The sequence below is a fragment of the Pseudonocardia phyllosphaerae genome (assembly GCF_046546475.1).
Classification (GTDB): Bacteria; Actinomycetota; Actinomycetes; order Mycobacteriales; family Pseudonocardiaceae; genus Pseudonocardia; species Pseudonocardia phyllosphaerae.
Window position 1 is genome coordinate 228,782 of the sequence record NZ_JBKGXS010000004.1, and the last position, 115,343, is coordinate 344,124.

At 74.0% G+C, this 115,343-nt stretch carries 102 protein-coding genes and 2 pseudogenes (1 of these 104 cut by a window edge); 41 read left to right on the forward strand and 63 right to left on the reverse strand.

What is annotated here, in order from left to right; translation table 11 throughout:
• The 4 genes in view from carA to pyrR are tightly spaced (each overlapping or abutting the next) and all read right to left on the reverse strand, a layout consistent with a single transcriptional unit that may run on beyond the window.
• Positions 1-726 carry the 5' portion of a glutamine-hydrolyzing carbamoyl-phosphate synthase small subunit gene (gene carA, locus ACLE50_RS11520; protein ID WP_410943458.1) on the reverse strand. It extends 525 nt beyond the left edge of the window, so the window shows 726 of its 1,251 coding nt (coding positions 1-726); it begins with the start codon at positions 724-726; its stop codon lies off the left edge, out of view.
• Positions 723-2,087, reverse strand: a complete 1,365-nt coding sequence (locus tag ACLE50_RS11525) for a dihydroorotase (protein ID WP_410943459.1) — start codon at positions 2,085-2,087, stop codon at positions 723-725. Before ACLE50_RS11525 ends, carA begins: the two co-directional genes overlap by 4 nt.
• A complete protein-coding gene (locus ACLE50_RS11530) occupies positions 2,084-3,061 on the reverse strand; it encodes an aspartate carbamoyltransferase catalytic subunit (protein WP_410943460.1) in 978 nt (325 codons plus the stop codon). The genes ACLE50_RS11525 and ACLE50_RS11530 overlap by 4 nt, the downstream gene beginning before the upstream one ends.
• A complete protein-coding gene (gene pyrR / locus ACLE50_RS11535; RefSeq protein WP_410943461.1) occupies positions 3,058-3,678 on the reverse strand; it encodes a bifunctional pyr operon transcriptional regulator/uracil phosphoribosyltransferase PyrR in 621 nt (206 codons plus the stop codon). The genes ACLE50_RS11530 and pyrR overlap by 4 nt, the downstream gene beginning before the upstream one ends.
• 597 nt (positions 3,679-4,275) lie before the next feature.
• Between pyrR and bldD the strand changes: the two genes are divergently transcribed.
• Complete coding sequence (bldD, locus tag ACLE50_RS11540) at positions 4,276-4,764, forward strand: transcriptional regulator BldD (protein ID WP_410943462.1); 489 nt, start codon at positions 4,276-4,278, stop codon at positions 4,762-4,764.
• Positions 4,765-4,897: 133 nt separating this feature from the next.
• Here the strand turns inward: bldD and nusB are convergent, their stop codons facing one another.
• Both nusB and efp read right to left on the reverse strand, forming a co-directional pair.
• Entirely contained in the window at positions 4,898-5,317 is a 420-nt protein-coding gene (gene nusB, locus ACLE50_RS11545; protein ID WP_410943463.1) for a transcription antitermination factor NusB, read from the reverse strand.
• Between the two features lies 1 nt (position 5,318).
• A complete protein-coding gene (efp, locus tag ACLE50_RS11550; RefSeq protein ID WP_410943464.1) occupies positions 5,319-5,879 on the reverse strand; it encodes an elongation factor P in 561 nt (186 codons plus the stop codon).
• Between the two features lie 232 nt (positions 5,880-6,111).
• On the opposite strand from efp, the gene ACLE50_RS11555 reads away from it, so the two are divergent.
• The 5 genes from ACLE50_RS11555 to ACLE50_RS11575 are packed head-to-tail and all read left to right on the forward strand — an operon-like array spanning position 6,112 to position 12,072.
• Positions 6,112-6,831: a response regulator gene (locus ACLE50_RS11555; protein ID WP_410943465.1), complete on the forward strand. Its 720-nt coding sequence runs from the start codon at positions 6,112-6,114 to the stop codon at positions 6,829-6,831.
• Complete coding sequence (locus tag ACLE50_RS11560) at positions 6,824-8,983, forward strand: sensor histidine kinase (RefSeq protein ID WP_410943466.1); 2,160 nt, start codon at positions 6,824-6,826, stop codon at positions 8,981-8,983. Before ACLE50_RS11555 ends, ACLE50_RS11560 begins: the two co-directional genes overlap by 8 nt.
• A gap of 9 nt (positions 8,984-8,992) precedes the next feature.
• Positions 8,993-9,841, forward strand: a complete 849-nt coding sequence (locus tag ACLE50_RS11565) for a CPBP family intramembrane glutamic endopeptidase (protein ID WP_410943467.1) — start codon at positions 8,993-8,995, stop codon at positions 9,839-9,841.
• 15 nt (positions 9,842-9,856) lie between these two features.
• A complete protein-coding gene (locus tag ACLE50_RS11570; protein ID WP_410943468.1) occupies positions 9,857-10,759 on the forward strand; it encodes an ABC transporter ATP-binding protein in 903 nt (300 codons plus the stop codon).
• Positions 10,756-12,072 (forward strand): ABC transporter permease, encoded by a 1,317-nt coding sequence (locus ACLE50_RS11575; protein WP_410943469.1) that lies wholly within the window; start codon positions 10,756-10,758, stop codon positions 12,070-12,072. The genes ACLE50_RS11570 and ACLE50_RS11575 overlap by 4 nt, the downstream gene beginning before the upstream one ends.
• A 132-nt stretch (positions 12,073-12,204) precedes the next feature.
• Here the strand turns inward: ACLE50_RS11575 and ACLE50_RS11580 are convergent, their stop codons facing one another.
• Positions 12,205-13,296: a M24 family metallopeptidase gene (locus ACLE50_RS11580; protein WP_410943470.1), complete on the reverse strand. Its 1,092-nt coding sequence runs from the start codon at positions 13,294-13,296 to the stop codon at positions 12,205-12,207.
• A 46-nt stretch (positions 13,297-13,342) separates the two neighbouring features.
• Here ACLE50_RS11580 and ACLE50_RS11585 point away from each other — a divergent pair, with 46 nt between their 5' ends.
• Together ACLE50_RS11585 and ACLE50_RS11590 are read left to right on the forward strand one after the other, a co-directional pair.
• Entirely contained in the window at positions 13,343-14,059 is a 717-nt protein-coding gene (locus ACLE50_RS11585; protein ID WP_410943471.1) for an MBL fold metallo-hydrolase, read from the forward strand.
• A gap of 98 nt (positions 14,060-14,157) precedes the next feature.
• Positions 14,158-14,763, forward strand: a complete 606-nt coding sequence (locus ACLE50_RS11590) for a hypothetical protein (RefSeq protein ID WP_410943472.1) — start codon at positions 14,158-14,160, stop codon at positions 14,761-14,763.
• Between the two features lie 22 nt (positions 14,764-14,785).
• Here ACLE50_RS11590 and aroB read toward each other — a convergent pair whose 3' ends face one another.
• The 4 genes from aroB to ACLE50_RS11610 all read right to left on the reverse strand — a co-directional run bounded on the left by aroB (position 14,786) and on the right by ACLE50_RS11610 (position 18,675).
• Positions 14,786-15,907 (reverse strand): 3-dehydroquinate synthase, encoded by a 1,122-nt coding sequence (aroB, locus tag ACLE50_RS11595; RefSeq protein ID WP_410943473.1) that lies wholly within the window; start codon positions 15,905-15,907, stop codon positions 14,786-14,788.
• A complete protein-coding gene (locus ACLE50_RS11600) occupies positions 15,904-16,620 on the reverse strand; it encodes a shikimate kinase (protein WP_410943474.1) in 717 nt (238 codons plus the stop codon). The genes aroB and ACLE50_RS11600 overlap by 4 nt, the downstream gene beginning before the upstream one ends.
• Positions 16,617-17,861 (reverse strand): chorismate synthase, encoded by a 1,245-nt coding sequence (gene aroC, locus ACLE50_RS11605; protein WP_410943578.1) that lies wholly within the window; start codon positions 17,859-17,861, stop codon positions 16,617-16,619. Before aroC ends, ACLE50_RS11600 begins: the two co-directional genes overlap by 4 nt.
• A gap of 70 nt (positions 17,862-17,931) precedes the next feature.
• The gene (locus ACLE50_RS11610) at positions 17,932-18,675 is read right to left on the reverse strand and encodes a prepilin peptidase (RefSeq protein WP_410943475.1); all 744 of its coding nucleotides are present in this window, start codon (positions 18,673-18,675) and stop codon (positions 17,932-17,934) included.
• 122 nt (positions 18,676-18,797) lie between these two features.
• Here ACLE50_RS11610 and ACLE50_RS11615 point away from each other — a divergent pair, with 122 nt between their 5' ends.
• Positions 18,798-19,658 (forward strand): spermidine synthase, encoded by an 861-nt coding sequence (locus ACLE50_RS11615; protein ID WP_410943476.1) that lies wholly within the window; start codon positions 18,798-18,800, stop codon positions 19,656-19,658.
• 27 nt (positions 19,659-19,685) lie between these two features.
• Here ACLE50_RS11615 and ACLE50_RS11620 read toward each other — a convergent pair whose 3' ends face one another.
• The 5 genes from ACLE50_RS11620 to shbA form a co-directional block, all read right to left on the reverse strand.
• Positions 19,686-20,738: a 2,3-butanediol dehydrogenase gene (locus ACLE50_RS11620; protein WP_410943477.1), complete on the reverse strand. Its 1,053-nt coding sequence runs from the start codon at positions 20,736-20,738 to the stop codon at positions 19,686-19,688.
• Between the two features lie 132 nt (positions 20,739-20,870).
• Positions 20,871-22,001 (reverse strand): endolytic transglycosylase MltG, encoded by a 1,131-nt coding sequence (locus tag ACLE50_RS11625; RefSeq protein ID WP_410943478.1) that lies wholly within the window; start codon positions 21,999-22,001, stop codon positions 20,871-20,873.
• 121 nt (positions 22,002-22,122) lie between these two features.
• Positions 22,123-22,554: a Holliday junction resolvase RuvX gene (ruvX, locus tag ACLE50_RS11630; protein WP_410943479.1), complete on the reverse strand. Its 432-nt coding sequence runs from the start codon at positions 22,552-22,554 to the stop codon at positions 22,123-22,125.
• A 7-nt stretch (positions 22,555-22,561) separates the two neighbouring features.
• Positions 22,562-25,222 (reverse strand): alanine--tRNA ligase, encoded by a 2,661-nt coding sequence (alaS, locus tag ACLE50_RS11635; protein ID WP_410943480.1) that lies wholly within the window; start codon positions 25,220-25,222, stop codon positions 22,562-22,564.
• A 516-nt stretch (positions 25,223-25,738) separates the two neighbouring features.
• Positions 25,739-26,683 (reverse strand): RNA polymerase sigma factor ShbA, encoded by a 945-nt coding sequence (shbA, locus tag ACLE50_RS11640; protein ID WP_410943481.1) that lies wholly within the window; start codon positions 26,681-26,683, stop codon positions 25,739-25,741.
• A gap of 395 nt (positions 26,684-27,078) precedes the next feature.
• Here shbA and ACLE50_RS11645 point away from each other — a divergent pair, with 395 nt between their 5' ends.
• Positions 27,079-28,149 (forward strand): S1 family peptidase, encoded by a 1,071-nt coding sequence (locus ACLE50_RS11645; RefSeq protein ID WP_410943482.1) that lies wholly within the window; start codon positions 27,079-27,081, stop codon positions 28,147-28,149.
• Between the two features lie 9 nt (positions 28,150-28,158).
• Here ACLE50_RS11645 and ACLE50_RS11650 read toward each other — a convergent pair whose 3' ends face one another.
• Both ACLE50_RS11650 and ACLE50_RS11655 read right to left on the reverse strand, forming a co-directional pair.
• Positions 28,159-29,556: a replication-associated recombination protein A gene (locus tag ACLE50_RS11650; RefSeq protein ID WP_410943483.1), complete on the reverse strand. Its 1,398-nt coding sequence runs from the start codon at positions 29,554-29,556 to the stop codon at positions 28,159-28,161.
• 64 nt (positions 29,557-29,620) lie between these two features.
• Positions 29,621-30,757, reverse strand: coding sequence for a hypothetical protein (locus tag ACLE50_RS11655; RefSeq protein WP_410943484.1), 1,137 nt, complete (start codon positions 30,755-30,757; stop codon positions 29,621-29,623).
• A 169-nt stretch (positions 30,758-30,926) separates the two neighbouring features.
• Here ACLE50_RS11655 and ACLE50_RS11660 point away from each other — a divergent pair, with 169 nt between their 5' ends.
• The 3 genes from ACLE50_RS11660 to ACLE50_RS11670 all read left to right on the forward strand — a co-directional run bounded on the left by ACLE50_RS11660 (position 30,927) and on the right by ACLE50_RS11670 (position 32,896).
• Complete coding sequence (locus tag ACLE50_RS11660) at positions 30,927-31,151, forward strand: hypothetical protein (RefSeq protein ID WP_410943485.1); 225 nt, start codon at positions 30,927-30,929, stop codon at positions 31,149-31,151.
• A 78-nt stretch (positions 31,152-31,229) separates the two neighbouring features.
• Positions 31,230-31,745, forward strand: coding sequence for an Lrp/AsnC family transcriptional regulator (locus ACLE50_RS11665; RefSeq protein WP_410943486.1), 516 nt, complete (start codon positions 31,230-31,232; stop codon positions 31,743-31,745).
• Positions 31,742-32,896 carry an aminotransferase class I/II-fold pyridoxal phosphate-dependent enzyme gene (locus ACLE50_RS11670; RefSeq protein WP_410943487.1) on the forward strand — a complete coding sequence of 385 codons (1,155 nt, stop codon included), beginning with the start codon at positions 31,742-31,744 and terminating at the stop codon, positions 32,894-32,896. Before ACLE50_RS11665 ends, ACLE50_RS11670 begins: the two co-directional genes overlap by 4 nt.
• A 215-nt stretch (positions 32,897-33,111) precedes the next feature.
• On the opposite strand, the pseudogene ACLE50_RS11675 reads toward ACLE50_RS11670, so the two are convergent.
• From ACLE50_RS11675 to aspS, 4 genes and pseudogenes are all read right to left on the reverse strand, one after another.
• Positions 33,112-33,741 (reverse strand): annotated as a pseudogene (locus ACLE50_RS11675) (SGNH/GDSL hydrolase family protein); the annotation flags it as partial.
• Positions 33,742-33,889: 148 nt separating this feature from the next.
• A complete protein-coding gene (locus tag ACLE50_RS11680) occupies positions 33,890-35,071 on the reverse strand; it encodes a hypothetical protein (protein ID WP_410943488.1) in 1,182 nt (393 codons plus the stop codon).
• A 12-nt stretch (positions 35,072-35,083) separates the two neighbouring features.
• Positions 35,084-36,025, reverse strand: a complete 942-nt coding sequence (locus tag ACLE50_RS11685; RefSeq protein ID WP_410943489.1) for a DUF389 domain-containing protein — start codon at positions 36,023-36,025, stop codon at positions 35,084-35,086.
• A 3-nt stretch (positions 36,026-36,028) separates the two neighbouring features.
• On the reverse strand, positions 36,029-37,876 hold the full coding sequence (aspS, locus tag ACLE50_RS11690; RefSeq protein ID WP_410943490.1) for an aspartate--tRNA ligase: 1,848 nt from the start codon (positions 37,874-37,876) through the stop codon (positions 36,029-36,031).
• Positions 37,877-37,964: 88 nt separating this feature from the next.
• On the opposite strand from aspS, the gene ACLE50_RS11695 reads away from it, so the two are divergent.
• Both ACLE50_RS11695 and ACLE50_RS11700 read left to right on the forward strand, forming a co-directional pair.
• Positions 37,965-38,252 (forward strand): type II toxin-antitoxin system Phd/YefM family antitoxin, encoded by a 288-nt coding sequence (locus tag ACLE50_RS11695; RefSeq protein ID WP_410943491.1) that lies wholly within the window; start codon positions 37,965-37,967, stop codon positions 38,250-38,252.
• 29 nt (positions 38,253-38,281) lie between these two features.
• A complete protein-coding gene (locus tag ACLE50_RS11700) occupies positions 38,282-38,662 on the forward strand; it encodes a PIN domain-containing protein (protein ID WP_410943492.1) in 381 nt (126 codons plus the stop codon).
• 66 nt (positions 38,663-38,728) lie between these two features.
• Here ACLE50_RS11700 and ACLE50_RS11705 read toward each other — a convergent pair whose 3' ends face one another.
• Positions 38,729-40,753 (reverse strand): intein-containing Rv2578c family radical SAM protein, encoded by a 2,025-nt coding sequence (locus tag ACLE50_RS11705; RefSeq protein ID WP_410943493.1) that lies wholly within the window; start codon positions 40,751-40,753, stop codon positions 38,729-38,731.
• Positions 40,754-40,878: 125 nt separating this feature from the next.
• Between ACLE50_RS11705 and ACLE50_RS11710 the strand changes: the two genes are divergently transcribed.
• A complete protein-coding gene (locus tag ACLE50_RS11710; RefSeq protein ID WP_410943494.1) occupies positions 40,879-42,387 on the forward strand; it encodes a YibE/F family protein in 1,509 nt (502 codons plus the stop codon).
• Here the strand turns inward: ACLE50_RS11710 and ACLE50_RS11715 are convergent.
• Positions 42,384-42,923, reverse strand: coding sequence for a class I SAM-dependent methyltransferase (locus ACLE50_RS11715; protein WP_410943495.1), 540 nt, complete (start codon positions 42,921-42,923; stop codon positions 42,384-42,386). The genes ACLE50_RS11710 and ACLE50_RS11715 overlap by 4 nt on opposite strands.
• The gene (gene hisS, locus ACLE50_RS11720; protein ID WP_410943579.1) at positions 42,923-44,158 is read right to left on the reverse strand and encodes a histidine--tRNA ligase; all 1,236 of its coding nucleotides are present in this window, start codon (positions 44,156-44,158) and stop codon (positions 42,923-42,925) included. The genes ACLE50_RS11715 and hisS overlap by 1 nt, the downstream gene beginning before the upstream one ends.
• Before the next feature lie 220 nt (positions 44,159-44,378).
• Here hisS and ACLE50_RS11725 point away from each other — a divergent pair, with 220 nt between their 5' ends.
• Positions 44,379-45,161: a peptidylprolyl isomerase gene (locus tag ACLE50_RS11725; protein ID WP_410943496.1), complete on the forward strand. Its 783-nt coding sequence runs from the start codon at positions 44,379-44,381 to the stop codon at positions 45,159-45,161.
• 294 nt (positions 45,162-45,455) lie between these two features.
• Here ACLE50_RS11725 and ACLE50_RS11730 read toward each other — a convergent pair whose 3' ends face one another.
• From ACLE50_RS11730 to ACLE50_RS11775, 10 genes and pseudogenes are all read right to left on the reverse strand, one after another.
• Positions 45,456-47,744: a RelA/SpoT family protein gene (locus ACLE50_RS11730; RefSeq protein ID WP_410943580.1), complete on the reverse strand. Its 2,289-nt coding sequence runs from the start codon at positions 47,742-47,744 to the stop codon at positions 45,456-45,458.
• Positions 47,745-47,942: 198 nt separating this feature from the next.
• Positions 47,943-48,455, reverse strand: a complete 513-nt coding sequence (locus tag ACLE50_RS11735) for an adenine phosphoribosyltransferase (protein WP_458788552.1) — start codon at positions 48,453-48,455, stop codon at positions 47,943-47,945.
• Between the two features lie 71 nt (positions 48,456-48,526).
• Entirely contained in the window at positions 48,527-49,747 is a 1,221-nt protein-coding gene (secF, locus tag ACLE50_RS11740) for a protein translocase subunit SecF (RefSeq protein ID WP_410943498.1), read from the reverse strand.
• Complete coding sequence (secD, locus tag ACLE50_RS11745; RefSeq protein ID WP_410943499.1) at positions 49,744-51,489, reverse strand: protein translocase subunit SecD; 1,746 nt, start codon at positions 51,487-51,489, stop codon at positions 49,744-49,746. The genes secF and secD overlap by 4 nt, the downstream gene beginning before the upstream one ends.
• A gap of 160 nt (positions 51,490-51,649) precedes the next feature.
• Positions 51,650-52,015, reverse strand: coding sequence for a preprotein translocase subunit YajC (yajC, locus tag ACLE50_RS11750; RefSeq protein WP_410943500.1), 366 nt, complete (start codon positions 52,013-52,015; stop codon positions 51,650-51,652).
• Positions 52,016-52,255: 240 nt separating this feature from the next.
• Positions 52,256-53,275 carry a Holliday junction branch migration DNA helicase RuvB gene (gene ruvB, locus ACLE50_RS11755; RefSeq protein WP_410943581.1) on the reverse strand — a complete coding sequence of 340 codons (1,020 nt, stop codon included), beginning with the start codon at positions 53,273-53,275 and terminating at the stop codon, positions 52,256-52,258.
• 41 nt (positions 53,276-53,316) lie between these two features.
• The gene (gene ruvA / locus ACLE50_RS11760) at positions 53,317-53,937 is read right to left on the reverse strand and encodes a Holliday junction branch migration protein RuvA (protein WP_410943501.1); all 621 of its coding nucleotides are present in this window, start codon (positions 53,935-53,937) and stop codon (positions 53,317-53,319) included.
• 155 nt (positions 53,938-54,092) lie between these two features.
• A pseudogene (ruvC, locus tag ACLE50_RS11765) lies at positions 54,093-54,665 on the reverse strand (crossover junction endodeoxyribonuclease RuvC); the annotation flags it as partial.
• 268 nt (positions 54,666-54,933) lie between these two features.
• Positions 54,934-57,735 carry a DNA polymerase I gene (gene polA, locus ACLE50_RS11770; protein ID WP_410943502.1) on the reverse strand — a complete coding sequence of 934 codons (2,802 nt, stop codon included), beginning with the start codon at positions 57,733-57,735 and terminating at the stop codon, positions 54,934-54,936.
• Between the two features lie 97 nt (positions 57,736-57,832).
• Entirely contained in the window at positions 57,833-58,579 is a 747-nt protein-coding gene (locus ACLE50_RS11775) for a YebC/PmpR family DNA-binding transcriptional regulator (RefSeq protein WP_410943503.1), read from the reverse strand.
• A 356-nt stretch (positions 58,580-58,935) separates the two neighbouring features.
• Here ACLE50_RS11775 and ACLE50_RS11780 point away from each other — a divergent pair, with 356 nt between their 5' ends.
• Entirely contained in the window at positions 58,936-59,220 is a 285-nt protein-coding gene (locus ACLE50_RS11780) for a DUF1490 family protein (RefSeq protein ID WP_410943504.1), read from the forward strand.
• 90 nt (positions 59,221-59,310) lie between these two features.
• A complete protein-coding gene (locus ACLE50_RS11785; RefSeq protein WP_410943582.1) occupies positions 59,311-61,641 on the forward strand; it encodes a heavy metal translocating P-type ATPase in 2,331 nt (776 codons plus the stop codon).
• A 610-nt stretch (positions 61,642-62,251) separates the two neighbouring features.
• On the opposite strand, the gene ACLE50_RS11790 is transcribed toward ACLE50_RS11785, so the two are convergent.
• The 4 genes from ACLE50_RS11790 to ACLE50_RS11805 form a co-directional block, all read right to left on the reverse strand.
• Positions 62,252-62,779 carry a hypothetical protein gene (locus ACLE50_RS11790; protein ID WP_410943505.1) on the reverse strand — a complete coding sequence of 176 codons (528 nt, stop codon included), beginning with the start codon at positions 62,777-62,779 and terminating at the stop codon, positions 62,252-62,254.
• A 146-nt stretch (positions 62,780-62,925) separates the two neighbouring features.
• Complete coding sequence (gene pdxT, locus ACLE50_RS11795) at positions 62,926-63,555, reverse strand: pyridoxal 5'-phosphate synthase glutaminase subunit PdxT (RefSeq protein ID WP_410943506.1); 630 nt, start codon at positions 63,553-63,555, stop codon at positions 62,926-62,928.
• A gap of 28 nt (positions 63,556-63,583) precedes the next feature.
• Positions 63,584-64,990 carry an NAD-dependent malic enzyme gene (locus ACLE50_RS11800; protein ID WP_410943507.1) on the reverse strand — a complete coding sequence of 469 codons (1,407 nt, stop codon included), beginning with the start codon at positions 64,988-64,990 and terminating at the stop codon, positions 63,584-63,586.
• Between the two features lie 95 nt (positions 64,991-65,085).
• Complete coding sequence (locus ACLE50_RS11805) at positions 65,086-66,351, reverse strand: DUF4032 domain-containing protein (protein ID WP_410943508.1); 1,266 nt, start codon at positions 66,349-66,351, stop codon at positions 65,086-65,088.
• A gap of 167 nt (positions 66,352-66,518) precedes the next feature.
• Here ACLE50_RS11805 and ACLE50_RS11810 point away from each other — a divergent pair, with 167 nt between their 5' ends.
• From ACLE50_RS11810 to ACLE50_RS11825, 4 genes are read left to right on the forward strand one after another with little or no spacing between them, the layout of a single operon-like run.
• Positions 66,519-67,817: an extracellular solute-binding protein gene (locus ACLE50_RS11810; RefSeq protein WP_410943509.1), complete on the forward strand. Its 1,299-nt coding sequence runs from the start codon at positions 66,519-66,521 to the stop codon at positions 67,815-67,817.
• Entirely contained in the window at positions 67,814-68,782 is a 969-nt protein-coding gene (locus ACLE50_RS11815; RefSeq protein WP_410943510.1) for a carbohydrate ABC transporter permease, read from the forward strand. The genes ACLE50_RS11810 and ACLE50_RS11815 overlap by 4 nt, the downstream gene beginning before the upstream one ends.
• Positions 68,783-69,616, forward strand: a complete 834-nt coding sequence (locus ACLE50_RS11820) for a carbohydrate ABC transporter permease (protein ID WP_410943511.1) — start codon at positions 68,783-68,785, stop codon at positions 69,614-69,616. It begins immediately after the preceding gene.
• 38 nt (positions 69,617-69,654) lie between these two features.
• On the forward strand, positions 69,655-70,812 hold the full coding sequence (locus ACLE50_RS11825; protein WP_410943512.1) for an ABC transporter ATP-binding protein: 1,158 nt from the start codon (positions 69,655-69,657) through the stop codon (positions 70,810-70,812).
• A 22-nt stretch (positions 70,813-70,834) separates the two neighbouring features.
• On the opposite strand, the gene ACLE50_RS11830 is transcribed toward ACLE50_RS11825, so the two are convergent.
• The 3 genes from ACLE50_RS11830 to ACLE50_RS11840 all read right to left on the reverse strand — a co-directional run bounded on the left by ACLE50_RS11830 (position 70,835) and on the right by ACLE50_RS11840 (position 73,527).
• Positions 70,835-72,310 (reverse strand): DUF2867 domain-containing protein, encoded by a 1,476-nt coding sequence (locus ACLE50_RS11830; protein WP_410943513.1) that lies wholly within the window; start codon positions 72,308-72,310, stop codon positions 70,835-70,837.
• Positions 72,311-72,418: 108 nt separating this feature from the next.
• Positions 72,419-72,727, reverse strand: coding sequence for an AzlD domain-containing protein (locus ACLE50_RS11835; protein ID WP_410943514.1), 309 nt, complete (start codon positions 72,725-72,727; stop codon positions 72,419-72,421).
• The gene (locus tag ACLE50_RS11840; RefSeq protein WP_410943515.1) at positions 72,724-73,527 is read right to left on the reverse strand and encodes an AzlC family ABC transporter permease; all 804 of its coding nucleotides are present in this window, start codon (positions 73,525-73,527) and stop codon (positions 72,724-72,726) included. Before ACLE50_RS11840 ends, ACLE50_RS11835 begins: the two co-directional genes overlap by 4 nt.
• A 54-nt stretch (positions 73,528-73,581) precedes the next feature.
• On the opposite strand from ACLE50_RS11840, the gene ACLE50_RS11845 reads away from it, so the two are divergent.
• Positions 73,582-74,160 carry a helix-turn-helix domain-containing protein gene (locus ACLE50_RS11845; RefSeq protein WP_410943516.1) on the forward strand — a complete coding sequence of 193 codons (579 nt, stop codon included), beginning with the start codon at positions 73,582-73,584 and terminating at the stop codon, positions 74,158-74,160.
• Here ACLE50_RS11845 and ACLE50_RS11850 read toward each other — a convergent pair whose 3' ends face one another.
• Entirely contained in the window at positions 74,161-75,021 is an 861-nt protein-coding gene (locus tag ACLE50_RS11850) for a glycoside hydrolase family 16 protein (protein ID WP_410943583.1), read from the reverse strand.
• 67 nt (positions 75,022-75,088) lie between these two features.
• On the opposite strand from ACLE50_RS11850, the gene ACLE50_RS11855 reads away from it, so the two are divergent.
• Positions 75,089-76,156: a hypothetical protein gene (locus tag ACLE50_RS11855; protein ID WP_410943517.1), complete on the forward strand. Its 1,068-nt coding sequence runs from the start codon at positions 75,089-75,091 to the stop codon at positions 76,154-76,156.
• Positions 76,157-76,412: 256 nt separating this feature from the next.
• On the opposite strand, the gene pdxS is transcribed toward ACLE50_RS11855, so the two are convergent.
• The 8 genes from pdxS to thrS form a co-directional block, all read right to left on the reverse strand.
• The gene (gene pdxS / locus ACLE50_RS11860; RefSeq protein WP_410943518.1) at positions 76,413-77,330 is read right to left on the reverse strand and encodes a pyridoxal 5'-phosphate synthase lyase subunit PdxS; all 918 of its coding nucleotides are present in this window, start codon (positions 77,328-77,330) and stop codon (positions 76,413-76,415) included.
• On the reverse strand, positions 77,314-78,075 hold the full coding sequence (locus ACLE50_RS11865; RefSeq protein WP_410943519.1) for a hypothetical protein: 762 nt from the start codon (positions 78,073-78,075) through the stop codon (positions 77,314-77,316). Before ACLE50_RS11865 ends, pdxS begins: the two co-directional genes overlap by 17 nt.
• The gene (locus tag ACLE50_RS11870; protein ID WP_410943584.1) at positions 78,072-79,202 is read right to left on the reverse strand and encodes a glycosyltransferase family 4 protein; all 1,131 of its coding nucleotides are present in this window, start codon (positions 79,200-79,202) and stop codon (positions 78,072-78,074) included. The genes ACLE50_RS11865 and ACLE50_RS11870 overlap by 4 nt, the downstream gene beginning before the upstream one ends.
• Positions 79,203-79,210: 8 nt before the next feature.
• A complete protein-coding gene (locus ACLE50_RS11875; RefSeq protein WP_410943520.1) occupies positions 79,211-80,143 on the reverse strand; it encodes a phosphatidylinositol mannoside acyltransferase in 933 nt (310 codons plus the stop codon).
• The gene (gene pgsA, locus ACLE50_RS11880) at positions 80,136-80,753 is read right to left on the reverse strand and encodes a phosphatidylinositol phosphate synthase (RefSeq protein WP_410943521.1); all 618 of its coding nucleotides are present in this window, start codon (positions 80,751-80,753) and stop codon (positions 80,136-80,138) included. The genes ACLE50_RS11875 and pgsA overlap by 8 nt, the downstream gene beginning before the upstream one ends.
• Positions 80,754-80,814: 61 nt before the next feature.
• Entirely contained in the window at positions 80,815-81,078 is a 264-nt protein-coding gene (locus ACLE50_RS11885; protein WP_410943522.1) for a hypothetical protein, read from the reverse strand.
• A gap of 37 nt (positions 81,079-81,115) precedes the next feature.
• Positions 81,116-81,661 carry an HIT family protein gene (locus ACLE50_RS11890; RefSeq protein ID WP_410943523.1) on the reverse strand — a complete coding sequence of 182 codons (546 nt, stop codon included), beginning with the start codon at positions 81,659-81,661 and terminating at the stop codon, positions 81,116-81,118.
• Positions 81,662-81,764: 103 nt separating this feature from the next.
• Positions 81,765-83,831 carry a threonine--tRNA ligase gene (gene thrS / locus ACLE50_RS11895; RefSeq protein WP_410943524.1) on the reverse strand — a complete coding sequence of 689 codons (2,067 nt, stop codon included), beginning with the start codon at positions 83,829-83,831 and terminating at the stop codon, positions 81,765-81,767.
• 203 nt (positions 83,832-84,034) lie between these two features.
• On the opposite strand from thrS, the gene ACLE50_RS11900 reads away from it, so the two are divergent.
• Both ACLE50_RS11900 and ACLE50_RS11905 read left to right on the forward strand, forming a co-directional pair.
• Positions 84,035-84,424 carry a nuclear transport factor 2 family protein gene (locus ACLE50_RS11900; RefSeq protein WP_410943525.1) on the forward strand — a complete coding sequence of 130 codons (390 nt, stop codon included), beginning with the start codon at positions 84,035-84,037 and terminating at the stop codon, positions 84,422-84,424.
• A 1,394-nt stretch (positions 84,425-85,818) separates the two neighbouring features.
• Positions 85,819-88,461 carry a transglycosylase domain-containing protein gene (locus ACLE50_RS11905; protein ID WP_410943526.1) on the forward strand — a complete coding sequence of 881 codons (2,643 nt, stop codon included), beginning with the start codon at positions 85,819-85,821 and terminating at the stop codon, positions 88,459-88,461.
• 102 nt (positions 88,462-88,563) lie between these two features.
• Here the strand turns inward: ACLE50_RS11905 and ACLE50_RS11910 are convergent, their stop codons facing one another.
• The gene (locus tag ACLE50_RS11910) at positions 88,564-89,811 is read right to left on the reverse strand and encodes an MFS transporter (protein WP_410943527.1); all 1,248 of its coding nucleotides are present in this window, start codon (positions 89,809-89,811) and stop codon (positions 88,564-88,566) included.
• 66 nt (positions 89,812-89,877) lie between these two features.
• Between ACLE50_RS11910 and ACLE50_RS11915 the strand changes: the two genes are divergently transcribed.
• Positions 89,878-90,621 (forward strand): TetR/AcrR family transcriptional regulator, encoded by a 744-nt coding sequence (locus ACLE50_RS11915; RefSeq protein ID WP_410943528.1) that lies wholly within the window; start codon positions 89,878-89,880, stop codon positions 90,619-90,621.
• A 26-nt stretch (positions 90,622-90,647) separates the two neighbouring features.
• On the opposite strand, the gene ACLE50_RS11920 is transcribed toward ACLE50_RS11915, so the two are convergent.
• Positions 90,648-92,177 (reverse strand): DHA2 family efflux MFS transporter permease subunit, encoded by a 1,530-nt coding sequence (locus ACLE50_RS11920; protein ID WP_410943529.1) that lies wholly within the window; start codon positions 92,175-92,177, stop codon positions 90,648-90,650.
• Between the two features lie 239 nt (positions 92,178-92,416).
• Here ACLE50_RS11920 and ACLE50_RS11925 point away from each other — a divergent pair, with 239 nt between their 5' ends.
• Positions 92,417-92,629: a hypothetical protein gene (locus ACLE50_RS11925; RefSeq protein WP_410943530.1), complete on the forward strand. Its 213-nt coding sequence runs from the start codon at positions 92,417-92,419 to the stop codon at positions 92,627-92,629.
• A gap of 13 nt (positions 92,630-92,642) precedes the next feature.
• Here the strand turns inward: ACLE50_RS11925 and ACLE50_RS11930 are convergent, their stop codons facing one another.
• Positions 92,643-93,518, reverse strand: a complete 876-nt coding sequence (locus tag ACLE50_RS11930; protein ID WP_410943531.1) for a LysR family transcriptional regulator ArgP — start codon at positions 93,516-93,518, stop codon at positions 92,643-92,645.
• A 70-nt stretch (positions 93,519-93,588) separates the two neighbouring features.
• On the opposite strand from ACLE50_RS11930, the gene ACLE50_RS11935 reads away from it, so the two are divergent.
• Positions 93,589-94,185: a LysE/ArgO family amino acid transporter gene (locus ACLE50_RS11935; RefSeq protein WP_410943532.1), complete on the forward strand. Its 597-nt coding sequence runs from the start codon at positions 93,589-93,591 to the stop codon at positions 94,183-94,185.
• A gap of 326 nt (positions 94,186-94,511) precedes the next feature.
• A complete protein-coding gene (locus ACLE50_RS11940) occupies positions 94,512-95,258 on the forward strand; it encodes an alpha/beta fold hydrolase (protein WP_410943533.1) in 747 nt (248 codons plus the stop codon).
• Positions 95,259-95,274: 16 nt separating this feature from the next.
• Here ACLE50_RS11940 and ACLE50_RS11945 read toward each other — a convergent pair whose 3' ends face one another.
• From ACLE50_RS11945 to ACLE50_RS11960, 4 genes are all read right to left on the reverse strand, one after another.
• Complete coding sequence (locus ACLE50_RS11945) at positions 95,275-96,231, reverse strand: ABC transporter permease (protein ID WP_410943534.1); 957 nt, start codon at positions 96,229-96,231, stop codon at positions 95,275-95,277.
• The gene (locus ACLE50_RS11950; RefSeq protein ID WP_410943535.1) at positions 96,231-97,541 is read right to left on the reverse strand and encodes a quaternary amine ABC transporter ATP-binding protein; all 1,311 of its coding nucleotides are present in this window, start codon (positions 97,539-97,541) and stop codon (positions 96,231-96,233) included. The genes ACLE50_RS11945 and ACLE50_RS11950 overlap by 1 nt, the downstream gene beginning before the upstream one ends.
• Positions 97,538-98,455, reverse strand: a complete 918-nt coding sequence (locus ACLE50_RS11955) for a glycine betaine ABC transporter substrate-binding protein (protein ID WP_410943536.1) — start codon at positions 98,453-98,455, stop codon at positions 97,538-97,540. The genes ACLE50_RS11950 and ACLE50_RS11955 overlap by 4 nt, the downstream gene beginning before the upstream one ends.
• A gap of 156 nt (positions 98,456-98,611) precedes the next feature.
• Positions 98,612-99,067, reverse strand: coding sequence for a TIGR03668 family PPOX class F420-dependent oxidoreductase (locus ACLE50_RS11960; RefSeq protein ID WP_410943537.1), 456 nt, complete (start codon positions 99,065-99,067; stop codon positions 98,612-98,614).
• Between the two features lie 74 nt (positions 99,068-99,141).
• On the opposite strand from ACLE50_RS11960, the gene ACLE50_RS11965 reads away from it, so the two are divergent.
• Entirely contained in the window at positions 99,142-102,306 is a 3,165-nt protein-coding gene (locus ACLE50_RS11965; RefSeq protein WP_410943538.1) for an SNF2-related protein, read from the forward strand.
• Positions 102,303-103,160: an SWIM zinc finger family protein gene (locus ACLE50_RS11970; RefSeq protein WP_410943539.1), complete on the forward strand. Its 858-nt coding sequence runs from the start codon at positions 102,303-102,305 to the stop codon at positions 103,158-103,160. Before ACLE50_RS11965 ends, ACLE50_RS11970 begins: the two co-directional genes overlap by 4 nt.
• Before the next feature lie 202 nt (positions 103,161-103,362).
• On the opposite strand, the gene ACLE50_RS11975 is transcribed toward ACLE50_RS11970, so the two are convergent.
• Entirely contained in the window at positions 103,363-103,695 is a 333-nt protein-coding gene (locus ACLE50_RS11975; protein ID WP_410943540.1) for a DUF3817 domain-containing protein, read from the reverse strand.
• 311 nt (positions 103,696-104,006) lie between these two features.
• Here ACLE50_RS11975 and ACLE50_RS11980 point away from each other — a divergent pair, with 311 nt between their 5' ends.
• The 4 genes from ACLE50_RS11980 (at position 104,007) to ACLE50_RS11995 (ending at position 107,807) form a co-directional block, all read left to right on the forward strand.
• Complete coding sequence (locus ACLE50_RS11980; protein ID WP_410943541.1) at positions 104,007-104,600, forward strand: TIGR03086 family metal-binding protein; 594 nt, start codon at positions 104,007-104,009, stop codon at positions 104,598-104,600.
• A 114-nt stretch (positions 104,601-104,714) separates the two neighbouring features.
• The gene (locus ACLE50_RS11985; RefSeq protein WP_410943542.1) at positions 104,715-105,632 is read left to right on the forward strand and encodes a TIGR03854 family LLM class F420-dependent oxidoreductase; all 918 of its coding nucleotides are present in this window, start codon (positions 104,715-104,717) and stop codon (positions 105,630-105,632) included.
• Between the two features lie 154 nt (positions 105,633-105,786).
• Positions 105,787-106,287 carry a DUF309 domain-containing protein gene (locus ACLE50_RS11990; RefSeq protein WP_410943543.1) on the forward strand — a complete coding sequence of 167 codons (501 nt, stop codon included), beginning with the start codon at positions 105,787-105,789 and terminating at the stop codon, positions 106,285-106,287.
• Positions 106,284-107,807, forward strand: coding sequence for an SGNH/GDSL hydrolase family protein (locus ACLE50_RS11995; protein WP_410943544.1), 1,524 nt, complete (start codon positions 106,284-106,286; stop codon positions 107,805-107,807). The genes ACLE50_RS11990 and ACLE50_RS11995 overlap by 4 nt, the downstream gene beginning before the upstream one ends.
• A gap of 82 nt (positions 107,808-107,889) precedes the next feature.
• Here the strand turns inward: ACLE50_RS11995 and ACLE50_RS12000 are convergent, their stop codons facing one another.
• Complete coding sequence (locus ACLE50_RS12000) at positions 107,890-108,978, reverse strand: dipeptidase (protein ID WP_410943545.1); 1,089 nt, start codon at positions 108,976-108,978, stop codon at positions 107,890-107,892.
• 119 nt (positions 108,979-109,097) lie between these two features.
• Positions 109,098-109,850 (reverse strand): SDR family NAD(P)-dependent oxidoreductase, encoded by a 753-nt coding sequence (locus ACLE50_RS12005; protein WP_410943546.1) that lies wholly within the window; start codon positions 109,848-109,850, stop codon positions 109,098-109,100.
• A gap of 40 nt (positions 109,851-109,890) precedes the next feature.
• Here ACLE50_RS12005 and ACLE50_RS12010 point away from each other — a divergent pair, with 40 nt between their 5' ends.
• The 3 genes from ACLE50_RS12010 to ACLE50_RS12020 all read left to right on the forward strand — a co-directional run bounded on the left by ACLE50_RS12010 (position 109,891) and on the right by ACLE50_RS12020 (position 112,964).
• Complete coding sequence (locus ACLE50_RS12010; RefSeq protein ID WP_410943547.1) at positions 109,891-111,312, forward strand: PLP-dependent cysteine synthase family protein; 1,422 nt, start codon at positions 109,891-109,893, stop codon at positions 111,310-111,312.
• 116 nt (positions 111,313-111,428) lie between these two features.
• Entirely contained in the window at positions 111,429-112,067 is a 639-nt protein-coding gene (locus ACLE50_RS12015) for a nicotinamide mononucleotide transporter family protein (RefSeq protein WP_410943548.1), read from the forward strand.
• A 54-nt stretch (positions 112,068-112,121) separates the two neighbouring features.
• A complete protein-coding gene (locus ACLE50_RS12020) occupies positions 112,122-112,964 on the forward strand; it encodes a shikimate dehydrogenase (protein ID WP_410943549.1) in 843 nt (280 codons plus the stop codon).
• Between the two features lie 12 nt (positions 112,965-112,976).
• On the opposite strand, the gene ACLE50_RS12025 is transcribed toward ACLE50_RS12020, so the two are convergent.
• The gene (locus ACLE50_RS12025) at positions 112,977-113,504 is read right to left on the reverse strand and encodes a DUF2269 family protein (RefSeq protein WP_410943550.1); all 528 of its coding nucleotides are present in this window, start codon (positions 113,502-113,504) and stop codon (positions 112,977-112,979) included.
• 69 nt (positions 113,505-113,573) lie between these two features.
• On the opposite strand from ACLE50_RS12025, the gene ACLE50_RS12030 reads away from it, so the two are divergent.
• The gene (locus ACLE50_RS12030) at positions 113,574-113,972 is read left to right on the forward strand and encodes a DUF3253 domain-containing protein (protein ID WP_410943551.1); all 399 of its coding nucleotides are present in this window, start codon (positions 113,574-113,576) and stop codon (positions 113,970-113,972) included.
• Here the strand turns inward: ACLE50_RS12030 and ACLE50_RS12035 are convergent.
• A complete protein-coding gene (locus ACLE50_RS12035; RefSeq protein WP_410943552.1) occupies positions 113,969-114,577 on the reverse strand; it encodes a class I SAM-dependent methyltransferase in 609 nt (202 codons plus the stop codon). The genes ACLE50_RS12030 and ACLE50_RS12035 overlap by 4 nt on opposite strands.
• Between the last annotated feature and the right edge of the window lie 766 nt (positions 114,578-115,343).

Consider the following 115,343-nt stretch of genomic DNA (forward strand, 5'->3'; position numbering starts at 1 on the left):
CGCCAGTGCCACCGGGCCGTCCGCGGTGGCCGGGTCACCCGGGCCGTTGGCCAGGAAGAACCCGTCCGGGCGCAGCTCGTCGATCTTCTCGATCGGGGTGTCGGCCGGCAGCACGTGCACCTCGATGCCACGCGCGGCCATCATCCGCGGGGTGTTCGACTTGATGCCCACATCGAGGGCGGCGACGACGAAGCGCCGCTCCCCCTCGGCCGGGACGACGTAGGGCTCGGCCGTGGTGACCGCGCCGTAGAGGTCGGCGCCTGCCATCTCCGGGGAGTCCTGCACCCGGGCGACCAGCTCGTCGTCGGCGGCCAGGGCGTCACCGGAGAAGACCCCGGCGCGCATGGCGCCGCGCTCGCGCAGGTGGCGCACCGCGGCACGGGTGTCGATGCCGGCGATGCCGACGACCCCCTGGGCGCGCAGCGCGTCCTCCAGCGACCCGGTCGCCCGCCAGCTCGACGTGCGGCGGGAGGGGTCGCGGACGACGTAGCCCGCGACCTGGATGCCTGCCGACTCGTCGTCCTCGTCGTTCCAGCCGGTGTTGCCGATCTGCGGTGCGGTCTGCAGCACGATCTGCCGGTGGTACGACGGGTCGGTCAGGGTCTCCTGGTACCCGGTCATGCCGGTGGTGAACACCGCCTCGCCGAGGGTCTGCCCCTCGGCCCCGTACGCCTCGCCGCGGAAGATCCGCCCGTCCTCCAGCACCAGCAATGCTGTGCTCGTCATGCCTGAACCCCTCCGTGTCCGAACGGACCTGCCGGTGCCGTACCTGCTCCCGCTGCCACCGAACCGCCCGGGGCCACCGAACCACCCCGGGCGGTGATCCGGCCACGCAGCACCGTCGCGACCACCGTCGCGGGGAGCCGCATTCCCTCGTACGGCGTGTTCGTCGCCTTGCTCGCCATCGCCGCGCCGCGGATCGTCCGGACCCCGTCCGGGTCGACCAGCGCGAACGTGGCCGGCTCCCCCTCCGCGATCGGGCGGCCCTGGTCGGGCAGCCCGCCGATCTCGGCAGGGCGCTCGGAGAGCACCCGGGCCACGCCGTGCCAGTCCAGCAGGCCGGGCTCGACCATCGTCTCGACCAGCACCGACAGCGCGGTCTCCAGGCCCAGCATGCCGGGCTTGGCGGCCTGCCACTCGGTGTCCTTGTACTGCGGAGCGTGCGGGGCGTGGTCGGTGGCGACGGCGTCGATGAGGCCCTCGGCCAGCGCCTCGCGCATCGCGCGGGTGTCGTCGCCGGTGCGCAGCGGCGGGTTGACCTTGTTGACCGGGTCGTAGCTCGACAGCCGGGAGTCGGTCAGCAGCAGGTGGTGCGGGGCGACCTCCGCACTGACCCGCACGCCCGCGGCCTTGGCCGCGCGCAGCACCTCGATGGTGCGCGACGACGACACGTGGCACACGTGCAGCTTCGCGCCGGCGTCGCGGGCCAGCGCGCAGTCCCGCGCGACGACGGTCTCCTCGGCCGACGCGGGCCAGCCGGTCAGGCCCAGCCGGGACGCGACCGCGCCCTCGTGGGCCTGCGCGCCGCAGGTCAGCCGGTGGTCCTCGGCGTGCTGGGCGACCACGGCGTCGAGCGCGGAGGCGTACTCCAGTGCCCGGCGCATGATCAGCGGGTCGTTCACGCAGCGGCCGTCGTCGGAGAACATCCGGACCGCGGCAGGCGAGTGCGCCATCATGCCCAGCTCGGCGAGGCGCTCCCCGCCGAGCCCGACGGTGACCGCACCGACCGGGTGCACGTCGACCAGGCCGACCTCGGCGCCGCGGCGGGCGACGAACTCGACGACGACCGGCGAGTCCGCGACCGGGTCGGTGTTGGGCATCGCGAAGATCGCGGTGAACCCGCCAAGCGCCGCGGCGCGCGAGCCGGTCTCGATCGTCTCCGCGTCCTCGCCGCCGGGCTCGCGCAGGTGCACGTGCAGGTCGACGAAGCCGGGCAGCAGGACCGCGCCCCCGGCGTCGAGGACCTCGGCGCGCTCGGGCGCGGTCAGCCCGGTCCCGATGGTCTCGACGACGCCGTCGGTGACGAGCACGTCGACGGCGTCCTCGCCGTAGGGGCGGGCGTCGGTGATCAGCAGCTGGTTCGTCACTCGGGGGCTCCCGCCAGCAGGTGGTAGAGGACGGCCATCCGCACGTGCACGCCGGTGCGCACCTGCTGCAGGACGGCGGCGTTCGGGGCGTCGGCGACGGCGGGCGCGATCTCCATGCCGCGCACCATCGGGCCGGGGTGCAGGACGACCGCGTCGTCGCGCAGCAGCGCCGCCCGGTCCTCGTTGAGGCCGTAGCCGACGGAGTACTCGCGCGCCGACGGGAAGAACCCGCCGTGCATCCGCTCGGCCTGCACGCGCAGCATCATCACCGCGTCGACGCCGGGCAGCTCGGGGTCGAGCTCGTACGCGACCCGGCAGGGCCACTGCTCGACGCCGACCGGCAGCAGCGTCGGCGGGGCGACGAGCACGACCTCGGCGCCCAGGGTGGCGAGCAGCAGCACGTTGGAGCGGGCCACGCGCGAGTGCAGGACGTCGCCGACGATCGCGATCCGCCGCCCGGCGATGCCGCCGAGCCGGTCGCGCAGGGTGGCCGCGTCGAGCAGGGCCTGGGTGGGGTGCTCGTGGGTGCCGTCACCGGCGTTGACCACCGCGGTGGGCGTCCCGGTGACCTCTCGGTCGGGATTGATGCGCGGTCCGCCTGCGCTACCCGCTTCATCGAGCCAGCCCGCCACGCGCTGCGCAGCACCGGAGGCCGGGTGGCGCAGGACGACGCAGTCGGTGCCCATCGCCGAGAGCGTCAGCGTGGTGTCGCGCAGCGACTCGCCCTTGGACACCGACGACGCCGACGCCGACACGTTCACCGTGTCCGCGCTCATCCACTTGCCGGCGACCTCGAACGACACCCGGGTGCGGGTGGAGTTCTCGTAGAACACGGTCAGGATCGTGCGCCCGCGCAGCGTGGGCAGTTTGCGGACCTCGCGGCCCAGCAGGGTCTCGCGCAGCCGGTCGGAGGTGTCGAGCAGCGCGGTGGCCTCGCTCGCGTCCAGGTCGGCCACGGACAGCAGGTGCTTCACCGCCGCTCCTCCCCCGCGTGCTCCGCCGGGTGGTCGGGCGCCTCGGTGATCCAGACGCCGTCGGCGCCGTCGATCTCGGTCAGGGACAGCAGGATCTGCTCCGTACGGGACGTGGGGACGTTCTTGCCGACGTAGTCCGCCCGGATCGGCAGCTCCCGGTGCCCGCGGTCGACGAGCACGGCGAGCTGCACGGCGCGCGGCCTGCCCTCGTCGCGCAGCGCGTCGAGCGCGGCCCGGGTGGTGCGCCCGGACATCAGGACGTCGTCGACCAGGACGACGAGCTTGTCGTCGACGCCGCCCTCGGGGACCGCGGTGGGCTCCAGCGTGCGGGCGGGGCCGCGGCGCAGGTCGTCGCGGTAGAGGGTGGCGTCCACCGAGCCGACGGCCGGAGCGACACCCGCGAACTCGCCGATCGCGGCGCCGAGGCGGTGGGCGAGGTGGACCCCGCGGGTCGGGACGCCGAGCAGGACGAGGTCGTCGGCGGTGTCCGGACCGAACGCGGTCTTCTCGATGATCTGGTGCGCGATGCGCGCGACGGTGCGGGTGACGTCGGCTGCGGACAGCAGTTCCCTCCCGGGATCCTGCCCACCGGCGTCCCCGCGGCGGTTCTGCGCCACGAGTGGTCTCCTTCCCCGCCTCACCGGACGGGTCTTAAAGGACGGTCGAGCACGACCAACCTAGCAACCGGTCCGCAGGCGACACGGTGTGGCCGCGCCGCGTCACAGGGCGACCCGGGCCACACCCGTCCCACCCGGCACGTGGTGTCACGATGCGGTCACGGTCCGGTGCGGACGCCGCCGGCGAGCGCGGGCGCGAACGCGGCCCCGGACGGCCCCCGCATCGTCGCCCCGGTGCGATGTGACCGGCGGTAACAAGCCTGGTGGGACCGGGTGCACACCCACAGGGGCGAGGGCCGAAGGTCCCGTGCCACACCCTCCGCTACCGCTGACGAGGGACCCCCGCTGCCCCGTTCGTGTGGGAAAGCGCTCGTCAACCCCCCGAGCAGGGGGTCGAACTTGACCGTGCCCGTCCGGACCCGGAGGATTACTCTCCGTATCAATAAGGGAACGTGCAGGCGCAGCGACGCCGGTTCCGCGGAGGGACATCCGGCCCCTCCGGGACGCCGGTGGGCGGCGGCCGGCGGAGGCCGGACGTCACCGCGCGTACAGCGGGACGACCGGAGTCGGCACGGACCGTCAGGAACGAGGGGAACGATGGGCGACTACGCCAAGGCGCTCGGGGGCAAGCTCCGGGCGATCAGGCAGCAGCAGGGGCTGTCGCTGCACGGCGTCGAGCAGAAGTCCGGCGGGCGGTGGAAGGCCGTCGTCGTGGGTTCGTACGAGCGCGGTGACCGTGCCGTGACCGTGCAGAAGCTCGCCGAGCTGGCCGACTTCTACGGGGTGCCGGTGGCCGAGCTGCTGCCCGAGGGGCGGATCCCGTCCGGCAGCGAGCCCGCCACCAAGATCGTGATCAACCTGGAGCGGCTGCAGCAGCTCCCGGCGGACAAGGTGGGGCCGCTGGCCCGCTACGCCGCGGCCATCCAGAGCCAGCGCGGCGACTACAACGGCAAGGTGCTCTCCATCCGCGCGGAGGACCTCCGCTCGCTGGCGATCATCTACGACATGTCCCCCGGCGAGCTGACCGACCAGCTCATCGAGTGGGGCGTGCTGCCGCCCGAGTCGCGGCCGGGGCCGCACGTGTAGGTCGCCGCGCGGGTCCGGATGCGTCACCAGGGGAAGGGCGACGCATCCGGCACCGGAGTGCCCGGACCACGAGAACGGGCCCGCCACCCGGATGTCCGGTCGGCGGGCCCGTTCTCGTGTGCGGGGGTGGCTCTCAGAGCGTGGCGCGCAGCCGCTCCGCGATGTCGGAGAGCTGGCCGAGCACACCGTTGACGTAGCGCGGCGAGTCGTCGGTCGAGAGCTGGCGGGCCAGCTCGACGGCCTCGGTGATCACCACCGGGTCGTCGACGTCGTCGACCCACAGCAGCTCGTAGACGCCGATGCGCAGCAGGCCGCGGTCCACCGCAGGCATCCGGTCGATCGTCCAGCCCTCGGCGTGCTCGGAGATCAGCTGGTCGATCCGGTCGCGGTGCGCGGCGACGCCCTCGACGAGCTGCACCGCGTAGTCCTGCACCGGCGGCGCGTCGGCGGAGTCCTTGCGGGTGTCGAGGACCCGCAGCGGGTCCTCGCCGCGGGCCTCTGCCTCGAAGAGGATGTCCAGGGCCCGTTTGCGGGCCTTGGTACGGGCTCGCACGTCAGGAGGTCCGGCCGAGGTACCGGCCGTCCCGGGTGTCGACCTTGACCTTGGTGCCGGTCTCGAGGAACAGCGGGACCTGGATCTCCGCGCCGGTCTCCAGGGTGGCGGGCTTGGTGCCGCCGGTGGAGCGGTCGCCCTGCAGGCCCGGGTCGGTCTCGGAGATGACGAGCTCGACCGAGGTGGGCAGCTCGACGAACAGCGGCTCCCCCTCGTGCAGCGACACCTGCGCCGACGCGTTCTCCAGCAGGTACTTCGCGGCGTCGCCGACGGCCTTCGACGAGATCGGGATCTGCTCGAAGGTGTCGCCGTCCATGAAGACGAAGTCGTCGCCCTCGCGGTACAGGTAGGTCATGTCGCGCCGGTCGACGGTCGCGGTGTCGACCTTGGTGCCGGCGTTGAAGGTCTTGTCGACGACCTTGCCGGACATGACGTTCTTCAGGGTGGTGCGCACGAACGCACCGCCCTTGCCCGGCTTGACGTGCTGGAACGCCGTCACGGTCCACAGCTGGCCCTCGAGGTTGAGGACCAGGCCGTTCTTCAGGTCGTTCGTGGTCGCCACGTGCGCGCTCTCCTGATCGGATCTCGGTCGTGCGGGTCGGGCACCGGCCCGGCACACCCGGCGCCACGGCCGCTGTCGCGACGGGCTGTCTCGACAGGCGGCGGGCGGCGCGGAGCACGGCCGGTGCATCGGGCGCACCGGACCCGCGCGGGCGGTGCGCACCTGACGGGCCACGATACCGCCACGCTGTTCACCTGCCGGTTCCGGCCCCGTCGGTGCCAGGATGGGCGCCATGCCGGATCCCTCCCCCGCCGCGGCCGTCCCCACTCCGGCCGGCCCCGCCGCGTCCGTCCGTGTGGTGGTCGCCGACGACCAGGCCGTCGTCCGGGCCGGGCTGCGCGCGGTCCTCGCCGCGGCACCGGACATCGACGTGGTGGGCGAGGCCGTCGACGGCGCAGGCGCGGTCGAGCTGGCCGAGTCGCTGCGCCCGGACGTCGTGCTGATGGACGTGCGGATGCCCGGCACCGACGGCATCGAGGGCACCCGGCGGATCCGGGCGCTGCGCGACCCGCGGATCAAGGTGCTGGTGGTGACGACCTTCGACCTCGACCGGCACGTCTACGACGCGCTGCGGGCCGGGGCGTCGGGGTTCGTGCTCAAGGACGTCGAGCCGGAGGACCTGCACGTCGCGGTGCGCACGGTGCACGCCGGGCACGAGCTGTTCGCGCCGTCGGTGACCCGGCGCCTCGTCGGCTCGTTCGTCCCGGCCGACCCGGCGCCCGACCCCGGCCCGGCCGGGACGCTGACCGAGCGGGAGCGCGAGGTGCTGGCGCTGGTCGCCGCGGGTCTGTCGAACGCTGAGATCGCCGACCGGCTGGTGCTGGGCGGGACGACGGTGAAGACCCACGTGTCGAACCTGCTCACCAAGCTGGGGCTGCGGGACCGGGTGCAGCTCGTCGTGTTCGCCTACGAGCAGGGGTTGGTCGGGGCGGCGGGGGACGGCGGTGGCTGAGCCGTGCGCCGGCACCGCGGCCGAACCGGGGCACGCCCGCGAGGCACCCGCTGCCGGCGACGCGTCCGACGAGGCCGGGAATCGGCCGGGAGCGGCGCGGGGCACGCGGGCCGGTGACGTCGCACTGGCGGCGATGGTGCTGCTGCTCGCCGTCCAGGACCTCGTCACCGTCTCCCGGCTCACTCCGGAGCAGCTGGGTCCACTGCTGCTCCTGCGCGGCCCCTCGGCGCTGGTTGTCGGGATCGTCCTGGCGCTCGGACAGATCGCGACCGTGCTGGTGCGGCGCCGGCGGCCGCGGACCGCCTATCTGGCCCACGCGGGGCTGGCGACGGTCCAGATGCTCTCCATCGGTGCCTACGCCGCGTTCGTGTGGCCGATTCTGGCGTTCTCCGTGGCCCGGACGCCACGCTTCGCACGAGGACCGCGCGCGGCGGTGTCGATCACTCTCCCGCTGCTGGTGTCGCTGGGCTTCCTGCTCCTGGTTCCGATGACCTACGGTGGCCCGACCGCCGGGTTCATCCTGTTCTTCCCGACCGCCTGGCAGGAGGTCCCGCTGGTGATCGCCGGGGCGGTCGCCGGCCGGTGGACCCGGATCGCGGCCGAACGGGCCGACCGCGAACGCGCGGTCATCGGCCGTGCGCGCCGGGCGTCGGCGCTGCGGGCCGAACGCGTCCGGATCGCCGACGAGGTCGGCGGCGGTGTCCTCGCCGGGCTGCGCAGCCTGGTCGCCCACATCGAGCAGCTCGCCGTGCGGCCCCCCGCCGCGAGCGACCTGCAGGAGATCCGGGACCGCGCGCGGTCGGTACTGGCGGCGATGCGCCGAGCGCTCGGGGTGCTGCGGGCGCCGGGCTCGGTTGATCCCGTCGCCCCGGAGCCGGATCGGCGGTGCGCCACGCCGCCTCAACGGCGACCTCCACTGCCCGACCACGCCGGGCTGGCCGTGCTCGCCGCGTTCGCCGTACCGGCTCTGGCGGTCGGGCTCCTGATCGCCGACGTGCCGCCGGCGCGCGAACCGTCGGGACTTCTGCATCTGCTCCGCCTGCCGCTCGGGTCCCTGCTCCCGTTGCTGGTCGTCGCCATCCAGCTCGCGGCGGTCGGCTGGTGGCGGACGGCACCGGTCACGGCGCTGCTCGTGTCCGGGGCCGGCTCCTTCACCGCCGGCGCGCTCGACGTGTCCAACCTGTTCGCCGAGGGCACCTGGACCCTGCTCGTCTGGGGCGCCGCGACCCGGGCCCCGATGCTGCTCTCGGGAGCCGCCGTGGTCATCTCCACGTTGGTCGTGCTGGCCGGCTCCATCCTGCACGGCTCCTGGGAACGGCTCGACACGACCCCGCCGCAGGTTCTGCCGTCCTACATCGCTGTCGCACCGCTGTGGCTCACCGGTGCCCTCGTCCGTCGCGAGCGCCGGGCCCGGGACGCCCGCGCCGAGGCCGCCGACCGCGACGCCGTCACCGGGGAACGCCTGCGGGTGGCCCGCGACCTGCACGACGTCGTCGCCCACCACGTCAGCGCCGTCGCGGTGCAGGCCGGTGCCGCGCGGATGGCCGCGGACTCCGGCGACACCGACGCCCGCGCCGGCGCCGTCGCGCACATCGTGGAGTCCGGGCGGCGGATCGCCGAGGCGCTGCCGCAGCTGGAGGGGCTGACCCCGGACCGCTCCCCCGCCGCGCTCGACGCCGACGGGGTCGCGGCCGTCGTGGCGCCGTCGCGGGCGGCCGGGCTGCCGGTGACCGTCGTCGTCGACGGGGACCCGCCCGCCGAGCCCGGCGACGCCGACGTCTTCGCCCGCCACCTGCTCACCGAGTCGCTGACCAACGTGCTCCGCCACGCGGGGCCCACGCCGACCCGGGTGCACGTGACGCACCGGCCGTCGGAGGTCGTCGTCGAGGTCTCCGACGACGGCCCCGTCGCCGGTCACCGGCCCGACGCGACCGGCTCCGGGCTCGGGCTGGTGGGGATGCGCGAGCGCGTCGCGCTGCTCGGCGGGGACCTCGGCGCGGGCCCCGCGCACACCGGCTGGACGGTCCGCGCGGTGCTCCCCCGCGCGGCACCGGCGGCCACGGAGCCGGCCGGTCTCGTCCCCGCGGACGAGCACGCCGCGTTCCCGATCTCGTCCTCGTCGCCGATCCGGAGCGACACGCGCGAGTCCTAGGTTCGGTCCATGGGTTCCGGAGGGGTGATCGGGATGGACGACACGGTGCACCACGGGGGCGACGGCACGGTGCCCGAAGGGGGCTACGGCCCCGTGCCCGAAGGGGGCGACGGCCCCGTGCCCGATCCCGGACGGGCCGGGACCGGCTCCCCTCCGATCCCCGGCGCGGGACCGCCCGGCGGCCGGTCGCTCGGCTGGATCGAGCTGATCGCCGCCGTCGTCCTCTACGTGGCGCTGACCGCCGTCGGCGGCCTCGGCCTCGCCCTCGTGCTGGGGCTGCAGGGGATGCTGCGCGCGGCGGTGCCGCTGCTCGTGGTCACCGGCACGTGCACGCTGCTGACCGCGCTGATCGCGCTCGCGCTGCGGGTGCGGTGGCCCGGGGCCGTCGGCCTGCGGCGGTCGGCGCTGCGCTGGCTGGTGATCGCCGTGGTCGGTGCGCTGGTGCTCCGTGGCCTGGCCTTCGGCGTCGGCGTGCTCTGGACGGAGCTGTTCGGTGAGCCGTCGAACCCGCAGGCCTTCCTCGGCGAGGCGCTGTCCGGCACCGACCCGCTGACGATCGCCGGGGTGATGCTCGCGGGGGCGCTGCTGGTCCCGTTCGCCGAGGAGCTGCTGTTCCGCGGGATCGGATACGGCGCACTGCGGCAGTACGGCGGCCGCTACGCCGTGGTCCTCGCGACCGTGGTGAGCGCGGCGGTGTTCGCGCTCGCACACGGGCTCAACGTCGTCATGCCGATCGCGTTCCTGCTCGGCGTCACCTGTGCGCTGCTCTACGAGCGCTCCCGCTCGATCTGGCCGGGCGTCGTCGCGCACGTGGTGTTCAACGCGTCCGGATTCGTGCTCGCCACCCTGCTGCTCTGAGCGGCGGGTTCACACATGAGGGGCCCCGCAATGACCCTGGAGATCGACTCCCTGACCAAGCGCTACGGCGACACCCTCGCCCTCGACGGCATCTCCTTCGACGTCCGTGACGGCGAGATCGTCGGCTTCGTCGGCTCCAACGGCGCCGGGAAGACGACGACGATGCGGATCGCGCTCGGCGTGCTCGCCGCCGACTCCGGCGAGGTCCGCATCGGCGGCAGGCCGGTGGACCTCGACGTCCGCCGCACCGTCGGCTACATGCCCGAGGAGCGCGGGCTCTACCCGAAGATGAAGGTCGGTGAGCAGCTCAGCTACCTGGCCGAGCTGCACGGCGTGTCCCGCACCGGAGCCCGGCGGGCGACGCTGCGCTGGGCCGAGCGGCTCGGCGTCGATTCCCGGCTCGGCAGCACCGTCGACGCGCTGAGCCTGGGCAACCAGCAGCGCGTCCAGCTGGCGGCGGCGCTGGTGCACGACCCGGCGGTGCTCGTGCTCGACGAGCCGTTCTCCGGGCTCGACCCGGTCGCGGTCGACGTGATGAGCGAGGTGCTGCGGGAGAAGGCGCGCACCGGGGTACCGGTGCTGTTCTCCAGCCACCAGCTCGACCTGGTGCAGCGGCTCTGCGACCGCGTCGCGATCATCGCCTCGGGGCGGATCCGCACCGTCGGCACGGTCGCCGAGGTCCGCCGCGGCGGCGGGACCCGGCTGGAGGTCGACGCACCCGCCGCACCACCCGGCTGGGCGGACGGCCTGGCCGGGGTCACCGTCGAGCGGTACGACGCCGGCCGGACGACCCTGCAGCTCGCCGACGGCGCCGACGACCAGGCCGTCCTCGCCGCCGCACTCGCCACCGGCCCGGTGCACGGGTTCACGGTGCACACCCCGTCGCTGACCGAGCTCTACCGGGAGGTCGTCGCATGAGCACCGTTCCCTCTCCCTCGTCCACCGGCACCACGTCCGGCGAGACCCCCGGCGACACCACGTCCGGCGCCGTCCCGGCCCGGGGCGGGGCCGCGCCGTCCGCAGGCGGGCCTGCCGGACCGCCCGGATCCGCGCTGCCCGCCTCCCGGGCGATCGCGCTGGTCGCCCGTCGGGAGTTCCGCGCCCAGGTGAGCAAGCGCTCCTTCGTCGTCAGCAACGCGATCACGCTGCTGGTGATCGTCGGCGGCATCGTCGCGTTCTCCGTGTTCGGCGGCGGGCCCGACGAGCGCCCGACGGTCGGGGTCGCGGGCGATCCCGCGCTCGCCGCGGCCGTCACCGCCGCCGGGGACCGGCTCGGCACGCCCGTCGACGTCCGGCCGCTGGACTCCGCCGACGCCGGCCGGGGTGCGGTCACGGCGAAGGACCTCGACGTCGCCGTCGTCCCGCAGCCCGGCGGGGCCACCGCGATCGTGCAGGAGAAGGTGCCCGCCGAGGTGCGCGGCGTGCTCGACGCGGCACTGGAGCAGCGGGCCCGCGACACCGCGCTGACCCGGCTCGGGGTCGACCCGGCCGCGCTGGACCGGGCCGTCGTCCCGCCGGTGCTCACCGTCGACGCCGCGGCCCCGCCGGACCCGCAGGAGGGGCAGCGGACCGCGATCAGCTTCGTCGCGCTGTTCCTGCTGTTCGGGCAGATCCTCGGCTTCGGCACCGTCGTCGCGATGGGGGTGGTCGAGGAGAAGTCCAGCCGCGTCGTCGAGCTGCTGCTGTCGACGATCCGGCCGCTGCACCTGCTGTGGGGCAAGATCCTCGGGATCGGCGCGGTCGGGCTGGTGCAGCTGGGGCTCTACGGCGTCGCCGGGATCGGCGCCGGGGTGGCGACCGGGATGCTGACGATCACCGGCACTGCGGTCGGGGTGTTCGCGAGCGTGCTCGGCTGGTTCGTGCTCGGCTACGCGTTCTACGCCGTGCTCTACGCCGCCGCCGGGTCACTGGTGTCGCGCCAGGAGGACGTCGGCTCCACCACCAGCCCGATGATGCTGAGCCTGATGGTGCTCTACGGCACGGCGTTCTACTACGTCAGCTCGCCGGACGCGACGCTGGTGCAGGTGCTGTCCTGGATCCCGCCGTTCTCGGCGATCCTCATGCCGCTGCGCACCGCGGACGGCTCGGCGACCGTGCTGCAGGTCGTGGTCGCGGTGGTGCTGATGCTGGCCGCCGTCGCCGCGCTGGCCTGGGTGGGGTCGCGGATCTACCACCGCTCGGTGCTGCGGATCGGGGCGACCGTGTCGTGGCGGGAGGCGCTGCGTCGGTGAGGCGGCGGGCCTCCTCACTCTGCCCCGAGGGGCACCCTCGTTCCCGCCGGCGGTAGCGGGGGTGCCCCTCGGGGCAGCGCGGCGGTAGCCGGGGCCCCTCGGGGCAGGGCGCGGAGCCGGCGGGGCCGGGGCTCAGAGCTCGATCAGCTCGCGGGGCAGCCTGGTCAGGGCGACGGCGGGGCCGCCGGCGACCACGTGCAGGGTGTCCTCGATCCGTACCCCGCCGTGTCCCTCCAGGTAGACGCCCGGCTCGACGGTGACGACCTGCCCGGCGGCGATCGTCCCGAACCCGTTGCGTGACAGCCACGGTGCCTCGTGCACGGCCAGCCCGACGCCGTGCCCGAGGCCGTGCGGGAACTCCTCGCCGTAGCCGGCGTCGTCGATCACGGAGCGGGACGCGGCGTCGACGGCGGCGACGGGTGTCCCGTCGGCCAGCGCGGCCCGGCCGGCCGCGGCGGCGGTGTCGACGAGCGCGTGCAGGTCGCGCTGCCAGTCCGCGGCGGGGCCGAGGCAGAACGTGCGGGTGGTGTCGGAGTGGTAGCCGTCCAGCGCCGCCCCGAAGTCGATCTTGACGAGGTCACCGCGGCGCAGCACCGTCTCCGACGGGCCGTGGTGCGGGATCGCCGAGTTGGCGCCGGCGGCGAGGATCGTGTCGAACGACGGCCCGGCCGCCCCGAGCCGGCGCATCCGGTCCTCCAGGTCGAGGGCCACGTCGCGTTCGGTGCGTCCGGGGGCGAGCCCGCCTGCGTCGAGCAGGTCGCGCAGGGCGGTGTCGGCGAGCTCGCAGGCCGCGCGGATCGCGGCGACCTCGGTGTCGTCCTTGGTCTCGCGCAGCCTCCCGACCAGTCCGGGCGCGCGGCGCAGTTCCCGGCCGGGGACCGCGTCGCGGACGGCAGCGAGGCCGTCGACGGTGAGCGTCGCCGAGTCGTAGCCGAGCCGGGTCCCGGCCGGGACCCGGGACGCGACCGCGGGCGCGCTCGGCCGGTCGATGACGACGTCGAGGTCCGGGCACTGCTCGGCGGCCTGGATGCGGTAGCGGCCGTCGGTGCAGAGCAGGTCGGTGCCGGCGTCGCCGCCCGGGTCGGCGACGACGACCGCGGCGGCGTTCGAGCCGGTGAACCCGGTGAGGTAGCGGACGTCGAGCAGGTCGGTCACCAGCAGGGCGTCCAGCCCGCTGGTGTGCAGGTGTTCGCGCAGTGACGCGCGGCGCTCGGCGTGGCCCATGCATCCGACCCTATGTCCTGTGCCCATGTGTCCTAGTGTCGCGGGCATGGGCCTGTACTTCCGCCAGCTGCTCTCCGGCCAGGACTACGCCGTGGGCGACCCGATCGCGACGCAGATGGTCAACTTCTCCTACCTGCTGGGCGACACCGAGACGCGGGAGGCGGTCGTCGTCGACCCCGCCTACTCCCCCGAGGAGCTGCTCACCGCGCTCGACGAGGACGGCATGCGGCTCACCGGGGTGCTCGCGACGCACCACCACCCCGACCACGTCGGCGGGCAGATGATGGGCTTCGACCTGGTCGGGGTCGCCGACCTGCTGGCGAAGCACCCGGTGCCGATCCACGTGCAGCGCAGCGAGGCCGAGTACGTCACGAAGGTGACCGGGCTGTCGGCGACCGACCTGACCCCGCACGACCACGACGACGTCCTCGAGGTCGGCGACGTCGCGATCCGGATGCTGCACACCCCCGGGCACACCCCGGGCAGCCAGTGCTTCCTGGTGCCGGACCCGGACGGGGACAAGCTCGTGGCCGGGGACACGCTGTTCCTGCAGGGCTGCGGACGCACCGACTTCCCGGGCGGTGACGCCGGGCAGATGTACCACTCGCTGCAGCAGCTGGCCTCGCTCAAGGGCAACCCGACGGTCTACCCGGGGCACCGCTACACCGACGCCGCGAGCGCCGCCCTCGACGACGTGCAGCGCACCAACATGGTCTACAAGGCGCGCGACGCGGCCCAGTTCGTGGACGTCTTCGGCGGCTGAGCACCGGTGCGGACGGGGTCGTCGGTGCGGGCCGGGTCGTCTGGGTCGCCCGAGCGGGCCGGGTTCTACGGCCGGACCGGGTGCCACGGGCGGGACCGGTGACCGGGCCGCAGGCGGTGGTCCTGGTGGAGGGGGCCAGCGACGCGGCCGCGCTGGAGACCCTCGCCCGGCGGCGCGGGTCGTCGCGCACCACCGTCGCCGACGGCGTCGTGATCGTCGTGCTGCACGGCTACACCAACCTGCCGGCGGCACTGCGCGCGCTGGATCCCGTGGTGCCGCAGCGCATCGCGGTGCTGTGCGACGAGGGTGCCGCGGGGTGGGTGGCCCGTACCCTCGGTCCCCGCATGCTCGATCCCCGGGTGCTCGGTCCCGGCCTACTCGGAGCCGCGTCCGGCCCGCCCCGAGACGGGACGACGCCGGTGACCGTGCGGGTCTGCCGCAGCGACCTCGAGGACGAGATGATCCGGGCGCTGGGTGCCGGGCGGGTGCAGGAGCTCGTCGACGCCGAGGGCGAGCTCGCGTCGTTGCGGTCGATGCGGTGTCAGCCCGCGCAGCGCGAACGGAGCGCCGAGCAGCAGCTGCACCGGTTCCTCGGCACCCGGGCGCGGCGCAAGGAGCGCTACGGCGCGGTGCTCGCCGGTGCCCTCGACCTCACCGCGCTGCCCGAGCCGCTGCACCGGGTGCTCGACGACGCCGGGCTCTGACCCACCGGGCCGGGCCCGCCGCTCAGCGGCTGATCGCCGCGTACGCCGTCTCCAGCAGTGCCGGGTCGGGGCCCTCCAGACGCCCGGGCTCGGCCAGCCCGTCGAGGACGACGAACCGCAGCGTGCCCGCGCGGGACTTCTTGTCCCCGCGCATGGTGTCGACCAGCTCGTCGAGCGCCCCGGCCTCGTACGTCGTCGGAAGCCCCACCAGCTCCAGCACCTCGCGGTGCAGGTCTGCGGTGGCGTCGTCGAGCCGGCCGGCGGCGCGGGCCAGCTCCGCGGCGAACACGGTGCCGACGGCGACGGCGTTGCCGTGCCGCCAGCGGTAGTTCTCCCGGCGCTCGATGGCGTGGCCGAGGGTGTGGCCGTAGTTGAGGATCTCCCGCAGGTGCGACTCGCGCAGGTCCGCGCCGACGACGTCGGCCTTGACCCGGATGGCGCGGCGCACCAGCTCGGCGAGCACCGGCCCGGCCGGGTCGAGCGCGGCGCCGGGGTCGGCGCGGACGCGGTCGAGGATCACCGGGTCGGCGATGAACCCGGCCTTCCAGACCTCGGCCGACCCGGCGACGAGCTCGGCGCGGGGCAGCGTCCGCAGCGTGTCCAGGTCGACGAGCACCGCGGCCGGCTCGTGGAACGCACCGACCAGGTTCTTCCCGGCGGCGGTGTTGATGCCGGTCTTGCCGCCGACGGCCGCGTCGACCATCGCCAGCAGCGTGGTCGGGACGTGCACGACCGCGATGCCGCGCATCCAGGTGGCGGCGACGAACCCGGCGAGGTCGGTGACCGCTCCCCCGCCCAGCCCGACGACGACGTCGGCGCGGGTCAGCGCGGCGTCGGCGCAGGCCTGCCAGCAGGCGGCGAGCGAGTCGAGGGACTTGCCTGCCTCGGCGTCGGCGACCTCGAGGGTCGTCGCGGCGATCCCGGCGGCCTCGAGCTCGGCGCGGGCGGCCGCGGCCCGGTCGGTCAGCGTCGGCGGGTGGATGACGAGCGCGCGCCCGGCGCCGGTCCCGGCAACGACCTCGGGCAGCCGGGCGGCGACGCCGTGCCCGACGAGCACCGGGTAGGGGCGCTCGGCGTTCACCTCGATGCGGACCGAGCCGTCGGACTCGACGGTGCCGGAGGCGTCGGGCGTGGCGGTGGTCATCGGTTCTCCGGTGCGTTCTGGGGGGTGTCCTGCCGGTCGGTGCCGGAGCCGGCGGGGGTGCCGAAACCGGGGCTCGGCAGAGCGGAGGTGTCCCGCGGGGTGGGCCGGTCGTTCGGGTCGTCGGTGCCCGGGCCGGAGCCGCGTGCGGGATCGGCAATCCCCAGCTCGCCCAGCACGGCGGCGACGACCTGGTTGGGGCTGCGCCGCGCCGTCGGGACCTGCACGGTCGCGACCTCGGCGTAGAGCGGGGCCCGCTCGGTCAGCAGCGCCCGGAACCGGGCCCGCGGGTTCACCCCGGCCAGCAGCGGCCGCGCGGTCGACATGCCGGTGCGGCGCACGCCGTCGGCCAGGTCGACGTCGAGGGCGACGACCCGGTGCCCGGCCAGCAGCTCCCGGGTCTGCTCGGCCAGGACCGCACCGCCGCCGAGGGCGAGCACCCCGTGCCCGGCCTGCAACTGCTCGGCGACGACCTCGCGCTCGAGGGCCCGGAACGCGGCCTCGCCCTCCTCGACGAACATCTCCGCGATCGGCTTCCCGATCCGCTCGACGATCACCGCGTCGGTGTCGCCGAACTCCAGGCCGAGCCGCTTCGCGAGCAGCGTGCCGATCGTCGTCTTGCCCGACCCGGGCGGCCCGACCAGCACCAGGAACGGGGCGCCGTCGGTGTCCGCGCCGGTGGTGGCCGCGGCGCCGGTGCCGCCCGGCCCGGTCACCGGTCCCCCGCGAGGCCGTCGGCGACCAGCTCCTCGGCGGTGCGCTCGCCGGCGAGGTAGGCGGTGACGTTGCGGCGGGTCTCGGCGAGGGAGTCCCCGCCGAACTTCTCCAGCACGGCCTCGGCGAGCACCAGCGCCACCATCGTCTCGACAACGACCCCGGCCCGCGGCACCGCGCAGGCGTCGGAGCGCTGGTGGATGGCGGTGGCCTCCTCGCCGGTCGTGGTGTCGACCGTGCGCAGCGCGCGGGGCACCGTGGAGATCGGCTTCATGGCCACGCGCACCCGCACCGGCTCGCCGTTGGTCATGCCGCCCTCGATGCCGCCGGCGCGGTTGGTGAGCCGGGTGACCGGCACGGTGCCCGCGGGGCCCTCCCCGACGCCGCCGGCGGGGACCATCTCGTCGTGCGCGGCGGAGCCGCGGCGGTGCGCGGTGCGAAAGCCGTCACCGATCTCGACGCCCTTCATCGCCTGGATGCCCATCAGCGCCGACGCGAGCCGCGCGTCGAGGCGACGGTCGGCCTGGACGTAGGTGCCGACGCCGACCGGCATGCCGTAGGCGATGACCTCGATGACGCCGCCGAGGGTGTCGCCGTCGTCGTGCGCGGCGTCGATCTCGGCGGCCATCCGGGCACCGGTCTCGTCGGTGAAGGCCCGCACCGGGTTCGCGTCGATGCGCTCCAGGTCGTCCGGGCCGGGCAGCGGCTCGTCGTCCGGGGCGTCGACGGCGCCGATCCCGACGACGTGCGACACGATCCGCACCCCGAGGGCCTGCTCCAGGAACGCCTTCGCGACGGTGCCGAGCACGACCCGGGCCGCGGTCTCCCGGGCGCTGGCACGCTCCAGGACCGGTCGGGCCTCGTCGAAGCCGTACTTGGTCATCCCGGCGAGGTCGGCGTGGCCGGGCCGCGGGCGGGTCAGCGGGGCGTTGCGGGCGCGGTTGGCGATCAGCTCCGGGTCGACCGGGTCGGCGGCCATGACCGTCTCCCACTTGGGCCACTCGGTGTTGCCGATCCGGACGGCGATCGGGCCGCCCTGGGTGACGCCGTGCCGGACACCGCCGATCACCTCGAGCTCGTCGGCCTCGAAGGCCATCCGCGGGCTCCGGCCGTAGCCCAGCTTCCGGCGGGCCAGCTCGGCCTGCAGCTCCTTGGTGGTGATTCCGACACCGGCGACCATGCCCTCGAGCACACCCACCAGTGCCGGGCCGTGGGACTCCCCGGCGGTGATCCATCGCAGCACGTCGTCCATCCTCTCACCTGCGGTTCTGCGGTCGTCCGCCCGGTCGGGCGGGCGCGCTCACACCGGTTGCTCACAGCGGTGGCGCCGGCCCGCCCGTGCCGAGCACCCCGGCCGCGGTCACGCTCGCCAGTGCCGCGGCCAGCAGCACCGGCCCGAACGGAAGCCGCGACCCGAGTGCCGCGCGACCGGCGAGCACCGCACCGGCGGCGACCGCACCGGCCAGCACCGCGGCGGCCACGGCTCCGGCCAGCAGCACCGGCCATCCGGCCCCGCCGAGCGCGGCACCGACCGGCAGCGCCAGCTTCACGTCTCCGGCACCCAGCGACACCGGCGACACCAGGTGGACCACGGCGTAGGCACCGGCGAGCAGCGCGGCGCCTGCCGCGCCGCGGGCCACCGCGTCCCAGCCGGCCGGGGCCAGGGCGAGCAGTACCACCGGCAACGCGGGCAGGGTCAGCGCGTTGGGCAGACGCCGGTGCACCAGGTCGGTCGCCGACCCGGCCACGGCCAGCCAGCACAGCACCGCGACCGGGACCGCGGCGGCGGCGTCGAGCACACCGGTGGCGACGAGCCCGGCCGTGCAAGCCCAGAGCAGGCCCAGCGCGGCCTCGCACCAGGGCGGTGGGACCACGGCCCCGCGCGGCAACCCTGCGAGCCATCGGCGGGTGCGGATCCCGGCGAGCACACCGAGCCCTCCGGCGAGCAGCACGGCACAGAGCCCTCCGGCGAGCAGCACGGCACAGAGCCCTCCGGCGAGCAGCACAGCACCGAGCCACCCGGCGAACAGGACGGGTGTGACCGTCAGGAGTGTCATGGGTCGATCGTGCTGCCATCCGGCGACGCCGGACCGGAATTCCGGGGCCCTGGGGACCGCCGCGCGGGGTGGGGACAGCTCCCGCCGCGAACGGAGCAGCACCTGCGGCGGACAATGGAGCAGTGGGGACCGGACGCACCGACGAACGCCGGGCCGGGGCGGTCGTCCGGGCCGAGGTCGACCACGGCTCCGCCGAGCTGGTGCAGGACGCCGACCGGCCGTCGTCGTGGACGCTGCTGCTCGACGGCACCGCCCAGTCTCACGTCGACCTGGCCGATCCGGAGCACCTCGAGTTCGAGTACGTGCGCCGGATCGCGCACGTCGCCGACCTGGTCGGCGAACCGGGACGGCCGCTGCGGGTGCTGCACCTCGGCGGTGGCGCCTGGACCCTGGCCCGCTACCTGGCGGCGACCCGGCCGCGGTCGCCGCAGACCGTGGTCGAGCTTGACGGGGCGCTGGCCGCGCTGGTCGCGCGCTACCTGCCCGACCCCGGCGAGCCCGGCGTCGTCACCGCCGAGGCCCGCGCGAGCCTGGCCGGGTTCGCGGCGGCGTCGTTCGACCTGGTCGTGCTCGACGTGTTCGCCGGTGCCCGCACCCCCGCCCAGGTCACGACCGCGCAGTTCCTGGCCGCGGTGCGCCGGGTCCTGACGCCGGGCGGGGTGTACGTGGCCAACCTCGGCGACGGCGCCCCGTGGCCGTTCCTGCCCGGCCAGGTCGCCACGCTCGGGGCCGCGTTCGCCGAGCTGGCCCTGGTCGCGTCGCCGGAGGTGCTGCGCGGCAGGCGGTTCGGCAACATCGTCCTGGTCGCGTCCGACGACGAGCTCCCGGTCGCCGATCTCATCCGCCGGGCCGCGGGTGACCCGTTCCCGGCGCGGGTCACCGGCGACGGGGACACCCGCGCGTGGGCCGGGGACGCGGCCGTCGTCACCGACGCGACCGCGGTCCCCTCGCCCCGTCCTCCGGCCGGCTTCTGGGGCCAGTGACCGGCCGGACGGTGGCGACGTCCCCGCTCAGGTGAGCGACGGGTCCACCAGGACCTTCATCTTCCGGCCGTCCTTGAGCGCGTCGAAGCCCTCGGCCACGACGTCGCGCATCGCGATCGTCTCGACCCAGCCGGTCGGGTCGTAGTGCCCGCGCGCCATCAGGTCGATGACCGCGGCGTAGTCCTCGGCGGTGTAGCAGAGCGAGCCCTGGATCCGGGACTCGTTCATCACCAGCTGCGCCAGCTCGGTGGTGAGCGGCTTCTCGTAGATGGCCACGCTGACCAGCGTCCGGCCGGCGCCGACCGTGGCCAGCGCGGTGTTCACCGCGGGCTCGACGCCGGCGGCGTCGTAGGCGGCGTCGGCGCCGCGGCCGCCGGTGATGTCCGCGATCGCCGCGGGCACGTCGGTGGCGGCCGGGTCGAGAGTGGCGGCACCGAGGCGTTCGATCGCCGCCCGCCGGGTCGGCGACGGCTCGACCACCCGCACCTGCTCGACGCCCATGCCGCGCAACGCGAACCACAGCCCGATGCCGATCGGCCCGGCGCCGAACACGACCGCCGTCGACTCCGGTGTGAGGTCGCCGAGCTTCGCGGCGTGGTAGGCCACCGACATCGGCTCGACCAGGGCGCCCATCTCCAGCGACGCGTCGTCGGGCAGCCGGTGCAGCATGTGCTGGGGAACGACGGTGGTCTCGGCCATGCCGCCGTCGGACATCAGGCCGTGGAAGCCGATCTGCCGGCACACGTTGTAGCGGCCTGCGGTGCAGCGGTCGCAGGTGCCGCACCAGTACAGCGGCATGACAGCGACCCGGTCCCCCTCGGCGACGGCGTCGACGCCGGCCCCGACCTCGACGACGGTGCCGGAGAACTCGTGCCCGAGCGTCAGCGGCAGCTCCGCGCCGGTCAGCGGGTGCGGGTCGCCGTCCGGGATGAAGATCGGCCCGGCGAAGTACTCGTGCAGGTCGGTGCCGCAGATCCCGTTGAAGCCGACGCGCAGCCGGACCTGCCCGGCGCCGACCGGGGCCTCGGCCACGTCGTCGATGTCGATCTTCCCGCGTCCCCGGTAGACGACTGCCCGCATCGCTGTCTCCTCGCTCGTGACGACGTTGTCACGTGCGGGTCTACCGAAGCGGGAGGTCGCCCGTCACGGGTTGGGCCACCGTTGCATGCGCATCCGGCGACATCGGATCCGGCGACATCGGATCCGGCCAAGTCAGAAGGCGCCTGCCGCCCGCGCCTTCTCCACGTTGGCCAGGTGCTCCGGGAACGTCTCGGCGAAGCACGAGGAGCCGTCGGTGCCGCAGCGCACGAAGAACAGCCACTTGCCCGCGGCGGGCTTCTCCGCGGCCGTGAGTGCACCGGTGGACACCGAGCCGACCGGGGTCGGCGGCAGGCCGGTGTTGAGGTAGGTGTTGTACGGGCCCGGGGCGGCGCGGGCCTCGGGCGTCGTGCGCAGTGCCTGCATGTCGAGCGGGTAGTTGACCGTGGAGTCGAGCTCCAGGCGCTGGTTCGCCGCGAGCCGGTTGGAGATCACCCGGGCGACCTTCGACATGTCTTTCGCGATCGACTCCTTCTCGACCAGCGAGGCGAGGATCAGCGTCTTGTACGACTCGCCGCCGCGCAGCCCGGCGGCCTCGAGCCGCTCGGCGGAGGCGGACACGACCTGGCGCAGGACGTCCTGCGGTCCGGCGGTCGGGTCGACGTCGTAGGGGCCTGGGGCGACGAGGCCCTCCAGCCGGCGCTGCGGCGCGGCCGCCTTGTACCCCGCACGCGCCCAGGTCGGCACGCCGAGCTCGGCCGGGTCGGCGCCCGCCATGGCCTTGCGCAGCTCGTCGACGCTCGTGCAGCGCGGCTGGTCGTCGCCGGTGCCGAGGCAGGTGGCCCGCGAGATCTGGGTGAGCACCCCGGGGGCGACGGTGCCGTCCGGGGCCTTGGTGTCGTCGAGCTGCACCCCGCCCTTGACGTCGAGGAACCCGACGCGGTGCTCCGGTGCGACGATCGCCGACGCCGCGGACGAGCCGGACATCTGCTCGCGCAGCTCGTAGTAGCCGGGCTGGACCCGCTGGATGCCGCTCTGCTCGGCGGCGGCCTCCAGGAACGCACCCCGGGAGGCGACGACGCCGCGGTCGAGCAGGGTCGTGGCGATCGCGCCGGTGGTGTCGCCCTGCTTCACCCGGACGACGACCGAGCCCGTTCCGTCGCCGGTGAAGTCGTCCGGTCCCGTGCACGCCGCCGCCACGGCGACGAGCATCGCACCGGCGAGCAGGGCGGTGCACAGCAGCCAGACCCTGCGGCGGCGGTGCGGTTCGGGCGCCGGGCGGACGCGGACGGGCCGCGCGGTCACGGGCGCACCCGGTCCCCGGTGGGGCGGGGACGCGTCGTCGTGGACTCACCGGCGCCGCTCACGGCCACGAGGGTAACGGTCATGTGTCCCCGCCGCGGGCGAACCCCGGCGGAGACGATCATCATCCTCGGGTGGTATCCAGCCAGCCCTGCAGGATGGCGACGGCGGCCTGCTGGTCGATCACCGAGCGCTGCTTGCGCCCCTTGACCCCGCGCCCGGCCAGCTGCCGGGTGGCCACGACGGTGGTCATCCGCTCGTCGGTCAGCTCCACCGGCACGTCGAGCCCGGCCTCCAGCGCGGCGCAGAACTCGCGCGCGGTGCGGGCGGCCGGACCGTCCTCGCCGCGCAGGTTGCGGGGCAGGCCGAGCACGACACCGACGACGTCGTGCTCGGCCACCAGCTCCGCGATGCGGCGCACGTCGGCGCCGCCCTCGAGATCACGCGGCACGGTCTCCACCGGCGTCGCGAGGATGCCGTCGGGGTCGCACAGCGCGACGCCGACGCGGACCGCGCCGACGTCGATGCCGAGCCGGCGACCGCGCGTCCAGGTCACCGCCACATCACTTCCGGATCGCCGAGCGCAGCTTCTGGACGGCGGCGTCGACCCCGGCCGGGTCGGTGCCGCCGCCCTGGGCCAGGTCCGGCTTGCCGCCACCGCGCCCGCCGACGGCCGGGGCGAACTCGGGGATGAGCTTCCCGGCGGCGAAGCCGTTGTCCCGCGCGGCCTTCGTGGTGGCGACGACGAACGACACCTTCCCGTCGGCGACGGCGAACAGCGCCACGACGCCGGGCCGGTCGCCGAGCTTGCCGCGCACGTCGGCGGCCAGGGTGCGCAGGTCGTTGCCGGACACCCCGTCCGGGGCGGTGACGGCGACCAGCGCGGTCCCGTCGAGGTCCTCGGCCTTGTCGGCGAGCGCCCCGGCGGAGGCCAGGACGGCCTCGGCGCGGTGCTTCTCCAGGTCCCGCTCGGCGATGCGCAGCCGCTCGACCAGCCCGTTGATCCGCTCCGGGAGGTCCTCGGGGCGGGCCTTCATCTGGTCGGCGAGCTGGTTGACCAGCAGGTGCTCGGTGGTGGCGTGCTGGAAGGCGTCCAGCCCGACCAGTGCCTCGACGCGGCGCACGCCCGAGCCGATCGAGGACTCCGACAGCACCCGGACCATGCCGAGCTCACCCGTGCGGCGCACGTGGGTGCCGCCGCACAGCTCACGGGAGTAGTCGCCCATGTCGACCACGCGGACGCGGTCGCCGTACTTCTCACCGAACAGCATCATCGCGCCGAGGTTGCGGGCCTCGTCGAGGGAGGTCTCGTAGGTCTGCACCTCGCGGTCGGACTGCAGCACCGAGTTGACCTCCTCCTCGATCTCCACCAGTGCGGCCGGGTCGACGGCGCCGGTGGGCGAGGTGAAGTCGAACCGCAGCCGTCCGGGGGCGTTCAGCGAGCCGGCCTGGGCGGCCGAGGAGCCCAGCGCGTTGCGCACACCGGCGTGCACCAGGTGGGTGCCGGTGTGCGCGCGCGAGACCGCGGCCCGGCGGGCCGGGTCGACCTCGGCGACGACCGAGGCGTCGAGGGTGACGGTGCCGGCGGTGACCACGCCGCGGTGCACGCGCAGGCCCGCGACCGGGGACTGGACGTCGTCGACCCGGATCTGGAACGAGTCGCCCTTGAGCACGCCGGTGTCGGCGAGCTGGCCGCCGGCCTCGGCGTAGAACGGGGTGCGGTCGAGCAGCACCTCGACCGACTCGCCCTCCTCCGCGGCGGGCACGGTCTGCCCGTCACGCAGCAGCCCGACGATCCGGGACTCCGAGTCCAGCGTCTGGTAGCCGAGGAAGTCGGTGGCTCCGTGGGTGTCGAGCACGGCGCGGTAGACCGAGGCGTCGACGAAGCCGACCTTGCGCTCGGCGGCGTCGGCCTTGGCGCGGCGGCGCTGCTCGTCCATCAGCGCGGTGAAGCGGTCCTGGTCGACCGTGAGCCCGGCCTCCGCGGCCATCTCCAGGGTCAGGTCGATCGGGAAGCCGTAGGTGTCGTGCAGCTGGAAGGCCTCGTCGCCGGGCAGGGTGTGCCCGCCGGCCTTGCGCACGTCGGTGACGGCGTGCTCGAAGATCTTCTCGCCGGCGCTGAGCGTGGAGCGGAAGGTCTCCTCCTCCCCGCGGACGACGGCGGCGATCCGCTCGAAGTCCGAGGCCAGCTCCGGGTAGGTCGGGGACATGGTGTCCCGCACGACCTTCGCGAACTCCAGCAGGCAGGGCTCGGTGATGCCGAGCAGCCGGGCCGAACGCACGATGCGGCGCAGCAGCCGGCGCAGCACGTAGCCGCGGCCCTCGTTGCCCGGGGTCACGCCGTCGCCGATGATCATCACCGAGGACCGGGCGTGGTCGGCGATGACGCGGAAGCGGACGTCGTCGGCCTCGTTGTCGCCGTAACGCTTGCCGGAGAGCTCCTCGGCCTTGGCGATCACCGGGCGGACGAGGTCGGTCTCGTAGACGTTGTTGACGTCCTGCAGCAGGAACGCGACCCGCTCCACGCCCATGCCGGTGTCGATGTTCTTGTGCGGCAGCGTCCCGATCGGCGGGTGGCCCTTCTTCGGGGACAGCTCGCCGCGCTCGTCCTGCATGAAGACGAGGTTCCAGATCTCGAGGTAGCGGTCCTCGTCGGCCTCCGGGCCGCCGTCGGCGCCGAACTCCGGGCCGCGGTCGAAGTAGATCTCCGAGCAGGGGCCGCCGGGGCCGGGCACGCCCATGTCCCAGTAGTTGTCGTCGCCGCCGCGGCGCTGGATGCGCTCGTCGGGCAGGCCGGCGATCTCCTTCCAGAGCGCGATGGCCTCGTCGTCGTCGTAGTAGACGGTGACCCAGATGCGCTCGGGGTCGAACCCGTAGCCGCCCTCGTCCTGCGGGTTCGTGATCAGCGACCACGCGAACTCGATGGCGCCGCGCTTGAAGTAGTCACCGAAGGAGAAGTTGCCCGCCATCTGGAAGAACGTGGTGTGGCGGGTGGTCTTGCCGACCTCGTCGATGTCCGGGGTCCGGACGCACTTCTGGATCGACGTGGCCCGCGGGTAGGGAGCCGGGACGTCACCGAGGAAGTACGGCTTGAACTGGACCATGCCCGCGTTGACGAACAGCAGCTGCGGGTCCTCGAGGATCAGCGAGGCGCTGGGCACGGGCGTGTGCCCGTTCTTCTCGAAGTGGGCGGTGAAGCGGCGGACGATCTCGTGGGTCTGCACCGGTAGGTCTCTCGTGACGGGTACGGCGAGGGTCGCGGACGGCACGGGGGCGTCCGCCGGGACACCGTACGGGCGGGACGGCGCTGCAACGCCGGGGAGGCTGGGCTCGCGGGGCCTGCTCAGGCACCCGCGCCGGGCGCTCGGCGCCGGAACGGCTCGCGGGGCACGGGGAAGGGCACGCCGGTGGTCCGCACGGGTTCCCTCCCCTCGTCGACGCCCTGCAGGAATCGCCGTCCAGGCTACTCCCCGCGCTCGACCGGGTTTGTGCCGGTCACCGCGCCGGTCACGACGTACGCGGGCCGCGTCCCGGGACGCCGCCTCCGCCGGTCCGGGCGGGGAACGCAGGACGGCCGGTGACCGGTGCGCGCCCGAGCGCAGCGGTCACCGGCCGCGGTGCGGGCGGTCGCGGGCGGGACCGGTCCGGGGGACGGCCGGTGCCCGCCCACGCCGGCCCGCTGTCCTGCCGGGGTCGTGACGGTGACGCCGTGGGAGCCGGCGCCGGCGGACGGACTCGGATCAGACGGCGACCGCCAGCGGCGCCGCGGCCCCGGCACCCTGCGCCGGGACGGTGATCGCGGCATCCACCGGACGCGGGCGTCGGGGCAGCCGCAGCCGCCCCTCCCGCACCGGGGCACCGGCACCCGGGCGTCCCGGCACCGCAGGCCAGGTCTCGCCGGCCGCCCGGGCCTCCTCGGCCGCGACGAGCCGGGCCTCGCGCTCCTCGAGCTCGCGGCGCAGCCGCTGCAGCGCGCGGTGCTGGGCGACGCGCACCGCCCCGGGGGTGGAGCCGAGGGCCTGTGCGGTCTCCTCGGCGCTGAGTCCGGCGGCGATGCGCAGGTGCAGGATCTCGACCTGGCGCGGGCCGAGCACGGCCATCAGGTCGGACAACCGTGTGCTGCGCTCGGCGTCGAGGACGATCTGGATCGGGTCGTCGTCGCGCCCGGCCCGCTCGGGCAGCTCCTCGACGGCGTCGCAACGGTTGCGGGCCATCGCGCGGAACGCATCGGCGATCTTGTGCCGGGCGATGCCGAACACGAAGGCGCGGAACGACATCCCGGACGGCCGGTAGTCGGGCAGGACCGCGAGGACGGCCATGCAGACGTCCTGGGCGACGTCGTCGGCCGAGCCGATCGTGGTCTCACGGCGGCCCAGCCGCGCCCGGCAGAACCGCTCGACCTGGGGCTGCACCCGGGAGAGCAGCAGGCCGACCGCGGCGGGGTCGCCGGCGACGGCCCGGGCGAGTGCCTCCGGGGACAGCAGGTCGCCCTGCGGCGTGACCGCCCCGCCGGTCGCGGGCCCGGCCCCTGCCTCGATGCCGGCATCGGTCCCGGTGTCGGTGACCGGTGGGGTGTCGGTGACGGGTGGGGTGTCGGTCGGGGGGACGGTCGCCGCTCCGGGCGCGACGGGTTCGTCCCCTGCGGTGCAGGCGTCGGCGGTGGTCGCCGCGAGACCCTGATGCATCGTGGCCAGCTTCCCGGTGCAACCCCCCGGCTGCACCCACGTCGTCCGCAGGTCCGCACGCCCGTCGGTGGGCCGGAACCTGCTCGATAACCCGGTGTGTTTGCTCGATGACCCGGTGACCACCAGTGGTCGGCGCGGCCGTCCTGACTCCGTACGGCCGCGCCCCGGCCTGCGAACAACCCTGTCGACGCACCCGAACGGGGTCAATGGACATGCACAATTTGCGGTACGAGGACACACACCGTAGGAACCGCTGCGCCGATCGGGCGATATCGCTGGTCAGCGCCCCACTGCGGGGTGTCACCGGCCACGGCACGGCTCCGACCCGTGACCCGGACGGAGCAGCCTCGTTGTGCCGGACGACCACGGTTCGTACGCGCCCTCGAAGGACTCCCGTGCCACTGCGCCATCCGCACCGCCTGCTCGCCGGGCTCGCCGCCGCCGTCGTCACCCTCGGCATCGCCTCGGCGGCTCCGGCCGTCGCCGGTCCCGCGCTGCCGGACGAGCTGCCCGCGCTCACCGAGGACGCCGCCGCCGCGCGCGTCCCGGCCGTCACCGAGGCGGCGGGTCCCGCGCTCGCCGGGGTCTGGTTCGACCCGTCCGGCGGCGGACGGCTGATGGCAGGCACCTGGGACCCGGCGCTCGCGCCCGTGCTCTCGGCGCTCGGCGCCACCCCGGTCGTGCGGGACGAGCCGCGCAGGGACCCGGCGGCGGCCGCCCGGGCGCTCACCGACCGGCTGGGCGCGCGGATGCCGGCCGGGCTGGCCGCGTACGGCACCGACCCGCGCAGCGAGCAGCTCGTGCTCGACGTCGTCGAGGGTCCGGGCTCGGCGGGACTGGCCCGCGCGCTGACCACCGGGCTGGACCCGGCCGCGGTCCGTGTGGAGCAGGTCCCGGCCGCGGCGCACCGCCAGGCCACCGTCGGTGGCGGCGACGGCATCACCGACGGCTCCCGCCGCTGCACCGCAGGCTTCGCCACGACCGACGGCTCGGCCCGCTGGCTGCTCACCGCCGGGCACTGCACCCGTGGCTCGGGCACCTGGTACACCGGCGCCGACGAGGACACCATCGGCTCCGGCGCCCGGACCGCGCAGGGCGCCGACGCGGGCGCGATCCCGGTCCAGGAGGGCGACGTCAGCGCGACGGCCGGCGGCACCCGGGTCACCGGCACCCGCTCCGCCCCGGTCGGCACGACGGTCTGCCTGTACGGCTCCACCAGCGGGCGGTCGTGCGGGCCGGTCCAGCGCACCGGCGTCACGGTGAACTTCGACGGCCAGAGCCAGCCCGGGCTCACCCAGGTCGGTGCCTGCGCCCGCGAGGGCGACTCCGGCGCCCCGTACGTCACCGCCGACGGCCAGGCGCAGGGCCTGCACACCGGTGCAGGCGGGGCGAACCAGTGCACCGCGTACTTCACCCCGGTCGCGACGGCGACCCGTGACCTGGGCCTGACCGTCCTGACCGGCTGAGCCGCCGGCTCAGGTGCGGTCGCGGATCCCGCGGACCACCCGGCGCAGCTTCGGCAGCCGCTCGGCCAGCGTGCGCTCGTTCCCGCGGCCGGTGGGCGTGTAGTAGTCGACGCCGACGACGTCGTCGGGCGGGTACTGCTGGCGCAGCACGCCGTCCGGGTCGTCGTGCGGGTAGCGGTAGCCGACGGCGTTGCCGAGCTTCTGGGCGCCAGCGTAGTGCCCGTCACGCAGGTGGGCCGGGACGGCGCCGACCTTGCCGGAACGGACGTCGGCCATCGCCGCGTCGATCGCGGTGATCACCGCGTTGGACTTCGGGGCGGTCGCCAGGTGCACGGTGACCTGGGCGAGTGCGATCCGCGCCTCCGGCATCCCGACGAGCTGCACGACCTGCGCCGCCGCCGTCGCGGCGGGGAGCGCGGTCGGGTCGGCCAGCCCGACGTCCTCCGAGGCGTGGATCATCAGCCGGCGTGCGACGAACCGCGGGTCCTCCCCCGCGACGAGCATCCGCGCCAGGTAGTGCAGCGCCGCGTCCGCATCCGAGCCGCGGATCGACTTGATGAACGCGCTGATGACGTCGTAGTGCTGGTCGCCCGCACGGTCGTAGCGCACCGCGACCTCGGTGACGGCCCGTTCGACCGCGTCCAGGTCGACCGTGGTCTCCCCCGCGCCGAGCACGCCGTCGGCGGCGGCCTCGAGCGCGGTGAGCGCGCGGCGCCCGTCGCCCGCGGCCAGCCGCACCAGCGCGTCCTCGCCGTCGGCGACCAGCGTGACGGCGCCGCCGAGACCCCGTTCGGAGGCGACCGCGCGGCGCAGCAGCGCGCGCAGGTCGTCCTCGCCCAGGGACTGCAGCTGCAGCACCAGCGAGCGGGACAGCAGCGGCGAGACCACCGAGAACGACGGGTTCTCCGTGGTCGCGGCCACCAGCAGGACCAGCCGGTCCTCGACGGCGCCGAGCAGGGCGTCCTGCTGGGTGCGGGAGAAACGGTGGACCTCGTCGATGAACAGCACGGTCTGGGTGCCGTCGCGGTCCCGGCGGGTGCGGGCCTCGGAGATGACCGCGCGCAGCTCCTTCACCCCGGCCGAGAGCGCGGACAGGGCGACGAAGTGCCGCTGCCCGCCACCTGCACCCGCCATCAGCCGCGCGATCGTCGTCTTGCCGGTGCCGGGCGGGCCGTAGAGCAGGACCGACGCCGCCGCCCCGCCGTCGAGCAGGCGGCGCAGCGGGGCACCCGGCTTGAGCAGCTCCGGCTGCCCGACGACCTCGTCGAGGCTGCGCGGGCGCATCCGGGCGGCCAGCGGGGCGCCCGGGCGCGCGCCGCCGGCGTCCCCGGTGTCCCCGGTGTCGGGGTCCCCCTCATCGGGGCCGCCCGGGCCGGGGCCGATGTCGAACAGACCGTCGGTGCTCATCGCCGTCCAGCCTGCCACCGGGCACCGACGGTTCCGCGCCCGGTGGCGGCAGGCGGGTGCCGGGTCAGGCGCGGTCGATCTCGTCGGCGAGGACGGGTGTGTGCACCGGGTTGTGCTCGTGGAACCGGCACTCGGCGTAGGTGACGATGCTCGCCGCGGTGCCCACGACGGCCGCGGGGATCATCAGCAGGTTGTAGACGATCTGGCCGAGGGCCGGGGCGGCGTAGCCGACACCACCGGCGATCAGGCTCGTGATGATCCCGTAGATCCCGCCGAGGACGACCAGCACGAGCAGGCGGCCGAACACCGGGAACCAGCGCGGGTTGACCAGGCGGAAGCACCGGCCGATCCCCGCCCGCTCGACGACGACGACACCGGTCAGTGCGCCGCCGACCACGACCGACAGGTAGATGCCGGGGATGACCAGCAGGACGAACCCGATCCCGACGATGATTGCCGAGAGGATCGTCCATCCGATGATCGGCAGGGCGCGGTTCCGGGCGAACGCGATCACCTGGTCGCGCGACCAGGGACGGCCCGCCGCGTCACGCACGATGACGAACACCGAGGCCGCCTGGGCGAGTGCGCCGAGCACGATGGCCACGACGAACAGGACGAACCCGCCGGCGCCGACCGCGTACTGGAACCCGAAGCTGGGGGCGAGCGCGTCGTTGTCGTAGGACGTCGGCCCGCCGGCGACAAGCACGGCGATCGCGCTGATGATCGCGACCGGGAGCAGCGCGCAGAGCTGGATGATCGCCAGCGTCTTCCAGCTGCGCCCGACCGTACCGACGATCTTCGAGGCCCAGTCGCCGAACGAGAACGGGACCAGCGGATCCGGGGAGCTCCCGGTCGGCGGCCCGTGGCCTGCCCCGCCGGGGTACGGCTGACCACCGTAGGCGCCACCCGGGTAGGGCTGCCCGCCGTAGGGCTGCGGTCCCCCGTACTGCTGCGGTTCGCCCTGGCCGCCGTAGGGCTGCTGCTGCCCGTACTGCTGCTCTCCGTGCTGCTGCTCTCCGTAGGGCTGCCGGCCGTACTGCGGGTCCCCCGACTGCCCGTACGGCTGCTGCGGATACGGCTGCTGTGCGTACGGGTCCTGGCTCTGCGGGTCCTGACCGTGCGGGCCCTGTGCCGGCTCGCCCGGGCCGTGCCGGTCGGCACCGGACCCGGAGTCGCCCCCCTGCGGCGGTTCACTGCTCATGAACCCGACCCTAACGGCGCATCGGACACGTCACGGGCGATTTCATCGGGTCGGCGCCGTTTCGTGACCACGCACCGCGTTCCCCCGACCCCGGATCGTCGCCGGAACGCAACGCGGCGGACCCTCGGGGACACGGTGTCGCAACACTGACCGGGCACACTCGTCGGGCATGGACACGATCCTCCGTTGCCCGCTCTGCGCCCGCCTCCGGTCCGACGCCGACATCCGCGGTCTCGGCTGGAGCAGCCACCACGGCCCGTCCGGCGTCGTGTGGGTCTGCGGGACCTGCACCCGTGCCAACCTCGTCGACATCGAGCTGGGTCTGCTCGACCCGGCCCGGATGCCGTCGCAGGCCCCGGTCCCGCAGGAGGTCCCGGCCCAGCGCGCCGCCTGAGCAGCGCGCCGCCCCCGGTCGGCACGCCCGGCGCGCGGAGGGCGCACTTCCCGGCCCCGCCGTCGTAGGGTCACCGGCGTGCGGGAGATCCTGGAGTTGCTGGAACGGGACGCGTCCCTGGACCACGCCACCGTCGCGACCATGCTCGGCCTGCCCCGCGAGGAGGTCGACGCCCGGATCGCGCAGTGGGAGCGGGCCGGGGTGATCCGGCGGCACAAGGCCGTCGTCGACTGGGAACGCTACGAGGACGGCACCGACGGCCTCGAGGGCGCCGGACGGGCGGGCGCCCAGGTCACCGCGTTCATCGACGTCTCGGTCGTCCCGGCACGCGGGGTCGGCTTCGACGACGTCGCCACCCGGATCTCCCGGTTCGCCGAGGTCCGCGACTGCTATCTCGTCTCCGGCGGGCACGACCTGCGCTGCACGGTCGTCGGCCAGGACATCCGCGCGGTCAGCGACTTCGTCGCGCAGAAGCTGTCGACGATCGACCGCATCACCTCGACCGCCACGCACTTCGTGCTCGCCACGCACAAGCGCGACGGCGACTCCTTCGCCGAGCCCGAGCCGGACCACCGGCTCCCGGTGACGCCGTGAAGCCGCTCAACGCGACGATCTCGGCCATTCCGCCGTCGGGCATCCGGCGGTTCTTCGACATCGCCGCCGAGATGGACGACGTCATCTCCCTCGGCGTCGGCGAGCCCGACTTCGTGACGCCGTGGCGGATCCGCGAGGCCGGCATCTACGCCCTGGAACACGGCTACACGACCTACACCGGCAACGCGGGCCTGCCCCGGCTGCGCGAGCTGATCTGCGCGGACCTGGCCGCGCGCTACGACGCGCACTACGACCCGGCGACCGAGTGCCTGATCACCACCGGCGTCTCCGAGGGCCTGGACCTGGCGTTCCGGGTGCTGCTGAACCCCGGCGAGCAGGTGATCATCCCGGAGCCCTGCTACGTCGCCTACGAGCCGTGCGTCGCGTTCGCCGGCGGCACCCCGGTCACCGTGCCGACCCGCGCCGAGGACGGGTTCGCGATCGACGTCGCCGCCGTCGAGGCCGCGATCACCCCGGACACCAAGGCGGTACTGATCGGCTCACCGGCCAACCCGACCGGGGCCGTGCAGTCCCCGGAGGTGCTGCGCGCGCTGGTCGAGCTGGCCGAGCGCCACGACCTCTACCTGCTCTCCGACGAGATCTACGACCGGCTCACCTACAGCGGCGCGCACACCTGCCTGGGCGCGGTCCCGGGCGCCCGGGAGCGGACCGTGGTGCTCGGCGGGTTCTCCAAGGCGCAGGCCATGACCGGCTGGCGGGTCGGCTGGCTCGCCGCTCCGCGCCCGATCGCCGAGCTGTGCCTGCGCGTGCACCAGTACACGATGCTGTGCGCCCCGCACGTCTCCCAGGTCGCCGCGATCGAGGCCCTCGCGCACGCCGAGGGCGACGTCGCGGAGATGGTCGCCGACTACGACCGTCGCCGCCGGGTGTTCGTGAAGGGGCTGCGCGAGGCCGGGCTGGAGTGCCCGGAGCCCGAGGGCGCGTTCTACGCGTTCCCGAGCATCCGGGTGTCCGGCCTGGACAGCGAGACCTTCGCCGAGCGCCTCCTGCGGGAGGAGTCGGTCGCCGTCGTCCCGGGCGGTGTGTTCGGGCCGTCCGGCGAGGGGCACATCCGCTGTTCGTACGCCACGGCACTCCCCCAGCTGGAGCAGGCCGTGGAGCGGATCGGGAACTTCCTGCGGCGCCTCTGAACCGCGCGCGGCCTGCGGTTGGCGACCATGCCGCGGACGACGACCGGTCCCAGGTCCCGGCCGCGGCGCACCAGCCACGGCACCCCCTTCACGACCAGCCAGGCACCGCACTCCCAGGAGCGGACCTCGCGGCCGCCGCAGGGGTCGAGCCCGACCTCGCCGGGCACGTCCCAGCCGGCGGCGGCCAGCAGCCCGGTCATGCCGCGGGCGAGCAGCCGGTGCCCGCGCTCGGACGGGTGCAGCCGGTCGGCGCTCCACGTCTCGCGCTCGTAGCCGCCGTCGACGCGGTGCAGGTCGAGCACCCCGGCGACGACGCCACCCTCGGCGGCGTGCGCCACGGCGGCGTCGAGGGCGTCGTTCAGGGCGGTGATGCGGGCGGACAGGACGCGGGCGAACGGCCCCGGGAGCCGGACGACGCGGGTGTGGTCGTGGTAGCGGACCAGCAGCACGGTGGCGCCGGTGGAGCCGAGCAGGGCGATCGCCTCGGCGGCGTCGCGGCGGATGTCGTCGGGGTCGAAGTCGCCGCGCAGGGTGTCGTTCATCCCGGCGCACAGCACGACGACGTCGCCGGGCTCGGCCATCGCGGCCGGCACCTGCTGGTGGCGCACGGCGGCCATCCGGGCCCCGGTCCGGCCGTGGTTGTCGAGCTCGACGGGCCCGTCCGGGCCGGTCAGGGCGTCGCGGAGCAGCGGGGCGAACCCCCGCCATCCGCCGCCGGGCGCCGGGTCGCCGACGCCGACGGCGGTCGAGTCCCCGACGACGGTGAGGCGGCGGACCGGCCGGCCGGGCGTGCGGGGCGGGCTCGGGAGGGTCGGGACGTGGGCGACGGTCTCGGGCGCGATCATCGGACGCACGCCGGTCACGATGAGCGTCGACGGCGCCGTCGCGGTGTGCGCACGGTGACGGTGTCGCTACTCCCTCGCGAACTCTGTGGTGCCCCACCGGCCCGGCCAGGCCGTCGTCGGTGCCCGGAGTCGTCGCTGCCCGGAGTCGTCAGCGTCCGCCGCGGAACGCCGGGAACGGCGCCAGCTCCGGCGCGGCGTCCGGGGACTCCCGCTCCAGCGCGGCGACGACGGCTCCGGCGAGCGCCGCGGTCCCGGGACGCCCGCTGCCGTCGGCGACGGCGCCCAGGCCGCGCCAGTAGTGCCGCAGCGCGGTGCTGATCCGCGGCGACCGGCTCGCGTCGACCCCGATCGGCCCGTCGCGGTCGAACATGCGCGGCAACAGCATCCACGTCGACCACCACACCCAGAGCAGGTGCGCGTCGGTGAGCCGGGACTCCAGGACGTCGGGGTCGTCGAGCTCGGGCCAGACCGGCGCGATCTCCGAGCGCCACGCGTCGATCATCGACTCGGCGACGTCGCCGGGCAGCGCGAAGCTGGCCGCGCAGCCGGGGAACGGGACCCGCATGTAGGCGGCGTCGAGCACGACGTCGCGGAAGCAGCCCCACTCGAAGTCGACGAACCGCACGCCGCGGCTGGTCACCAGGTTGTTGTCCGGGCACGTGTCGGACGGGCTGAACGCGCGGAACCCGGTGCCGCCCAGCAGCCGGACCGCGCCGAGCGCCTCGGGCACGGCCGGCTCCGGCACGGTGACGCCGAGGCCGTCGGTGAGCAGCTCGGGCAGCCCGGCGAGCGCGGCGCGGGCCTGCTCCGAGACCGGGTCGCGGCGGGCCTTCTCCCCCAGCCGGCGCAGCAGCGCCCCGAAGTCGCCCTCCCGCCCGGCGGTGGCGGCCTGCATCCGGCCCAGGCCACGGGCCCAGCCGAGCAGGCAGCTGCGGGCGGCGTCGCGGTCGCCGGCGAACAGCTTGTCGGCCAGCGTGGAGCTGCGGCCGAGGTCCTCGAGCACGAGCAGCCGCTGCTCGGGGTCGTGCGCGATGATCGCCGGGCTGGGCCGGACGTCGGTGGGCAGCGCGGTGAACAGCTGGCAGGACGCGACCTCGTAGCGGAACGGGTCGGCCGACCCGGCGTCGCCGCGATACTGCTTGACCACGACCGAGCGCCGGTCGGAGAACGGGTTGACCCCCATCCGGGCCCGGGCCACCACCGAGTCCCCGCTGCCGCCGAGGTCCTCGGGGTCGGAGAGCTCGACGTCGGAGCCCGCCCGCCGCGACAGCAGGCGCGCCGCGCCGGCCACCGCCGCGACCGCGTCCGGCGTCGCCTGCGGATCCGTCATCACCGCCGGACCCTACCCCTCCGACAGGCGCCGGTCCGCGCCCCGGCGACGGGACCAGAGCCGCGACAGCAGCAGCACTCCGGCCGCCGCGAGGACCGCTCCGACGACGTTCACGACCAGCTGCAGCAGCGACAGCCCGGCCTCGTCCCAGCGACCCTCGGTGGCCGCGACCGACCCGAACGCCGCCGCGGGCACCGTGGTCACCGAGATGAACACCCCGACCAGCGCCGAGGACCGCGCCGAGGTCAGCGACAGCATCCCGGCCGCGCCCGCGAGCAGCGCGACGACCAGTGAGAACGGCCCGACCTCGTAGATGAAGTCCATCTGCTGGAGCTGGTCGAGGCCGTCGGAGGACAGCCAGCCGAGCGCGTCGAACAGCCACGTCGCGAGTGCGGTGACCAGCATGGCCAGCGGGAACCCGACGGCCAGCGCGAGCCCGCCGCGGCGCATGAGGTCACCGCGGCGCAGCACCATCCCGACCGCGAACGCGGCCATCGGCCCGAACTCGGGCCCCATCACCATCGCCCCGACCACGGTGACCGGGGAGTCGGTGACCGCGCCGACCGCGGCGAGCACGCAGGCGATCGTGAGGAAGGTCAGGAACGTGACGGTCGGCCGGGACTCCTCGCCGGTGCGGCCGATCAGCTCGTCCCAGACGACGGCGTCGGCGCCGTCACCGGGCGCGGCCTCCTCGGCGGCGTCGGCCCGGTCGGACAGCACGGTGTCGAGCTGCTCGACGGTGACCGCGCCGTCGTGGTCGATGCCCAGGTCGGCCATCGCGGCGAGGACGGCGTCGGTGGCCTCACGGGCCACGTCGGCCTCGACGAGGTCACCGCGGGGCTCCACGGCGGCACCGGGGTGGACCACCAGGTGGGCCACCCCGGGCTCGTCGCGGAGCACGTCGACGACCTCGGTCGTCCGCCCCTCGGGGCAGACGACGCGCAGGTGCAGCACGCCCTACGCGGCCGGGCCGGGCTTCTCCGGGGCGCCGCCGCCGGTCTCGGCGGGCTTGCCGGGCGCGGACCCGCCGGGCGCCTTGTCCGCGTCCGGGCGGGCGTCGACGCCTGCCTCCTTGCGCTGCGCGGCGGTGATCGCCGCGGGCGCCTGGGTCAGCGGGTCGTAGCCGCCACCGGTCTTCGGGAACGCGATGACCTCGCGGATCGAGTCGACACCGGCCAGCAGCGCGGTGATCCGGTCCCAGCCGAACGCGATGCCGCCGTGCGGCGGCGGGCCGTAGGCGAACGCCTCGAGCAGGAAGCCGAACTTCTCCTGCGCCTCGGCCTCGGACAGCCCCATGATCTCGAAGACGCGCTTCTGGACCTCGGCGTCGTGGATACGGATCGAGCCGCCGCCGATCTCGTTGCCGTTGCAGACGATGTCGTAGGCGTAGGCCAGCGCGTTGCCCGGGTCCTTCTCGAAGGTGTCGATCCACTCCGGGGTGGGCGAGGTGAACGCGTGATGCAGCGCGGTCCACGCACCCCCGCCGACCGCGACGTCGTCGGTGTCGGCGGCCGACTCGAACAGCGGTGCGTCGACGATCCAGACGAACGACCAGGCGGACTCGTCGATCGCGCCGATCCGGCGGGCGATCTCGCCGCGGGCGGCGCCGAGCAGCGCGCGGGCATCCGACGGCTTGCCTGCGGCGAAGAAGATGCAGTCGCCCGGGTTCGCACCGACGGCCTCGGCCAGGCCGGCCCGCTCGGTCTCGGACAGGTTCTTCACGACGGGGCCGCGCTCGTCGACCTCGCCGTCGTCGCCGATCAGGACGTAGGCCAGGCCGCGGGCGCCCCGCTGCTTGGCCCACTCCTGCCAGCCGTCGAGCACCTTGCGCGGCTGCGAGGCCCCGCCGGGCATGACGACGGCGCCGACGTAGGGGTTCTGGAAGACCCGGAACCCGGTGCCGGAGAAGTACTCGGTGAGCTCGGTCAGCTCGATGCCGAACCGCAGGTCCGGCTTGTCGGAGCCGAACCGGGCCATCGCCTCGGCGTAGGGCATCCGCGGGATCGGCGTGCTGATGTCGTGGCCGACGAGCTTCCACAGCGCGACCAGGACCTTCTCGGCCAGGGCGATGACGTCGTCCTGCTCGACGAAGCTCATCTCGATGTCGAGCTGGGTGAACTCGGGCTGCCGGTCGGCGCGGAAGTCCTCGTCCCGGTAGCAGCGCGCGATCTGGTAGTAGCGCTCGATGCCGCCGACCTGCAGCAGCTGCTTGAACAGCTGCGGGCTCTGCGGCAGGGCGTACCAGGAGCCGGGGCGCAGCCGGGCCGGGACCAGGAAGTCGCGGGCGCCCTCGGGGGTGGACCGGGTCAGGGTCGGGGTCTCGACCTCGACGAAGTCCTCGTCGGCCAGCACCGTGCGGGCGGCCTTGTTGACGTCGCTGCGCAGCTGGATCGCGGCGGCGGGGCCGGGGCGGCGCAGGTCGAGGTAGCGGTGGTGCAGCCGGATCTCCTCGCCGACGCCGGTGTGCTCGTCGATCGGGAACGGCAGCGGCGCGGACTCCGACAGCACGGTCAGGCCGGTCACCGTGACCTCGATGTCGCCGGTGGGCAGGTCCGGGTTCTCGTTGCCCTCCGGGCGGCGGACGACCTCGCCCGTCACCTGGATGCAGAACTCCGAACGCAGCCGGTGGGCGCGCTCGGCCATCTCGCCCTCGCGGAACACCACCTGCGCCGAACCGGAGCGGTCGCGCAGGTCGATGAAGATCACGCCGCCGTGATCGCGGCGGCGGGCCACCCATCCGGCGAGGGTCACGGTCTGGCCGGCGTTCTCGGCACGCAAGGTGCCGACGGGGTGGGTTCGCATCACGGCGGTCAAGGCTATCGGCAGGGGTCGGGGGGCTCGCCACCAGGTTTCACATGTGCCGTCGCCGCAGATAGCGAACAGCGCTATCGTCATGTACGTGGGTGTCATCAAGCAGTCCGAGCTGCGTAACGACAACGCGGCGATCATGCGACGCGTCGCGGCCGGCGAACGGTTCACCGTGACGGTCAACGGTGCCCCGGTCGCCGATCTCGTTCCCCACCAGCGGGTCACGCAACGGCGCGAGGTACCCGCCACGGAGCTCGACGCACTCTTCTCCGGGCTCCCGCCGGTCGACGTCGCCGTGTGGGATCGGGACCGCACCGGGATCGATGCCCTGCTGAGCGACACCGAGCTCGACGACCCCGACGACGAGCGGTGAGCAGCCCGCGGGGACCGCTGCCTCGCATCGTGGCCGACACCTCCGTCCTGATCGACCGTCCGACCGGCGGATTCGCCGCCTGGGCCGACGTGGTGCTGGTGACGATCGTGTCGGTCGCCGAACTCGAGTACGGCGCCCAGACGTCGGATCCCGTGCAGGCCCTGGCGAGACGACGTCGCCTGCGCGCAGTCGTGGACACCTTCGACGTGCTTTCGCTCGATGTCGCGGGCGCGGAACTGTACGGCGCTCTCGCGGAACTCGTCCGTCGCCGGGGACGCAATCCCCGCCCACGACGATTCGATCTGCTGATCGCCGCGATCGCGGCGCGGCACGGTCTACCGCTCCTGACCCGCGATCGCGACGGCCTCGCCGGGCTGGAACGGCTCGTGCACGTCGAGACCGTGACCTGAGGTTCCGTCCGTCCGCACCCCGATCCACCCGTGCCCCGATCCACCCGTGCCTCGATCCCCCGCGCCTCACAGCAGGCTCAGCTGCCCCGCACCCGGCTCGCCTCCCACCTGCTTCCCCTGCTCCTGACGCGTCCACCCCGGATCCCGCGGGTTCGGCTCCGGACGGTCCAGGCCGTGCCGCGCCAGCAGCGGCGCCACCCGCTTGGCGAGGCCGGCGCGGTAGTCGCGGCCGGCGTAGGCACCCCGGCGGTAGAGCTGTTCGTAGCGCGGGACCAGGGCCGGGTACTGCCGGGCCAGCCAGGCCAGGAACCACTCGCGGGCCCCGGGGCGCAGGTGCAGTGCCAGCACCGTCGCCCGGGTCGCACCGGCCGCGGCGATCTCGGCGAGCAGGGCGTCCAGGGCCTCGTCGGAGTCGGTGAGCCACGGCAGCACCGGAGCCACCATCACCCCGCACGGCAGCCCGGCGTCGGTGATCCGGCGGACGAGGTCGAGCCGCGCCCTCGGGCTGGGGGTGCCGGGTTCGAGGTGGGCCTGCAGCTCCCGGTCGAGCAGCGCGACCGACACCCCGGTGCCGACCCGGACGTCCGCGTTCGCCGCGGCGAGCTCGGGCAGATCGCGGGTCAGCACGGTGCCCTTGGTGAGGATCGAGAACGGGGTCCCGGACCGGGCCAGCGCGGAGATCACCCCGGGCATGAGCCGGTAGCGGCCCTCGGCGCGCTGGTACGGGTCGGTGTTGGTACCCATCGCGACGTGCTCGCGCCGCCACGACGGCCGGGCCAGCTCCCGTTCCAGCACGCGGGCCACGTTGACCTTGACCACGATCCGGGAGTCGAAGTCCTCCCCCGCGTCGAGGTCGAGGTAGGTGTGGGTGTTGCGGGCGAAGCAGTTGTGGCTCACCACGCCCGCGGCGACGAAGTCCCCGGTGCCGGTGGTGATGTCGTACATCGGGCGGATCTCGCCGGTGTCGGTCACCGACACCACCTGCGGGCCGCCGTCGGGTGGTTCCTCGACCAGGGACCCGGCGACGTCGCGCACCCGGCCGACGGCGGGATCGGCGATCGCGACGAGCCGGAGCTGCTCGGCCGCTCCGCCGAGCACCCGCAGGGCACGCGCGCCGGGGACACCGGCCCGCGTCGTCGGTTCGGAGGCGACCCGGAACCCCAGCCGCCGCAGCGCGTCCACCGTCGCGCGGGTGAGCACCGGGTCCACCGGCACGAGCCGCAGGACCCCCGCGGTGACCTCGCCGCACGCGTCGGCGACACCGCCGAGGAACCCCGCCGACCAGCCGGGTGTCGGCTGCTCCGGCCAGGCCGTCGGCGTACCGGAGGGCGCACCAGCCCCGACCGTGACCCGCGACGGCGACCCGGCCAGCAGGTGGTGCGCGCGGGCGAGCGCCTCCATCTCCACCCATGCCGACGGGAACGGCTCCGCGGACACCCGGGAGCGCACCGCATCGGCCCGGACCAGGCCGCACAGGTAGCCCTCGGGCCAGCCGGGCGAGTGCGGACCACCCGGCTCCGAGGCGATGGGCATGCCCGCCGCCCCGGGCCCGACGAGTGCGGTGCCGGGCCGCAGGTGCGGGCGCCGGGCCGAGGACCGGCAGCGCCCGGGCCGCACGTGCGCCCAGCCGTCAGGGGTCAGGAACCGGTGCTCGGAGGAGGCGTGCACGACGGTGCCGTCGCTCAGCGCGACCCGCTGCGCACGCCGCCGGGTGGACCAGTGCGCGAGCACCGGGGTGCGCACCCAGCGCCGCCTGCCGGACCGCCCGTCGGGCACGGTGCCGAGCACCTCGTCGCCGGGGCGCAGCTCGGCGATGGGACACGACCGCCCGTCGGCGGTGAGCACCGGGGTCTCCGCTGCAAGACAGTAGGTACAGGCATGGGAACAGCCCCGGTACGGGTTGACCGTCCACCCGAACGGCACCGGCGAGGACGGCCCCACCCGGTTCAGCGCCGACCGGGCCTCGACCTCGTGGAACACCGTCCCGGCGAACTCCGGCGTGCGCACCGAGCGCAGCAGCCCGCGCATGCCGGGCAGCGCCTCGGCACCGCCGATCCCGTCGAGACCCACCTGCTGTCCGCTCCATCGCACTCCGACAGTCGAACACAAGTTCGAACCATCGGCAAGGCGCGAACGGAGCAACCTGTCGTCGCCGGGTGACACCCTCCGGGCGAACGGCCCCCGGGACCCGCCCCGGACCTTGCGAGGATGCGGGGATGCACCCGGACGACCCCCGCCGCGCCCGCACCGCCCCCGGTGGCGACGCGCGCTCCCCCGGTCGGCGTGCGGCACATCGGCACGACGCCCCGGCCGCCGCGCGGCCGTCGCCGGAGCCCGCCGCGGCCCCGGTCCCCACCGGACGTCGCGCAGCCCGCCGCGCCGCGGAACGCGACGGCCACACCGCTCCCGTCGCCGGCCCCCACACCGTCCACCCGTCCCCGGAGCACACGTCCCCGGCACACGCGGTCCCTGAGCACGCGACCCCGGAGCCGGCGCACTCCTCGGCCCCGGCCGGGCCGCCGCCCGACCACACCGGCCACGGCCACGGGCACGGGCACGGACCCGCCACCCCGGCCGGGCACCGGGTCCGCAAGCTCCTGTTCGCGCTGCTCGTCCCCTGCGGCCTCGCGACGCTGGTCGGCGTCGTGCTGCTGTGGCCGGGCGCCGCGCCGATCCCGTCGCTGCCGCCGACGCAGACGGTCCATGCCGACGTCACCGCGGTCCAGGTCGCCGACTGCTCACCGGGGTCGGGCGACCGGGGCTGCACCGGGGTGACGGTCGCGATGTCCGACGGTCCGCGCGCCGGACGCGACCTGGTGCAGCTGGTGCCGGTGGAGCCGTCGACGCCACGGTTCGCCGTCGGCGACCCGGTGGTGCTGTCCTGGTCCGGCGGCAATCCCGACGAGGCCGGGTCCTACCAGCTCAGCGACTTCCAGCGCGGTCCGGCGCTGGCCTGGCTGGCGGGTGCGTTCGCGCTGGCCGTGGTGCTGCTGGGCCGGCTGCGCGGGGTCGCGGCGCTGGTGGGACTGCTGCTCAGCTTCGTGGTGCTGCTGTGGTTCGTGCTGCCGTCGATCCTGTCCGGGCACGCACCGCTCGCCGTCGCCGTCACCGGCTCCTGCCTGATCATGTTCGCGGTGCTGTACCTGACGCACGGGTTCAACGCCCGCACCTCGTGCGCGGTGCTCGGCACGCTGGCGTCGCTGGCACTGATCGGGCTGCTCGGATGGGTCTTCTCCGCCGCGGCCCGGCTGACCGGGCTGGACGACACGACGTCGAACCTGATCGGGACGCTCGGCTCGGTCCCGATCGACACCCGCGGCCTGGTGCTGGCCGGGCTGGTGATCGGCGCGCTCGGCGTGCTCGACGACGTCACCGTCACCCAGGCCGCCGCCGTCTGGGAGCTCGGCTCGGCCAACCACCGGCTCGGCGCCCGCGAGCTCTACGCGGCCGGCATGCGGATCGGGCGCGACCACGTCGCGTCTGCGGTGAACACCCTGGTCCTGGCCTACGCCGGCGCCGCGCTGCCACTGATGCTGCTGTTCACGGTGTCGTCGACGAACTTCACATCCGTGCTGACGAGCCAGGACGTCGCCACCGAGATCGTGCGGACGCTGGTGGGCAGCATCGGGCTGGTCGCCTCGGTGCCGGTGACGACCGGGCTGGCCGCGCTGGTCGTGGCGCGCGGGAAGCCGGAGGCGCCCGCCGGTGCGGGAGCGCGAGCCTAGGCGGGGGCGCGGGCGAGCAGCCGGGCCCCGCCGTCGCCCTCGTGGTGCTCGATGATCTCCAGCCCGGCGAAGGCGCGGGCCAGCTCGCCGGGCTCGGCGCGGAACCGGCCGCCGGAGTCGCCGACCTCGGACAGCACGGTGACCACCAGCAGCCCGCCGGGGGCGAGCGCGTCGCGCAGCGCAGGGTAGAGCGCCGGGTCGCGGAAGCGCTGGCAGACGACGACGTCGTAGCGGCTCTCCTCGGCCGGGAACCCGGCGTCGAGGTCGGCCTCCACCCACCGCACCCGCACCTCCCGGCCGGCGGCGAGCTCCGCGCCGGCCGCGAGGCCGGCCGGAGACACGTCGACGGCGACGACGTCGAGTCCGTGCTCGGCCAGCCACACCGCGACGCTGCCGCGTCCGCAGGCCACGTCGAGTGCGCGCCCGGTGGCGGGCAGCAGGTCGAGGCGCCCGCGCAGCGCGTCCGGCGGCTGCGGGGTCCCGGCGCCGAGCGCGGCGTGCTTGGTGTCCCAGCGCTCGCGGTCCTGCTCGGCCATCAGCCCGCGAGAGCCGCGACGACGGCGTCGACGCATCCGTCGAGCGGCACGTCCTGCTGCTCGCCGGAGGCCAGGTCCTTCAGCCCGGCCGTCCCGTTCTCGATGTCGCGCTCCCCCAGGACGAGCGCGAAGCGCGCCCCGGACCGGTCGGCGGACTTCATGGCTCCCTTGAGGCCGCGCCCGCCGTAGGAGAGGTCGACGCGGATCCCGGCCGCGCGCAGCTGCGCGGCGAGCACGACGAGCCGGCGTTGCGCGGCGTCGCCCAGCGGCACGCCGTAGACCTCGGCGCGGGCGGTCGACCAGGGCTGCACGCCCTCGACCTGGCAGGCCAGCAGCGTCCGGTCGACGCCGATGCCGAACCCGACGCCGGACAGCTCGGCCCCGCCGAGGGTGGCCATCAGGCCGTCGTAGCGGCCGCCCCCGCCGATCCCGGACTGGGCGCCGAGTCCGTCGTGGACGAACTCGAAGGTGGTCTTGGTGTAGTAGTCCAGGCCGCGCACCATGCGCGGGTTCGGCGTGTAGGCGATGCCGAGGTCGTCGAGGTGGGCCAGCACGCGGGCGTGGTGGTCGGCGGCGGCGTCGGACAGGTGGTCCATCAGCAGCGGCGCGTCGGCCATCGCGGCGCGGACCTCGGGGCGCTTGTCGTCGAGCACGCGCAGCGGGTTGATCGCGGCGCGCTCGCGGGTGGCCTCGTCGAGGTCGAGCCCGGCGAGGAACTCCTGCAGCCGCTCGCGGTAGGCGGGGCGGCAGTCGGCGTCGCCGAGGGAGGTGATCTCGAGGCGGTAGCCGGTCAGGCCGAGGGCCTTGAACCCCTCGTCGGCGACGGCGATGACCTCGGCGTCCAGCGCCGGGTCGTCGATCCCGATGGCCTCGACGCCGACCTGCTGCAGCTGCCGGTAGCGCCCGGCCTGCGGGCGTTCGTAACGGAAGAACGGGCCGGTGTAGCGCAGCTTGACCGGCAGGCCCTGCTTGTCCAGGTTGTGCTCGATGACCGAGCGGACGACGCCCGCGGTGCCCTCGGGACGCAGCGTCACCGACCGCTCGCCGCGGTCGGCGAAGGTGTACATCTCCTTGGAGACGACGTCGGTGGACTCCCCGACGCCGCGGGCGTACAGCCCGGTGTCCTCGAAGACCGGCAGCTCGATGTGCCCGTACCCGGCGTGAGCTGCGGCTCCGGCCAGAGTGTCACGGACGTGGGTGAAGCCCGCCGAGTCCGGAGGCAGGTACTCCGGGATGCCCTTCGGCGCGGCGAACGGCTCGGGCCTGCGGGCCCGGCCGTCGGCCCGCGGCTCGCCGGCGGTCTCGGTGGTGCTCACGGTGGGTGCACGTCCTTTCGGTACGGGTCGTCCCCAGCGTAGAACCGGCGTCTCTCAGCTTTCCTCTCAGGTCGCCCCGCTACCCTCCGGCGCAACGCGATGTACGACGCGTGGTGATCGACCAGGGAGCGACGAGGACGTGGCGACGAACCAGCAGCGCCGGGAGGCGGCGAAGCGCAAGCTCGAGGCGCAGCAGAAGCACCGGGCCGAACGCGAGGCGAGGCGGAAGAAGGTGACCGCGATCGCGTCGATCGCGACCGTGGTCGTCGTGGTGATCGCCGTGGTCGCCGTGTTCCTGCTGCGCGACGCGTGGAGCGGGCCCGACGAGTCGCAGGCCGCCGCGCCCCCGGACGCCACCCCCACCGCCGGGACCTGCACCTATTCCCCGGGCGAGGCCGCCGCGAAGCCCGTGCAGCCCCCGGCGGACGGGCCGGCACAGACGACCGGCACCGCGAAGGTCGCGCTCAGCACCAGCGCCGGGCCGATCGACCTGACGCTGGACCGGGCGAAGGCGCCGTGCGCGGTGAACAGCTTCCTGAACCTGACGAAGCAGAAGTACTTCGACGGCACGTCCTGCCACCGGCTCACGACGACGCCGGGCCTGCAGGTCCTGCAGTGCGGTGACCCGACCGGGCAGGGCACCGGCGGGCCGGGCTACAGCTTCGCCGACGAGGTCGCACCGGACCAGAAGTACCAGCGCGGTGTCCTGGCGATGGCGAACGCGGGCCCGAACACCAACGGCAGCCAGTTCTTCATGATCTACGGCGACGCGCAGCTGCCGCCGCAGTACACGGTGTTCGGCACGATCGGCGCCGCGGGCCTGAAGACCGTCGACGGTGTGGCCAAGGCCGGGGTCGCCGGCGGCGGTCAGGACGGCACCCCCGCGAAGCCGGTGAAGATCACCACGGCTGCCGCGAGCTGACCCGGCCCACCACCCGCCGCGCGGCCTCGGCAGCTCGAGCGGCCCTGCTGCACCGGCAGGCAGCACGGCAGGCACGGCAGGCACGGAGTGTCCTCGCCCGCGAAGTGCCTCACCAACTGAGACGTCTCTCCGGAATGCCGTGCCGCCGGGCAGCCGTGCCGCCGGAATGTCTCAGCAGGTGAGGTACTTCGCGCCCACCCCCATCGCCGAGCCACACGGAGTTGCCGTCGCCGGGGGTGCGGCGGGCGGTTCGATCTCGCCCCGGCCGCGCGAAGCCGGTGGCCGATGGCCGGTTCAGGCCGCGCTGGTGACCCGGTAGACGTCGTAGACGCCCTCGATGTTGCGCACCGCCTGCAGCAGGTGCCCGAGGTGCTTCGGGTCGCCCATCTCGAAGGAGAAACGGGACACCGCGACCCGGTCGCGCGAGGTCGTCGTCGACGCGGACAGGATGTTGACCTTCTCGTCGGCGAGGACCTTGGTGACGTCGGAGAGCAGCCGGTGCCGGTCGAGCGCCTCGACCTGGATCGCGACGAGGAACACCGACTCCGGCGACACCGACCAGGTGACGTCGACGAGGCGCTCCTCGCGGGTGTTGAGGTCCCCGGCGTTGGTGCAGTCGGTGCGGTGCACGCTGATCCCGCCACCGCGGGTGACGAACCCGAGGATCTCGTCGCCGGGCACCGGGGTGCAGCAGCGGGCGAGCTTGACGTAGAGGTCACCCATCGCGTTGCCGTCGTGGTCCTGCACGACGACGCCGGCGTTCCCGGACGGCTTGCGGTGCCGGACGGTGGACAGCGTGGCCCGCTCGGCCAGCTCCTCCTCGGCCTCCTCCTCGCCGCCGAACCAGGCGACGAGCCGCTGCACGACGTGCTGGGCGCTGGCCTGGTGCTCGCCGACGGCGGCGTAGAGCGCGGAGACGTCGCCGTAGTGCATCTCGCGGGCCAGCGCGGACATCGCGTCGCCGGAGATCAGGCGCTGCAGCGGCATCCCGGTGCGACGCGCCTCGCGGGTGATGGCCTCCTTGCCCTCGTCGACGGCCTCCTCACGGCGTTCCTTGGCGAACCACTGCTTGATCTTCGCCTTGGCGCGCGGGGACTTCGCGATCTGGAGCCAGTCCCGCGACGGGCCCGCGGTGTCGGCCTTGGAGGTGAAGATCTCGACGACGTCGCCGGAGACCAGCTCCCGCTCCAGCGCGACGAGCTTGCCGTTCACCCGCGAGCCGATACAGCGGTGCCCGACCTCGGTGTGCACCGAGTAGGCCAGGTCGATCGGGGTGGAACCGGTGGGCAGAGTGACGACGTCGCCCTTGGGCGTGAAGACGAAGATCTCCCGCGCCGCCAGGTCGAAACGCAGCGAGTCGAGGAACTCGCCGGGGTCGGCGGCCTCGCGCTGCCAGTCGAGCAGCTGGCGCATCCACGCCATCTCCTCGACCTCGACCTCCTTGTCCGCGAGCGCGCGGACCTCCTTGTAGCGCCAGTGCGCGGCGATGCCGTACTCGGCGGTGCGGTGCATCGCGTGCGTGCGGATCTGCACCTCGAGCGGCTTGCCGTCCGGGCCGATCACGGTGGTGTGCAGCGACTGGTAGACGCCGAACCGCGGCTGGGCGATGTAGTCCTTGAACCGGCCCGGCATCGGCTGCCACAGCGCGTGCACCATGCCGATCGCGGCATAGCAGTCCCGGACCTCGTCGACCAGGACGCGGACGCCGACGAGGTCGTGGATGTCGTCGAAGTCGCGGCCCTTGACGATCATCTTGCGGTAGATCGAGTAGTAGTGCTTGGGCCGTCCCTGCACGGTGGCGTTGATCCGCGCCGAGTCGAGCTGGTGGGTCACCTCGTCGATGACCTGGCGCAGGTAGGTGTCGCGCGACGGTGCCCGGTCGGCGACCAGCCGCACGATCTCCTGGTACTTCTTGGGCTGCAGGATCGCGAACGACAGGTCCTCCAGCTCCAGCTTCACCGTGGCCATGCCGAGCCGGTGCGCGAGCGGGGCGAACACCTCGAGGGTCTCGTTCGCCTTCTTGACCTGCTTCTCCGGGCGCAGGAAGCGCATGGTGCGCATGTTGTGCAGCCGGTCGGCGAGCTTGATGACCAGCACGCGGGGGTCGCGGGCCATCGCGACGACCATCTTGCGGATCGTCTCGGCCTCCGCGGCGGAGCCGAACTCGACCTTGTCGAGCTTGGTGACGCCGTCGACGAGGTGGGCGACCTCGTCGCCGAACTCGGCCCGCAGCCGTTCCAGGGAGTAGTCGGTGTCCTCGACGGTGTCGTGCAGCAGCGCCGCGACCAGCGTCGTGGTGTCCATGCCCAGCTCGGCCAGGATCGTGGAGACGGCGAGCGGGTGGGTGATGTAGGGGTCCCCGGACTTGCGGGTCTGGGTCTCGTGCTTCTCCTCGGCGACGTCGTAGGCGCGCTGGAGCAGCACGAGGTCGGCCTTGGGGTGCAGCGAGCGGTGCACCGCGGCGAGCGGCTCCAGCACCGGCTTGACGATCGCGACCCGCTGCGGGGTCATCCGCCGTGCGATCCGCGCCCGGACCCGCCGGGTCGCCGACGGGCGGGCGGGCTCGTCGTCGGCGGGCGTCATGGGGCGGGTGGCGGGGTGCCCGTCCGCGGGGACGGCGCCGCCCTCGCTCGTGGACCGATCACCGATCGTCCGGTCGACCTCGGTCACCGCACCTCCTGCTCGAGCCGGTACTGCGGAATCCGCCCAGGATAGTCGCCCCGGCGCCACGAGGAGAGCCCGCGTCCGGCCGGCGCCCGCGCGAGCGCCGACCGGGCCCGGTCACGCGCTGAGCAGCGCGTCCACCCGGATACCGTCGAGGGCGTCGCGGCCGCGCAGGGCGGTGATCTCCAGCAGCGTCCCGAAACCGACGATCTCGGCGCCGGCCTCGGTCAGCAGCGCGCACGTCGCGGCGGCGGTGCCGCCGGTGGCCAGGACGTCGTCGACGACGTAGACCGGCGTGCCCGGCTCCACGATCCCGGCGGGCAGCTCCAGGGTGGCGCTGCCGTACTCCAGGTCGTAGCTGCGCGATGCGGCCACCACCGGCAGCTTGCCCTCCTTGCGGACCGGGACGGTGCCGATCCCGGCGACGACCGCCGCGGCAGCACCGAACAGGAACCCGCGGGCCTCGACACCGGCGACGAGCTCCGCCTGCCCGGTGCGGGCGGCGAGCTCGGCGGCCACGGTGGCCAGGGCCTCGCCGTCGGCCAGGACCGGGGTGATGTCCCGGAACAGCACGCCCGGCTGCGGGTGGTCGGGCACCGACCGGATCCGCTCGGCGACGACGCGCAGCAGGTCCTCGGCGGACTCGCCGTCGACGCCGGGGCCGGGGCGGATCCCGTCGACGTTCGGCTCCTCGGCGGTGCTCACCGGCGACGCCGTCCGCTCTTGCCGGTCGGGCGGGCACCCGGCCGGGGTGCGGCCGGGGCCGTGCTCGACGGCTGGGACCCGCCGACGGACGCGAACGTCTCGGTCGGCGCCTCGTCACCGCTGCTGTCCCCGGCGCTGCCGCCGGTGCCCTCCCCGGTGTCCGCGGACTCCGGGGGCGCCTCGCCGTTGTGCACAGCGGCGGTGCGGGCGCGCCGCGCCGCAACCTTGCGGGCCTGCTCACGGATCCGCGGGTCGCGCTCCTTGAGGTCGACCAGCAGCGGCGTCGCCAGCAGCAGCGAGGACACGACACCGGTCAGCATGCCGACGAGCTGCACGAGCGCCAGGTCGGCCAGGGTGCCGACGCCGAGCAGCCCGACACCGATCACGAGCAGGCCGATGACCGGCAGGATCGCGATCAGCGAGGTGTTCAGCGACCGCATCAGGGTCTGGTTCAGCGCCAGGTTCGCGGCCTCGGCGTAGGTCCGGCGGGTCAGCTTGAGCAGCCCGCGGGTGTTCTCCCGGACCTTGTCGAACACCACGACGGAGTCGTAGAGGGAGAACCCGAGGATCGTCAGCAGGCCGATCACCGTCGACGGCGTGACCTCCAGCCCGATCAGCGAGTACACGCCTGCGGTGACGACGATGTCGTTGATCAGCGCGACCAGCGCGGCGATCGCCATGGCGCGTTCGAAGTAGAGCGCGAGGAACAGCGTCACCAGCACGAGGAAGACCGCGAGCGCGATCAGCGCCTGGTTGGTGATCTCCCCGCCCCAGGTGCCGGACACCTGCGAGTCGCTGACGGCGGCCTGGCTCGGCTTCCCGTCGGACCCGAGCGGCTGGAGCTGTTCGAACAGCTGCTGCTTGAGCGGGACGAGCTGCTCGGGGCTCAGCGGCTCCGAGCGCAGCAGGATCGACGCCGCGTCACCGGAGCCGACGGACTGCACCGTCTCCGGCCCGGACCCGACGACCTGTGTGTAGACCTGCTCGACCTGCTGGGTGCTGATCGTGCCGCGGGCGCCCTCGGCCGGCATCTGGATCTGCGACCCGCCGGTGAAGTCGATGCCGAGGTTGAAGCCCCGGATCAGCAGCGACAGCAGGCAGACCAGGATCAGCGCGGCGAAGCCGATGTACCAGATCTTGCGGCGGCCGACGATGTCGGTGGACGCGGTGCCCGTGGTGAGACGCGTCCAGGCGGACGTCCGCTCGGGGGCGGTCATTCTCCTGCTCCCTTCCCGGAGGTGGTCCGCTTCCGGCCGGGTCTCGGGGCCTCCCGGCGCTGCCGGGCCCCGATCCTCTCGACGGCGGCGAGCCCGGACAGCCCCGGCTTCCCGAGGGACTTCGACCGCGAGATCAGCACGACCAGCGGGTAGGTCACCAGGAACACGACCACGAGGTCGAGCACGGTGGACATGCCGAGGGTGAAGGCGAACCCGCGGACCTCGCCGACGGCGAGGACGTAGAGGACGGCGGCCGCGAGGAAGCTGACGGCGTCGGCGGTGAGGATCGTGCGCCGTGCCCGCTCCCAGGACCGCGGGACGGCGGAGCGGAACGTCCGGCCGTCGCGCATCTCGTCCTTCAACCGTTCGAAGAAGATCACGAACGAGTCGGCGGTGATGCCGATGGAGATGATGAAGCCCGCGACACCGGCGAGGTCCAGGGTGAAGCCGAGCCAGCGGCCGAGCAGGATCAGCACGCCGTAGACGACGACACCGGACAGTGCCAGCGACAGGATCGTCAGCACGCCCAGCAGCCGGTAGTAGAACAGGCAGTAGACGAACACCAGCGCCAGCCCGACTGCGCCCGCGATCAGACCGGCCTCCAGCGACGCGAGGCCGAGCGAGGCCGACACCGTCTGGGCGGTGCCGGAGTCGAACGACAGCGGCAGCGAGCCGTAGCGCAGGGTCTGCGCGAGGTCCTGGGCGCGTTCCTGGTTGAACTGGCCCTCGATGGAGGTGGGGCCGAAGATCGGCTGGTTGATCGTCGGTGCCGACACGACCTCGCCGTCGAGGACGAACGCGGTCGCCTTGCCGACGTTCTTGGTCGTGAAGTCGCCCCAGCGCTGTGCGGCCTCGGGCTTGAACTCCAGGCTGACGACGTAGCCGGCGCCCTGCTGCTTCTGTCCCGCCTGGGCGCTGGCGATCTCTGTGCCCTCGATCAGGGCCGGCTTCATGATGAACTTCTGCGTCTTGTCCTGGCTGCACGCGACCAGCGGCTTGGCCGGGTCGTCGTAGCCCTGCAGCGGGTCCGGGGCGCTGCAGTCCAGTGCGGCGAGGGCCTTGGCCTGCGTCGGGCCGTCGGTGGCCTGGCGGGTCTTGCGCAGCTCGGTGACCTCGGCGGCGACCCGCGGGTCGGTCGGCGAGGAGCCGCTCGCCGGCGGCGGAGCAGGCGCGGGCGGCGGATCCTGCAGTGGCGAGGTCTGCGCAACGGGCGCGACGGCGCGGCTCTGCTCACCCCGCTCCCCCATGCCCTGGGGCGTGCCGGAGCCACCCGGGGCCGGGGCCTGGCCGGGCTGCTCCTGGGCCGGCGCCTGCCCGGGCGTGGTCCCGCCGGGCTGGGCCGCACCCTGCGTGGCCGGGATCGGCTGGCCGATCACCTCGCGGATGCGCAGCTGCGCGGTCTGTCCGAGCGAACGCGCCTGGTCACCGGCGTCGCCGGGGACGGTGATCGTGATGTTGCTGCCGTCGAGCTGGACCTCGGCACCGGAGACACCCAGGCCGTTGACCCGCTGCTCGATGATCTCCTGGGCCTGCACCAGCTGGTCCCGGGGCGGCGGGGCGCCGTCCGTGGTGCGCGCGGTCAGGGTGACGCGCGTGCCGCCCTGCAGGTCGATGCCCAGCTTCGGCGTGAGGTTCCCGCCCCCGGTGGCGAACACCAGGGTGTACAGGACGACCACGATCCCGAGGAAGGCCCCCAGGAGGCGCCAGGGGCGGATGCGTTGCTGCCCCGACGACGGTGCCACGTGATTGTTCTCCTGATCCGGCTCGCGCGGCCTGCACCGGCCGCACGGGTCGGGGACCGCGCGATCCCGCCCCGCGGCGGCGGACCGTCAGGGGTCCGCCCGCCGGGGCACGGGACGCGGCCGGGGCCGCAGGATCGGGCGGGTGCCCGGTCCCGACTGCTCAGTGAATGATCGGCTTGTCCGACCGCTCGTCGTCGGACGAGGTGTCGGTGGTGGTGGTGTCCGGCTCCGGCGTGACCTTCTCGCGGATGGCGGCGCGGAGCCAGGTGGTGACGACACCGTCGGCGATCTCGAGGTCGACCGTGTCCTCATACGAGGCGTCGGTGATGGTGCCGCGCAGGCCGGAGGTCGTGATGACGACGTCACCGTCCTCCAGCGCGGTCTGCATCGCCTGGGTCTGCTGCATCTGACGGCGCTGCTTGCGGCCGTTCAGGAAGAGGGGGACGAACAGCAGCAGAATGATCAGGAACGGGGCCAGGGACAGCAGTCCCGAACCGCCGGCGTCCTGCGCAAGGATCTCGGTCATCTCGCGGAGTCTCCGTCTCGTGTCATCGTGTGACGAGTGTGCCAGCCGGGGTGACCGCCCTTCGGCGGGCCCCTCCCGGCTCTCGGGCCGCTCGGCGCACCGGGGCAGGGCGAGCGGCAGGGCCGAGTCGACGGCCCGGTCGACAACGAGCGGGATGCCCGATTCGTTCCCCTCTGCCCGGCAGGGTTTCCCGGCTGCGCCGGTGCCGGGCCGGGCAGGTCGGAACAGCGTGGGAAAGCGTCAGAACAGCGGCTCGACGGGCGCGGCCGCGGAGCCGTCGTCGGGCGGGGTGAGACCGAGGTGGGTCCAGGCCTGCGGCGTCGCGACCCGGCCCCGCGGGGTGCGGGCCAGCATCCCGGCGCGCACCAGGTAGGGCTCGCAGACCTCCTCGACGGTGCCCGGCTCCTCCCCCACGGCGACGGCGAGCGTGGAGACCCCGACCGGGCCGCCGCGGAACGAGCGGACCAGCGCGGACAGCACGGCGCGGTCGAGGCGGTCGAGGCCGAGCTCGTCGACGTCGTAGACGGCCAGGGCGTCGCGGGCGACGTCGCGGCGGATGACGCCGTCGGCGCGGACCTCGGCGAAGTCACGGACGCGGCGCAGCAGCCGGTTCGCCACCCGCGGGGTGCCACGGCAGCGCCCGGCGATCTCGGTGGCGCCGTCGTCGTGCAGCTCGATACCGAGGATCCCGGCGGCGCGGTGCAGCACCTGCTCCAGCTCGCCCGGGTCGTAGAACTCCATCTGGCCGGTGAAGCCGAACCGGTCGCGCAGCGGGCCGGTCAGCGACCCGGCCCGGGTGGTGGCCCCGACCAGGGTGAACGGGGCGACGTCGAGCGGGATCGAGGTGGCGCCGGGCCCCTTGCCGACGACGACGTCGACCCGGAAGTCCTCCATCGCCAGGTACAGCATCTCCTCCGCCGGGCGGGCCATGCGGTGGATCTCGTCGATGAACAGCACGTCGCCGGGAACGAGGTTGGACAGCATCGCCGCGAGGTCGCCGGCCCGTTCCAGGGCGGGGCCGGACGTGAGCCGGATCGACGCGCCCAGCTCGGCCGCGATGATCATCGCGAGGCTGGTCTTGCCCAGCCCGGGCGGGCCGGACAGCAGGATGTGGTCCGGCGGGTCGCCACGCCGCCGGGCACCTTCGAGGACGAGCTCGAGCTGCTCGCGGACCCGCGGCTGCCCGACGAACTCGCGCAGCGTGCGGGGCCGCAGCGACGACTCGACGTCGAGGTCCTCCGGGTGCACGACGGCGTCCACGTCGCGGACGTCCCCCTCACCGGCGGGGAACGACGGCTCGGTCACCGCGAGCGGCCCAGGCCGGACAGCGCGGTGCGCAGCAGCACCGATGCGTCGGCGTCCGGGGACGCGGCCAGCACCCCGTCGACGGCCTGTTCCGCGGGCTTCTGCGGGAACCCGAGACCGAGCAGCGCCTCGACGACCTGCTCGCGGACCCCGAGCACCGGCGAGGGTGCCGCCGCGGAGGAGGTTCCGGCACCGACGGCCGCGGTGGCCGGGGCGGGTGCGGCCACCTTGTCGCGCAGCTCGACGACCAGGCGTTCGGCGCTCTTGCGGCCGACGCCGGGGATGCGGGTGAGGACGGCGAGGTCGGCGTCGGCGATCGCGGCGCGCAGCGTGTCCGGTTCCAGCACCGCGATCGTCGCCAGCGCCAGGCGCGGGCCGATCCCGGAGACCGTCTGCAGCAGCAGGAACAGCTCGCGTTCCTCGGTGTCGGCGAACCCGAACAGGGTCAGCGACTCCTCGCGGACGACGAGCGTGGTCGCCAGCCGGGCCTCGTCACCACGCCGCAGCCGGGACAGCGTGTTCGGGGTGGCGTGGACGGCCAGCCCCACCCCACCGACCTCGACGACGGCATGGTCCAGCCCGATCTCGAGCACCGGCCCCCGTACGGAGTGGATCACTGATCGGTTCCCTTCCCGCGAACGGTCGTTCGACGCGGCACGCTACCGGTCGGCCGCCCGGCGGCCGCGCGCGCCGCCCAGGCGGCGGCCTCGTCCCCGGAGCGGGTGCCGCGGGCGGCCTGCGCGGCGGCGGCCCACTGCTCGGCGGCCGTCGGTGTCGTGGCGCCCTGCTGCGCGCGGGCCTCGGCGAGCCGGGCCCGGTGGACGGCGGCGAGCTCGTCGGCGCGGGCGCGGGCCTGCGCCATCCGGTCGAGCATCGGCGAGCGCCAGCAGTGGCAGATCGCGAGGGCGAGCGCGTCGGCGGCGTCGGCGGGTTTCGGCGGGGTGTCGAGCCCGAGCACGCGGGTGACCATGGCGGTGACCTGGGCCTTCCCGGCCCGGCCCTCGCCGGTGACGGCGGCCTTCACCTCGCTGGGGGTGTGGAACGCGACCGGCAGCCCGGCCCGCGCGGCGATCAGTGCGACGACGCCGCTGGCCTGCGCGGTGCCCATGACGGTGGAGACGTTGTGCTGGCTGAACACCCGCTCGACGGCGAGCACGTCCGGCCGGTGCCGGGCGACCCAGCGCTCGACCTCGTCGGCGACGGCCAGCAGCCGGCGCTCCAGGGGCAGGTCCGTGCCGCTGCGGACGACGCCGACGTCGACGAACCCCACCGAGCGTCCCGCTCCGGACTCGACGACCCCGATCCCGCACCGGGTCAGCCCGGGGTCGACCCCCAGCACGCGCACCCGCGCCACCCCTTCCCGCACGCCTGTTCGAACCCGCACGGTACCGGGCGCGGTTGCCGGGCCGTCCGGGGCGCGCCGAGGGGTCTCCGCGAACCCACCGGGCCGGTCACGGCCGCGGCAGCGCGTACCCCCACCCGCGAGATGCTTCACCTGCTGAGCCGTCTCCGGAGAATGTGTCAGCAGCTGAAGGAGATCTCGGCCACCTTCCCGCCGGGCACTTGCGCAGCCGAACTCCGGCCGCCCCGCGCAACCGCCCGGCCGCCCGACCTCAGTGCGCCGCGGAGTCCCAGGTGCGCCCGTAACCGACCGAGGCCTCCAGCGGCACCGACAGGTCCGCCGCGGCCGCCATCTCCCGGCGCACCAGCTTCTCCAGCTCGGCGTGCTCGCCGTCGGCGACCTCGAGCACGAGCTCGTCGTGCACCTGCAGCAGCATCCGGCTGGCCAGGCCCTCGTCGCCGAGCGCGCGGCGGACGTTGAGCATCGCGACCTTGATGATGTCCGCGGCGCTGCCCTGGATCGGGGCGTTGAGCGCCATCCGCTCGGCCATCTCCCGGCGCTGACGGTTGTCGCTGGTCAGGTCGGGCAGGTAGCGGCGCCGGCCCATGATCGTCGCGGTGTAGCCGTCCTTGCGGGCCTGGTCGACGACGCCGGCGAGGTAGTCCCGCACCCCGCCGAACCCGGCGAAGTAGTCGTCCATCAGGCCCTTGGCCTCGTCGGTCGAGATCCGCAGCTGCCCGGACAGGCCGTACGCCGACAGGCCGTAGGCCAGGCCGTAGTTCATCGCCTTGATCTTGGCGCGCTGCTCGACCGAGACCTCGCCTGCGTCGACGCCGAACACCCGGGCGGCGGTCTCGGCGTGGAAGTCGTGCTGCGAGCGGAACGCCTCGATCAGCGCCGCGTCCTCGGACAGGTGCGCCATGATCCGCATCTCGATCTGGCTGTAGTCCGCGGTCATCAGCTCCGCGAACGGCTCCCCCGCCGGCCCGCTGCCGACGACGAACGCGTCCCGGATCCGGCGCCCCGCGGCGGTGCGGATCGGCACGTTCTGCAGGTTCGGGTCGGTCGAGGACAGCCGCCCGGTCGCGGCGATCGTCTGCGAGTAGGTGGTGTGGATGCGGCCGTCGTCGGCGACGGTCTTGATCAGCCCGTCGACGGTGACCTTGAGCCGGGTCGCGTCCCGGTGCGCCAGCAGGTGCGCCAGGAAGGGGTGCTCGGTCTGCTCGTAGAGGTTCTGCAGCGCGTCGGCGTCGGTGGTGTAGCCGGTCTTGGTGCGCTTGGTCTTCGGCATCTCCAGCTCGTCGAACAGGACGACCTGCAGCTGCTTCGGCGAGCCGAGGTTGATCTCCTTGCCGATCACCTCGTACGCCTGCCGCGCGGCCTCGCGCACCTGCGCGCCGAAGTCGGACTCCAGGTCCGACAGCGTCCCGGAGTCCACCGCGATGCCCGCGGCCTCGCAGTCGGCCAGCACGAACGCCAGCGGCAGCTCCAGGTCGGCGAGCAGCTCGGTGCCGCCGCGCTCGGCCAGCTCGGCGTCGAGCGCGTCGGCCAGCTCCGACACCGCCGACGCGGCCAGCATCTCCTGCTGCGCGGCCTGGGAGTCGGCCTCCTCCTCGCCGCCGAGCAGCGACAGCTGCCCGTCGCCGGGGGCATCGGTGCGCAGCTCGCGGCGCAGGTAGCGCAGCGCCAGGTCGGCCAGGTCGAACGTCCGCTGACCGGGCCGCGCGAGGTACGCCGCGAGCGCGGTGTCGCTGGTCAGCCCGCCCAGGGTCCAGCCGCGGGCGCGCAGCGCGTGCAGCGCCGGCTTCACGTCGTGGGTCGCCTTCGGGACCGTGGCGTCGGACAGCCACTCCCCGAGCGCGGCCTCGTCGTCCGGGGTCAGGTCGGTGACGGCCAGGTACGCCGTCTGCGGGACCCCGGCGTCGGCGCCTGCGGCGCGCGCCTCGACGGTCGGCTCGCCGGTGGCCAGTGCGATCCCGGCGACGTCGCGGGCCGCGACCGGGCCGGTGATCCCGGCGAACGCGACCGCGACGCGGCGGCCGTCGCGGGCGTGGGTGTCGAGCCAGGCCCGCACCCCGCCCGGGGCGAGGACCTCACCGGCGATCTCGAAGCCGCCGTCGGCCTCGGGCTCGGCGGACTGCAGGGTCGCGAACAGCCGCTCGCGCAGCACCCGGAACTCCAGCTCGTCGAACAGCCGGTGCACCGCGTCCCGGTCCCAGGGGCGCACCTCGAGCTGCGCCGGGTCGGTACCGAGGTCGACGTCTCGGACCAGTTCGGTGAGCTGCCGGTTGAGCAGCACGTTGGCCAGGTTGGCGCGCAGGTTGTCGCCCGCCTTGCCCTTCACCTCGTCGACCCGGTCGGTCAGCTCGGCCAGCGAGCCGAACTCGCGCACCCACTTGGCGGCGGTCTTCTCCCCCACCCCCGGGATCGAGGGCAGGTTGTCCGAGGGGTCCCCGCGCAGTGCCGCGAAGTCCGGGTACTGGGTGGGGGTGAGCCCGTAGCGCTTGTCGACCTCGGCGGGGTCGATCCGGCCGAGGTCGGAGACGCCGCGCTTGGGGTAGAGCACCGTGACGTTGTCGGTGACCAGCTGGAACGCGTCCCGGTCGCCGGTGGTGATGAGCACGTCGAAGTCCTCGGCCTCGGCCTGGGTGGCGAGGGTGGCGATGAGGTCGTCGGCCTCGTAGCCGTCGACGGCGAACACCGGGATGTTCAGCGCGCCCAGCACCTCCTTGACCAGGTCGATCTGGCCGCGGAAGTCGTCCGGGGTGGCGGACCGGTTCGCCTTGTAGTCGGCGAAGCGCTCCGCGCGGAACGTCTTGCGGGACACGTCGAACGCCACCGCGAGGTGGGTCGGCTCCTCGTCGCGCAGCAGGTTGATCAGCATCGAGGTGAAGCCGTAGACGGCGTTCGTGGTCTGCCCGGTGCCGGTGCGGAAGTTCTCCGCGGGCAGCGCGAAGAACGCGCGGTAGGCCAGCGAGTGGCCGTCGAGCAGCAGCAGCCGGGGCCGGTCCGGGGCCTTCTTCGCCGGCGTGCCGGAGGCCTTCTTGGCTGTGTTCTGCGTCGCGGTGCTCATCGGCGGCGAGTCTAGAACCGACCCCCGACAGCGAACGCGGCCGCGCCCCGGGTGGGACACGGCCGCGCACGGTGTAGGGCTCGGAGCCCGCCGGGGGTCAGACCTCTGCCATGACCTCGTCGGGGGCGTCGAAGTTCGACCAGACGTTCTGCACGTCGTCGGAGTCCTCGAGCGCCTCGATCAGCCGCACGATCTTGCGGGCGCCGTCGAGGTCGACCTCGACGTTCATCGACGGGATGAACGTGGCGTCCGCCGAGTCGTAGTCGATGCCGTTCTCCTGCAGCGCCTTGCGCACGGCGACGACGTCGGTGGCCTCGGAGACGACCTCCCAGCTCTCGCCGAGGTCGTTCACGTCCTCGGCACCCGCGTCGAGGACGGCCATGAGCACGTCCTCCTCGGACAGGTCGCCCTTGGGCAGTACGACGACGCCCTTCCGGCTGAACATGTAGGCCACCGAGTTCGGGTCGGCCATCGTCCCGCCGTTGCGGGTCATGGCCGTGCGGACCTCGGTCGCCGCCCGGTTCTTGTTGTCGGTCAGGCACTCGATGAGGACGGCGACGCCGTTCGGCCCGTAGCCCTCGTAGGTGATCGTCTGGTACTCCGCGCCACCCGCGTCCGCACCGGAGCCGCGCTTGACCGCGCGCTCGATGTTGTCGTTCGGGACCGAGGTCTTCTTCGCCTTCTGGATGGCGTCGAAGAGCGTCGGGTTGGCGTCGGGGTCACCGCCGCCGGTGCGGGCCGCGACCTCGATGTTCTTGATCAGCTTCGCGAACATCTTGCCGCGGCGGGCGTCGATCACGGCCTTCTTGTGCTTGGTCGTCGCCCACTTGGAGTGGCCGCTCATCGGCTCGTCTGCCCACCTCTCGTGCTCGGGACCGCGCGCGGGGAGCGCGCCGGTCCGGGGCAGGCCGCCCACGCACCGTGCACCTCGTGAACGGCTGGAGACGGACCGGGCGGAGCCCGGACCTCCGTTCACGACGCACCGCGGTCACGCCGACCTGCGGGAACCCCTCGATGCTACCGGCGTATGCCACGCCGGCCCGCCGCGGGCCGACACGATCCGGCGACATCCCCCGTTCATCCGACATATGCGTAGTCGACTATGCTTCATTGCCGTAGGTCCCGCCTCGCAGCGGGTACTAACCTGACAACCGTTGTCATCCCGGCGCCCGTCCGGCGCCGGCCTCGAGAGGAGAGCACGTGTTCGGAGCAGTTGCGGGCAAGGCCGTCGGGTTCGTGGTGAGCGGCCTCGCCGGCGCCGTCGCCTACGACGGAGTCAAGAAGGTCGCCCGCTCCGGTGCGGTGCGCGAGGCCGCGGTCTCGGTGACCACCCTGGGTCTGCGCGGCGCGCGTGCCGCCGAGACCGGTGCCGAGAAGGCCCGCCTGGCCACCGGCGACATCGTCAGTGAGGCGCGCGGCCGGCTCGGCGAGGAGGCCCCCGCCCCGGGCAAGGACTCCGGGCACGGCCACGACCACGAGCACTGATCCCGTACCCCTGAACCTCCGGGTCCACGGCGTCACCGAGCGAGGCGAGCACCCCTGAGTACCGACACCCAGCCCCAGCACAGCACCGAGATCGTCGTCACCGGCGCGTCCGGTGACTCCGGTCCCGCCGGTGTCACCGTCGTCAGCGAGGCCGCGGGCCGGGTCCGGTTCGCCGTGCCCGCGCTGCACGGCCGGGTGGCGCTGGCCGTCGCCGTCGAGGACGCGGTGGACCACGTCGCCGGCGTCCGTCAGGTCCACGCCTACCCGCGCACCGGCAACGTCGTGGTCTGGTACCAGCGGGGCCGCTGCGACCGCACCGAGCTGGTCGAGGCGATCACCAAGGGGCTCGGCTCCGACGCCGAGGCCACCGCGGACCGCACTCCGCGCTCGGCGGACACCCACAACGGGGAGCTGGCCCGGCTCGTCGTCGGCGGGCTGGCGCTGTTCGCGCTCGGGTTCCGGCGCTACGGGCTGCGCCGCCCACCGATGCTGGGCACGACCAGCCGCACCGTCGCCACCGGTGTCACGATCTTCACCGGCTACCCGTTCCTCAAGGGCGCCGTGCGTTCGCTGTTCGGGGGCCGCGGCGCCGGCACCGACGCGCTGGTCTCCGCGGCGACCGTGGCCAGCCTGGTGCTGCGCGAGAACGTCGTCGCGCTCACCGTGCTGTGGCTGCTCAACATCGGCGAGTACCTGCAGGACCTCACACTGCGCCGGTCCCGCCGGGCGATCTCCGAGCTGCTCACCGGCTCCACCACGACGACCTGGACGCGGGTCGTCTCCCCGGACGGGATCACCACCGAGGTCGAGGTCGACATCGCCGACCTGCAGATCGGCGACGAGGTCGTGGTGCACGAGCGGATCGTGCTGCCCGTCGACGGCGAGATCGTCGAGGGCGACGGCGTGGTCGACCAGGCCGCGATCACCGGCGAGCAGCTGCCCGTCTCCGTCGCCCCCGGAGCCACGCTGCACGCCGGGTCGGTGCTGCTGCGCGGGCGGATCGTCGTGCGCGCCACCGCCGTCGGCCAGGACACCGCGATCGGGCGGATCATCGACCGGGTCGAGCAGGCCCAGGGTGACCGGGCCCCGATCCAGACCGTCGGCGAGAACTTCTCCCGCCGCTTCGTGCCGGCGTCGTTCCTGCTGTCGGCGCTGACGCTGGTCGTCACCCGCGACGTCCGCCGGGCCATGACGATGCTGCTCATCGCCTGCCCCTGCGCGGTGGGGCTGTCCACGCCGACGGCGATCTCCGCCGCGATCGGCAACGGCGCGCGCCGCGGCATCCTGATCAAGGGCGGCGCGCACCTGGAGGCCGCAGGCCGGGTCGACGCGATCGTGTTCGACAAGACCGGCACGCTCACCCAGGGCCGCCCGGTCGTCACCAACGTCATCTCCTTCCACGACGGCTGGAAGCCCGAGGACGTGCTGGCCTACGCGGCGTCGTCGGAGATCCACTCCCGGCACCCGCTGGCGCAGGCGGTCATCCGCTCCACCGAGGAGCGGCGGATCGAGATCCCGCCGCACGAGGAGTGCGAGGTCCTGCTCGGGCAGGGCATGCGGGTGCAGGCCGACGGCCGGGTGCTGCTGATCGGCTCCCGCGAGCTGCTGCGCGCGCAGGGTGTGTCCGTGCCGCGCAAGGCCGCCGACTGGGTGCGCAAGCTGCAGAAGGCCTCGGAGACACCGCTGCTGCTGGCCGTGGACGGCGAGCTGGTCGGCCTGGTCTCGCTGCGCGACACCGTCCGGCCCGAGTCGCGGGAGGTGCTGGAGAAGCTGCGCGCCGACGGTGTGCAGCGGATCGTGATGCTCACCGGCGACCACCCGCGCACCGCGCAGGCCGTCGCCGAGGAGCTCGGTATCGACGAGTACCGCGCCGAGGTGATGCCCGAGCAGAAGCAGGACGTCGTGCGGGCGCTGCAGGCCGACGGGTTCACCGTCGCGATGATCGGGGACGGCACCAACGACGCCCCCGCCCTCGCCCTGGCCGACATCGGCATCGCGATGGGGGTGGCCGGTACCGACGTCGCCGTCGAGACCGCGGACGTGGCACTGGCCGCCGACGACCTGGGCGCGCTGCTGGACCTGCGCGACCTGGGGCGTTGCACGATCACCCTGATCCGGCAGAACTACGGCATGTCGATCGCGGTCAACGCGGCCGGCCTGCTGGTCTCCGCCGCAGGCGCCATGTCGCCGGTGGTCGCGGCGATCCTGCACAACGCCTCGAGCGTCGCGGTGGTCGCGAACAGCTCGCGGCTGATCCGCTACCGGATCCCGGCGACGGCCCCCGCGGTCGTCGACGGCGAGGTGGTCGACGGTGCGGTGGCCGACGGCGAGGAGGCCGACGCCTCCCGCGACGCCGACCGGGAGCGCGGGACCGACCTGCGCGGCGACGGGACCGACGCCAGCGGGGCCTCGCCGGCCTGAGTGTCCGGGCCGCTGCGCTCGGCGCGCTCGCGGATGCCACGCAGCATCCGCCGCGTCATGGGTGCACCGGCCGGCACCAGCGCCTCGACCGCGATCCGGGCGAGCAGCCCGGAGGCGCCGAACCGCTCCCGCACCAGCAGCCGGGTCCCGGATGCGGTGCGGCGCAGCACGAACGTCCAGGTGAACCGCAGTCCGGTCGCGTCCGGCGGGCTGCTCAGCACCAGGTGCGACGACGGCGCCAGCGACGCCACCCGCAGCACCACCGACGGGGCGAGGCGCACCTCGTCGCCGACGGCGAGGCCCTGCCAGGCGGGTTCGATCCCGTCCGCGCTGCGCACGCCGAGCCCCATCAGGTTCTCGACTGCGTCGTAGGAGTAGAAGCCGCCGCGGTCCTGGCCGATCTGCACCAGCCACGGCCACACCCGCTCCGGCGGCGCCGCGATCGACACCGCGCGGGTCACGCCGGCCTGCGCGTCCCCGATCAGCCCGTCGCCGGGCAGCCCGGCACCGCGCTCGGCGGGCGTCGCGCCACCGGCGAGGCCGCGGTGCTCGGAGAACCCGAGCCCGGCGGCAGTGGTCGTGAGGGTGAACAGGGCGGAGGCGGTGGCGTTCATGCGGCGCTCCTCGGCGTCGGGACGGGCAGGGCTGCCGGAGCGGCGGGAACCGCGGTACGGCTGCGGAACCAGGCCACGGTGTCCGGGTGGAACAGCAGCGCGAGCGCGCCGAGCACCTCGGCGACGTGCAGCGCGCGCAGCGCCGCGGCGGCCAGCTGCGGGCCGGAGGCGGCGGCGAGGTAGTCCACCGGCGAGGTGCCGGAGACCAGTGCGGTGATCGGCTCGACCACCAGGGACAGGGTGCCGAACACCCCGAGGACCCCGGCGACGGCCCAGCGGTAGGCGTTGCGCCCGGTGCGCAGCTGCAGCACCAGCACCGCCAGCACCAGGTACATACCGCCGCGCAGACCGACGGCCTCGGGCGAGGGCGGCTCCGGCTCGGCCAGATGCACCAGCGTCTCCGCGACCCCGGCCAGGATGGCGCCCAGCCACAGCGCGACGCTCAGCGTCACCGCGGCCGGTTCGGGACCGCGTGCGGGACGCGGCGTGGCGCTTCCCGTCACGGTGGTCGTCGGGGCACTCATGGCGGGGCCTCCGGAGTCGGGTGGATCGGACCCCGTCAGCATGCGCCCGGCAGGGCCGTCCGTCCCAGACAGCGTTCCCCCGGATGCACCGGGGGTATACCCCCCGGTAACCCGTTCCGGTTGCGCCCGGGCCGGTGACGAGCCGGCTACCGTGCGGCGCGGACCATGTCCACGAACAGCCCGTGCACCCGCCGGTCCCCGGTCAGCTCCGGGTGGAACGACGTCGCCAGCACCGGCCCCTGCCGCACCGCGACGGGACGGCCCGCGGCCTCGCCGGCCTCCAGCCCGGTGGAGGTGACCTCCGGGACCGAGGCGAGCACCTCGACGTCGGCGCCGGGCTTCTCCACCCACGGCGCGCGGATGAAGACCGCGTGCATCGGGCCACCGGCGAGCCCGGTGAACTCCAGGTCGGTCTCGAACGAGTCGACCTGGCGGCCGAACGCGTTGCGCCGCACGACCACGTCGAGCCCGCCCAGCTGGTGCTGGTCCGGGCGGCCGTCGAGGATCTCGTCGGCCAGCAGGATCATCCCGGCGCACGAGCCGTAGGCGGGCAGGCCCTCGCGGAGCCGGTCGCGCAGCGGCTCCAGCAGCTCGAACGTGTCGAGCAGCTTGGACATCGTGGTCGACTCCCCGCCCGGCAGGACGATCCCGTCGACCGAGGCCAGCTCGGCCTCGCGGCGCACCGGCACCGCCGTCGCACCGGCCGCGGTCAGCGCGGCCACGTGCTCGCGGACGTTGCCCTGCAGGGCCAGCACACCGATGGTCGGGGTCGACATGGTCACCAGGATACGGGGGCCCCGGTGATCACCCGGTAGCCACTTCGCCCTTCTTCGACTGCTTCGCCGCGGCCGACCGCAGCGCCTCGGCGACGGCGGGCGCGACGGACTGGTCGAACACGCTGGGCACGATGAACGACGGGTTCGGCTCGGCGACGACGTCGGCGATCGCGGTGGCGGCGGCCAGCATCATCTCGTCGGTGATGTCGTGCGCCTGCGCGTCGAGCAGGCCGCGGAACACACCCGGGAACGCGAGCACGTTGTTGATCTGGTTCGGGTAGTCCGAGCGCCCGGTCGCGACGACCGCGGCGTGCTGCATCGCCACCGCCGGGTCCACCTCCGGGTCCGGGTTGGCCAGTGCGAACACGACCGCGTCGTCGTTCATGGTGGCCAGCTCCTCGGCGCCGAACAGGTTGGGCGCGCTGACCCCGATGAACACGTCGGCACCGGCGAGCGCGTCGGCCAGCGTGCCGCTGCGGCCCTCCTTGTTGGTCTGCGCGGCGATCGAGACGAGGTTGTCGTCCATCCCCTCGCGTCCAGCGTGGACGATGCCGTCGACGTCGACGGCGATGACGTCCGCGGTCTCCTCCGAGCCGAGCAGCCGAATGATCGCCGACCCGGCCGCGCCGACGCCGCAGACGACGACCTTGACGTCGGAGAACTTCTTGCCGACCACCCGCAGGGCGTTGCGCAGCGCACCGAGGACGACGACGGCGGTGCCGTGCTGGTCGTCGTGGAAGACCGGGATGTCGAGCATCTCGCGCAGCCGGCGCTCGATCTCGAAACAGCGCGGCGCGGCGATGTCCTCCAGGTTGATGCCGCCGTAGCCGGGGGCGATCAGCTGGACGGTGCGGATGATCTCGTCGGTGTCCTGGGTGTCCAGGCAGACCGGCCAGGCGTCGACGTTCGCGAACTGCTTGAACAGCGCCGCCTTGCCCTCCATCACCGGCATCGCCGCAGCGGCGCCGATGTTGCCCAGCCCCAGCACCGCGGAGCCGTCGGTGACCACGGCGACGGTGTTGCGCTTGATCGTCAGCCGGCGGGCGTCGTCGGGGTTGTCCGCGATGGCCATCGACACCCGGGCCACACCCGGGGTGTAGGCCCGCGACAGGTCGTCACGGGTGCGGAGGTTGACCTTCGACCGCACCTCGATCTTGCCGCCGAGGTGCAGCAGGAAGGTCCGGTCCGAGACCTTGCGGACCGCGAAGCCGTCGAGCGACTCGATCGCGGCCTTGATCTCCTCGACGTGCTCGGTGTTGCGGGCGTTGACCGAGATGTCGACGACGAGGGAGTCGGTGCGCGACTCGACGACGTCGAACGCGGTCACGACACCGCCGACCTGGCCGACCGCGGCGGTCAGGTCACCGGCCGAGGTGGGGTGGGCGGGGACGTCGACGCGGGCGGTGATGGCGTAACCGGGACCGGGAATGGACACGGCCGGAAACGGTACGCCCGTGGTGGCCCTCTCCGGGAGGAGAGGTGACGCGCCCGCAGGTGTGATCCGTCCGGCACACGCCGCCGCGAGACCACTCAGGACGGTGGGGGGTCCACGATCCGCGGCAGTTCCCCGGTGGTCGCGTCGGCGACCGCCATCTTCGCTGCGGAGTCGGTCGGGGCGCGCCCGCCCAGCGCGGCCAGCGCGACGGCGTCCCCGACGTCGGCGCCGGCGCGTTCGGACAGGATCCAGCGCACCTCGAGCAGGTCGCAGTAGGCCTGTACCGGGTCGCCGACCCTGCCGAGCGCACGGTGCGCCTGCTCCGATCCGGGCACCAGGCAGTGATCCGACCAGCTGCGCGCGGCGGCGCGTTCGCCGACGTCCATCCCGGTGCGGCGGTGCATCCACTCGCGGTGCGCCTCGAGGTCGCCGAGCAGGATCCGGGCCTGCCCCTCGCCGACGTCGAGCCCGGTCAGCGCGCGCAGCCGGTCGCTGTGGAACGTGCGGTCCCCGACGGCGATCCGCAGCCGCGAGCGGCCCTCGTCCTCGGGCTGCAGGCTGATCTCGTCGACGGCGAACCCGAGGTCGTTGAGCTCGCGGATCGCGCCCTCGACGCGGTAGCGGTCGTCGAACGGGAACACCGGCTCGGCGTGCAGCGCGCCCCACAGCGTCCGGTAGCGGTCGGTCAGCGCGGTGGCCTCGTCGATGAGGTCGCCGAAGATCTCCGGCGGGCGCTCCAGCCAGGTCGCGACGTCGATCATCCCGGCGGCGACGTTCTCCACCAGGATCGACAGGTCGTGCTCGCGCTGCCCGTCGGACAGCCCGCCCGGGTGGATCTCGCTGGTCTCGGCGTCGACCAGATACGCCTGCAGCAGCTGGCCGTCGCGCACGAACAGCGTGTTGGCCAGCGAGCAGTCGCCCCAGAACACGCCGTGCCGGTGCAGCTCCACCAGCAGCGACACCATCGCGTCGAGCAGCCGGGCGCGGTGGCGGGGCCGGTTCGGCGGCAGCCGCAGGAACAGCCGCCGGTACTGCCAGGACCCGGTCAGGTAGCGGGTGACGAGCACCGCGGTCTCGTGGTCGGGCTGCTCGACGAGCCCGGCCGGGCGCGCGGCCGGCAGCCCCGCGTCCTCCAGCCGGCGCAGCACGTCGTACTCCCGGCGGGCGATCCGGACCGGCTCGTCCTTGAGTGCCCAGAGCGCGCCGTCGGTCTCGACGAAGCGCACGAGGTGCCGGCTGGGCCCGACCTCGACATCGCGCAGCGGGACCGCGGTGGCGTCCCAGTCGGCCAGCGGCTGCTCCCACGGCAGGCCGAGCAGCCCCGGACCGGGGGCGCGCAGGACGAGCTCGGGTGGGGGCACGGCCACATGTATGCACCAGACCGGCAATCGGAGCAACACCGGCGCCCCGCCGCCGTAGCCACGGGTCTCGGTTCCGCGACGCTCCGGGCGGACACGCGCGTCCTGTCGGTGGTGCGTGTCACGATGACCTCGCCGGACGCGGTGGTCCGGTGGACGGGGGGTCGATCGTGCCGAACAGACGTCGCTGGCGGCGGGGGCTGGCCGCAGGAGCGGCGACGGCCGTCCTGCTGGGGCTGGCCGGGTGCGCAGGCGGTCCGGTGGGACCGCCGGTCCTGAACTGGTACATCAACCCCGACGACGGCGGCCAGGCCGAGATCGCGGCCCGGTGCAGCGCGGCCTCCGGCGGGCGCTACTCGATCGTGACGTCCACGCTGCCGCGCGAGTCCTCCGACCAGCGCCAGCAGCTGGTCCGCCGGCTCGCCGCCGAGGACAGCTCGATCGACATCATGAGCATCGACCCGCCCTACGTCCCGGAGTTCGCCGCGGCGCAGTTCCTCGCCCCGGTCCCGGAGGCGACCGCGCAGCGGACCACGCAGGGTGTCGCCCGCTCGGCCGTCGAGGGCGCGACCTGGGAGGGGAAGCTGGTGACGGTCCCGTTCTGGGCCAACACCCAGCTGCTCTGGTACCGCAAGTCCCAGCTCCCCGGCAGCGGGCTCGACCCGTCGAAGCCGATCACCTGGGACCAGCTCGTCGCCGCGGCGAAGGCGAAGAACTCGCAGGTCGCGGCACAGGGCAAGCGTGCGGAGTCGCTGACCGTGTGGCTCAACGCGCTCGTCGAGTCCGGTGGCGGGAAGATCGTCACCGACCCGTCGCCGGAGGACCCGAAGCGGATCGGGCTCGGCCTCGACTCCCCCGCCGCCACGCACGCGGCCGAGATCATGAAGGCCGTCTCCGGGGTCGGCGGGCCCGCGTTCTCCACCACCGCCGAGGACGAGAACGCCCCGGCCTTCCAGAGCGGCCAGGCGATGACCGCGGTGATCTGGCCGTTCATCTGGGGCAAGCTGAACAGTGCGGTCGCCGACGGTTCGGTGCCGCAGTCCACCAAGGACGACTACGGCTGGGCCCCGTTCCCGCGCACCGACCCGGACCGCCCGCCTGCCCCGCCGCTGGGCGGCATCAGCCTCGGCGTCGGTGCGTTCAGCCCGCACCCGGACCTGGCCTACGCCGCGACCGAGTGCATCACCTCCGCGGAGAACCAGAAGGACTACTTCCTCACCAACGGCAACCCGGCCGCGAAGGTCGCCGTGCTCAGCGACCCGGACGTGGTGAAGAAGTTCCCGATGGCCCCGCTGATCGCGCAGATGCTGCAGCTGGCGAAGCCGCGGCCGCCGACGCCGTACTACAGCGAGGTGTCCGAGTCGATCCAGCGCACCTACCACCCGACGGCCGGGATCGACCCGCCCACCGTCGGGCCCGCGACGGCCGGCCTGATCCGGGCGGTCCTGGCGAAGGAGAAGCTGCTGTGAGCGCACGCCCAGCAGCCCCCGCCGAGCCCGCGGCCTCCCCCGCGCCCGCCGCCGGCGGCACGGGCCGCTCCGACCGGGCGCGTGCCGAGCAGCGTCTCGGCTGGCTGCTCGCCGGCCCGGCGTTCGTGATCATGCTGCTGGTCACGGCGTACCCGATCGCGCAGGCGTTCTGGTACTCGCTGTTCGACTACCGGCTGACCGACCCGGCGAGCCGAGAGTTCGTCGGGCTGAACAACTACCTGGTGATCCTCTCCGACGAGATCTGGTGGACCTCGTTCGGCGTGACGACCCTGATCACGGTGGTCACCGTGGCCGTCGAGCTGGTGCTGGGGTTCGCACTGGCCCTGGTGATGCTCAACGCGTTCTCCAAGATCCGGCCGGTGCTGCGGGCGGCGATCCTGATCCCGTACGCGGTGATCACCGTGGTGTCGGCGTTCGCCTGGCAGTTCGCGTTCTCCCAGGACTCCGGGTTCGTGAACTCCTGGTTCGACTGGGTGCCCGGCATCGGGGAGAACACCGACTGGTTCGGCAGCTGGGGACTGTCGCTGGTGGTGATCTGCCTGGCCGAGATCTGGAAGACCACACCGTTCATCTCGCTGCTGCTGCTCGCCGGGCTCGCCCAGGTGCCCGACGTGCTGCAGGAGGCCGCCCGGGTCGACGGTGCGTCGTGGTGGCAGCGGATGTGGCGGGTGACGCTGCCGAACATGAAGGCGGCGGTGATGGTCGCGCTGCTGTTCCGCACGCTCGACGCCTTCCGGGTGTTCGACTCGGTGTTCGTCATGACCGGCGGCTCGAACGGCACCGAGACGGTGTCGTTCCTGGCCTACCGGCAGACGATCTCGCGGGTGGAGATCGGGCTCGGGTCGGCGGTGTCGGTGCTGCTGTTCCTGTCGGTGGTGCTGATCTGCGTGCTGTTCATCAAGGGGTTCAAGGTCGACCTGTCCCAGGCACGAGGGGAGAAGTAGGTGTCCACCCGCGAGAAGGTGCTCTGGGTGATCGCCGGGATCGCCATCGTCGTCTACGGGCTGTTCCCGGTCGGCTGGATCGTGTCGCTGTCGCTGAAGTCGGCCTCGGACATCGCGAACAAGAAGTTCCTGCCCACCGAGATCTCCTGGGACAACTACTCCCAGATCCTGGTCGGCGACGCCGCGGAGCTGTTCCTGCCCGCGCTGCGGAACTCCTTCGGGATCTGCCTGCTGGCGACGGCGATCGCCTGCGTGCTGGCGATGTTCGCCGCCTACGCGATCGCCCGGCTGGAGTTCCGCGGCAAGAAGCTGATCCTGTCCACCGCGCTGGCCGTGGCGATCTTCCCGGTGATCTCGATCGTGACGCCGCTGTTCAACCTGTGGCGCCTGATCGGGCTCTACGACACCTGGCCGGGCCTGATCATCCCGTACCTGTCGCTGACCCTGCCGCTGTCGATCTGGACGCTGTCGGCGTTCTTCCGCGAGATCCCGTGGGAGATGGAGCAGGCCGCACAGGTCGACGGGGCGACGACCTGGCAGGCGTTCCGCAAGGTGATCGTCCCGCTGGCCACCCCGGGCGTGGCGACGACGGCGATCCTGGCGTTCTTCATCGCCTGGAACGACTTCGCCTACGGCATCTCGCTGACCTCCACCGGCGCAGCCCGCCCGGTCCCCGCCGCGCTCGGGCTGTTCTCCGGGGCGTCGCAGTTCGAGTCGCCGAACGGCCCGATCGCCGCCGCCGCGGTGATCGTCACGATCCCGGTCGTCGTGCTCGTCCTGATCTTCCAGCGGCGGATCGTCGCCGGCCTGACCAACGGCGCCGTCAAGGGCTGACCCGCTTCTCCCGCACCAGGAAAGGACCCCGATCCGCCATGGCGTCGATCGAGATGCGCAACATCGTCAAGAAGTACGGCGACGGCTACCCGGCCGTGAACGACGTCAGCGTGGACATCGCCGACGGCGAGTTCATGATCCTCGTCGGCCCGTCGGGCTGCGGGAAGTCCACGCTGCTGCGGATGATCGTCGGGCTGGAGGACATCACCTCCGGTGACATGGTCATCGGCGGGAACCGGGTGAACGACAAGGCGCCGCGCGAGCGGAACCTGTCGATGGTGTTCCAGAACTACGCCCTCTACCCGCACCTGACCGTCTACGAGAACATCGCGTTCCCGCTGCGGCTGGCGAAGGCCTCCGAGGAGGAGGTACGCAAGAAGGTCGACGACGCCGCGACCGTGCTGGAGCTGCACGAGCACCTGCAGCGCAAACCCGCGAACCTCTCCGGCGGGCAGCGGCAGCGCGTCGCGATGGGCCGCGCGATCGTGCGTGACGCCGACGCGTTCCTGTTCGACGAGCCGCTGTCCAACCTGGACGCGAAGCTGCGCGGGCAGATGCGCACCGAGATCTCCCGGCTGCAGAAACGCCTCGGGATCACCACGGTCTACGTCACCCACGACCAGACAGAGGCGATGACCCTCGGGGACCGGGTCTGCGTGCTGCGCAAGGGGATCGTCCAGCAGGTCGCCTCGCCGCGGGACCTCTACGAGCACCCGGCGAACCTGTTCGTCGCCGGTTTCATCGGGTCGCCGCCGATGAACTTCCTGCCCGCGACCGTCAACGGCGCCTCGCTGGAGACCCCGCTGGGCACGATCGGGCTCGACGACGCCCGCGCCGAGGCCGTGCGCGGTCACGACCTGGTGCTGGTCGGGGTCCGCCCGGAGCACTTCGAGGACGCCGAGCTGGTCGACGAGGCGATCGCGCCGCGCGGGACCACGTTCGAGGCCGACGTCGACGTCGTCGAGTGGCTCGGCGACAGCCAGTACGCCTACCTGCCCTACACCGCGCCCGAGGAGGTGACCGCGAAGCTGCGTGACCTGTCCCGGGAGCTGGACTCCGACCAGCTGCGCACCCAGGCCGTGGTGTCGGTGGACGCGGCGTCGCGGGTCGCCGAGGGCAACCGGACGACGTTCTGGCTCGACACCCGCCGGATCCACCTGTTCGACCCGGAGAGCGGCGAGAACCTGGCCCGGTGAGCGCGGTGCGGATGTGCCCCGTTCAGGCGTGCGCGCGGCGCAGGCCCTGCCGGTGCCGGGTGGTGGCGACGCCGGTCAGCGTCTTCGCCATCACCGCGCACACGAACCGCTGGGTCGGGTAGGTCGCGAGCCACGCGGCGCGGCCGGCGACGCCGCGTGGACCGAACCGCAGCACCTGGGTGTAACGGCTGGTCAACCGGCCGGTCGGCTCGACGGTGATCTCCAGCTCGGCGGTGCCGGGCAGCCCGGCGGCGGTGCGCAGCAGCAGCCGCCGCCCGGGGTCGACCTGCTCGACGCGCCAGCGGTCGAGCCGCTCCCCCACCTGCAGCGCGCGGCCGGGGGCGGCGGGCGGGTCGTCGCCGGAGCCGCCGGCGAGGACGTCGAGCACGCTGCCCACCGTCCCGAGCCCGGGGACGGTGTACCAGCCGTGCTCCCCGCCGAGGGTCTCGACGACCTGCCAGACCGCGTGCGCTGGGGCGTCGACGTCGTAGGTGTCGGTGGCCGACCAGCGGACCGGGCCGGAGCCGGGTGGGTCGGACGGGGATCCGGCGGCGTCGCCGTCGTCGTCGAGGGCGCGGCGGACCGCCGTGCGGTACGGGGTGTGGCCACCCGGCGGCTCGCCGATCAGCGCGTCGAGGTCGGCGATGTCGGCGGGGTCGCAGACGAGCTCGTGGCGCATCGACTCGACCAGCGGCTCGGCGAGACCACGGGGTACCGGGGTGAGGGCGGCGACGAGCCGTCCGGTCAGCCGGGGCGCGGCGATCGGGACGGGCAGCGGCAGCGGGCGCAGCAGCCCGGCCTCGGCCGCGTAGCCGGTCATCAGGGTGCGGTAGGTGCAGACGTCGGGGCTGCCGACATCGAAGGCCCGGTTCACCTCGGGCGGCAGCTCCAGGCAGCCGGCGATCGCGTGCAGCACGTCGCCGACGGCGATCGGCTGGATCCGGTTCCACACCCGGTCCGGCATCGGCAGCACCAGCGGGCCACCCATCGAGACCTCGGCGAGGTGGCGGATCATCTCGAAGCTGGCCGAGCCGGTGCCGACGACGATGCCGGCGCGCAGCACCGCGGCCGGGACGGGGCCGTCGAGCAGGATCTCGCCGACCTCACCGCGGGAGCGCAGGTGCCCGGAGACCCGGCGCCGGCCGGCGGCGTCGGCCTCGTCGGGCTGCAGCCCGCCCAGGTAGACGATGCGCGCGACGCCCGCGTCGGCGGCGGCGTCGGCGACGACGTGCGCGGCCTCGCGGTCGCGCCGGGCGTAGCCGGGGCCGTCCATGGCGTGCACGAGGTAGGCGATCGCGTCGATCCCGTCGACGGCCTCGGCGACGGCGGCGGGGTCGCGGACGTCGCCCTCCACGACGTCGACGTCGGCGGCCCAGGGGTGCACGTCCAGCTTGGCGGGGGTGCGGGCGAGGACGCGGACGTCGTGCCCGGCGGCGAGCAGGCGCGGGACGAGACGCGAGCCGATGTAGCCGGTCGCGCCGGTGACGAGGACGTGCATGCCCCGATCCTCGCGGTCCGGCCCGTCCGGCGCGCGGTGGGCGACACGCCCGGGGCACGCCCACGGTCGGAGCCGTGCCCGGGTCCCACGGGCGGAGCCGTGCCCGAGTCAGGGCACTCCGGCCAGGCGCAGCAGTGCGGTGGTGCCCGCGGCCAGGACGACGACCAGCACGAACGGCACTCTCCGCCACACCGCGACACCGGCGACGGCGACCCCGGCGGGGCGGGCCCACCCGGCGAACTCCGGGCCCTCGAACCAGGTGCCGGTGGCGACGAGCGCGACGAGCAATGCCACGGCACCGAGCTCGACGATCCGCACGGTGCGGTCGGAGAACGCCATCCGCTCGTGCAGCAGCAGCGGGCCCAGGCGCATCAGGTAGGTGCCGACGGCGAGGACGGCCAGTGCGGTGATCGTCATGCCGGCTCCCCGGAGGTGCCGTGCGGGTCGTGGGTGCGCTCCGGGGTCGCCGCGCCGGATGTTGCCGGGGCCGGGACGGCGTCCGAGGCCGGGGCGGGGTGCAGCCGCCCGGCCGCGCCGACGCCGAGCATCCCGGCCAGCACGGGCAGCCCGGCGGGCAGCAGCGGCGAGCACACCAGGGACAGGGCCGCGGCTGCACCGCCGACCCGCTGCGCGTCCGGACGGTGCAGCATCGGGGCGAGCATCGCCAGCAGCGCGGCGGGGAACGCCGCGTCCAGCCCGAGCGCCGACGGGTCGGGCACCATCGCCCCCAGCAGCAGCCCGGCGACCGTCCCGACCTGCCAGAGCGTGAACTTCAGCGCGCCGAGCAGCCAGAACGCGCGCCGGGCCCGGCCCGGCGACCCGTCGGTGCGGGCCAGGACGAACGCGGTCGACTCGTCGGTGACGACGTGCGCGGCCGGGAAGCGGAGCCGGCCGCCGCCGACGTGGCGGGCCAGCGCCAGCCCGAACGGCAGATGCCGCAGGTTCAGCACCAGCCCGGCGACGACCGCGGCCCAGATCCCGCCACCCGCGGCCAGCACGCCGGTGACCAGCAGCTGTGCGCCGCCGGCGAAGACCAGCAGGGACATCGCGACCGTCATCGCCGGGGACAGCCCGGCGGCCGGGGCCAGCGCACCGAACGACACTCCGACGAGCCCGACGGCGACCGAGATCGTCGCCGCGTCGCGCAGGTCGGGGACGGTCTCGGGATACCGGCGTAGCCGTCCCGGCCGCGCGCCTGTTCGCTGTACCGAACTCATGACCGGTACGGTGAACGACGAGAGTACCGTTCGTCAAGCCGAACGAGAGGACCGATGAACCGAACGCCAGCCGAGGCGGGCGCACCGGCGTCCCCACTCGCGACCATCGCTGCGTCCATCCGCCGGGAACGTGACCGCCTGGGGATCTCCTCGGCCGAGCTCGCCCGCCGGGCCGGGATCGCCAAGTCGACACTGTCGGCGCTGGAGGCGGGGACCGGGAACCCCAGCGTGGAGACGCTGTGGGCGATCGCGGTGGTCGCCGGGGTGCCGTTCAGCGCGCTGGTGGAGCCGGCGACGTCGTCGACCCGGGTGGTGCGGGCGGCCGAGCAGCCGGCGATCCGGTCGGAGAACTCGCCGTTCACCGGGGCACTGCTCTCGACCTGCCCGCCCGGCGCCCGGCGGGACCTGCACGTGATCACCTCGGAGCCCGGCGAGCGCCGCAGCTCCGAGGCGCACATCCCCGGCACGATCGAGCACCTGGTGGTGTCGAACGGCCGGTGGAGTGCCGGGCCGGACGGCGAGGAGGTCGAGCTCGACCCCGGTGACTACGTCACCTTCCCCGCCGACCGGCCGCACGGCTACCAGGCACTGACCCCCGGCGCCTCCGCGGTCCTGATCATGGAGTACCGCTGATCAGGGGCCGCTCGGACCCCGCGTCGCGGAGTCACCGGACGGGTCCGGCCCGCCCTCGGTGAGCCGCTTCGGCAGCTCGAGGACGTCGTCCAGGAGACCCTCGCTGCCGCCCTTCTTCTTGTCGCCGCTCGTGCTGTCCCCGCTCTTGCTGTCACTGCTCTTGTCGTCGTTCTTGCTGTCGCCGCTCTTGCTGTCCCCGCTGCCGCCGTTGTCGTCGGCGTCGCCCTTCTCGGACTCCGGCAGCGGGTACTGGCGCACCCAGTCGACCTGCATCTCCGACGGCTTCACGTCGCCGCCGCCCTTCGGGAACCAGTCGAGCTGGATGCACAGGTGCATCGGCCCCGGCGGGAAGATGTCCTTCTTGCTGGTGGTCCACCAGCGCTTTCCGTCGACGAAGGCGGTGACGTGGTCGGGCGTCCACTCGACGGCCCAGTTGTGCCACTGGGTCGCGTCGACGGCGACCTCGCCGTGCTCCTGGCTGTTGTCCTCGCCGTAGTGCAGGAACATGTTCGTCCGCTGACGGGTCGAGTCGGTCATCTCCATGAAGTCGATCTCGCCGCCGACCGGGAAGTTCTCCGCGGTCGGCCACAGCAGCAGCAGCGCGTTGTACGTCGGGTCCGACTTCGGGGCACGGACGCGTCCCTCCCAGCGGCCGTACTTCTGGCTGCCGTCGACCCACGCCATGCCTGCGGTCTTACCGTTCTCGTCGCCGTTGATGGTGAGGATGCCGTCCTTCACCGACGCGGCGTCCGGTGAGCGGCGGCCCTTTCCGGCGTGCCCGGGGCCGTCGTACATGTTCCAGCCCGACAGGTCGCCACTGTCGAAGTCGTCGACCTTGTTGGGGGCGCCCCAGTTGTGCATCACCGCGGCCGACGACCCGGCGCCCGGGTAGGAGTCGGGCCGCTTCGGCTGCGCCGGCTTGTTCGGCGTGGCCGGTTTCGCCGGTGTGGCCGGCTTCGCCGGTTCGCTCGGCTTCGCCGGACCGGCCGGTGCCGCCGGAGTCGCCGGTGCAGCCGGTGTCGCCGGAGTCGCCGGAGTCGCCGGAGTCGCCGGTGCGGCTGCGGCCGAGCAGCCGGCCGGGGTCTGCGCCGGGGCGCCGGACGGGGTGTCGCCGGCCTTCCCCGAGCCGGCGTCACCACCGTTCCCAGCGGCCGGCGGGGTGGCCGGTGCGGCCCCCGCTGGTGTCGTCGCACCCGGCTTGGTCTCCGCCGGCTTGGTCTCCGCCGGCTTGGTGCCCGAGGGCGTGGTGCCCGCCGGCGTGCTCTTCGACGGTGTCGTCGCGCCCGGCTTCGTGCCCGACGGCGTCGTCTTCCCGGCGCCCGGCCCCGCAGGCTTCCCCACCTGCGGCGACGTGCCACTGCCCTGCTGCGTACCGGTCTTCCCCGAACCGGTGCGCTCGGACAGCGCCGGGATGGTGGGGTCGGCCGCGTCGCGCCCGGCCGACCTCCCGCCCGACGACGCAGACGACACCGACGACGTGGATGACGCCGACGACACCGCCCCCGATGATGCCGGTGAGTCCCGCGAGCGCGCCGCCGTGGCGTCGGCCTCGCCCTCCGAGCTCTTCTTCGGCGAAGCCGTGCCGTTCTTCGGCGAAGCCGCGCCGTTCTTCGGCGAGGCCGCCGTCGACGACGAGCCCTTCTTCGCGCCCGTCCCACTCGACGTGCCCGACGACGAGCCGCTCTGCGAGGAGGACCCGGCCTTCGCACCCGAGCCTGTCGCACCGTCACCCGAACCGCCCTTGCCGGTCCCGGTGTCACCCGTACTTCCGTCACCCCCGGTGGGCTTCTCACCCGTTCCGGATCCCCCGGTCGTACCCGGACCGCCTGCCGGGCAGTCCGCGGCGGCCGCGGGAGTCGGTACCTGTGCCCCCGGTGCGGCGAACGCCGCAGCCGGGAAGCTGATCAACATCGCTGCGGTGATCGCGGCGACCCTCACTGAGCGTCCCATGAAGCTCCTCCGCCCCTCCGGTCTCGTGAGCCACAGGCGACGCTAAACGGCGCACAGTCACCATGTGCACCGCTGTCACCACATCGAGTAGGCAACCCCTCCGATCGATGAACGCGCAGCGTGCCCGGGCGGTCACCGACCCGCGGTCGGGTGACCACTCGCGTCACGCATCCGTGCGCACGCAACGAGGTACGCGCGGCGTCACCGGACCGGGACACGGGTCCGGACACGACGAACGCCCCGCCCGGCGGGTGCCGGACGGGGCGTCGGTCGAGAGGTGCTCGCTCAGCGAGCGGGGTGGCTCACCAGCCGCGGGTGGCGTACCGCTCGTCGTCGGGGAGCTGGTCGACGTTGATGCCGACCATGGCCTCACCCAGTCCGCGGGAGACCTTGGCGATCATGTCGGGGTCGTCGTGGAAGGTGGTGGCCTTCACGATCGCCGACGCGCGCTGCGCCGGGTCGCCGGACTTGAAGATGCCCGAGCCGACGAACACGCCCTCGGCGCCGAGCTGCATCATCATCGCGGCGTCCGCCGGGGTGGCGATGCCACCCGCGGTGAACAGCACGACCGGCAGCTTGCCGGTGCGCGCGACCTCGGCGACCAGCTCGACCGGGGCCCGCAGCTCCTTGGCCGCGCCGTAGAGCTCGGCGGAGTCGAGCGCGGCCAGCGCGCCGATCTCGGCCCTGATCTGGCGCATGTGCCGGGTGGCCTCGACGACGTTGCCGGTGCCGGCCTCGCCCTTCGAACGGATCATGGCCGCCCCCTCGGAGATGCGGCGCAGGGCCTCACCGAGGTTGGTGGCGCCGCAGACGAACGGCGCGGTGAAGTTCCACTTGTCGATGTGGTTGGCCTCGTCGGCCGGGGTGAGGACCTCGGACTCGTCGATGTAGTCGACGCCGAGGGACTGGATGACCTGGGCCTCGACGAAGTGGCCGATGCGGGCCTTGGCCATGACCGGGATCGAGACGGAGTCGATGATGCCGCTGATCATGTCCGGGTCGGACATGCGGGCGACGCCGCCGTTCGCGCGGATGTCGGCGGGCACGCGCTCGAGGGCCATGACGGCGACGGCGCCGGCGTCCTCGGCGATCTTCGCCTGCTCCGGGGTGACGACGTCCATGATGACGCCGCCCTTGAGCATCTCGGCCATGCCGCGCTTGACCTGCGCGGTGCCGTGCTGCGGACCGGCGGTCTCCGGGGTGTTAACGGGTGCGGACACGAGAGATCTGCGCTCCTCGGATGGCGTGCGTGTGACCCCCCGAGTGTACGTCGGTCCCCGGCGGCGGCTGCGCGGGTTCCGGGGCGGGTTCCGGCTCGAGGTCCGGTGCGGGGTCCGGCGCGGGCACCGGGTCGGCGATCTCGAAGTACGCCGGCGACGGTGCCGTGCCGTGCAGTCGCAGGATCCGCACCAGCCGCCGGGACCGGAGCACGAGGGTGTCGCGAACGGCGTCGTTGTGCACCCGCCGTGCCAGGACGACGAGCTGGGCGGCGTCGGCGAGCTCGACGGCCTGCGCCGGCGGCACCCGATCCGGGTCGATCGTCGACAGTGCCCTGGTCACGGCCCTGGTCAGGGCGTTTTCCGCGGCCTCGCGGCGTTCCCGGGCGCCTGCCGGGTCGCGGCCGTCGGGGGTGGGTGCCGGCTGCGCCAGGGCGTTCCGCGCGGCACGGCGCAGGCGCTCCGCCGCCCCGTCGCCGGGGCCGCCGTCGGCCGCCCCGGGCGCGGTCCCGTCGGAGGTGCAGGCCGCGCAGCCGGTGCTGCCGGCGCTGTCGGCGCTGTCGGCGCTGTCGGCGATCCGCAGGGCGACCTCGGCGCGGCGGGCCAGCGCCCCGGCGAGCCCCGCGCGGGCGGCGTCGAGCCGGACGTGCAGCCGGTCCAGCCGCCGGGCCCGTGAGAGGCACCACACGGTGAGCACGGCCACGACCAGCAGGACCAGAACGCCGGTCACGGCCGCGAGCACGCTCACCGCGCTCCCCCGGCGACGGGTGCGGAGCGGACCGTGCGGGGGTCGGCGGCGGTCGCGGCCCGGTAGACCTGCAGCACGGCGTCGGCGACGACCGGCCAGTCGAAGCAGGCGGCGCGGGCCCGGCCGGCGGTGCGCAGCGCGGCACGTTCGCGGTCGTCGCCGAGCACCCGGCCGAGGGCGGCGGCGAGCGCACCCGGGTCGCCCGGCGGGACCAGCACCCCGGCCGGAGGGTCGCCGAGCACCGCGCGGAAGGACTCGATGTCGCTGGCCACCACCGGGGTGCCGGCCGCCATCGCCTCGGTGAGCACCATGCCGAAGCTCTCGCCGCCGCGGTGCGGGGCGCAGAACACGTCGGCCGAGCGCAGCGCAGCGGCCTTGGTCGGCTCGTCGACGGCGCCGAGCACATCGACCCGGGGGGCCAGGTCGGGTCCGGCGGCCCGGAGCAGCGCACGGGCGTCGCCGGGCCCGACGACGAGCAGCCGCACGTCCGGCGGCAGGCGGCGCAGCGCGTCGAGCAGGACGGCGGCGCCCTTGCGGGGCTCGTCGAACCGCCCGACGAACCCGACGGTGCGTCCGGGCCGGTGCAGGCGGGGCCCATCGGCGAACGCGGGCACATCGACGCCGTTGGGGATCTCGGTGGCGTCCCCGCCGAGGTGCTCGACCTGCACGCGGCGGGCGGTGTCGGAGACCGCGATCCGGGCGGTGACCTTCTCCATCAGCGGCCGCAGGACCCCGCCGAACGCGACGAGCGCCCGCGAGCGCGGGGTGGCGGTGTGGAAGGTGGCGACGACCGGGCCGCGGGCGGCGAGCAGGGCCAGCGCCGAGACGCTGGCCGTCGTCGGCTCGTGCAGGTGCAGGACGTCGAACTCGTGCGTGGCCAGCCAGCGTCGCACCCGGCGCCATGTGACCGGCCCGAACGTCACGCGGGCGACGGATCCGTTGTAGGGCACGCCGAGCGCGCGTCCGGTCGAGGTCACCGAGTCGGTCGTCGCGGTCGGCCCGGTGGCGGGGGCGAGGACGTGCACGACGGCGCCGCGAGCGCGCAGCGCGCGCGCCAGGTCGAGGACATGGCGCTGCACGCCGCCGGGCACGTCGAGCGAGTACGGGCAGACCATGCCCACCCGCAGCGGCGTGCTCACCGGGTCCCGCCGATCGGCTGGAGCATGTGCCAGTCCTGCGGGCGCCGGGCGAGCAGGACGCCGAACGCGTCGGCGAGCTCCTGCACCGCCTCGGCCACCCCGGCCCGGGACGGCTCCGTCCCGACCGCGATCTCCGGAGCGACCTCGACGCCCCAGGCGTCGCCGGTGAAGAACGGGCACACCGGGTGCAGCGCGGCACCGGTGAGCGCGGCGAGGCGCACCGGTCCGGACGGGAGCCGCGCCGGGCCGCCGAGGAACTCCACCTCGGGCCCGGTACCGGAGAGGTCGCGGTCGGCGACCAGGCAGACGACCCCGCCGGAGCGCAGCCGGGCGGTGAGCGCGCGGTGCGCGGCGCGGGCGTCGTCGGCGGGGACGATCTCGAACCCGAGCGTGCGCCGGTAGGCCGCGAAGCGCCGGAACAGCGACTCCGGGCGCAGCCGCTGCACGACGGTCGTCATGGCCGGGTCGAGGCCGCGCCGGGCCAGCTCCCGCACCAGATAGACGCCGGCGACGTCCCAGTTCCCGGCGTGCGGCAGCGCGTACAGCACGCCGCGGCCGGCCTGCACCGACGCCAGGGACTCCTCGATGCCGTGCACGTGCGGGGCCATCGCGGCGTGCACCGCGGCCGGGTCGAGCGCGGGCAGGGTGAACGCCTCGCGCCAGTAGCGGGCGTAGCTGCGCATCCCGCGGCGGACGAGGTCGTCGAGCTCGGCGGGGGGCACGTCCGGCCGGAGCCGGGCGAGGTTGGCACGCAACCGCCGGACCCCGGCACCGTCGCGGCGGACGGCGAGATCGGCGCCTGCGTCGAACGCGCGGGCGACCAGCGCGTCGGGCAGCCGGGACAGCCACGCCCACCCGGCCGTGTACCCGGCGGCGGCGAGCCGGTCCCGCAGCCGCTCCCCCGGCGGCGCGCCCGGCCGCTCAGCCACCGCGCTCCGCCCGGCGCGCGCTCGTGCGGACCGACCAGATCCGCTGGGCCAGGGTGACCACGGTGCCGACGGCCAGCGCGACCAGCGCGACGGTCAGCGCCCACGGCACCCCGACACCGGCGAGGAACGCGCCGAGCAGCGCGAAGATCAGGCGCTCGGCGCGTTCGACCAGGCCGCCCTCGGCGGTCAGGCCGACGCTCTCGGCGCGCGCCTTGACGTAGGACACGATCAGGCCGCCGACCAGGGACACCAGCGCCGCGGCGCCGGCGAGGGGCTCGTTCCCCCCGGTCAGGGTCCACCAGGCCAGGGCACCGAGGACGGCGCCGTCGACCATCCGGTCGCAGGTGGAGTCGAGCACGGCACCGAACGGCGTCGAGTAGCCGCGGGCGCGGGCCATCGCCCCGTCGATCAGATCCGTGAGCACGAACAGCGTGACCAGCACCGATCCGACGATCAGCCGGCCCGTCGGCAGCAGGCCCACCGCCGAGGCGATCGCCGCGACCGTGCCCACGACCGTGACCGTGTCCGGGTCGACACCGCGTGTGACCAGCCCCCGCCCGACGGGGTCGGTGAGCCGGTTCACGGCTCCGCGGGCGAACAGGTTGAGCATCGTGGGCGGCGCTCCCGCAGCAGGACGAGGTGACGTCCGATCACCCTAGTCCGGCGCCGGATCAGGGCGCCGACGAGTGCGGGCCCGTGGCCAGTGCGGCGAGGCCGGCGTACAGATCGCCGGCGTCGGTCCCGCGCACGAGGTTCTGCATGACGATCATCCCGGGCATCAGCGTGGTGAACGCGCGGGCCACCGCGTCCGGGCTCGTGGCCGGTGCGACCAGGCCCGCCTCGGCCCAGCGGCGGGCCAGGCAGGCGAAGCGCTCCCCGACCGCGTCGTAGTAGGACGCGACCTGCGGCTGCGGCTCTACACCCTGGAGTCGCACGGCCCGGACCTCGCTCCGGACACCGGGGACCCGTGGCTCAGACCGGCGGTACCCACGCCTCGGCCAGCTGGCGCCGGGTCTCGGCCAGCAGCTGCGGGATGACCTTCGTCTGCCCGACGACCGCGATGAAGTTCGCATCGCCGCCCCACCGCGGCACGACGTGCTGGTGCAGGTGGTCGGCCAGCGACCCGCCGGCGACGGTGCCCAGGTTCAGCCCCACGTTGAACGCGTGCGGCGCCGCGACCTTCTTCATCGTCACCACGGCCTGCCGGGTGAACGTCATCAGCTCGGCGGCCTCGGCGTCGGTGAGGTCCTCCAGCTCCGCGACGTGCCGGTAGGGCAGCACCATCAGGTGCCCCGGGTTGTACGGATGCAGGTTGAGCAGCGCGAACACCGTGTCACCCCGGGCGACGACGAGGTTGTCCTCGTCCTGGGAGGGGTCGGCGCCGATCCGGCAGAACGGGCAGCCGGAGTCGGCGGCCGTCTTGATGTAGGCGAGCCGGTGCGGCGTCCACAGCCGGGCGAACCCGTCCGGGGTCCCGACGCCCTCCTGCGGCACCCACTCCGGCTCCTGCTGCCCCACCGGTCCGATCCTAGTCGGGCGGGGCCGCGACCCCGCCCACCCCGCGGCACTGCCCGCCCCGGAGCGGACCCCGGGGCCGGAGTGGCCGGCCCCGGGCGCAGGATCAGGCGGGCAGGAAGGTCTCGGCGTCCGGCGAGACGTTGGTGCGCGACCGGACCCAGTCGACGATCGCGGTGACGGCCTCGTCGACGCCGATCCCGTTGCGCTGCGAGCCGTCCCGGAACCGGAAGCTGACCGCGCCTGCCTCGACGTCGCGGGCTCCGGCGAGCAGCAGGAACGGCACCTTCTGCAGCGTGTGGGTGCGGATCTTCTTCTGCATCCGGTCGTCGCCGGAGTCGACGTCGATCCGGATCCCCTGCTTGCGCAGCCGGGCGGCGATCTCGCGGACGTAGTCGTCCTGGGTCTCGGTGACCGGGATGCCGACGACCTGCACCGGGGCCAGCCAGGCCGGGAACGCGCCGGCGTAGTGCTCGGTGAGGACGCCGAAGAACCGCTCGATCGACCCGAACAGCGCGCGGTGGATCATCACCGGACGCTGCCGGGAGCCGTCCGGCGCGGTGTACTCCAGCTCGAAGCGGTCCGGGAGCATCAGGTCGACCTGGATGGTCGACATCTGCCAGTAGCGGCCGATCGCGTCGCGGGCCTGCACCGAGATCTTCGGCGCGTAGAACGCGGCGCCGCCCGGGTCGTCGTAGAGCTCCAGGCCGAAGCTCTGCGCGGCCTCGCGCAGCGCCTCGGTGGCCTCGGCCCACGACTCGTCGGAGCCGATCGACTTCTCGGGGTTACGGGTGGAGAGCTCCAGGTAGAAGTCGTCGAGGCCGTAGTCGCGCAGCAGGTCCAGCACGAACTGCAGCAGCGACCGGATCTCGCCGGGCATCTGCTCGCGGGTGCAGTAGATGTGCGCGTCGTCCTGGGTGAAGCCGCGGGCGCGGGTCAGGCCGTGCACGACGCCGGACTTCTCGTAGCGGTAGACGGTGCCGAACTCGAACAGCCGCAGCGGCAGCTCCCGGTAGGACCGCCCGCGCCCCGCGAAGATCAGGTTGTGCATCGGGCAGTTCATCGGCTTGAGGTAGTAGTCGACCGCCGGGCGCTTGAGCTCGCCGTCGGCGGTGTACTCCGCGTCGAGCTGCATGGGCGGGTACATGCCGTCGGCGTACCAGTCCAGGTGCCCGGACTTCTCGAACAGCTGTCCCTTGGTGGCGTGCGGGGTGTAGACGAACTCGTAGCCCGCCTCGGTGTGCCGCTCGCGGGAGAGGTCCTCGAGCTCCTTGCGGACGATGCCGCCCTTGGGGTGGAAGACCGGCAGGCCGGAGCCGATGTCGTCGGGGAAGCTGAACAGGTCCAGCTCCGCACCGAGGCGACGGTGGTCGCGGCGCTCGGCCTCGGCGAGGCGCTCCAGGTACTCGTCCTGGGCCTCCTGGGACTCCCAGGCGGTGCCGTAGATCCGCTGCAGCTGGGCGTTGTCCTGGTCACCGCGCCAGTACGCGGCCGCGGAGCGGGTGAGGGTGAACGCCGGGATGTGCTTGGTGGTCGGCAGGTGCGGGCCGCGGCACAGGTCCGACCAGACGGTCGCGCCGGTGTGGGCGTGCACGTTGTCGTAGGCGGTCAGGTCGCCGGAGGCGTCGACCTCCATGACCTCGGCGTCGTCGACGCCGGCGTCGCCTGCGCTGCTCTTGAGGTCGACCAGCTCCAGCTTGTACGGCTCCTCCGCCAGCTCGGAGCGGGCCTCGTCGGTGCTCGCGTAGTCGCGGCGGGCGAACTTCTGCCCGGACTTGATGATCTTCTTCATCGCCGACTCGATCTTCTTCAGATCCTCGGGCGTGAAGGGGGTGTCGACGTCGAAGTCGTAGTAGAAGCCGTCGGCGACCGGCGGGCCGATGCCCAGCTTCGCCTTCGGGAACAGCTGCTGGACCGCCTGGGCGAGCACGTGGGCCGCCGAGTGGCGGATGACGCTGCGCCCCTTCTCGGTGTTGGCCGGGACGGGGACGACCTCGGCGTCGGCGTCCGGGGTCCAGGAGAGGTCGCGCAGCCGGCCGTCGGCGTCCTCGACGACGACGATCGCCTCGGGCCCGCTCGTCGGCAGGCCGCCCTCCCGGACGCGCGCGCCGGCGGTCGTCCCGGCCGGCACCCGGATCGGGGCGGACGCGGGCGGGGCGGGCGGTGCGGACACGGTGCGGCCTCCAGGGCTGTCTCTGCTGTGACGCTGTCTCTGCTGTGACGGATGCGCCCCGGACCCGGAACCTCGCACGTGCGCGCACGCTCCCGGGCGATACGGAGCTCCCCACGATGCTAGTCGGGGTGCACGAACGGCTTTCGGGCGCCGTGCCCACCGGCCGTTCCACCACGGCCGCCGCGGCGGGCATGATCACCCACGTGACCGACAGCGCGACCGACCGCAGTGCCGCCGCCCGGTTCCGGGCCGCCGTCGAGGCCGGGGACATCGACGCCGCCGTCGAGACCTGTGCCGACGACGTCGAGTTCCGCTCCCCCGTCGTCCACCGCCCGTACCAGGGGAAGGAGCCGCTGCGCGCGATCCTGCACGCGGTGTTCTCGGTGTTCTCCGGGTTCCGCTACGTCGCCGAGTACGACGGCCCGGACGGGCACGTGCTCGAGTTCGCCGCGCACGTCGGCGACCGCGAGACCCAGGGCATCGACCTGATCCGGGAGTCCGGCGGGCAGGTCCGCGAACTGACCGTCATGGTGCGCCCGCTGTCCGCGGCCGAGGAGCTCCGCGACCGGATGGCGCCGCTGCTCGGCGCCTAGAGACCCCCGTTCGGCGCGGTACGCCCGTTCGGCGTGCCGGGCGGATCCGCCGGTCGGCCGCCGGGCGCTGGGCCGACGGCGCGTCGTCGCAGCCGGACGCCCGTTCCTCGACGCGACGGGGGCACCCGCCCGCCCCGCAGGCCACGGCAGGCACGATGACGGGCGAGGTGCGCTCCCCGCTGCTCCCCTGTCGCGCCGTCACGCTGTGCCGCATGCCTCCCCCGCGTGCGGACATTCGAGTGATGTCGATCAGGTGGGCACACCGCAACACGGACGTAACTCGTTGGTGTCGTGGATCCACCCCCGGGATCCGCGACCGGACCCCACCGGAACCCCGGCCGGACACGGCCGGACCGTGAGAGGAGAGGCGGTTGACCGCAGGCCCGCCCCCGACGCCGCGGTCCCGTCGCGGACCCACCGAGTCCGGTTCGTACCGCGCTGACCGGTACGAGCCCGCCGGGTACGACTCCCCCGGCCACGGCGGCGTCGACACCGAGGAGCGCCCGTCCGGGCGGCACGGCCGCGACGGTGCCGCCGGCGACGACTCCGGTCGCCCGCCCCGGCACGGTTCCCCCGACGGCCACCCCTCCGGCCCGCTTCCCGGCGGCCCCGTGCCCGCGAACGACGCCACCGGCGGTGCGCGGTACGTCGACCGGCCGAGCGGTGCGAACGGTGCTGTACCGCAGGGTCACCGGCCGGCCGGTGCGCCGCAGGCAGCAGCCGCGCAGAACGGTGGCCCCCAGGGCACCGGCCGGGTCGGTATGCGGGTACGCGGCGGCACGGTTCCGCGCGAGCCCGGCACCGATGCCGCTCCCGCCGGGCCCCCGGCAGCCCCACGGTCCAACGGCGGGTCCAACGGCGCCGGTCTCACCGGCCCCGGCTCCCCCGGTGCCACATCGACCGGCTCGGCACCGAATCGCACGGCTGCTCCGCGGCCGAACGACGCCGGGCCGAACAGCCCTGCTCCGAACGGCCCTGCTCCGGCCGGAGCACAGCAGCCCCCGCGTGGGCCGGTCCCGCCGCCGCAGGCGTCCGGCAACCACCACTCGGGTGGCGCTGCGCGTCCCGCCGGGCCGCAGGCTCCGTCCGGGCGGCACGCGTCGCCGGGCGCTCCGGCTCCCGCGGGTCCGCGCCCGGACGCCCCCGTCGGCCGAGTTCCGCGGAACGGCGCCCCCGGTGCGGCGCCCGGCGTTCCGCGGAACGGTGCCCCCGGCCCCGGTGTTCCGCGGAACGGCGCTCCGGGCGGCCCGGACGGTGGCCTGCGCGGCTCCGGTGTGACCGGCGGGCAGCCGCGTCCGGCCGGCCCGAACGGCGCCGCTTCGAACGGCACCGCACCGAACAGCACCGCACCCGGCCACGCGCCCGGCACGGGCGCCACCCGTGTCGCCGGTGCGGTGGGTGCCGCCGGAGCCGCAGCTGCCGGAGCGGCCTCGCTCACCCAGCACCCCACCGACCGGCCGTCCGCGCCCGCCCCGCGGACGGTGTCCGCGCCCGCAGGCACCGGTGGCCGTCGTCGCAAGCCGGACTTCGACGCGGCGCCCGGCGGCGCGCCCACCCGGATCGGCCCGCCGCTCCCGCCCGAGGCACCGGCCCCTGCGACACCGGAGAACCCGGCGACACCGGAGGACCCGGCGACACCGGAGGACCCGGCGGCCACGGCCGTCGGCGCCCGTGTCGAGGACGGCCACGAGCCCGGCGGGCAGCCGCACGGCCGCCTCGCGCGGATCCCCGGCTACGCGAAGATCTCCGCGCTGGCCGGGCCGGGCGTCGACAAGGCCCGGCGCCGCCTCGGCATCCTCGACGCCGACGAGCGCGCCGCACTGTCCCCGGCGGAGCGGAAGACCTACCGGCGCAAGCTGATCGGCAAGTCCGTCCTCGGCGGTGCCGCGGCACTGGTGCTGCTGCCCATCCTGTTCTTCGCGATCGGCTGGGCGGTGTTCTCCGTCCCGACACCGGAGGACGCGGTCAACAACCAGATCGCCACGGTCTCCTTCGCCAACGGCGACCAGCTCGCCCGCCTCGTCCCCGAGCAGGGCAACCGGATCAAGGTCCCGATGGACCAGATCCCGCCGCACGTGCGCGAGGCGGTGCTCTCGGCGGAGGACCGGTCGTTCTACTCGAACCCCGGCTTCGACTTCACCGGCATCGTGCGCGCGGCGTTCAGCCAGATCACCGGCGGTGTCGGCGGCGGCTCGACGATCACCCAGCAGTACGTCAAGAACACCCTGGTCGGCAACGACCCGACGTACTGGCGCAAGTTCAAGGAACTGATCGTCTCGCTGAAGGTCTCGCAGGAGAAGACCAAGGACGAGATCCTCAACGACTACCTCAACGCGATCTACTTCGGCCGTGGCGCCTACGGCATCGAGTCGGCAAGCCTCGCCTACTTCGGCAAGCCGGCCCAGCAGCTGACGCCCGCCGAGGGTGCGCTGCTCGCCGGGGTGATCCAGTCGCCGTCGAAGTGGGACCCGGCCAACGACCCGGCCAAGGCCGAGCAGCGCTGGAACTTCGTCATGGACGGCATGGTCGCGCAGAACTGGCTGCCGAAGGCCGAGCGGGACGCCGCCCGGTTCCCGCAGACGGTGCCGCAGGAGAACACCTCGCGCTCGTCGTCGCTGACCGACGAGCGCGGCCACGTCCTCAACGCCGTGAAGTCCGAGCTCGGCTCGCTGGGCATCTCCGACCAGGCGTTCTCCCAGGGCGGCCTGCAGGTGACGACGACGATCGACCCGGGCCGCCAGCAGCAGCTCGTCGACGCCGTGCACACCGAGATGAAGGACCAGCCCGAGGTGCTGCGTTCCGGCGCGGTCGCCATCGACCCGCGCAACGGCAACGTCGTCGGCTACTTCGGCGGCGACAACGGCGCCGGCCTGGACTACGCCCAGGTGCACAAGCAGCCGGGGTCGACGTTCAAGCCGTTCGCGGTGCTGGCCGGTCTGCTGCAGAATCCGCCGATCGGGCTGGGCACCGTCTACGACGGCGCCGAGCAGCCCGGGCTGCGCAACGCCGAGGGCGCGAACTGCCCGCAGTGCGACGTCAAGCAGGCGCTGACGATCTCCAACAACGTCGTGTTCAACAAGATCGCCGCGGAGGTCGGGCCGCAGAAGGTCGCCGACGCCGCGCACCTGGCCGGGATCACGGCGCCGCTGGAGAACCCGGACGCCCGGCTGCCGCTGGGCAACAAGGAGGTCACGCCGCTGCAGCTGGCCTCGGCCTACGCCACGATCGCCGACGGCGGCGTCTGGCACGCCCCGCACCTGGTGTCCAAGGTCGTCGACTCCGACGGGCGGGTGCTGTTCGAGGCCAACCCCGGCGAGGGTGAGCAGCGCTTCCCGGAGCAGGTGGCGCGCAACGTCACCGAGGCGATGCTCGGCGTCGTCTCGCACGACAACCTGGAGCTGCCGTCCGGACAGGAGGCCGCCGGCAAGACCGGGACGGTCCAGTCCCGCTTCGAGGGGCAGAACAACGACGCCTGGTTCGCCGGGTTCACCCCGGACCTGGTGACGACGGTGTGGATCGGCACCGACCGCAACGACCCGATCCAGGACAAGGCCGGTCGCCCGATCAACGGCAGCGACCTGCCCGGCGACGTGTGGCAGGAGTTCATGTCGACCGTCGTCCGCAGCGAGGGCACCACCTCGGAGTTCGACCCCTACGACCCGATCGGCAAGCGCGCCTCGGAGCAGGAGCCGAACGCGCCGACCGAGACACCGAAGCCCTCGGCGACGTCGTCGGCGCCGGCCGAGCCCCCGGAACCCGAGGAGGCCCGCGCGACGCCGTCGGCCGAGCCGGATCCGCCGGAGCCGCCCGGGCGACCGGAGCCGACCGGGCAGCCGGAGCCCCCCGCCGCGGCGAGCACCACTCCCGCGCCACGCACCCCCGCGCCGTCGGCGCAGCGGCAGCCGGCACCCGAGCAGCCCGCCTCGGCGACGCCGAAGCCGACCGCCCAGCCGCAGGTGCGGTCCCAGGAGACCGGCCGCCCGGCCGACTCGGCGGACCGTCGCGGGAGCGACCCGGCCGAGTCTCGGGACGACTGACCGCCAGCCTGCGGGACGGTGGGAGGAGCAGCGCCCGGTGCGGCCTCACCGCCCTCGACCGCAGCAGTCGATGCGCTCACCGGGTTCCCACCTCCGTCGCCGTCATCGGATGTCTTCCGCACCCTCGGGGGTAGCCGGTTCGACCACGTCCGCGACACGGTGATGCCGTTCGGTGAACCAGATCGCGACAGCGCCCGCGCCCACGGCGGCGAGGAGGGCTCCACAGGCGATCATCACCGGGTAGCCGACGACTCCGGCGGCGGCGACGAAGCCCGCGGCGGCGATCAGACCGATCAGCGCGGCGAAGCTCGACATCACCGTGAAGTCGGTTCCGGCCGCCCATGAACGGCTGAAGTCCATCGCCACGGTGTAGACGAGGGTCAGGGTCGCCGCGTACCCGAGTTGCAGCAGGACGATCGTGGTCACGGCGAGCCAGTCCGGCGAGATCCCGAGGGCCAGAGGCAGCAATGTCAGGATGACGGGGATCTGCAGGACCATGAGTGTCAGCAGCGTGCGTCGCCTGCCGAACGCGGTCACGGCGCCACCGGACAGGAATGCTCCGACGATCCCGGACGCGCCCCCGATGATGCTGACCGCGACGGCCACGGTGCTCAGACTCCATCCGGCGTCGACCAGCAGTGGTGTCATCAATGCGTAGATGCCGGTGATCCCGGCCCAGCTCAGGGGAAGGACGACGAATCCCCAGATCATCATTCCGGGTTGCCTGAACAGGGTCACGACCGCGGCCGGGCCCGCACGGGCGATCGGCGCCGATGCGGCGGTGGGCTCGCGAAGGCGGATGATCTGGACGAACGGGATCGCTGTCGCCGCGGCAAGCACGATGATCGACCAGTGCCATCCGAAGTGGTCGTAGACGATCAGGACGAGCCCGCCGCCGATGATGTTGCCGACGTAGCCGCCGGCGATCTGGACACCGTTGCCGACCCCGCGTTCCGTCAGCGTCAGTGTCTTCACGGCCAGTGCGTCGGTGGCGATGTCCTGGGTCGCCGAGAGGAGTCCGACTGCGGCTACGACCGCCAGCAGGACTCCCAGATCGTCGACGACGTCGAGGGGCAGCGCGGCGAGCAGCGCGATGGCGATCAGCGGCTGCAGCACCAGCAGCCAGGAACGGTAGTGGCCGTGGCGCCGCCCGCCGACACAATCGAGCACCGGCGCCCAGAGGAACTTAAAGATCCACACCAGCCCGATCGACTGCATCAGTGCGATCTGCTGGAGGCTCACACCGCGCTCACGCAGGATCGCGGTGAGAGCCACGGTGAAGAACGCGACCCCCAGGTACTGGCTGATGTACAGGCCGCCGAACAGCCAGTACTTGCGGCGTGTGTCCATGGGCAACCCGTTCGTTAGACAGTATCTAACAGAAGAGCCTACCCTTACTTTGAGTTTGGGGGCACCGTGCGACCCGAGCCGCTCGGATACGATTCGGCGATGGGTACGGGTCCGGCGCGACAACCGTCTCGGCAGGCCTCGCGCCTTCCTCCGATCACCCCGGCACAGATCATCGACCGGGCCGTCGAGCTCACCCGCGACCACGGCGTCGACGGCTGGACGATCAGACAGCTCGCCGCGGCATTGCAGGCGTGGCCCCGCGTCATCGGTTACCACGTCGGTGATCGCGACGCGGTCGTGCACGGCGTGGTCGAACACGTCGTCGCGCAGATCCCGGTTCCGTCTGCGGACACACCGTGGCCGGAGTGGTTTCGCCGCATCCTGCACGACGCCCGACCGATCCTGCGCCGTCACCGGGGCACCGCCCGGCAGATCGTGGTCCTCGGACCTGTGGTCACCTCCTTCGCCCCGGCCCTGGACGCCGGAATCGGCTCCCTGCTGCGCGCCGGGTTCGGTGATCACGCCCTGGACATCTATCGCTACCTCGCCAACATCGCGTTCATGCTGGTCGCCGCCGAGGACGAACGTGACGACTTCCCACACGCACGTGCCACGAACAATCAGTTCCTCGCCTCCTATCGCGACGACGACGCCCACCCAGGACTCGCCGCCGCCGCCCGCATCGCCGGCGAACGCCCGCTCAACCGGGAATCGATCGAGCGCCAGGAACGGGACTTCTTCGACCAGTCGATCGAACGGTCCATCGCCGGTGCCGAAGTGCTGCTCCGCGAGATCCTCGACCGGCGCTGACGTCCCGCCGCCGCCCGCGCTGCCGACTACCCGCGGTTCACCCCGGTTTGTGGAATCCGCCCGGACGAGCCCGACGTGTCGTGGGCCGCGCCGCCGGTCGGCCTCAGGAAGAAGCACGCCAGCACCGCCGCCACGAGGCACGCACCCGCGGGGAACAGGAGCGACTGGCCCATCCCAGCAGAGAAGGCCGGCCGCAGTGCCTCGGGGAGACTTCGTAGGCCGCCGGAGCCGGACGCGACGCCGGGCGGAAGGTTCGCGGTGAGCCGGTTCTGCAGAACAGTCGCAATGCAGGCGCTACCGAGAACGGCGCCGATCTGGCGCATGGTGTTGTAGATTCCCGCACCCACACCGGCACGGTCCGGTGGCAGGTTCGCCGTTGCGGTCGCCGTCACCGGCCCCCAGATACCCGCGTTCGCGATTCCGAGCAACGCGCTGGGCAACAGAAGCCACGCCAGATCGACGTCGGCGGTCAATATCCCGGAATACCAGAACAGCGACACAGCCATGGCAACGAAACTGCCGGGCACGAGCAGACGCGCCGCGACCCGCCGCATGACCACTCCGGCGAGCGGCGAAAGCACCCCCAGCAGAACGCCCATCGGAGCGAGCATCAGAGCCGACCGAGTCGGAGTCATACCCCGGGCGAGCTGGAAATAGTAGACCAACGGCAACGACAACGCCGTCACCGCGAGACCCATTGCCGCGATGATCACCGTGGCCAGTGAGAAGTTCCGATCGCGGAAAAGCGCTAGCGGCACCAAGGGATCGGACTTGTTGATCGCCTGCCAGGAGACGAAGATACCGAGCAGAACCAAACCCGCGACGAGCAGGGACCAGATGCCGATCGGCCCGGTAATCGTGCCCCAGTGATACTGCTCCCCTTCCTGAAGGGTGAAGACGACCAGGAACACCCCGGCAGCACTGAGCACGCCCCCCAGGACGTCGACCCGATACTTGTGGGTGGGCAGCGTCGGCACCAACCGCACTGCCAGCACCAGGGCGACCACGCCGATCGGGACGTTGATGAAGAACGTCCACTCCCACCCGAGCGCGTCGACGACCACTCCCCCCAGGATGGGGCCCACCAGACTGGCGACGCCGCCGGCCGCAGCCCAGATACCCATGGCCGCGCCTCGCTTCCGGGCAGGGAAGATCCGGGTGATCACAGCCATCGTCTGCGGCGTGAGCAACGCACCCCCGATGCCCTGGAACACCCGGGCAACGATCAGCATCTCGATCGACGACGCGAATCCACACCAGGCGGACGCGCCCGTGAACACGACCAGCCCCGCGATGTAGATCCTCTTCAACCCGAACCGGTCACCGAGGCGTCCCGTCACCAGCAATGGTACCGCGAAAGCGATCAGGTAGGCACTGGTCACCCAGATCGCCGAGTTCAGATCCGCATTCAGCTCCACCATGATCCGCGGGGTCGCGACCTGCACGACTGTGGTGACCATCAGCACCATGAAGAAGCCGATTACCAGCGCCCACAAGGCCGGCCACGGTCGAACTGGACCAAGTGGGGCCACAGCTTCGGTGGTCGTCTCCGCCATCCGAACCCTCCGCGCTAGCGCTTCTTGTTAGACGCTGTATAAGACCGGAGCCTATACTTGAGATCTGAGGTCGGTCAAGTGCACCCGGAGGGTCGGCGACGCGAATGCCGACCACCGGCCGGCAGGTCCGTGCCCGCGAGACCGACCGGTTCCGTGAGCCGACGTGGGACTCGATCCAGCCGCGTCCTCGGACGTCCGACAGCTGACCGGCGCACCGGCCGCGGGCTACCGTGGTCGCCGTGACCGGGCGGCAGCACTACGAGGTGGTGGCCTGGCGGGCGGACCGCAGGCTCACCCTCTACGTGCCGTGCCTCGAGGCGTCGACCACCGTCGACGACCCGCGTGGTGCCGAGGAGGCCGTGCTCGGCCTGATCGCCGACCTCACCGGCGACGACCGCGAGCGGATCACCTGTGACATCCGGCTCGGCCGCCCGTGGCGGTCCGGCATCTGACCGGCCTCGCGGACTACTCCGGCTGCACCAGTTCCTCGGCGGCCGTCCGGACCACCGAGGCGGTCAGTGCGTCGAGCACCGGGGTGCGGATCCGCCAGTGCTGCCAGTACAGCGGCACGTCGAGATGGCGGCGCTCGTCGAGCAGGACGACCGAACCGTCGTGGGCCGGGCCGGGCGTGAACATCCCCCAGCCCAGGCCGGCGCGCACGGCCTCGTGGTAGCCGTCGGCGGCCGGGACCCGATGCACCGCACCGGTACACGGGCGGCGGGTCATCTGCCGCACGAACCGGGTCTGCAGCTTGTCCTTCGGCCCGAAGTCCACCCGGGGTGCCGTCGTGAAGCCCTCGGCGGCGGAGCGCCCGGCGAACCACCGCTCGTACACCGGCCGCGCCGCGACGGGGTGGTAGCGCATCGCCCCGATCGGCACGGCCGCGCAGCCCTGCACGGACTCGGGCGCCGTGGTCACCGCGCCGACGACGCCGCCCTCCCGCAGCAGCGCCGCGGTGCTGCCCTCGTCGTCGATCTGCAGGTCCAGGCGGGCGTGATGCTCCTCGGCAACCGGCGCGACGGCGTCGAGGAACCAGGCGGTGACCGAATCGGCGTTCACCGCGATCGGCAGCGCGACGCCGGCGCCGGTGTCCCCCAGGCCGTGGGCGACCTCGGCCTCCAGCAGTGCGATCTGCCGGGACAGGCGCAGCAGCCCCGACCCGGCGTCGGTGACCGTGCACGGCCGCGCCCGGCGCACCAGCACCTGCCCGGCCTGGCGTTCCAGCGCCCGGATCCGCTGCGACACCGCCGACGGCGTCACGTGCAGCCGCGCCGCGGCCGCCTCGAACCCGCCCTCCTCCACCACGGCGCTCAGCGTCGCGAGCCGGTCCCGGTCGAACATGAAGCCAGTCTAATGTTGCTGAAGAACATGAAGTGGTGGTCGTGATCGGCTGCTGCCTACCGTCGCCGGTGTGAGCGTGTGGGCAGGGTTCGGGACCGGGTTGTCGATGATCGCCGCGATCGGCGCGCAGAACGCGTTCGTGCTGCGCCAGGGGCTCCGCCGCGAGCACGTGCGCGCGGTCGTCGCATTCTGCGTGCTCGCCGACCTGGTGCTCGTGACCGCGGCGGTCGCCGGTGTCGGCTACGTCCTGTCGCAGCTGCCCGCGCTCTACGACGTCGTCCGCTGGGGCGGCGTCGTCTGGCTGGCGGGCTACGGCCTGCTGTCGCTGCGCCGGACGCTGCGGCCGGCGGCGCTCGTCGCCGACGCCGGCACCGACGGCGCCCGGCCACTGGCCCCGGTGCTCGGCTCGGCGGCCGCGATGACCTTCCTCAACCCGCACATGGCACTGGACCTGCTGGTCCTCGGCACGCTCGCCGCCGCACACGGCGGCGGCCGCTGGTCGTTCGGCGCGGGGATCCTGGTCGCGAGCGCGCTCTGGTTCTCCGGACTGGGATTCGGCGCGACCCGGCTGTCCGGGGTGTTCGCGCGCCCGGCTGCCTGGCAGGTGCTCGACGCCGGCATCGGGGTGCTGATGCTCGGGCTCGCCGCCGCGCTCGCCCTCGGGTGAGCAGGGCGGTTCCGCGGAACGCGGATCGGGAGTAGAACTCGCCTGGTGACCGAGCTGCCGCGGCACCCCGGACCCGGCCGACCCCCTCCCCTGGCTGCGCGCCATCTGCCTCGCGCTGCCGGAGGTGACCGAGAAGGTCAGCCACGGGTCGCCGTCGTGGTTCGTGCGGAGGATGTTCGTCTCCTACGTCGGCCGCCACCACGGCACCGAGCACCTCGCGCTCTGGTGCGCGACGCCGCCGACCGCGACGAGATCACCGGCATCGTGACCGACGCCTACCGGCTGGTCGCACCGGCCCGGCTGGTGCAACGGTTACCGTCACAGGCGTGATCGACGTCGACGGCGACCGGTACGAGTACGAGGACATCCCCGGCGACGGCGACCGTGCGCCGCTGCTCTTCCTGCACGAGGGGCTGGGTTCGGTCGGGCTGTGGCGCGGGTTCCACCAGCGGATCGCCGAGGCGACCGGACGGCGCACCGTCGCCTACTCCCGGCTCGGGCACGGCCGCTCCGGGCCGCCGCACGGACCGCGGACCCGGGAGTTCCACGCCGTCGAGTCCGAGGTCGTCGTCCCCGCGGTGTGCCGGGAGCTCGGGCTGGAGCGGCCGGTGCTGATCGGGCACTCCGACGGCGGCACGATCGCCCTGCTCGCCGCCGCGGTCATGCCGGTGACCGGGGTGGTCACGATGGCGCCGCACGTGGTCGTCGAGGAGTTCGCGCTCGCCGCGATCCGCGACGCCCGCACCGCCTACGAGACCGGTGACCTGCGGACCCGGATGAGCAAGCACCACGACGACCCGGACGTCCCGTTCTACGGCTGGAACGACCAGTGGCTCTCGGCGGAGTTCCGCGACTGGGACGTCCGCGCCCCGCTGTCGGCGATCACCGCTCCGGTGCTCGCCGTGCAGGGCACCGAGGACCCCTACGGCAGCGCCGTGCACGTCCGCGAGGTCGCCGAGCGCAGCGCCGGCCCGGTGCAGCTCGTCGAACCGGTATGCGGGCACTCGCCGCACCTGGAGCAGCCCGACGAGACCGCCGCGGTGATCACGGAGTTCCTCGCCGGGCTGCCCTGAGCACGCGCCGCGGGTCTCAGGCCGTGCCGGCTCCTGCTCCGGCGACGCCGGACGCACCGGGCTGCGACAGCCCCACCGACGTCGTCGACGACGACGAGCCGGACGCCGATCCCGCCGCCTGCCGCTTGCGCAGCTTGGTCAGCAGCCCCGAGTCCGGCCGCTCGGCCAGCGCCGAGGTGAACCGGTCGAGGAAGATCGCCACGATGACCACGGCGATGCCGCCCTCGACGCCGTCGGCGATGTCGAGCTGGGTGACCGCGGAGACCACCGTGGTGCCGAGCCCGTCCGCCCCGGCCAGACCGGCGACGACGACCATCGACAGCGCCAGCATGATCACCTGGTTGACGCCGGCCATGATCGACGGCAGGGCCATCGGGAGCTGCACCTCGCGCAGGATCTGCCGCGGCTTCGCCCCGAACGCGTGCGCGGCCTCGACCACCTCGTCGTCGACGCCGCGGATGCCCAGCTCGGTCAGCCGCACCGCCGGGGCGATCGAGAAGACGATCGTCGCGACGATGCCCGGCGTGACGCCGACGCCGAACAGCAGCACCACCGGGATGAGGTAGACGAACGCGGGGATCGTCTGCGCCAGGTCCAGCACCGGGCGCAGCGCCCGGCTCGCGGCGCGGCTGCGCGCCGTCCAGATGCCCAGCGGCACACCGATCCCGACCGCGATCACGGTCGCGACGATGATCAGCCCGAAGGTCTCCATCGCCTCCTCCCACAGGTCGAAGGAGGACACCAGCGCGAACCCGACCAGGGTGAACACCGCGAACGCGATCCCCCGCACCAGCAGGGCGAGCAGCACCAGCAGGATCAGCCACACCCACCAGGGCGGCGTCGTGAACACCGCGGTCACGGCGTCGACGACGGCGGTGACGACCGCGCCGAGGCCGTCGAAGAACCCGGACGCGTTCTGCAGCAGCCAGAGGACGAACGCCTCGACCCAGCTGCCGATCTCGATCCTGGGCATCACGCCACCTCGTTCCGGTCGCTGCGGTTGCGGTGCCCATCGTCGTCGGGGTCGAGGCCGTGCGCGTCGGCGTGCGTGGACAGCGCGGCAAGCACCGCCCCGCGCGGGACGACGCCGGTCAGCCGGCCGTTCTCGACGACGCCGAGCGGCACCGGGTTGCGCCCCACCCGGTGCAGCAGGTCGATCAGCGGCCGGTCGGGCTCGGTGGTGCGGTACTCCTCGACCAGCACCGCCGGGTCGATCGAGGTCTCCTCACGGCCCGCGGCGTAGCCGAGCTGGTCGTCGCGGATCACACCGAGGATCCGCCGGTCGTCGTCGAGGACGTAGGCGCCGGTGGCCTCGGCCTGTCCCAGCCGGACCAGCACGTCGGCCGGGTTCTCGTCGAGCCGCACGGTGATCCGCGGCTCGCGGATCACGTCGGCGGCGGTGAGCACGCGGCTGCGGTCGACGTCGGAGACGAACTCGGCGACGTAGTCGTCGGCCGGGGACTCCAGGATCTCCGGCCCGGTGCCGACCTGGACCAGCCTGCCGTCCTTGAGCAGCAGGATCCGGTCGCCCAGCAGCATGGCCTCGTTGAGGTCGTGGGTGATGAACACGATCGTCTTGCGCAGGTCCTTCTGCAGCCGGACCAGCAGTTTCTGCATGTCCCGGCGGATCAGCGGGTCCAGCGCGGAGTACGGCTCGTCCATCAGCAGGACGTCGGTGTCGCTGGCCAGCGCGCGGGCCAGCCCGACGCGCTGCTGCATGCCGCCCGACAGCTGGCCCGGGTAGGCGTCGGCGCGCTCGGCGAGACCGACCTGCTCGAGCGCCCACTCGGCCTTCGCCCGTCGTTCGGCGGGGTCGGTGCCGCGGATCTGCAGGCCGTACTCGGCGTTCTGCCGGACGGTGCGGTGCGGCAGCAGCGCGAACTTCTGGAACACCATCGCGATGTGCCGGTTGCGCAGGTCGCGCAGCTCGGCGTCGTCGAGCGAGCCCAGGTCGCGGCCGTCGACGTCGATCGTGCCCGACGTCGGCTCGATGAGCCGGTTCAGCAGCCGGACCAGCGTGGACTTGCCCGAGCCGGACAACCCCATGATCACGAACAGCTCGCCGGGCTCGATGTCGAACGAGACGTCGTAGACGGCGACCGTGGACCCGGTGCGGCGCTGGACCTCGCTGCGGCCGACACCGTCGCGGGCGAGGGCGACGGCCTCGTCGACCGCGTCGCCGAACACCTTGGTCAGGTTCCGGACGGCGATCTTGGCCGTGTCCCCCGCCGTGCCGCCGGACGTCTCGTTGCGGCCGGTGCCGGCCTTCCTGAGCGCGCTCACTTCTGCCCCACCCACTCCTGTACGCGGTCGGGGTGCGCGGCCAGGTAGTCGCGCGCGACCGTCTCGACGTCGTCCTTGTCCACATCGACCCGCTTGAGCATCTCCTCGACGTCGGCGACGGGGAGCTGGAAGTTGTGCAGCAGCGCGTCGAACCGCGGCAGCGTGCGGCCCAGTTCCTTCCCGTCCGCGGTCCACGCCGAGTACGGCGGCATCGCACACGCCCCGGTACCGGTGGTGTAGCAGTCGTCCTGCGGCGGGTTCGGTTCGTCGAGCTTGGTCAGCTTCATCTCCTGGAAGATGTAGTGCGGCCGGTACAGGTAGACCAGGATCGGCTGGTGGCGCTCGTTCGCCCGGCGCAGCTCGGCGATCTGGGCGGCCTCCGAGGAGGTCACCTGCTCCAGGTTCAGGTGGTAGCCCTGGAGCCGCTTGGCGTTGTACTCGGTGGTCAGGAAGCTCGGGTCGGAGTCGACGAGCCGGTTGCCGAGGGCGGCGGCGTAGTCGTTGAGCTGGGTGACGCTCTTCAGCCCGGCCAGCGGCTGCCCCGGTTCGAGGGCGTAGCTGGGCACGAACCAGCCCTGTTCGGCGCCGGCGTAGGTGGGCCGGACCATCTGGATCCGGTCCGCCGCCTTCTTCGCCAGCTTCGACTGGTTGGGCATCGCGACCTCGGTGAGCGCGTCGACGTCGCCGCGCTGGGCGCCTGCCCACGCGGTCGCCGGGCCGACCTGGATCTTCTTGATCTTGTTCACGCCCAGCTCCGGGTGCGCCGCGACGACCTGCTCGATGATCGCGTTGGTGACCTTCGCGGCACTCCACGGGAACTGGGCCAGGCGCACGGTCGCCCCGTCGCTCCCGGTCCCCGTACAGCCGGTGGCGACGAGCAGGACGGCCACCACGGCCGTCAGCAGGCGCGTCACACGCCGGGCACGGGGTACGACTCTGGGCGGATCGGCCACCGGTGGCACGTCCTTTCGGGGAAGGGTCGCGTCGTTGAACCCTTCATCACGGTCCGTGACCCGGCAACCCCCGACGGAGCATCCGGTGGCGCCGGTCACGTTCCTGCCGTGCGTCGCTCAGGCCGCCGACCAGCCCGTCCAGCGCACCGGGTGGAGGACGAGCACCGCGCCGTCCGGCCGCTCGTCGCGGTAGGGCGGGTACTTCTCCGCCAGCGCATCGACGGCCCGTTCGTGCAGGTCAGCGGGCCGGTCCGAGTGTTCGGACCGGTCGCCGGGGTCGTGCACGGTGGCCGTGGCGTCGAGGCGGACCCACCAGAGCCGGGACCAGTCGTCGTCGTAGTGGTCGGCCAGCAGCCCGACGCGCGGGTCGGCGTCGATGTCGCGCAGCCGGGCGAGGCGGGTGTGCCGCTTCGGTTTCACCCGGTCGACGGCGGACACGACGAGCCCGTCGACCAGCGCGAACGTGATCGGGACCAGGCGTGGGGTGCCGTCGGAGGCGCGGATCGTGGCGAGCCGGGCGACCCGGGCGCCGACCAGCAGGTCCCGGGCGGCGGCGTCGTCGAGGGCGGGCATCGCGGCCGAGTCTTCCCGTTCCCGCGGGCGGGCGCAGCGCATTCCTGTCGGGGGTGCCCCTTAGCGTGGGTGCCGTGTTCGTCGTCCACGCGCTGCACTCGCCCGGTCGCGGCGTCGTGCTGTGGGCCGAGGACGGCGAGCGCCCGCCGCGGACCGACCGGCGCACGCTGCGCACCGCGCGGCCGCATCCGTTCGCGGTGCCGGTGGCCGAGCTGACCGCGGTGCACCCGGGCCGCCCGGTGACGCTGACGGTGCTGCTGCCCTCCTACCCGTCCGGCCCGCAGGACTCCCCCGGCCTGGTCCGCAGCGGGCCCCGGGCGGCGTCCCGCAGCGCGCCGCGGCTGGCGCCGTGGTCGGTGCCTGCGATCGTGGTCGACCCCTCGGAGCTGGGCGACCCGTCGCCGGACGTGCGCTACGGCGCCGGGTTCGGCCACCTCGTCGAGCTGGCCCGCTTCGCCGAGGAACTGGCCGGGCGGGGCCGGGTACTGCCCGCGGTCGTCACCGAGCACGGCACCGACGTGGCGCGCTGGCGCCCCGTCGTACAGGGGCTCGACGCGGTCGCCCGCGCGGACCTGGTGCGGCGGCTCCCGCCGGTGGCCCGCGCCGAGCAGCGCCGCCCCGGGGACGTCGCGGGCCAGGACCCCGACGAGCTGGTCGACGCCGCGCTGGCCGCGTTCACCGACGTCGCGGTCCGTGACCGGCTGGGCCGCGCACCCGGGATGCCGCTGCCCGTCCCGGCCCGCCCGGACGCGGCCGCCGCGCTGCTGCACGCCCTGACCGGCCCGGCACCGGTGCTCGACGCCTCCCGCGACGCGGTCCGCGCGCTCCGGGCTGCGCTGGACGAGTGGGACGAGGTGGGCCGCGAGCAGACCGGAGCGGGGACGGCGCTGTTCCGGCTCACCGAGGTCTCCACGCTGCACGACCCGGACGACCCGGGCCCCGACCTGCTCGACCAGACCGGCGACGGCACCCGCTGGGAGCTGGAGTTCGCGCTGCAGTCCACCGACGACCCGAGCCTGCAGCTGCCGGCCGCGGACGTGTGGGCCGGCGACGGCGACCGGTTGGTCGCAGGCGCGCAGGACGTGCTGCTGGCCGAGCTGGGCCGGGCCGCGCAGGTGCTGCCCGAGCTCGTGCCGGCGCTGCGCCGGGCCCGGCCGACGGAGCTGGAGCTCGACGTCGACGGCGCGCACCGGTTCCTCACCCGCGACGCGCCGGCGCTGCTCGCGGCCGGGTTCGGGGTGGCGCTGCCGCGCGGGTGGGACGGGACGCGGTCGCTGGGGCTGAAGCTGTCGGCGTCGTCGGCGGCGGCGCCGGGGGCGGTGACCCGCGGCGGGCTCGGCCGTGACGAGCTGGCCGGTTTCCGCTGGTCACTGGCCGTCGGCGACGACGAGCTGGGCGAGGACGAGATCGCCGCGCTGGTCGCGGCCAAGGCCCCGCTGGTGCGGCTGCGCGGGCGCTGGGTCGCCGTCGACGCGGCGGCGCTGGCCCGCGGCCTGGACTTCCTGCGCCGCTCCCGGGACTCGACGCCGTCGGTGCACGACGTGCTGGCCGCGTCCCGGGGCGACGTGGACGCGCCGCTGCCGGTGCTCGACGTCGACGCGCGCGGGAGGCTCGGGGCGCTGCTCGACGGCTCGGCCGACGCGACCCTGGAACCGCTGCCGGCGCCGCCGGAGTTCACCGCGACGCTGCGGCCGTACCAGGAGCGCGGGGTGGCGTGGCTGGCGTTCCTGTCCTCGCTCGGGCTGGGTGCCTGCCTGGCCGACGACATGGGGCTGGGCAAGACGGTGCAGCTCCTCGCCCTGGAGGCGCACGACCGTGCCGGCACCGCGGCCGTGGGTGCGCCGACGCTGATCGTGTGCCCGATGTCGATGGTCGGCACCTGGCAGCAGGAGGCGGCCCGGTTCGCGCCGGGGCTGCGGGTGCACGCCCACCACGGCGCGGGCCGCCCGCGCGGCGACGCGCTGCACGCCCGGTTCAGCGAGGTGGACCTGGTGGTCACCACCTACGCGACCGCCACCCGTGATGCGGAGGACCTGCAGGCGTGGCGGTTCCACCGGCTCGTCCTCGACGAAGCCCAGATGATCAAGAACTCGCAGGCGGCAGCGTCGCGGACGGCGCGGTCGCTGGCCGCGGGTCACCGGATCGCGCTCACCGGCACGCCGGTGGAGAACCGGCTGGCCGAGCTGTGGTCGATCATGGACTTCCTCAATCCGGGGGTGCTCGGGGTTCCGGAGGTCTTCCGGCAGCGGTTCTCGGTGCCGATCGAGCGCCACGGCGACGCCGGGACCGCCCGCACGCTGCGGCGGATCACCCGGCCGTACCTGCTGCGGCGGCTCAAGACCGACCCCGAGGTGATCGACGACCTGCCGGAGAAGATCGAGATGGTGGCCGACCACCGGCTCACCCGGGAGCAGGCGTCGCTGTACCGCACCGTCGTCGACGACATGATGGAGAAGATCGAGGGCTCCGACGGCATCGAGCGGCGCGGCAACGTGCTGGCCGCGATGGCCAAGCTCAAGCAGGTCTGCAACCACCCCGCGCAGCTGCTGCACGACGGGTCGCCGATCCACCGCCCCGGCGGGGCGCACCGCTCGGGGAAGGTCGCACGGCTCGAGGAGATCCTGGAGTCGGTGCTCGCGGCCGGGGACAAGGCGCTGCTGTTCACCCAGTACACCGAGTTCGCCGCGATGCTGCGCCCGCACCTGGCCGCACGGCTCGACACCGAGGTCCTCTACCTGCACGGCGGGACGCCGAAGCGCCGCCGCGACGAGATGGTCGCCCGCTTCCAATCCGACGACGGCCCGTCGCTGTTCCTGCTGTCCCTCAAGGCCGGTGGCACGGGGCTGACGCTCACCGAGGCCAACCACGTGATCCACCTGGACCGGTGGTGGAACCCGGCCGTCGAGGACCAGGCGACCGACCGGGCGTTCCGGATCGGGCAGAAGCGCTCGGTGCAGGTCCGCAAGTTCCTGTGCCCGGGCACGGTCGAGGAACGGATCGACGCGCTGGTCACCTCGAAGCGGAAGCTGTCGGAGACGGTGGTGACCGACGGCGAGGACTGGCTGACGTCGCTGTCGACCGCGGAACTGCGCGAGGTGTTCGCGCTGGGCTCGGACGCGGTCGCCGACGCCGAGTACGAGCCCCAGGGCGACACCGAGGCCGACACCCAGGGCGGCACCGATGGGCCCGTCGACGACACCACCGACCGGGCCGCCGAGCAGACCCGGGAGTCCCGATGAGTGACCGGCCGTTCTGGGCGTCCGGCGAGTACACCGGTGGCCCGCCGATCCGGGTCGAGGGCGGCGTCCGGATCCACAGCGCGAAGGGCCCGGTGGCACGTACCTGGTGGTCGGCCCGGTTCCTGGCGGTGCTGGACCGGATCGGCGTCGGCGGGCGGCTGACCCGCGGGAAGAGCTACGCCCGGTCCGGGCAGATCGTGTCGCTCACCGTCGACGCCGGCGCGGCGGTCGCACTGGTCCAGGGCACCCGCCCGGCCCCGTACAAGGCCCGCATCGGACTGCGGGTGTGGGACAAGACCGAATGGGCGCGGGTGGAGAAGGCACTCGCCGCGGACGCCTGGTACGCGGCCGCACTGCTCGCCGGGACGGTGCCGCCGGAGGTCGAGGAACTCCTCGGCGGGCTGGGGCTGTCGTTGTTCCCGGCCGACGCCGGGGAGCTGGTGCAGGACTGCTCGTGCCCGGACCACGCGGTGCCGTGCAAGCACCTGGCGGCGGTGTTCTACGTGCTGGCGGAGCGTTGCGACGACGACCCGTTCACCCTGCTCGCACTGCGCGGGCGGGACCGGGCCGACCTGCTGGAACGGCTGCGCCGGGAGCGGGACCGCGCCGACGGTGACGGCGGTGCACCAGCGGTGCGGCCGCTGGCGGAGTCGTTCGAGGATTTCTGGACCGGGCCCGGAGCGGGCGCGCCGACGCCGCAGCCGCCGTTGACCGAGCCGGACGCGGTACTGGACCAGGTGCCGGAGCCGTCGCTGCGGGCGGGGCGGGAGACGCTGACCGACGCGTTGCGGCCGGTGTACCGCGCGCTGGTCGGCACGGAGCCGGCGGGCTCGGAGGAGGCCGGGCGCCCCTGAAACGCGGGACGGCCCGGCCGCTGTGGTCGAGGCGGCCGGGCCGTGATTCCCGAACTGACGCGCCGCTCCCACCACGAAGCGACACGAGAGAACTTAGCCAAGGCTTACCTGGGCTGTCAAGCGCCTCACCGAAGATCCCCGGACAGAGGTACGGCAACGCCGCCGGTGGACTCCGCAGGGTCTCCGGTGAGCTCCGCAGGGCTCAGTGCGCGGCGGTCTCCGCGGTCCGCGGTGCGAGCCGGCCGGCGCGGCGGGCGTGGCTCTCGAACCACAGCGTCGTCAACGGCGGGAGGCTCGCGAGCAGCCCGATGAGCAGGTACACCGGGCGCCAGCGGAACACGAAGCCCGCCGCCACGGTGACCAGTAGGTAGGCGATGAACAGCACGCCGTGGATCGGTCCCATGATCTGCACGCCGATGGGGCTGATCGCGAGGACCCACTTCACGAACATCCCGATCAGCAGGCCGACCCAGGAACAGGCCTCCGCGACGGCGACGATCCGGAGGATCCGGGCGAGGGTGGACGGGGCAGGCATCGGGGGCCTCCTGGTAGGCGTCGCGTGTGCTGGGGCCGGTGGTGGGCGTGGCGTGTGGTGGGGCCGGTGTAGCGGGCACCGGACCGCGCCGTGGCCGGCAGGACCGGGGGCCGGGTCGCGCGGGGTGCCGCGGGGAGACCGGCACCTCCACTCTGCCGCACCCCCGAGCCCGGCTTCTACCGGCCGTCGAACCTCACACGGCGAGGGCCATCGCGCTGCGCCGCTCCCCCGGTCCCGCTCCGCCCCGCACCGATGAGTCCGGGCTCCGGCCGCGGTCATCCCTGGTGAACCCGCACCGGAGGAGGCACCCCGTGTCCGCACCCACCATCCTCGACCTGGGCCCGGCCGCTCGCGCCGTCGCCGCCGTCGTCACCGCGATCCCGGACGACCGGCTCGGCGACCCCACCCCGTGCGACGACATGACCGTCGCCGCCCTGCTCCACCACCTGTACGGCCTGGCCTGGGCGTTCCGGGCGGCGGCGGAGAAGGACCCTGCCGCGGCGGACGCCGCCCCGCAGGCCTCCGCCGACGACCTGCCCGCGGACTGGCGCACGGCGATCCCCGCCCGACTCGACGCGCTCGCCGAGGCGTGGCGCGACCCGGCGGCGTGGGCCGGCACCACCGGCGTCGGCGGGATGCAGCTGCCCGGCGAGGCCGCCGGCACCATCACCGCCGACGAGCTCGTGCTGCACGGCTGGGACCTCGCCGCCGCCACCGGGCAGGTGTTCACGCCCGACCCGGACGCGGTGGCCGCCGTCCTGGCCTTCACGCAGATGATGTCCGGCCCGGAGCACGACGCGTCGCGCGACGGCTTGTTCGGGCCGGTCGTGGCCGTCCCGGAGACCGCCCCGCCGCTGGAGCGGGCGCTCGGCTACAGCGGCCGCGACCCGCAGTGGGCACCGTGATGCTTCCCAACCCGACGTCTCCCCACCCGGCGACGCGTCCCCACCCGACATCCGCCCACCCGGCGGGACCTCCGTCCGGTGACCGCTGCGTGCGCCCGGCGTAGCGTCGGACGGGTGGTCGACTCACCGCACGGCAAGGTCCGGATCGGCGTCGGTCTCGTCGGGGCACGCTCGGAGCCCGAGCTCGGGCCGGAGTTCGACGAGCTCCTCGCCGCGCTGGACGAGTCCGAGATCGACTCGCTCTGGCTGGCCGACCTGCCGTCGAAGGCGGTCGTCGACGCGGGCGTCGGCAGCACCTGGGCCGCCGCCCGCACCCGCCGGCTCAAGATCGGCACCGGGGTCACGGTGCTGCCCGGCCGCAACCCGATGCTGCTCGCCTCCGAGCTCGGCACCCTGGCGACGCTCGCACCCAAGCGGATCCTGCCGGTGTTCGGCATCCGCGCCGCGCAGCCGCACGACCGTCAGCTGCACCCCGTGCCGGGGAAGCTCCCCGCGGTGTTCGAGGAGTCGCTGGTGGTGCTGCGCCGCCTGCTGACCGAGGACCGGATCACCCATCACGGTGAATTCTTCACCCTCGACGACGTGACGCTCGTCCCTCGCCCGGCCCGCCCCCTGGACCTCTGGCTGGGCGGCCGGGCCGACGCGGGGCTGCGGCGGGCCGGCCGGCTGGCCGACGGCTGGCTCGCCAGCTTCCTCACCCCGGCCGAGACCGCACGCTCCCGCGCGGTCATCGAACAGGCCGCCGCCGACGCGGGCCGGACCATCGACGACGACCACTTCGGCACCAACATCTGGCTGGCAGAGCCGGGTACCGACGTCGACGCCGCCCTCGCCCGTGCCGCCGCGCAGCGCCCGGACGCCGACCCGCGCGAGATCGTCGGCGTCGGCTGGGAGGGCACCGCGGAGCTGATCCGGCGGCACGTGGAGAGCGGTCTCACGAAGTTCGTGGTGCGTCCCTCGGCGCCGGTTCCGGACTGGTACACCTATCTCGATCGCTTCAGCCAGGAGATGGGACCGTTGCAGTCGGGCTGACCCGCCCGAGCAGCTACCCGGAGTGACCGTATTATGCCTCATCGTGACGACCCCGGTCCCCCGGCTCGCGCTGCGCGTGGCACGACGCGGTGCACCAGCTCGACGCGACGCTCCATGTGGACCAGGCCGGAGTCCTTGTTGGGAGGGTGCGGACATGACCGCAGCGCGCGACCGTGACGAGCGCGGGCGCGCCCGCAATGCGCGTCCCCGCGACGCCGCGGGCCGTCCGCTGCCCCGCGGCGCCGACGGCGGGGTCGAGCGGGTCCCCGACGACCTGGTCCTCCCGCCCGACGAGGCCGTCACCGAGGCTCAGCGCCTCCTCGACGCCGGGCTCCCCTTCCAGGCCCACGAGATCCTGGAGGGCACCTGGAAGGACGCAGGCGACGCCACCCGCGATCTGTGGCGGGCGCTGGCCCAGCTCGCCGTCGGGCTGACCCACGCCCAGCGCGGCAACGCCCGCGGAGCGGCATCGCTGCTGCGCCGCGGCGCCGAGGGGATCCGCCTGTGGCGGGTCCTCGACGAACCCGTCCCCGCCGATCTCGACCTCGACGGACTCACCCAGCACGCCGAAACCCTCGCCGACGACGTCGAGCGGAACGGTACGGACACGGCCGGTCCCGACCGGCTACGTCCCCGTCTCCGCCGGCGCCGGTGACCGGGCCGCACCGGAAGCCGTGGCTCCGCGCGCTGCTGCGCGAGGCCCGCTCCCTCCCCACCGTCCTGCTCGTCCTGACGATCGCCCTCGTCGGCGTCCCGCTGGTCCTCGGCCTGACCCCCGAGAAGCACGTCACCGTCTTCGGCCAGGACGTCGCCGTCAGCGCGCGGGTCCCCCCGCTGACCCTGCACGGGCCGGCGCAGATCGTGCAGCTGGGCAACGCCGAGTTCGACCTGACCGGTGTCGACGTCTGGGGCCCGATGCGGCCGCGGCTGGCGATCGGGCCGCTGCAGCGCCCGCCGGACAACAGCCCGATGCTCAGCCCGGAGACCGCCGCGCACGCCGGCGGGGCGGTCCAGACCGTCGTCGACGGGTTCACCACCTGGTACCTGTGGGGCGCCGCCGGGATGGTGCTGGCCGCGCTGCTCGGGTCCGGGTTGTTCGCCTGCGGGCGGTTGCTGGTCGCGCTGCGCCGCACCCGCGGGCACGGCCACCAGCCGCTGCACTGGGACGACTTCGCCGGCCCGATCGGCCGGATGACCACGATCGGCGTCACCGCCTCGGTCCTGATCTGGGGCGGGGCCGGGGTCGCGGCGCTGCACGGGACGTCGACGGGGCTGCAGGGCATCACGTCGCTGTCGGACCTGGTCGGCGCGACGACGGTCAGCCCGTCGCCGGCCGGGCCGCCGATCACCGGCGTCACCGGAGCGGTCGTCGGGGACTCGCGCGCCGCCCGCGTCGGCGGTCCCCCGGTCGCGCGCCCCGACGCCGACGACGCCACCTGCGGCCGCAGCGCCGACTCCTCGGCCGCCGAGCTGGGCCTGCTGCGCGACGAGAACGTGCTCAACCTCGCCTGCGGCGGCGCGAGCGTGGAGTCCGGGCTGCGCGGCCCGCAGCTGCGCGCCGGGCAGACCGTCCCGTCGCAGGTCGGGCGGCTCAAGCAGGTGCAGGGCCTGAAGTGGGTCAACGTCGCCGTCGGCCCGAACGACCTGGCCTGGGAGGACTTCCTCCTCTACTGCTACGGCCTCAAGACCTGCGACGACCGGCTCTCCGACGGCGAGTTCTCGCTGCGCCTGGCCGAGTTCGCCCGCGACACCCAGGCCCTGTTCTCCGACCTCGACGCGCTGCCCGGGCGTCCGCGGGTCGTGGTGACGCTGTCCTACGACCCGTTCCCGGACGCCTACGACCCGTCCTGCCCGGACATGCGCGGCCCCTCGGGGACGCCGGGGCTCGACCAGTCGAAGGTCGCGCTGCTCGCCGAGCGCAACCGGCGGCTCAACGACGTGCTGATCGACGGCGCCGCCCGCTACGGCTTCTCCACCGCGACGCCGAACCTGACCCCGCTGTGCGCCCCGTCCGGCGACGGCATGGGCCCAGACGTGCAGGGGCTCGACCAGCCCGACCCGTTCCACCCGACGGCGACCGGCTCCATGCGGATGGCGGCCGCGGTCAGCGCGGCGCTGTCCCAGCCCCCGCCGCCCGCGCCCGTCGAGGGCCGTCAGCAGGCCGGGAACCGCTGAGGCGCAGCGGGTCGGCCGGCACCGGGCGTCCGGGCCGTACCGGGGCCCGGCTCCGTGCCGGGATCCCGCCCCGCGGCGGGGTTCAGGCCGCGTCGGCGGCGCGCAGCACCCGCAGCGCGTTGCTCCCGGCCACCTTCGCCAGGTCCGCGCGGCTCCAGCCGCGCGCGGCCAGGGCGTCGAACAGGGCCGGGTAGCAGGACACGTCACCGAGACCGTCGGGCAGGTCGGCGGTGCCGTCGTAGTCCCCGCCGATGCCGATGTGGTCGATCCCGGCGACCTCGCGCAGGTGCTCCAGGTGCGCGACGACGTCGTCGATCCCGGCCCGCGGCACCGGTGGCCCGTCCCAGGTGTCGGCGAAGGCGTTGCGCGCGTCGAGGTCGCGGTGATCGAGCCCGGCGTCGTCCATGGCCGCGTGCAGCCGGTCGTCCCAGGCGGTGACCGCGGCGGACACGAATCGCGGCACGAACGGCGCCATGCAGACGCCGCCGTTGCCGCGCAGGCGTTCCAGGACCGCGTCGGGGACGTTGCGGGGGTGGTCGGTGACGGCGCGGGCCCCGGAGTGGGTGAACAGCACCGGGGCGGTGGTGACGTCGAGGGCGGCACGCATGGTGGTCTCCGCGACGTGCGAGAGGTCGACGATCATGCCGATCCGGTTCATCTCCGCGACGACCTCACGGCCGAACGGCGACAGCCCGCCGTGCACGGGCTCGTCGGTGGCGGAGTCGGCCCACTCGTTGTTCAGGTTGTGGGTCAGCGTCAGGTAGCGGACGCCGAGCTCCCGGAACGTGCGCAGCACCGCCAGGCTGTCGCCGATCGAGTGCCCGCCCTCGGCGCCCATCAGCGAGGCGACCCGCCCGGACGCGGCGATCCGCTCGGCGTCGTCGGCCGAGCCGGCCAGGGCGAGCGCATCGGGGTAGCGGGCGGCGAGGCGCCGGACCCGGTCGATCTGGTCGAGGGTGGCGACGACGGCCGCGTCGCCGGTGTAGGAGCCGGGCACGTACACCGACCAGAACTGGGCGCCGAGCCGCCCAGCGCGCAGCCGCGGCAGGTCGGTGTGCAGCCGCGGCTCGCCGCCGGTCAGGTCCGGCTCGGCGGCCGGGTCGCCGCCGGAGAGCTGCCACAGCGCCCAGGGCAGGTCGTTGTGCCCGTCGACCAGCAGAAGATCGTCCACGCCGGTCACCGTAGTCCCGGTGGACCGTGACCACGCCGGAGGGAAGTGCCGCGGCGGGGTCGTCCCGCGACGGAGGCCCGGTCTCCAGCGGGGAAGTCCGTCCAGCGGGAAAGCCCCGTTCAGCGGGGCATGCGCCGCCACACCGCGCGCGGCAGCACCCGGAACGCCGCGGCCAGCAGCCGCAGCCGCCGCGGCACCCACACCTCCACCGTCGGGCGTGCGGACCGGACGGCGGCGACGGTGGCGTCGGCGACCGCGTCCGGGGTCGTCGACAGCGGCGCCGGGGTCATGCCCTCGGTCATCCGGCCGATCACGAATCCGGGCCGGACCAGCACCATCCGCACCCCGCTGCCGTGCAGGGCGTCGGCGAGGCCGGAGACGAAGCCGTCGAGCCCGGCCTTGGCGCTGCCGTAGACGTAGTTGGCGCGGCGCACCCGGGTCCCGGCGATCGAGGAGTAGGCGACGATCGTGCCGCTCCCCTGCGCCCGCATCCGCTGCGCGAGGTCGGTGAGCACGTGCACCTGGGCGAGGTAGTCGGTGTGCACGATGGCGGCGGCGTGCGCGGCGTCGGTCTCGGCGCGGGTCTGGTCGCCGAGGATCCCGAACGCGGCGACGGCGACGTCGATCCCGCCGTGCCGGGCGGCGACGTCGTCGAGCAGGGCGCGGTGCGAGCCGAGGTGGTCGGCGTCGAACTCGACGGTGTCGACCTCCAGGGGCTTGCCCGCGGCGGCGCGCACGCGTTCGGCCTCCAGGGCCAGCTCACCGGCGCGCCGGGCGGCGAGCACGACCGTCGATGCGCTCGGCGCGAGCCGCTGCGCGACCGCCACACCGATCTCGCTGCGGCCTCCGAGTACCAGCACCGTTCCCGTCACGATGCGGAAGCCTGCCATCGCATGAGGCAGGATCGGCGACGTGGGGTCGATCGAGGGACCGGTGTACACCTCCGTGCTGGACGGCGTCGGTGCGACGCCGCTGGTGCGGCTGAACAGGATCGTGCCCGCGGGCGGCGCGCCCGTGTGGGTGAAGACGGAGTGGGCGAACCCGGGCGGCTCGGTCAAGGACCGGGCCGCGCTGGCGATGGTGCTCGACGCCGAGCAGCGCGGCGTGCTGCGGCCCGGCGGCACGATCGTCGAGGGCAGCTCGGGCAACACCGGCATCGGGCTGGCGATGGTCGCGGCCGTGCGCGGCTACGCCTGCATCGTCGTCGCCCCGGAGCGCACGACGGCGGAGAAGATCGCGCTGCTGCGCGCCTACGGCGCCGAGGTCGTCCTCACGCCGGGGCTCGTTCCGCGGGAGGACCCGCGGCACGTGGTGAACCTCGCGACCCGGATCGCGGAGGAGACCCCGGGCGGCTGGCTCGCCGACCAGTACGGCAACCCGGCCAACCCGGACGTGCACACCGCGACCACCGGCCCGGAGATCTGGGCGCAGACCGGCGGGCGGATCACCCACCTCGTCGCGGGGGCCGGGACCGGCGGGACGATCACCGGCACCGGTCACCACCTGCACGAGCACGGCGTCACCGTGGTCGCGGCGGACCCGGAGACCTCCCGCTACGGCGGCGGCGACGGCAGCCCGTACAACGTCGAGGCCGTCGGCCACTACCTGCACCCGCTCACCGAGCAGGACGTGTGGCCCGCGGTCTACGACACCGGCGTCGCCGACCGCACCGAGCGGGTCCCGGACGGCGAGACGCTGCGCACGGTGCGCCGCCTCGCCCGCGAGGAGGGCCTGCTGGTGGGCGCGTCCGCGGGCCTGGCGGTGGCCGCCGCGCTGCGGGTCTCCGCCGAGGCGGGCCCGGACGGGCTCGTCGTCGCGGTGCTGCCGGACTCGGGCCGGATCTACCTGTCCAAGTACTTCGACGACGCCTGGCTGACCACGCTCGGGTTCCTCGACGCCCCCGAGGGCCCGCTGGTGCGCGACGTGCTCGGTGCGTCCGAGCCGGGGCTCACGGTGGTCCCGGCGACCGCGACCGTCGACGAGGCCCGCGCCGTGCTCGACGGCTACACCGGCCCCGCGTTGCCGGTGGTGCAGCCGCGGGCGACGTCGGCGACGACATGGGCGGTGCCCGACGTCGTCGGCACGATCACCGCGGCGTCGCTCGACGGGGTCCGCGGTGACGGCCCGGTCGGCACGCACGCGGGACCGGTACCCGCCGCAGTGGGGCACGGGGAGAACGCCGATGCGGCTCGGGAACGCCTGTCCGGCAACGAGTCCGGGGCCGGCTTCGCAGGGGGTTGCGGGTCGGGAGCCGGGCCCGGTTCCGAGGACCCCGTCCTGGTGCTGGTCGACGGCCGCGCGGTGCACCTGGTGTCCCGCGGCGACCTCGGCTGAGCCCTGCACCCGGTGGTGGCGTCACTCACACGTCGTCGCCGGGAATGGGCGGGGGCGCAGGTTCCGTTGTCTGCTGACACGGGGCGCACCGTCTGCGTCCGGGGAGGGGACCCGTCGTGGACCTGCTGCTGCACCACGGTCTGACCGCGTTCGGCCAGTTCGTGTCCTGGGCCGAGCTGATCGGGCAGGTCGGTGCGCTCGCCGTCGTGTTCCTGGCGCGCCGGCGCAGCCTCGCGACCTGGCCGGTGCAGATGGCGGCCTGCGTGCTGCTCTTCTCGGTCTACGCATCGGCGCACCTGGGCGGTCTCGCGTTCCGCCAGGTGATCGTGCTCGCGATCTCGGTGTTCGGGCTGGTGGCCTGGCTGCGCCGCCGCGACCCGGTCTACGGCCTGGCCGTGCGCACCGGGACGCCGCGCCAGCGGCTCGGGCTGGCCGGTCTGCTCGTCGGTGGGACCGTGGTCATGGCCCTGGTGCTCGACGCGCTGGACGCCTCCTGGGCGCCGTGGCCGGACGCGGCGATCTTCGTCGGGACCGCGGTCGCGTTCCTCGCCCAGGGGCTGCGGCTCATCGAGTTCTGGGTGATCTGGTTGCTGGTCGACGCCGTCGGCGTTCCGCTGCAACTGGCGTCCGGGCTGTGGTTCTCCGCGGCGATCTACCTGGTGTTCGCCGGGCTGGTCGTGCACGGCTGGTGGAGCTGGGCCCGTTCGCGGCGCGCGGTGCGCGCCGCGCAGCCGGAGCCGTCGCCCGCGGCGTGAGCCCCGGCGGGGCCGTCGCGGGGCGGTGGCGGGGCGGTGGCGATAATCGCCGCCGTGAGCACCACCGTCGCACGCCGGGCCGCCGTCCTCGGCTCCCCGATCGCCCACTCGCTCTCCCCTGCGCTGCACCGTGCGGCGTACCGGGCGCTGGGCCTGACCGGCTGGTCCTACGACCGGTTCGAGGTCGACGAGGCAGGCCTGCCGGAGTTCGTGGCCGGGCTGGGCCCGGAGTGGGCGGGGCTGTCGCTGACGATGCCGCTCAAGCGGGTGCTGCTCGACGTGGCCGACGAGGTCGACGACGCCGCGGCCGCGATCGGCGCCGGGAACACCCTGGTGTTCGGCGAGGACCGGTCCACCGCGTACAACACCGACGTCACCGGGATCGCGACGTCGCTGCGCGCGGCCGGAGCCGGGACCGGGCGGGCGGTCGTCCTGGGCGCGGGGGGCACCGCGCAGGCGGCGCTCGCCGCGCTGCACGAGCTGGCGGTCTCCCACGTCGACGTCCTGGTCCGCGACGCCGGCCGGGCCGGGGAGCTGCAGGCCACCGCCGAGCGCCTCGGGGCCGCCCCGGAGATCCACGCGGTGCTCACCGACACCCCGGCCGCGGCGACGCTGCTGCAGGGCGCCGACGTCGTCGTGTCGACGCTGCCGGCCGGGGCCGCCGACGAGCTGGCCGGGGCGCGGTGGCGGCCCGGCACCGTCCTGCTCGACGCCGTCTACGCGCCGTGGCCGACGGTCGTCGCCGGGGGTGCGGCCGCGGCCGGGGCGACGATCGTGTCCGGCCTGGAGATGCTGCTGCACCAGGCCGTGGCGCAGGTGGAGCTGATGACCGGGCGCCCGGGGCCGGAGGCGGCGATGCGCGAGGCCCTCGACGCGGCGGTCCTCGCGCGCGGCTGAGCCCGCGCGAACTCACACGGCGGCGGGGCGCGGCTTCCCGGTGCGGCGCTTCGCCGGCGCCCACGGCGTCCGGCCCCACGGCGTCGCCACCGACGCCCAGGTCATGAACAGGAACGCCGCCAGGTTCGTGCCCGCGCCGATGACCAGCGCCGTCCCGACCGGGCTGGCGGTGTCGCCACCGGCGTAGGCGGCGATGCTCTGTTCGACCCAGACACCGACGCCGAACGTGCTCCAGACGATCACGACGATCGTCAGCACCAGCTTGGTCAGCACCCACCAGTAGCGGGCCAGCCCCCACGGGCTCGCTACGGCGACGACGATCCCGGTGACCAGCGACGCGAACGCCGCCGGGATCACCAGCCACCAGTCGATGACGTCGACGAACCGGTAGGCCGCGGCCGCCGTCACGGGGTCCGCGGCCAGTGCGGCCGAGGCCAGCACGACGTTCGCCGCACCGGCGCCCATCCACCCCACCGACACCGCGACGTGGGCGAACACCAGCCACTGCCGCGTCTTCTTGCCGACCTTCCCCCGGGCCACGCCGTCCACGGTACGGGCGCCGGTCCCGGTCGGCGCGCGGAACAGGACCCGGCTCCGCACACTGGGCCCATGCCCCGCGAGCACCTGTCCTGCGAGCACCACACCGAGCCGGCGGAGAAGGCGTGCGCCGTGTGCGGGCGGCGCATCGAGTGGCGCCGCAAGTGGGCCGACGACTGGGCGCAGGTCCGTTACTGCTCCGCCGGATGCCGCAGGCGCGGGGTCCGGCCGGTCGACCACCGGCTCGAGGACGCGATCACCGGCCTGCTGGAGCAGCGGAAGGGCGGGGCGAGCATCTGCCCGTCGGAAGCGGCCCGGTCGGTCGACCCGGACGGCTGGCGGGAACTGATGGAGCCGACCCGGATGGCGGCCCGGCGCCTGGTCGACGCCGGCGCCGTCGAGATGCTGCAGAAGGGCGCCGTGGTGGACCCGTCGACGGCGAAGGGCCCCGTGCGGATCCGCCGCGCCTAGCCGCGCGCCGGATCGTCGAGCCGGTGCAGCGCCACCACGTAGTCGCCGTCGTCCCAGGGGTCGCGGTCCCAGGTCGACCACCGTGCCACCGGCGCCAGCCCCGCGGCTGCGCACCAGGCGTCGTGGTCGTCGGCGGAGGGCCAGCCCGGCCGCAGCGAGAACCCGGCCAGCAGCAGCCCGCCCTCGCGCAGGTGCCGGGCGCAGCCGGCGACGACCCCGGCGGCGTCGGCACCGGCGTAGGGAATGACGTTGCCCGCCAGCACGACCAGGTCGAAGCGCTCGGCCAGGTCCAGCTCGTGCAGCCCGTGGCGCTCCCACCGCAGGCCGGGCGCCTTGGCCCGCGCCGCGGTGATCATGTCGTCGTCCGGGTCGACCCCGACGGCCTCGATCCCCCGCCGGTCCAGCTCGACCGCGACCCGGCCGGTGCCGCAGCCGCCGTCGAGCACCCGCGGCGCCGTGACGCCCTCCTCGGCGAGCAGGGCCTGGACCAGCGCGACCTCACCGTGCGGGTCCTTCCCGGCGGCGGCCATCGCGGCCCAGCGGGCGTCGTAGGCGTCGAGGTCGGCGCCGTCCTTCCACGCGGTCCAGTCCTCGGGCAGGCTCACCCGGCGGACCCTAGTCGATCACCCGACGGCGACGTCCGCCCCGAGCCGCCGCCGCAGCCACCGCCCCACCCGCATCCCGCGGTAGAGCGGGTGCACGAGCACCACGGGGTCACCCACCGGATCGCCGCCGTCGGAGCCGTCGCCGGGGCCGGGCCCGACCGAGGCGACCGCGACCAGGTCCCCGGCGACCGTCCGGGCGGCCAGGCAGCGGCCGCCCGCGGGCACGAGCACCTCGCGCAGGTCCGCGGCCGTCCAGTCGACGACGAGGTCGTCCGGCTCCCCGCTCAGGCAGGTCCGCAGCAGCACGTCCAGCTCGACGACCTCGTCCCCCGACGACGGCGCCGCGACCAGCTCCTCGCCGCCGGGCAGTACCAGCTCGTGCGTCGCCGGACCGGGCTGCGGGGCCGTGACCCGCACGAACGCCTCCGCGCGAGCCCGCTCGGTGACGGTGAACGGCGCCCACGCCCGGCGGGCGACCCACCAGCCGCCCCCCGGGGCGCGCACCCCGAGGGCGTATGCGTCGGCCGCGTCCGGCGGGCCGGTGTCGAACACGGTGTCGTCGGCGTCGAGCAGCGCGGTGAGGCCGCGGCGGGCGTCGTCGGCAGTGCCGGAGCGGGCGACGAGGTCCAGCGCGCGGGCGGGGGCGTCGACCAGCTCGTGCGGATCGGCCTCGACCACGCGCACCGCGTCGTGTCCCGCGGCCGGGAGCCTGCGGCGGATCACCCGGGTCAGCCGGGTCGCCGACACCGGCCCGGCGACGAGCATC

Bases quoted from the DNA above. Each gene is read 5' to 3' on its own strand.
- bldD (WP_410943462.1), top strand. From the start codon at position 4,276: ATGGGCGACTACGCCAAGGCGCTCGGGGGCAAGCTCCGGGCGATCAGG.
- ACLE50_RS11555 (WP_410943465.1), top strand. From the start codon at position 6,112: ATGCCGGATCCCTCCCCCGCCGCGGCCGTCCCCACTCCGGCCGGCCCC.
- ACLE50_RS11565 (WP_410943467.1), top strand. From the start codon at position 8,993: ATGGGTTCCGGAGGGGTGATCGGGATGGACGACACGGTGCACCACGGG.
- ACLE50_RS11570 (WP_410943468.1), top strand. From the start codon at position 9,857: ATGAGGGGCCCCGCAATGACCCTGGAGATCGACTCCCTGACCAAGCGC.
- ACLE50_RS11575 (WP_410943469.1), top strand. From the start codon at position 10,756: ATGAGCACCGTTCCCTCTCCCTCGTCCACCGGCACCACGTCCGGCGAG.
- ACLE50_RS11580 (WP_410943470.1), bottom strand. From the start codon at position 13,296: ATGGGCCACGCCGAGCGCCGCGCGTCACTGCGCGAACACCTGCACACC.
- ACLE50_RS11585 (WP_410943471.1), top strand. From the start codon at position 13,343: ATGGGCCTGTACTTCCGCCAGCTGCTCTCCGGCCAGGACTACGCCGTG.
- aroB (WP_410943473.1), bottom strand. From the start codon at position 15,907: ATGACCACCGCCACGCCCGACGCCTCCGGCACCGTCGAGTCCGACGGC.
- ACLE50_RS11610 (WP_410943475.1), bottom strand. From the start codon at position 18,675: ATGACACTCCTGACGGTCACACCCGTCCTGTTCGCCGGGTGGCTCGGT.
- ACLE50_RS11620 (WP_410943477.1), bottom strand. From the start codon at position 20,738: ATGCGGGCAGTCGTCTACCGGGGACGCGGGAAGATCGACATCGACGAC.
- shbA (WP_410943481.1), bottom strand. From the start codon at position 26,683: ATGCATCAGGGTCTCGCGGCGACCACCGCCGACGCCTGCACCGCAGGG.
- ACLE50_RS11650 (WP_410943483.1), bottom strand. From the start codon at position 29,556: ATGAGCACCGACGGTCTGTTCGACATCGGCCCCGGCCCGGGCGGCCCC.
- ACLE50_RS11655 (WP_410943484.1), bottom strand. From the start codon at position 30,757: ATGAGCAGTGAACCGCCGCAGGGGGGCGACTCCGGGTCCGGTGCCGAC.
- ACLE50_RS11660 (WP_410943485.1), top strand. From the start codon at position 30,927: ATGGACACGATCCTCCGTTGCCCGCTCTGCGCCCGCCTCCGGTCCGAC.
- ACLE50_RS11680 (WP_410943488.1), bottom strand. From the start codon at position 35,071: ATGACGGATCCGCAGGCGACGCCGGACGCGGTCGCGGCGGTGGCCGGC.
- ACLE50_RS11695 (WP_410943491.1), top strand. From the start codon at position 37,965: ATGTACGTGGGTGTCATCAAGCAGTCCGAGCTGCGTAACGACAACGCG.
- ACLE50_RS11710 (WP_410943494.1), top strand. From the start codon at position 40,879: ATGCACCCGGACGACCCCCGCCGCGCCCGCACCGCCCCCGGTGGCGAC.
- ACLE50_RS11715 (WP_410943495.1), bottom strand. From the start codon at position 42,923: ATGGCCGAGCAGGACCGCGAGCGCTGGGACACCAAGCACGCCGCGCTC.
- ACLE50_RS11730 (WP_410943580.1), bottom strand. From the start codon at position 47,744: ATGACGCCCGCCGACGACGAGCCCGCCCGCCCGTCGGCGACCCGGCGG.
- secF (WP_410943498.1), bottom strand. From the start codon at position 49,747: ATGACCGCCCCCGAGCGGACGTCCGCCTGGACGCGTCTCACCACGGGC.
- yajC (WP_410943500.1), bottom strand. From the start codon at position 52,015: ATGACCGAGATCCTTGCGCAGGACGCCGGCGGTTCGGGACTGCTGTCC.
- polA (WP_410943502.1), bottom strand. From the start codon at position 57,735: ATGAGCACCGCGACGCAGAACACAGCCAAGAAGGCCTCCGGCACGCCG.
- ACLE50_RS11775 (WP_410943503.1), bottom strand. From the start codon at position 58,579: ATGAGCGGCCACTCCAAGTGGGCGACGACCAAGCACAAGAAGGCCGTG.
- ACLE50_RS11790 (WP_410943505.1), bottom strand. From the start codon at position 62,779: ATGAGTGCCCCGACGACCACCGTGACGGGAAGCGCCACGCCGCGTCCC.
- pdxT (WP_410943506.1), bottom strand. From the start codon at position 63,555: ATGTCGACCCCGACCATCGGTGTGCTGGCCCTGCAGGGCAACGTCCGC.
- ACLE50_RS11825 (WP_410943512.1), top strand. From the start codon at position 69,655: ATGGCGTCGATCGAGATGCGCAACATCGTCAAGAAGTACGGCGACGGC.
- ACLE50_RS11830 (WP_410943513.1), bottom strand. From the start codon at position 72,310: ATGCACGTCCTCGTCACCGGCGCGACCGGCTACATCGGCTCGCGTCTC.
- ACLE50_RS11835 (WP_410943514.1), bottom strand. From the start codon at position 72,727: ATGACGATCACCGCACTGGCCGTCCTCGCCGTCGGCACCTACCTGATG.
- ACLE50_RS11840 (WP_410943515.1), bottom strand. From the start codon at position 73,527: ATGAGTTCGGTACAGCGAACAGGCGCGCGGCCGGGACGGCTACGCCGG.
- ACLE50_RS11845 (WP_410943516.1), top strand. From the start codon at position 73,582: ATGAACCGAACGCCAGCCGAGGCGGGCGCACCGGCGTCCCCACTCGCG.
- ACLE50_RS11850 (WP_410943583.1), bottom strand. From the start codon at position 75,021: ATGCACAACTGGGGCGCCCCCAACAAGGTCGACGACTTCGACAGTGGC.
- pgsA (WP_410943521.1), bottom strand. From the start codon at position 80,753: ATGCTCAACCTGTTCGCCCGCGGAGCCGTGAACCGGCTCACCGACCCC.
- ACLE50_RS11910 (WP_410943527.1), bottom strand. From the start codon at position 89,811: ATGGACACACGCCGCAAGTACTGGCTGTTCGGCGGCCTGTACATCAGC.
- ACLE50_RS11920 (WP_410943529.1), bottom strand. From the start codon at position 92,177: ATGGCGGAGACGACCACCGAAGCTGTGGCCCCACTTGGTCCAGTTCGA.
- ACLE50_RS11930 (WP_410943531.1), bottom strand. From the start codon at position 93,518: ATGTTCGACCGGGACCGGCTCGCGACGCTGAGCGCCGTGGTGGAGGAG.
- ACLE50_RS11945 (WP_410943534.1), bottom strand. From the start codon at position 96,231: ATGCCCAGGATCGAGATCGGCAGCTGGGTCGAGGCGTTCGTCCTCTGG.
- ACLE50_RS11960 (WP_410943537.1), bottom strand. From the start codon at position 99,067: ATGCCCGCCCTCGACGACGCCGCCGCCCGGGACCTGCTGGTCGGCGCC.
- ACLE50_RS11970 (WP_410943539.1), top strand. From the start codon at position 102,303: ATGAGTGACCGGCCGTTCTGGGCGTCCGGCGAGTACACCGGTGGCCCG.
- ACLE50_RS11975 (WP_410943540.1), bottom strand. From the start codon at position 103,695: ATGCCTGCCCCGTCCACCCTCGCCCGGATCCTCCGGATCGTCGCCGTC.
- ACLE50_RS11990 (WP_410943543.1), top strand. From the start codon at position 105,787: ATGACCGCAGCGCGCGACCGTGACGAGCGCGGGCGCGCCCGCAATGCG.
- ACLE50_RS12030 (WP_410943551.1), top strand. From the start codon at position 113,574: ATGCCCCGCGAGCACCTGTCCTGCGAGCACCACACCGAGCCGGCGGAG.